Here is a 100594-nt window from a genome sequence, read left to right on the forward strand (position 1 = left end):
GCGTCGCTTTTTTGTGGCCAGCCCCCAGCCCTGCAGCCCAGTGGCGACGGAGGAAACGCGCCGCTCACGGAATCCGCACTCCTCCCCCCCCACCTTCGCGCTAAAAATGTGGCGTTTTTTGCACAAATTAAATGGTGCAAATCTATCGTCTAACCCGCATCGGGACTGGGTTCTTGGGGGGAATTCAGAATTTCACAAAACGTCATTTGATGATCGTTTTGGGGTAGTTTGATCACACCCATCAGACGGCGAGAAAAACGTAAGTTATTGAGAATAAACAGATAGTTGTTACTTTTCGTGAGGATCTGGGGCTGCATGGTGGATCTGGTGCGACCAGAGAGGAAAGGCGCTTGGGCCTTATGTGGCAAGGCTTGGCGGGCAATTTTGACAAGGATCCAGAATTTCACAAATGAAGAGGCTCAGGATCACGACTGACGACAAGCAAAGTATGACGAGCTACTACCGATTAGTACTTTCCCTGCATCCTGGACTAACATCTCACTCAATAAGCACCAAAGGGCACCCATTATCTTAACCCTACCTTAAGAATAGCTGAGTAGATTTTCGGAAAGAACGAACGGACACGTAACTAACACCAGTAGGTACTTTATGAATACCAATACAGTCAACTTGCTCAACAAGGTTCCAGAGGTCACATTAACATTCTGGTTGATCAAAATGATGTCGACAACTGTTGGGGAGACTGCTGCAGACTTCTTGATCTTTAATCTGCACCTGGGCTTAACAGTTACCTCCTTACTGATGGGGGTCCTCCTCATCGCGACACTCTTGATACAAGTTCGAGCGACCAGCTATGCACCCTGGAAATATTGGCTAGCTGTTGTACTTGTGAGTATTTTCGGCACCTTGGTGACGGATAATCTAACCGACCAGATTGGAGTACCGTTGGCGGTCTCTACCAGTGTGTTTACGGTTGTGCTATTGGGCACCTTCTGGGTTTGGTATGCACAAGAAAAAACCTTGTCCATCCGTTCTATCGATACCCGCAAACGCGAACTATTTTACTGGGCAGCCATTCTCGTTACTTTCGCATTGGGTACAGCTGCAGGCGACTGGGTATCAGAGGGGCTGAACATGGGGTATATGAATGCAACATTGCTTTTCGGATCGCTGATCGCAGCCATCGCAATCGCTCATTATTGGTTCAAAATGCATACCGTGTTGGCATTCTGGATCGTTTATGTGCTGACTCGTCCACTTGGTGCTTCAATTGGCGACTGGTTATCACAATCTGAAAAACATGGAGGTCTGGGATTTGGTGTCACTAGTACCAGTTTAGTTTTTTTTGCCTGTATCATCATTCTGGTCGTTTATCAGTCACTGCCACATCGGATGCCTAAGCATGGTTGAAAAATGCCATGTGAATCGATACATATCAGGTAATACCAGAAATAAGACATATTAGGATCCAACCAGCATATTTACTACCAGGGGCCTCCGGCCCCTTCATCTTGATAGGAGGATTGAATGGGTTATGGAGACGTGGCAATTAATGCGGTGTTGATGTGTAAATCAGATGTCAATAATAACCCCTGTGACGCCTGGGCATTTGCGGCGCAAGAGCATTATCCCTCAAGCCCGTCAGCACAATCGAAAGGTGGCCCAAAAGGCGCATTCTTGGGACTGTGCAGTGAAGGCTTGGTACGACATGTCTCTAAACAACGTTATGCTCGTGCTATCCAGAGTGGGAACTATGCAATAAAAGCTGTGCGTGTCCTTCAACATTATGAAGATCAAGATACTGAGTTGCCAAACGCAGTGCAGCTCTGGGACGCAGTGATGAGAAAGGTCGGTAAAGAGATCGTACACAATGGCCAGATGGATGTTGTCCTAGCTCTTTGGAAGGCTGGTTTGATTATTCCAGAGAAATGATCGGTCATATCGTTTAGTGCAGACATGAGGTATGTCTGCAGGACATTTCACCTAGCGAATGTCGCCATCATAACCTTGAAGAGACTGAGTGCTTCACACCCAACCTGAATAAAAATAAACCACATCACCCAATAAATATACACATGTCAACAAATCATATTTAGATCATTAGCACTAACTTTGCGTCAATTCATAATTATCAAAATTATCATTTTGATGTTGCTGTTATCGCTGGTAGGGTTCCCATCGAGGACAACAATAAAAATGGAATTACTATGAAGAAAGGCGTTTTTTGTGCAGCAATTATCTGTGGCTTAAGTAGCTATTCACATGCTTCCAGTACCTTTGAAACATATGGTGATATTGGGCAATTTGCCATTCCTGCCATTGCTGCAGGTATCTCTTGGTATCAGGATGATAACGAAGGGCTAAAGCAATTTGGATACTCGATCCTTTCCACAACCGCAACAGTTGCGGTGCTCAAAAATACCGTTGATGCAACCCGTCCAAATGGTGGTAACAAAAGCTTTCCCTCTGGCCACACTGCATGGGCATTTAGTGGCGCCAGCTATCTGCAAGTTCGTTATGGTTGGAGTTATGGCTTGCCAGCATATGCTGCTGCTGGTGCGGTTGGCTGGTCTCGGGTTCACTCAGACAACCATTATTGGCGCGATGTCATTGCCGGAGCAGCGATCGCCACAGGATTCAGCTACCTATTTACCTCCCCTAAAGGTCCACAATTGGCTTTTTACCCCACAATCATGGAAGGAGATGCCAGAGGTATCGGGGTTAACATAACCTATTGATTTAATATCATTAACCCTCGACATCCACATTCATATTTAACTTACCAAGCTAAGATAAAAACTCCCGGCCATAAGCCGGGAATTTTACTGTTGGCATGACCGAAACAAGGCCAGGGAATGGCGCCGCATGAACTGGGCATCACCGAACAGCGCGGCATCATACCTGCGCAGTCTCATCCCCAGCAACCGACATCCTTGAGTTTTGTTCTCATCCGAACCTGTGGCAGACTGCCCGCTCATAAAAAGCAGAGCAACATCGGGGGAGCCATGGCGGCCAAAAACATCAGCGAGCTGAATCTCGACGACTTCGTTAGGATACAAAGTCCAGGCAAGGGTAGCGCCAGAGACGGCAGCCGAGTCATGGTGGGCCGAGTGGGGGATCGCGATAGCTGCGTGAAAATTGTGGACGGCAAACTACAGGTCACCGGCTCTGACGAGTTCCGTCGCACAGTCGAGGAAGCCTATGAGGCCAAGCAAACCCCATCCAGCGGATTTGGTCACTCTCCTACACCTTCACTCAAGCCAGAACCTGCACCAACCCTGAGTCGGCTGATGCCTAAGACAGACACAACCAGCGCAACTAACATCAGGGTTCCTATTCTGGTTTACCAATCTCCACGCAAGCCGGGACTCAAAGCCGACGGAACTCCTGCCGATGACATGATATTTGGGGATATGACAGCGGAAGAAATCCGACAGATACCAACATTCATGAACACAAAAATGTTCGATTTGAATGACCCTAAGCAGGCTGATCCAAAAAACCATTTTACTGACATGAGGACAATGAGCAGCCTCCTGTTTGCCAGTGGTGATATGAAAATGGTCGTGCTTGCTATGATCGCCAAGTTTGAAAAAAGTGAGGGAGGAGAGTTTAGCCACCCCACCTTAACAAAAACTGCTCGGGCTCATCCCAAAACACAAGCACTGATCAACTCTCTTACCAAACAAGTTCAAGTGCACATTCAGAGTTTGAAGGGCGAAATTAACAATGAAGATGTCCAAGCGTGGATGGCTTCATACAACGAACCAATTCGGCTACCGGCATTTAATAGCAGAACAAATGTGCTCTCCTCTCCAACCTTTCCTTTCCCTGATGCCTTTGGTGGGTTAGCGATGGCAGTTAATGATGTCTGGGCAGGTAAGGCAGAAATTGTCTCGTTTGAACGTTCAGGAAATCGCTATAGAGGGAAATTACGGATAACTCTTTATGATCATTTTGGTCTGGATGTACCAGACGTTGGGCCTGACCCAGTAACTGGACAAGCAAAGCCTTACGGCCTCTTGGCTGGCTTCCGCTCCTGGTTCGTCCTTCAACATTACGAGAGATTTGCATATAAACCATTCACAACTGTGATGATCTTCGATCAAGCTATCGGTGGGGATTTATGAAGAAATGTTTTTGGTTCTTAATAGTTAACTATCTGCTCGTACTATTTGACATATTCATTTATCACTCTGATGAATTTTCAGCCTTAAATCTTTACTACATCGTTTACCCTTTTGTTCTGATGTTCGGTCTCGTATGCGAAGTAGTATTCATCATCAAGAAGAAATGGGGTTATGCCGCAGTAAACGGTGTACTTGGCGTGGCTACTGTAGTTATTGCCGACTATCTGGGTAGATAAGCTAGACTCACGGAATATGCTGCCCAACATAGGTTTTGTTGGATCAAGCCCACTTTGTAGCCACATAAAAAAATGAATAGTCTGACACAACAAAAAGGAGGCCAAGGCCTCCTTTTCTCTTTCTCTATCGATGTGGTCATCATGTGGACACGACTTAAAATAAATCCTTTTATTTCAATTAAGTAAGTCTGTTTACCAAGGCGCCCAAAGCGCCTTTTTATTCATTTCGCAGTCAGTGCTTGCCGAGCAGCTCATTGAGTTCGTGCGCCTTGGTATGGCGCACGTCCTTGCCTTTGACGTAATAAACGATGTACTCGCAGATGTGCTGGCAGCGATCGCCAACCCGCTCGATGGCCCGCGCCGCCCACAGCACGTTCAGCACCTGGGGTATGGTGCGCGGATCTTCCATCATGTAGGTCATCAGCTCGCGAATGATGGACTCGTACTCCCGATCCACCTTGTCATCTTCCTTGTAGACGGCGATGGCCGCCTCCAGATCCATGCGGGCAAAGGCGTCAAGCACATCGTGCAGCATCTTGATGGTGCGTCGGCCCATGTTCTCGAGCGATACCAGCGGCGGCTGCGGCTTGTTGGCGTTGTCGGTCAGCATGCGGGCAATCTTGTCCGCCACGTCGCCGATGCGTTCCAGATCCGTGATGGTCTTGATGATGGCCATCACCAGGCGCAGGTCGGACGCGGTGGGCTGACGCTTGGCGATGATGCGGGTGCACTTCTCGTCGATCGCCACTTCCATGGCGTTGACCTTGTGGTCGTTGGCCACTATCTTGCGCGCTGCATCCAGATCCTGATCATGGATGGCCGCGATGGCGTCGGTCAGTTGCTGCTCCACCAGGCCGCCCATCACCAGCACCTGATTGCGCACGCTCTCAAGTTCGGCATTGAACTGACCGGAGATGTGTTTGTTGAGGTTCATATTATCCATACAAATAATCCTTATGCTCCGATTATGCCTTAGCCGTTGAACTGACAGGTAATCTGTTTATTGATGCTCGTCTTGTTCATACCAATAACCTTAATGCACCAACCATGCCTAGTCGTTGAACTGACAGGTAATCTGTTTATTGATGCTCGTCTTGTTCATACCAATAACCTTAATGCACCAACCATGCCTGGTCGTTGAACTGACCGGTCATCTGCTTATTGATGCTCATCTTCCTCATACCTCTAACCCTTGATTGCACCAACCACGCCTTAGCCGTAGCGACCGGTGATGTAGTCCTCGGTCTTCTTCTTGGCCGGAGTGGTGAAGATGGTGTTGGTATTCGAGTACTCGATGAGCTCGCCCATGTACATGAAGGCGGTCTGATCCGAGACCCGCGCCGCCTGTTGCATGTTGTGGGTGACGATGACCACGGTGAACTGGCTCTTGAGCTCGTTGATCAGCTCCTCGATGGTAAGGGTCGAAATCGGGTCCAGCGCCGAGGTGGGTTCATCCAGCAACAGCACTTCCGGCTCGATGGCGATGGCCCGGGCGATCACCAGACGCTGCTGCTGGCCACCGGAGAGACCGAAGGCGTTGTCGTGCAGGCGATCCTTCACCTCGTCCCACAGGGCTGCACCGCGCAGGGAGCGCTCGGCCGCCTCATCCAAAGTGCGTCTGTCGTTGATGCCCTGCAGACGCAGGCCGTAGACCACGTTCTCGTAGATGGACTTGGGGAAGGGGTTGGGGCGCTGGAACACCATGCCCACCTGGCGACGCAGGGCGGAGACATCCACCCCCTTGTCGTAGATGTTGTGGCCGTGCAGCTGGATCTCCCCCTCGATGCGGCAGATCTCCACCAGATCGTTCATCCGGTTAATGCAGCGCAGCAGGGTCGATTTACCGCAACCGGACGGGCCGATAAAGGCCGTCACCTGCCCCTTGGGGATCTTCATGTTGACGTTGAACAACGCCTGCTTGTTGCCGTAGTACAGGTTGAGATCCTTGACCTCCAACGCAGTCTGCTCAGGGCTCAGGTTGAGCAGGTCCAGCGCAGTGTGCTGGGTGGAAGCTGTCATTACGTTGATCATCTGTTACCTCAAATCAGTCGATGGCGGCGGGCATCTTGATTTGCCAGCGGCCGGAACACTTGACTGGCAAGGGGGGCGGCCGCCCGTCCCTTGCCTCACATCAGTCTGGGGTGGCTGGATTAATGTTCCAGCGACCGGAATTTTTCACGCAAGTGGTTACGAATGGCGATGGCCGTCAGGTTGAGGCCGACGATCACCGTCACCAGCAGGAAGGAGGTGGCATACACCAGTGGCCGCGCCGCCTCGACGTTGGGACTCTGGAAGCCCACATCGTAAATGTGGAAGCCCAGGTGCATGAACTTGCGCTCCACGTGCAGGTACGGGAAGTTGCCATCCATCGGCAGGGTCGGCGCCAGCTTCACCACCCCCACCAGCATCAGCGGCGCCACTTCACCGGCCGCACGGGCAATCGCCAAGATCAGGCCAGTCATGATGGCCGGGCTCGCCATGGGCAGCACGATACGCCACAGGGTCTCGGCCTGGGTGGCACCCAGAGCCAGCGAACCCTGGCGAATGGTGCTCGGGATCCGGGCCAGCCCCTCTTCGGTGGAGACGATCACCACCGGCAGGGTCAAGATGGCCAGGGTCAGCGCCGACCAGATGACGCCGGGGGAGCCAAAGGTCGGGCTCGGCAGCGCTTCCGGGTAGAACAGCTGGTCTAACGAACCACCGAGCGTGTAGACAAAGAAGCCCAGACCGAACACGCCGTAGACGATAGAGGGCACACCCGCCAGATTGATCACAGCGATGCGGATGATCTTGGTCAGGCTGTTCTTGCCCGCATACTCGTGCAGATAGACAGCCGCCACCACGCCGAGCGGCGTGACTATGATCGCCATCAGGAACACCATGAAGACGGTGCCGAAGATGGCCGGGAACACGCCGCCCTCTGTGTTGGCCTCGCGGGGATCGTCGGAGACGAACTTGCCGATCTGGTGGAACCAGTAACCCACCTTGGCCAGCAGGCTCATGTCGTTGGGCCACACCACGTCCAGCACCTTGGACATGGGCATGACCACCAGCTCGCCACGCATGTCCTTGACCGTGATGGAGTCTCTGTCCGCCTGGGCACGCAGGGAGAAGAGCTGCTTCTCCAGCACCTGATAGTTGTCATTGAGGGTCTGACGCTGCTCGGCCAGCTGGGTTTTAAGCTGATCGGTCAGCTTGTCGTCCAGCTCGGCCTTGCGCTCTTTCAGGCGCAGCCGCTCCAGCTGATAGTTGATGCTGCCTATGTCCCCTTTTTGCAGATCGTCAGCCTGTTCGGAAAGATCATTGGCACGGGCCAGCACCCGTTGCAGCGCGGGATGCAGATCCTGGCTCAGCTCGCGGCCGTCCTCCTTGACCCCGACTATGTAGCCGTAGAAGTTGCCATTGGTGGCACGCTCCACCATGGCCAGCTCGGTCGGCAGGCTCTGGGACTTGATGTCGGTCTCCAGCACCCAGCGAAAATCGAGGTCGACGAACTCGCGGTTGCCGGTCTTGACCAGGTAGCGGGTCAGTAGCTCGCGCTCCTCTCCCTCCAGCGGCAAGCCTGCGGCGCGCAGCCGCTCCACCGGCACCAGTTCACGGTCGTTGATTTCGCCGATCAGCACGCTCTTGTTGCCGTTTGCGTCTTCGAGCTGCCACTCATAGATGGGGTGAGGCCAGAAGTAGACCAGACCGCGCCAGCCAATCAGCAGCAGCAGACCCAGTACCGCGACCAGGCTCAGGCTGACGGCACCGCCGGTCATCCAGATCCAGGGGGCCCCTGACTTAAACCACTTACCCATTGTCGATTCCTTGTCCATTACAGAGTCGCCCCTTACATCGAGCTATATTTTTCACGCAACCGCTGACGGACAAACTCGGCCAGGGTGTTGAACATAAAGGTGAACACAAACAGGACGAAGGCCGCGAGGAACAGCACCCGATAGTGGGAGCTGCCCACTTCCGATTCCGGCATCTCCACCGCAATGTTGGCGGCCAGGGTGCGCAGTCCCTGGAACATGGAGAAGTCCATGATGGGGGTATTGCCGGTGGCCATCAGCACTATCATGGTCTCGCCCACGGCGCGGCCAAGGCCCATCATCACTGCCGAGAAGATGCCCGGGCTGGCGGTAAGGATCACCACCCGGCTCAGGGTCTGCCAAGGGGTCGCCCCCAGTGCCAGCGAGCCCTGGGTGAGATGCTTGGGCACGGAGAAGACAGCGTCCTCGGCGATGGAGAAGATGGTGGGGATGACGGCAAAGCCCATGGCGATACCGACCACCAGCGAGTTGCGCTGGTCAAACTTGATGCCCATCTCGTGGGTCAGCCAGATGCGCGAATCGCCGTGCATGAAGGCGTTCTCGATGAGCGGGCTCACCGCGAAGGCGCCCCAGCCGATCAGCAGCAGCACGGGGATCAACAGGATGGCGTGCCACCCCTCCGGCAGCCAGGATTTGCTGCGCTCCGGCAGATAGTTCCACACCAGCGCGGTCAGCAGCATCCCCATCGGCAGCAGGATGAGCAGCAGCACAACGCCGGGCAGCGCCCCCTCTATGATGGGAGCGAGCCAGAGACCCGCCAGGAAGCCCAGGATAACGGTCGGCAGCGCCGCCATGATCTCGACCGTCGGCTTGACGTATTTGCGCAACCCGGCCGACATGAAGTAGGCGGTATAGATGGCGCCGGCAACGCCGAGCGGCACCGCAAACATCATGGCGTAAAAGGAGGCCTTAAGGGTGCCGAACACCAGCGGCACCAGACTCAGCTTGGCTTCGAAGTCATTGCTGGCGGAGGTGGATTGCCACACATACTGGGGCTCCGGGTACCCTTCGTACCACACCTCCTGCCACAGGGCAGACCAGGTCACCTCGGGGTGCTCATTCTCCACAGCGAACAGTTTGAAGCCATCCCCCTGCTGCATCAGCAACACATTGTGGCGTGGCGAGATAGCCAGGGCCGACAGGGAGCCGCCCTCGACCTTCTCGCTCAGCAGCTTGGTCTCGCCGGTGGCGTGGAAGAAGCTGACTGTGCCATCCTTGCCTGCGCTGATGAAGCCCTTGCGAAAGTGCTCCGGGGTCAGCAAGTCGACCGGGCCATCGCCCTTGAAGTCACGAATGGGGGTGAACTGGCGCTTGCCGTCCTTGGCCACTTCGAACCACTGGGAGATGACGCCGTTGTCATTGCCCACCAGCAGGGAGGAGGCACCGGAGAGCAGCTCGACCCGGGTCACGTTGGCGTTGGGGGCATTGATCTCCATGACGTTGCGCAGGGAGATGTCATTGAGGTTGTGAATGTCGTAGACGGAGAGGCGATTGCCCTCACGCACGAACAGGATGCGCAGATTGGGGGTCAGCAACAGCTGATCCACATGACGCGGCAGGGAGGGAATGCTGTAGTTCTGGGCGCTCCACTCCACCTCGCCGGAGAGGAAATTCTCCTCGCCGCTCATCACCGTCATCACGCCGCGGCCATCCTCGGTCACGGCGGCGGTGGCCATCTTCTCCTTGGTCGCCTCGAACACCATCAGCTGCAACGCTTTTCCTTGCGGATCGATCACCACGGGCGCTTCGCCGAAGGGATACTGCAGGCTGGGCTCGATGACGCGCACATCGTTGGGATAGGAGACCTTGAAGTAGGGCTGCATCACCAGCGCCTTGCCATCGGCAAAGCCGTAGGCGATGAGCTTCTGACCCGGTGCCGGCGGCGCGACCGTGGTGATGTCACCCGCGACCTGGGCCTGACCCAGGGCCTGACCCACCTTGACCTTGCCATCCCCCTGGACGGCGAAGAAGGTGACCAGCCCCTTGTCGCTGAAGCGGTAGCCAATCTCGTTCTGCTCCTCCATCCCGAGCCAGGCGGTCTTGCCCGCAACGGGCAGCGTGAACGACGCAGTCGGCTCCATGCTGGCGCCATTGAAGATGGGTTTCACCACATAGAGCAGGTAGAAAAAAATGAGCAACAGGGCCACCAGCACCAGGGCACCACCAGTGGTGACCCCGTACTTGGCCAACTTATCCTTGATACGGCGCTTTCTACTGCCCGCCATACCCAAGTTTATCGATTCCGATGACATGCAAGACCTCAATGTGAGCTAGGCTTGGCGGCATTATATGGCGGTTGCATGACAGTTTTGTTACATCGGGGCCCTCTGTGAATAGGTTATTTTGGGGGGCCATTCAGGCAGGACGTCGTCGGCAAACAGTAGTGCCAACCCTCTGTTTTATATGACGATATATGAATGAATAAAGCATGGGGGCAAGACGGCTCCCCCCCCCGTTGATATCAGACTGCGGGGCCGCCGCTTTGCTGCAGCGCTTGTCTGGCCGCTTTTTTCTCGGCGCGGCGACGCTTGAAGAAGGCCGACAGCTGGGCCGAACATGCATCGGCCATCACACCGCCGGTCAATTCGACCCTGTGGTTATGGCGCGGGTCCTGCAATATCTCGAACACGGATCCGGCTGCCCCGGTCTTAAGATCCTTCGCTCCGTACACCACCCGCTTGACCCGGCTGTGGATCAGGGCGCCAGCGCACATGCAGCATGGCTCCAGCGTCACATAAAGAGTGGTGTCGAGCAGACGGTAGTTCTCCAACCGGACACCTGCGGCGCGGATCGCCATGATTTCCGCATGGGCGCAGGCGTCATGGGCGCTGATGGAGCGATTCCACCCCTCACCGACCACCTCGTCCCCCAGCACCAGCGCGGCACCAACCGGGATCTCGCCTATCCCCTCGGCCCTGGCGGCCAGCGCCATGGCGTGGCGCATCCAGCGCTCGTCTTGCTGCGCTTGCTCAAAGGAGTCAGCATTCTCTGATAGCGTCACGCCCTTACCTCTTCGTCGTTATATTGCCTGTGCGCCTTGAACATTGGCGCCGTGCCGACCGGGATCTCACCTGTTTCCCCCTCGGCCCTGCCGGCCAGCGCCATGGCATGACGCATCCAGCGCTCGTCTTGCTGCGTTTGCTCAAAGGAGCCAGCATTCTCTGATGGCGTCACGCCCTTACCTCTTCGTCGTTATACTGCCTGTGCGCCTTGAACATTGGCGCCGTGCCGACCGGGATCTCACCCGTTTCCCCCTCGGCCCTGGCGGCCAGCGCCATGGCGTGGCGCATCCAGCGCTCGTCTTGCTGCGCTTGCTCAAAGGAGTCAGCATTCTCTGATGGCGTCACGCCCTTACCTCTTTATATTTCCTGCATGCCTTGAACATTGGCGCCGTGCCGACCGGGATCTCACCCGTTTCCCCCTCGGCCCTGGCGGCCAGCACCATGGCATGGCGCATCCAGCGCTCGTCTTGTTCGCTATGCCCCAGGCATTGTGCGATTTCTGATGGTTCCACGCCCCTGCCCTCTCTAGACGACTTGCTCATAACGGTTTGCCCTGCCTCCCGGCCAGACAGATCGCGCATCCGTCTCTTCAGTTTTATCCGGATGCGGTTATCCAGGACCAGCCCCTGCCCGACGGGTGATGACGATGTGCATGATCACCTGGCAAGGCTGCTCGCCTGGCAGTGGATCCGCGTACCGCAACACGGGGCGGCGATTATGCCAAATCTCACCTGCAGGCCCAAGCTGCATCTTGGTTGCGCAATAAAGAAGCAGTCGGCATCTCCCTGATAAAAAAGGAGTTGCACCAACCGATCCATATCATTAGACTCCTTTTCGTCAGCTCAGACTGACCTCGTCGGTGTGTAGCGCAGCCAGGTAGCGCATCTGCATGGGGTGTAGAGGGTCGGAGGTTCGAATCCTCTCACACCGACCATTTTCCCCGAAAATAGCCCAGTCTCGCGACTGGGCTATTTTTTTGCCTCGTTGCCCGCCCCCCATCGTTATTGTCCTGCCAAACGCCTTGCCCACAGAGCCATCGCTTATCGACGGCATGTTTTTTATACAGAACCACTTGAAACCGCTGGCGAGTATCGCTAGGATACGCCACTTTTCCGCCGGCAATGGATACAGGGAGGTGGAAATCCGGGTGATGGAGTCACCAACCGGCTTGCAAACCAACGAGGCAAGCACCCATGACGCAAGCAGTTGACGCACAACCCGATCTGGCCCCCCTGCCACTACCGAACGCCGAGCTCGACGATAACGAATACGGCACTGAATACGGCACCATAGTGCGCCTTGACGTGGTCGATCTGGCGGCGCCGGACGACGATTACTGATCCTGCCCCTCAAGGGATCCCCCGCACGCAATGGGAGAGTGTGGCCGCTGAGCCGTGAATTTCGCCACCCGTTCATCCTCCCAAGGGGCTAGGAAGGCCCGCTGATACAAATAACAATAAAATGCTGGAAAACTGAACATAACCAGTTGTATTCACTACTCATCACCCTCCCCTCCCCCTAAGGGCTGTCAGGCCAAGGTGATACAAACCTACGTTATTGCTCGTCACTTTCCCCTCGCTGGTGGGGTAAATTCCATTCGGCCCCCATTCGCCATCCAAGTTTTAAACAAACGTTCACTAGCCAATGTTGGCATGAGCTGGATATTCACTGGGATCGCCGATCTCATTTCATACAGCTGTTTTTTGAAAGCTTGGAGTTAGGTCGGGATTTGTTTTTGCATTTGTAATTTTATTACGTAATAAGTTACATCCCAGACTGCATTACCTCCACTGGATCACACCACCATCAGGGGGCGGAAAACAAGCGCATAACCATCTGCATAGAGCTTTTGCGCTAACCACATAAATCCATTAAAAACATCACCTTAACTACCACTCAAAAACAGGTGTTTTAAAAAAGTGGTTGACGAACAGGGCAATATTTCGCACCTTATGAATCGTGTTACCCCGTTGTTACGGGAAGTTTGAAATAACAGGGATCGACTTTAGTCGTAGTTAGTAAGTTCAAAATGTAATTCTCAAAGGAGTGAACCTTATGTCGGCACCGGCTCAGACCCACTGCAGCGCCCGCCTTCGCATCCAGGGCGAGATGCTGCCCGAATACGCGCAAATTCTGACGCCGGACGCGGTGGCTCTGATCTCCGAACTGGTGGAACGCTTTGCTCCCCAAAGAGGGGAATTGCTGAAACAACGTGTGGCACGCCAGGCCCGTATCGATGGTGGCGAGCTGCCGGACTTCCTGCCGGAAACCGCCCACATCCGCGAAGGCAACTGGACCATTCGCGGCATTCCCGCCGATCTGCAAGACAGACGGGTGGAAATAACGGGCCCGGTCGAGCGCAAGATGGTGATCAACGCCCTCAATGCCAACGTCAAGGTGTTCATGGCGGACTTCGAGGATTCGCTGGCCCCCGCCTGGAGCAAGGTGATCGAGGGTCAACTCAACCTGCGCGATGCGGTCAATGGCACCGTCTCCTACACCAGTCCCGAGGGCAAGGCATATACCCTCAATCCCGATCCGGCCGTGCTCATCTGCCGGGTGCGTGGCCTGCACCTGCCGGAAAAACATGTGACCTTCGATGGCGACCCCATCCCAGGTGGCCTGTTCGACTTCGCCCTCTACTTCCTGCACAACCATCAGGCGCTGCTGGCCAAGGGCTCGGGCCCCTACTTTTATGTGCCCAAGCTGCAGAGCCATCTGGAAGGGCGCTGGTGGAGCGAAGTGTTCGCCTGGACCGAAGACAAGTTCGGCCTGCCCCGCGGCACCATCAAGGCCACCGTGCTGATCGAAACCCTGCCTGCGGTGTTCGAGATGGATGAGCTGCTCTATCAGATGCAGGATCACATAGTCGCGCTCAACTGCGGCCGCTGGGACTACATCTTCAGCTACATCAAGACGCTGAAAAACCACCCGGATCGTGTACTGCCGGACAGACAGGTGGTGACCATGGACAAACCCTTCCTCAGCGCCTACTCACGCCTGCTGATCAAGACCTGCCACAAGCGCGGCGCGCTGGCGATGGGGGGCATGGCCGCCTTCATCCCGGCCAAAGATGCGGCCGTCAACGAGCAGGTGTTTGCCAAGGTCAAGGCGGATAAAGAACGCGAAGCCCACAACGGCCACGACGGCACCTGGGTAGCCCACCCCGGCCTCGCCGATACCGCCATGGCGGTATTCAACGCCACCATTCCTGCTGGCGCCAAGAACCAGATCGGCGTACTGCGCGAGCAGGATGCCCCCATCACAGCCGCCGACCTGCTGGCCCCCTGCGAGGGTGAGCGCACCGAGGCGGGCATGCGCACCAACATCCGGGTCGCCCTGCAATACCTGGAAGCCTGGATCAACGGCAACGGCTGCGTGCCCATCTACGGTCTGATGGAAGACGCCGCCACCGCCGAGATCTCCCGCACCTCCATCTGGCAGTGGATCCGCCACGGCAAGAGCCTGTCGAACGGCCAGGTGGTGACCAAGGCGCTGTTCCGCCAGATGCTGGCCGAGGAGCAGCAGGTGGTCAAAGCCGAGCTGGGCGATGCCCGCTGGCAGGCGGGGCGCTTTGCCGAGGCGAGCGAGCTGATGGAGCAGATCACCTGCGCCGACACCCTGATCGATTTTCTGACGCTGCCCGGTTACGAGCGGCTCTGAATCACGGGCCCCGGGCGGGGCTCGCCAATAACAAGTCAATGGAAACGTGAAATCAATGAAAGAGGGAACTGATATGGCACTGACCCGTGAGCAACAGATCCAGGCTATCGAGAAAGACTGGGCAGAAAACCCCCGCTGGAAAGGGATCAAGCGCGGCTACAGCGCCGAAGACGTGGTGAACCTGCGCGGCAGCTTGCAGCCGGTGCACACTCTGGCTCAGCGCGGCGCCGACAAACTGTGGGAGCTGATCCACGGCAGCGCCAAGAAAGGCTACGTCAACTGCCTCGGCGCCCTGACCGGTGGCCAGGCGGTGCAGCAGGCCAAGGCGGGCATAGAGGCCATCTACCTCTCCGGCTGGCAAGTGGCGGCGGACAACAACTTGTCCTCCACCATGTACCCGGATCAGTCCCTCTACCCGGCCAACTCGGTCCCGTCCGTGGTGGAGCGCATCAATAACTCGTTTGCCCGTGCCGACCAGATCCAGTGGGCCAACAAGGTGGGCCCGCAGGATGCCGGCTTCATCGACTACTTCCTGCCAATAGTGGCGGATGCCGAAGCCGGTTTCGGCGGCGTACTGAACGCCTTCGAGCTGATGAAGGGGATGATTGAAGCGGGCGCCGCCGGCGTGCACTTCGAAGATCAGCTGGCCTCGGTGAAGAAATGCGGCCATATGGGCGGCAAGGTACTGGTCCCCACCCAGGAAGCGGTACAAAAGCTGGTCGCTGCCCGTCTGGCAGCCGACGTCTGCGGCACCACGACGCTGGTGATTGCCCGTACCGACGCCAACGCGGCCGACTTGCTGACCACGGATGCAGATCCTTACGATGCCGGTTTCCTGACCGGTGAGCGCACCGCAGAAGGCTTCTACAAGGTGCAGGCGGGTATTGAGCAGGCCATCTCCCGTGGCCTGGCCTATGCCCCCTACGCAGACATGGTGTGGTGTGAAACCGCCAAGCCGGATCTGGACGAGGCGCGCAAGTTTGCCGAAGCCATCAAGGCGCAGTACCCGGACACCATACTGGCCTACAACTGCTCCCCCAGCTTCAACTGGAAGAAAAATCTGGACGATGCCACCATCGCCCGCTTCCAGCAGGAGCTGTCCGACATGGGTTACAAGTACCAGTTCATCACCCTCGCGGGTATCCACAACATGTGGTTCCACATGTACGAACTGGCCTACCAGTACGCCCGTGGCGAGGGGATGAAGCACTACGTCGAGATGGTGCAGGAGCCGGAATTTGCCGCCGCCAGCCGTGGTTACACCTTCGTGGCACACCAGCAGGAAGTAGGCACGGGTTACTTCGACAAGGTAACCACCGTCATTCAGGGTGGCCAATCTTCAGTGACCGCACTGACAGGTTCCACCGAAGAAGATCAGTTCCACTGATAACTGCATGCGAGCCACCTCGCTCGAACAAAAACCCCGGCCTGGTGCCGGGGTTTCTTTTTGCTCGCCGCTCAAGGATGCAGCGCAGACAGGCGGTCACCGTCGGATCAGAGTTCGAGGATCTCTTTGACAAAGGGAATGGTCAGCTTGCGCTTGGCGCGAAATGAGGCGTTATCGAGCTGATTGAGGGTGGTAAGCAGGGTGCGCATGTCGCGGGAGAGTCGGTTGAGCAGGAAGCGGCCCACATCGATGGGCAATTTGAAGCCCCGCAGCTCGGCACGCAGCTGCAGGGCACTGAGCTTGCCTTCATCATCCAGCTCATCGAGATGGAAACTCACCCCCCAGTCGAGGCGGGAGGCAAGATCCGGCAACTGCAGCCCCAGCTTGCGCGGTGCGCTGCAACCCGTGACTACCAGAGTACCCTCGCCCTTCTCCTGCCAGCGATTGTAGAAATCGAACAGGGCCCGCTCCCACAGCGCATTGCCGGCGATGGCTTCCAGACTGTCCAGACAGACCAGCGGCAAGCTTTCGAGGGCGTCGAGCATGCTGGGATCCAGCTGTTCGAACTGATCGAGGGAGAGATAGGCCGCCGCCGCATCGCGGGCATTGACCTCGGCGCAGGTGGCGTGCAGCAGGTGGGAGCGTCCCGATCCCTTGGCGCCCCAGAAATAGAGGAAAGGTGATCCCTGACCGATGGCCGCATTCTTGAGGGCGGTGATCAGATGAGCATTGTTGCCGGGATAAAAACTGACGAAGGTTTCATCATCCGGTAATTGTACGGCTAAAGACAGTTGGGCCGGTTGCTTCACTCGTTGGGCTTTGACTGTGACATTTGTGGCTGAGTGTATCATCGCAAAGGCAGATAGAGAACCGCCCGGACTTGGCCGGGCGGTTGGTACAAGGCAGAAATGATCAGGGTTGCGACCATTGGTAGCGCAAACCGCTGTCATTATCATCAATCTGGCGCAACCGGCTCTCCAGTTGCAAGCCGCGGATGAGCTCGGCCTTGTCCCCCTGCAATGCGAGGTTGAAGGTGACCTTGTCCCCTTCCAGCTTGCCGATCTCCACCTTGGTGACGCTGGCCATGCCCTGCAGCATCTTCTGCACCGTGATCATGCCGTCTATGCCGGACAAGCCTTCCACCACCAGGGTCTGGCTGGAGGCGACACCCGAGATGCGCGCACCATAGTTCTGCACCAGCCAGGCCGCCAGCCCATCGGCAAATCCCTGCGCCACCTCGGCCTGGGTGCCGCTGCCGCTGCCGCGGGTAAGCTCGGCCAGCTCGCCACCAGCCTTGGGTCCATAGAGGCCCCAGTCTATGCTCCACTTCTCCCCTTCCGGGGTCAGCTTGCCCAGCACCACCATCTCGGCGCCATAACGCTGGCTCGCCTTGAGGATGGGGTCGGCGAAGCGGCCCCAGACATCGGTGGCATTGACCGCCATGTTGTCATCGAGATCCATCAAGGGAATGCTGACCGGCAGGCCCAGGGCCTGGCTCTGGGTACGCAGCACGGCGGCCCAGCCATCGCTGGACTGATCCGGCAGGACGCGGCGTTCTCCCTCATTGATCACCAGCCAGATGGCTACCTGAGGCCGGGCCGGTCCAAGCAGGGCAAATTTGCTTTGGGAGATCAGGGCGTTGACCTTGGCAACGTCAAAGTCAGCCTTGAGAAACTTGACCGGCCCCACGTCCTGATAGCCGTAATGCTGCACATAGTCGCCTGGGGCGGCCAGCGCCTTGACCACGGCCGGCTGGGTGAGGATATCCCGCTTGCCGGTCACCTTGACCAGCACATCCCCCAGCGCCTGGGACTGGGCCGCCACCATGTCGCCGCTGGTGGGGGCCTTGCCCTGATAGAGATCGGTCACCTGAGCGGCTGAGACCATGAATGACAAGCCGCAGCAGAGGGCGGTCACAACACGTTTGAACATGAGAAGAGTCTCGAAATGGGAGATGGTGCTTATGGTAGCGGCAAGGCGCGCATTGCAGCAAGCTGGAGGGGGATAAACAACAGAGCCGGCAAGGCGCCGGCTCCGATTACCCCTTCCGCGTGGGAAGCGGGTCAAGGCATCAACTTACTTGGTACCGAAGATCTTGTCGCCGGCATCGCCCAGACCCGGCACTATGTAGCCTTTCTCGTTCAGGCCCTGATCGACAGAGGCACAGTAGAGTTCTACATCGGGGTGAGCCGCTTCCAGCGCCTTGATCCCTTCCGGCGCGGCAACCAGCACCAGCACCTTGATGGACTGGCAGCCTTTCTTTTTCAGCAGGTCGATGGTGGCGATCATGGAGCCGCCGGTGGCCAGCATGGGGTCGATGACCAGGGCCAGACGCTCTTCGATGTTGCTGACGATCTTCTCGAAATAAGGAACCGGTTGCAGGGTCTCTTCATCGCGGTAGATACCGACCACGCTGACGCGGGCGCTCGGCATGTGCTCCAGCACGCCATCCATCATGCCCAGACCGGCACGCAGAATAGGCACGACTGTGACTTTCTTGCCCTTGATCTGGTCAACTTCCACTGGCCCGTTCCAGCCATCGATGGTAACCTTCTCGGTTTCAAAGTCAGAGGTCGCTTCGTAGGTCAACAAACTGCCCACTTCTTTGGCCAGTTCACGGAAACGCTTGGTGCTGATATCGCCTTCACGCATCAGCCCGATCTTGTGTTTGACCAGGGGGTGTTTGACTTCAACGACTTTCATTATTATCTCCTCTAACTGCCGCAAAAAAATCGCGGAATCATACAACAAAAGCCAGCGCTTGTAGAGCTTTTCCACGCGAAAACGCGCAAACGATTTCCTTTCTGCTTTTACCCGGCCACTGTTAGAATACGCCCCGAATTTTACCCTCCACTTCTTTATATGACGGGGAATACGCGTGACTGACAAAACCTCACTGAGCTACAAGGATGCTGGCGTAGATATCGATGCCGGCAATGCACTGGTTGAACGTATCAAGGGCGTGTCAAAGCGCACTCGTCGTCCTGAAGTCCTTGGTGGTCTTGGCGGCTTTGGGGCCCTGTGTCAAATCCCTGCGGGCTACAAGGAGCCGGTCCTGGTCTCCGGCACCGACGGTGTGGGCACCAAGCTGCGTCTCGCCATCGATCTGAAAAAGCACGATACCGTCGGCATCGACCTGGTGGCCATGTGCGTCAATGACCTGATAGTGCAAGGCGCCGAGCCGCTGTTCTTCCTCGACTACTATGCCACCGGCAAGCTGGACGTAGACACGGCCGCCGCCGTGGTCACCGGCATAGGTGCGGGCTGCGAGCAATCCGGCTGCGCCCTGGTGGGCGGCGAAACCGCCGAGATGCCGGGCATGTATGAAGGGGAAGACTACGACATCGCCGGTTTCTGCGTCGGCGTGGTGGAGAAGAGCGAGATCATCGACGGCAGCAAGGTCGGTGACGGCGATGCCCTGATCGCCCTGGCCGCCAGCGGCCCCCACTCCAACGGCTTCTCGCTGGTGCGCAAGATCCTGGAAGTCTCCAAAGCCGACGTGCATCAGCCGCTGGGGGATACCACCCTGGCCAACGCCCTGCTGGAGCCGACCCGCATCTATGTCAAGCCCGTGCTCAAGCTAATCAAGGAGTGCGAGATCCACGCCCTGTCCCACATCACGGGCGGCGGTTTCTGGGAGAACATCCCACGCGTGCTGCCCGCCAACACCCAGGCAGTGATCGACGAGCAGAGCTGGCAGTGGCCGGCGGTGTTCAGCTGGCTGCAACAAGCAGGCAACGTCACCCGCCACGAGATGTATCGCACCTTCAACTGCGGCGTCGGCATGATCATCGCCCTGCCTGCGGATCAGCTCGAAAAGGCGCTGACCCTGCTCAAGGCGGAAGGCGAGAACGCATGGCACATCGGTCATATCGCCAAGGCAGCCGATGGTGAGGAGCAGGTCATCATTCAATGAATGACCGGATCAACAGCCAAATGACCTCCCCTATGAAACGCATCCTGGTGCTTGTCTCCGGCAGCGGCAGCAACCTGCAGGCCATTCTCGACAGTTGCTCCAGCGGCAAGATTGCCGGTGACGTGGTCGGTGTCATCAGCAACAAGGCCGATGCCTATGGTCTGGTTCGTGCCAAAGAGGCCGGAGTGGCGACCTCCATTCTGGCCCAGCAGCAGTTTGCCAGCCGGGCCGAGTATGACGTCGCCCTGCAGGCGCTGATGGCGGACTACCAGCCGGATCTGGTGGTGCTGGCCGGCTTTATGCGGATCCTGAGCGCCGATCTGGTGCGTCACTTCGCGGGGAGGATGCTCAACATCCACCCCTCGTTGCTGCCTAAATACCAGGGCCTGCACACCCACCAGCGCGCCATCGAGGCCGGTGACAGTGAACACGGCGCCAGCGTCCACTTCGTTACTGAAGAGCTGGACGGTGGCCCCGTGATCCTGCAGGCCCGCGTCCCCATCTTCGAAGGGGATGACGCGGACGAGGTGGCTGCCCGGGTGCAAGTGCAGGAACACAGCATCTACCCGTTGGTGGTGCAGTGGTTCTGCGAGGGAAGGCTGAGAATGCAAGGCGATGCCGTCCTGCTGGACGGTATCGCGCTTGGCCCGGCAGGCCATGCCTGCGAGTAACCGGCAAGCTATTGCAATGAAAAAGGGAGGCTTCGGCCTCCCTTTTGTTTTGTGGTTTTCCTGATTGTTCAGTCTCTCAGTTGTTGACGACCGGAGAGACTCGACCTTCCACCGCTAATCAGACCGGATTGTCGATATCGATAAAGGTCACCTCCAGCCCGTGCACGGTCGCCAGCCACTCCCCAAGCGCCTTGACGCCATAGCGTTCGGTGGCGTGGTGGCCAGCGGCGTAGAAGTGCATGCCCATCTCGCGGGCGGTGTGGATGGTCTGCTCGGAGGCTTCGCCCGAGATGAAGGCATCGATCCCCTGCTCTGCCGCCAGATTGATATAGCTCTGGCCACCACCGGTGCACCAGGCCACGGAGCGGATAAGCTCGGGGCCTGTGTCACCGCAATGCAGCGGTTCACGGCCGAGCCGCTCGGCGATGAGCTTCGCAAAGTCGCTGCCGCTCATCGGCTGTTCCAGCTTGCCCACCATGGCAACGCTCTTGCTGTTCCAGGGCTCCAGGCCCCGGCGCACCTTGATGTCCAGCAGCTTGGCGAGCTGGGCATTGTTGCCCACCTCGGGATGCACATCCAGTGGCAGATGATAGGCAAACAGGTTGATATCATGGGTCAGCAGGGTCTTGAGGCGGCGCTGCTTCATGCCGGTGATCTGGGCCGGTTCACCGCTCCAGAAGTAGCCGTGGTGCACCAGGATGGCATCGGCATCGGCGGCCACGGCCGCGTCGATCAGGGCCTGGCTGGCGGTGACGCCGGTCACCACCTTGCGAATGCGCTCGCGTCCCTCCACCTGCAGTCCATTGGGGCAATAATCCTTGATGGCGTGGGGTTCGAGCAGATGGTTCAGTACGGTTTCGAGTTTCCGATGAGAGATCATAAGGGTCCCTTGTTGAGGCTAGGTCCCCTGCTCTACCAATAAAAACAGGGTCCAGGCACAAAGCGCCAAGGACCCCATGATAATCGAGCCAGGCCGCCAAGACCATGACAGTTCCCTGGCAGGACACACCAGCCGCGCAGATATACGCGCCGGGTCGCCAGGCCCCAGGCGATGCCCGCCCCGCACTCAGGCGGGCAGATCGATCCCCGCCTCCCGCATCTGGGCAAGCTTGTAGCGCAGGGTGCGCGGGCTGATGCCGAGCCGGTCGGCCACCGCCTTGCGGCTGCCGTTACAATCTTGCAGGGTATCGAGGATGATCTGGTGCTCCTGCTGCTTGAGCTCGCTGCCCAGATGCTCGCTGCCACTGCTGCGCTCACCGACGGTGAAGCGGATCTCCTCCTCGTCCACCTCTTCCAGGATCAGGTGCTCGCAGCCGATGAGCCCGTCCGGGCTCAGGATCAGGGCACGCTGCACCACGTTGTCCAGCTCCCGCACATTGCCGGGCCAGGGGTGGGCCAGCAGGCGTTCGCGCGCTGCGTCTGTCAGCTGCGGCGTCGGCAACCCCTGCTGGCTGGCATGCAGTGCCAGCAGGTGTTCCGCCAGCGGCAATATGTCGCCGGGTCGCTCCCAGAGCGAAGTCCAGCGCAGGGGGAAGACGTTGAGACGGTAGTAGAGATCCTCGCGGAACAGGCCGTCCTGCACCGCCTTCTTGAGATCCCGGTTGCTGGTGGCGATGACCCGCACATCCAGCGGGATCAGCTTGCGGCTGCCGAGCCGCTCCACCTCTTTCTCCTGCAAGACCCGCAGCAGCTTGGCCTGCAGCCCCAGATCCATCTCGGTGATCTCGTCGAGCAGCAAGGTGCCGCCCTGAGCCTGTTCGAACTTGCCTGGGCACCCTTGCACGGCGCCGGTGAAGGCCCCCTTCTCGTAGCCAAACAGGGTCGCCTCCAGCATGTTTTCCGGGATGGCGGCGCAGTTGATAGCGACAAAGGTCTGCTCGGCGCGGCTGGAGTTGTCGTGAATGTAGCGGGCCAGCACCTCTTTCCCCGTCCCGCTCGGGCCTGTCACCATGACGGTGGCCTCGCTTCGGGCCACCCGGGTCGCCAGCTGGAACAGCTCGGCGGTCTTGGGATCCCCGTACACCACGGCGCGCTTCTCCACCTTCTGGGCCGGCACATAACGGCTGACCTGGTTGAGCAGCACCTCGGGCGAAAACGGCTTGGCGAGGTAGTCGATGGCTCCTTCGCGCATGGCGCGCACGGCCCCGTCTATGTTGGCGTAGGCGGTCATCAAGAGCACAGGCACCTGGGGATATTGCTGGCGAATGTTGGCCAGCAGGGTCAGGCCATCCATGCCCCCCATCTGGATATCCGAGATCACCATGTCAAAGCTCTGGCGCGACAACGCCAGCAGGGCGCGCTCGCCGCTGTCCGCTTCACGGCACTCGTAGCCGCCGAGCAACAGGGTATCCACCAGCGCCTCGCGCAGGCCATTGTCATCTTCCACGACCAGAATACGAGCCTGAGTCATGCGACACCTCCAAGCTGCACCGCTTGCTGATGCAGGGGGAACGACAGGGTAAAGCAGGTGCCTTCAGCGGGCACTGAGGCCACGCTGACCTCCCCCTGATGGGCACGTACCACGGATTGCACCACAGCCAGACCCAGGCCTGTGCCCTGGGAGCGGGTGGTGAAGAAGGGTTCGAAAATCTGGTTGAGCAGGTGGGCTGGCATCCCCTTGCCATTGTCGAGGATGCGCATCTCCACCCTGGCGCCGCTGCGCACCGCACTCACCAGCAGCGAGGTGGCCCCCGCCTGCTGGGCGTTGGCAATCAGGTTGTTGATGGCCCCCGCCAGCGCATTGCTGTTGGCGAGCAGGCAGAGATCCGGCTCGGGCGCCTCCATGTGCAGCTCACAGCCCTGCTGGTTGCAAAATGCCTCGGCACCAGCCTGCACCTCCGCCAGCAATCCCTGGACCGAAATGGGCGTCACCACCTGATTGTCACCGTTGCGGGCGAACAGCAGTATGTCGTTGATCTGTTTCTCCAGATCCTTGAGCCGATCCATCAACTTTTGCTGGAACTGGCTGCGAGACTCGGGCTTGAGGGTGCGGTTGGCCAGGTTGGCCGCATAGAGCATGGCGGCGGAAAGCGGTGTGCGGATCTGGTGTGCCAGCGAGGCAGCCATGTTGCCCAGGGCAGACAGCCGCTTCATGTGGTTGACTCTGTCCTGCAGTTTGCGGGTTTCGGTGAGATCCGTGATGAATACCAGCTGGCCGAGTTGATCCGGCAGCGGCTGGGTCGAAAGCTGCACCCGACGCCCATCGCGCAGGGAGATCTCGTGACCATCATCTTCACGGGGCTGGAAGCAGCGAGCGATGATCTGGCGCCAGGCCTGGCCTTCCAGCGGCTCCCCCAGCAGCGCCAGGGCGGCGGGGTTGGCACGGGTGATGCGACCCTCGCCATCGAGCAGCAATACACCGGTCGGCAGCGCCGTGAAGATAGCGTAGAGCTGGCTCACCTCATGAGACTGGAGTGGGTTGTCTTGCTGCTGGGCTGTCATAAAGCTGACCTCAAACTGGCTATTGGGTCAGGTTATTCAATTTCCATGCCACTAAAATTATCACTAAAAATCAAAGCCTTGAATAAAGGCGTCAAGGCTTTGACCCTTATACTTCCTTGCTCATCCCGTATTTTTTCATCTTCTCTACCAGGGTGGTACGACGCATGCCGAGCAAGTCGGCGGCGCGGGCCACCACCCCATCCTGGGATTCCAGGGCCTGGCGGATCAGCTCCACCTCGAGGTCGGCCAGCATCTCCTTGAGATTGACCCCCTCCTCCGGCAGCTGCATGGCACGGGAGTAACTGGCACTGTGCTCCAGTTCGGGGGGATCCTGGAACACGGCTGCCAGTGCATCGCGCTCGTCCATCTCGGTCAGCCGCTCATCCCTCGGCTCGCACGGCAGCAGGCGATAACGGCTTGGCAGGTCGGCCACATCGACTATTTGTTGCGGGTAGAGGATGAGCAATCGCTCCAGCAGGTTGGAGAGCTCGCGCACATTGCCGGGCCAGGGGTACTGCATCAGGGACTCCAGAGCCCGCTGGGTCAGGCGAATCATGCCCTGATGCTGCTCGGTATGGCGGTTGAGCAGCTCCTGCAGCAGCAAGGGAATGTCGTCGACCCGCTCCCGCAGCGGCGGCGTCTCAATCGGGAAGACATTGAGGCGATAGTAGAGATCTTCCCGAAAGCCCTGGGTGCGGATCATGGCCTCCAGATCCCGGTGGGTGGCCGCTATGATGCGCACGTCCGCCTGGATGGGCTTGCCCCCCCCCACCCGATCGAACAGCCGCTCCTGCAACACCCGCAGCAACTTGACCTGCATCGGCAAAGGCATGTCGCCGATCTCGTCGAGGAACAGGGTGCCACCCTGGGCCAGCTCGAAGCGGCCCCGGCGGGCGGCGATGGCACCGGTGAAGGCGCCCTTCTCGTGGCCAAACAGCTCGCTCTCCAGCAATTCGGCCGGGATGGCGCCACAGTTGATGGGCACGAAGGGACCCCCGCTGCGGGGAGAGAGCTCGTGAATGGCGCGGGCCACTACCTCCTTGCCGGTCCCGGACTCCCCCAGGATAAGCACATTGGCCTCGGTCTCCGCCACCTGGCTGATGAGACGGCGCACCTCCTGGATGCCCCGTCCCTTGCCCACCAGCAGACGCAGCAACGCCTGGCCCTTATCGTGGGTCTGCTGACGGGGATGCAGGGAGACAAACGCCTGACAGAAGTGCAAATGGCGGGTGAGGGATTCGTAGGTGAAGGGAGCTTCGGCGACGCCGATGAAGTTGCTGTTGGGGAAGTCCGCCTCGACCAGAGACAGGAAGGGCACCCGGGGGAAACTGGCCAGCAGCTCATCCAGCGAACGGCCGGTCAAGGTTCCCGCCAGCACCCCTTGCAGCGGGCCGGACGACTCGATGGCAACATCCAGCTCGTTCTCGACTATCTCCTGCCACGGGATCCCCATGAACGAGAGCACTGTGCCCAACTGTTGGCGCCGCTGCGCATCGGCATCAACAATCAATACTCCCATCGCCATCATACACATCCCTCTTATAATCGACGTAACTTCTTGTTTTATTGTGCATCTGTGGTCTAGCCACGCACTTTATGCAGGAGGCACAAAGTGCCAAAATTCCGACGCATTGTCAAAAATTGTCGCATTTAACCTAAGTTTATCGACGCAACTGCGGAATAAGATAAATTTTGTCGCCTCTTTTTGATGGGAAGCACAAACAAGATAACGAGACGGGACTATCGGCCACCCGTTCCCGGCCCCATGACGAGGCCAGGAATGGCGACAGGGGGTCAGTGACGGGCGTTAGTGTGAGGCGCGGCGTAGCGGCACTCGGGGAAGCGGCTGCAGGCCATGAACAGGCGGCCGGCATGAGGCCCTTTCTTGGCCTCCCGCTCGACCAGCGGGGCATCGCAACGAGGACAATGAGGCGCCTGGTGCGGGTGATCGTCCTCTTCGTCATCCACCTCGGCAAACAGGTTGTCCACCAGCTCGCTGTCTGTGGCAGAAACCAGCGCGCTCCTGACCGGGGTCGTGACGGTCGACATGGTCGAGGAACTGGACGACGAACGGCCGCCATGACGGGTCTCTTCCGTGTCGACACCATCGAGCAACAGGGGGCTGAAGGTCGGCTCGCGACGCTCACCCGGCATCAGATCGTCGGCCAGCGGCTCGGTCTTCTTGATCAGCAGCGGCAAGATCAGATCCCGCAACTCTTCCACCTGATAGTGGCTGCTTGCCGGGATCTGCAGCAGCGGCAAACCGGCGCTGTCGAAGGCAGCCTTGAGGAAGCTGTCCCTGGCTCTGCGCTTCTGCTGGCGGTGGGAGCTGTCATCGAGTTCGATGGCGCAGATGAAGGAGAGATCGGCCGGGTGGCAGAGCAGGTAATCCAGGTGCTTGGCGCTGATCTTGTTGAACGCCTGCTGCCACTTGCTTTTGCCCATGCCCGCCTCCGGGGTCAGCACATCGGCCACCCGCACCTTGGCAAACACCCGGGCCTTGTCACCGACCGCGAGATCCAGCACGCCGAGGAAGGAGCGCTCGGCCGGACTGAACAGGGTCTCCTGCACATCATAGGGCAACGGCTTGCCTTTCTTGCCTCGAGTCCAGAAGACCGCCAGCAGGAGCAGCACCAACAACACCAATCCCGATACGACAAGGGTATTCATGAGCGCACTATCCAGTTCACAAAACAAAAGAGGGGCATCACTCTACCACAGGGGCCCAGTGGCAGGCAGCGCTGAAACATGGCCCGCCCCCTCCCTTCTGCGCTTTTTCACCCTATTTACGCCGGGCGGGGCTTCATATGGCCTGTCACAGCAGGCACAATGGCTATAGAAACCCAATTCCAAGGAGAGCAGGATGCAAAAGCAATTGGTCGTGACAGTGATAGGCACAGACAAACCCGGCATAGTCGAGAGTCTGGCGGATGTCATCACTCAGCAGCAGGGCAACTGGCTGGGCAGCTCCATGAGCGAGCTGGCGGGACAATTTGCCGGCATCCTGCACGTGACAGTACCCGATGAGCACTACCGCAACCTGTGCGAAGCGCTGGTGATGCTGCCTGGCCTCACCATCAGCTTTGCCGAAGGCCAGCCCGGCCAGGAGCCGGAGCGTCAGGTGATGCTCAGCGTCACCGGCAACGACAGGGCCGGTATCGTCCACGAAGTGGCCAGCATATTGCGCCAGCTCAACATCAACGTGTCCGACCTCACCACGGGTTGCGAGCCAGCCCCCCACTCCGGTGCACCGCTCTTCTATGCCCATGCCCTGGTTGCCCTGCCACCCCAGCTCGAACTCGACGATCTGATCACCGCGCTGGAGTCTCTCTCCGACGATCTGGTGGTCGACATAGACCAGGCTTTCGCAGACTGAGCGGATGGTCATCACCCTGTCATATTTTTACGCCATTACTGCCGCGCAGACGCGACCCGACCACAGAGGCATCACATGAGCACCGACAAGCAGTATGAAGAGAAAGAGCTGAGCTGGCTCTCATTCAATGAACGGGTGTTGCAAGAGGCAATGGACAAGACGGTGCCCCTCATAGAGCGGGTCCGTTTTTTGGGTATCTTCTCCTCCAACCAGGATGAGTTCTTCAAGGTGCGGGTGTCGGACGTCAAGCGCCGCATCCTGATCAATGAAGTTCACGGCGGCGGCGACGAGGCCAAGGTGTTGCTGCGCGCCATCCAGCAGAAGGTGATGGCGCTCGGCGAAGCATTCGACAACACCTACAAGGAGCTGTTGATAGCGCTCGCCCGCCACAACATCTTCCTGGTCAACGAGAGCCAGATCTCCGAGTCGATCCAGCAGTGGCTGCGGGTCTTTTTCAGGGAGAAGGTGCTGCGCCACATCATCCCGATCCTGCTCAACAAGGAGGTCAACCCGGTCAAGTTCCTCAAGGACGAGTACACCTATCTGGCCATCGAGATGAAGAAGAATGGCCAGGTGATCCAGTATGCCCTGGTGGAAGTACCGACCGACGATCTGCCCCGCTTCTTCCAGCTGCCGCCGGAAGGGACTCGCCGCAAGAAGCAGATCATCATTCTGGACAACGTCATCCGCTTCTGTCTCGACGAGATCTTCAAGGGCTTCTTCGACTACGACGAGATAGCCGCCTACGCAGTCAAACTGACCCGGGATGCCGAGTATGATCTCTCCGACCAGCTGGATCTCAGTCTGGTGGACAAGATGAGTGACGGCTTGAAGCAACGCCTCACCGCCATGCCGGTGCGCTTCGTCTACGAGCGGGAGATGCCCGCCGCCATGATAAGCTTCTTGAAACTCAAGCTGCAGATCAGCTCCTACGACGCCATCATGCCAGGCGGGCGCTATCACAACTTCAAGGATTTCATCGGCTTCCCCAACGTGGGCCGGGATTATCTGGAAAACCCCAAGCTGCCGGCCCTCGATTGCCGCGACTTTGACGGCTTCGTCAACGCCTTCGATGCCATCGCCAAGCAGGACATTCTGCTCTACTACCCGTACCACAAGTTCCACCACTTCACCGAGCTGGTGCGCCAGGCGGCGTTCGATCCGGCGGTCAGCGCCATTCGCATCAACATCTACCGGGTCGCCAAGAAGTCGCGCATCATCCACTCCCTCATCGATGCCGCCAACAACGGCAAGAAGGTGACAGTCGTCGTCGAATTGCGCGCCCGTTTCGACGAGGCGGCCAACATCGACTGGGCCAACATTCTCACCGACGCAGGGGTCAAGGTGGTGTTCGGGGTGCCGAGCCTCAAGATCCACTCCAAGCTCTGCCTCATCACTCGCCATGAACATGGCGAGGCGGTGCGCTACGCCCATATCGGCACCGGCAACTTCAACGAGAAAACGGCGAAGATCTACACCGACTTCTCTCTGCTGACCCGCCACCCGGATATCACAGCCGAGGTGGAGGGGGTGTTCGAATACATCGAGTACCCCTATAAACGCTACAAGTTCAACCACCTGCTGGTCTCCCCCATCAACAGCCGCCGTCAGCTCTATCGACTCATCGACAACGAGCTCTCCAACGCCAAGGCGGGCCAGCCCAGCGGCATCACCCTCAAGATCAACAACCTGGTGGACAGGGATCTCATCAACCGGCTCTATGCCGCCGGCCAGGCCGGGGTGCCGATCCAGATGATCATCCGTGGCATGTGTGCCCTGCGCCCCGGCGTGCCGGGTCTCAGTGACAACATCCAGGTGATCAGCATCATAGACCGCTTCCTCGAGCACCCGCGGGTCATGGTGTTCCACAACAAGGGCAACCCCCAGCTCTATATCTCCAGCGCCGACTGGATGAGCCGCAACATAGATGGCCGGATCGAGGTGGGGACCCCCATCTATGACGAGCGCCTCAAGCAGCGCATCCTGGATATTTTGCAACTGCAGCTGAGCGACACCTGCAAGGCAAGGGTCATAGATGCAGACCAGCAAAACGCGTATGTGAAACGGGGCAACCGCCGCAAGATCCGTTCCCAGGTCGCGATTTACGACTACCTCAAACGCATAGAGTCAAACAATGGACAATAGCCTGTACGCCGCCGTGGATCTTGGCTCGAACAGTTTTCACATGGTGATCGCCCGCCTCAACGAGGGACGTCTGCAGATCGTCGATCGCATCAAGGAGCGGGTCCGGCTGGCGGAAGGAATGGATGCACAGCGCCGCATGTCGATGGAAGCCATGGGCCGGGGGCTCGACTGCCTCGCCCTGTTTGCCGAACGACTGACCAACATCAAGCCGGATCAGATCCGCATTGCTGGCACCTATACCCTGCGCCGCGCCAGCAACGCCCGCGAATTCGTGAGCGAGGCGACTAAGGTGCTGAACCATCCCATCGAGATCATCAGTGGTCAGGAAGAGGCGCGCCTCATCTATCAGGGGGTTGCCCATACCCAGCATATCGAAGGCCAGGTGCTGGTGGTGGATATTGGCGGTGGCAGCACCGAGCTCATCATAGGGGAAGGCTTCGATCACAAGGCACTCACCAGCCGCAAGATGGGCTGTGTCAGCTTCACCCAGCATTTCTTTGCCAACGGCAAGCTGAGCGAGAAGGCCTTCAACGGCGCCGTGCTGGAGACCCAGCATCAGCTCGCCCCTATCATCAACCAGTATCGCAAGTTGGGCTGGCAGAGCTGCCTCGGCAGCTCCGGCTCGATTCGAACCGTGCGCGACGTGCTGCAAGGGGAAGGCTGGACCGATGGCGCCATCACGCTGGCGGGGCTGGAGCGGCTCAAGCGGGAGATGCTCGACCACAAGCGGGTCGATCAGTTGAAACTCGCCGGCCTGACCGAGGAGCGCCAGGAGGTGTTTGCCGCCGCCGTGGCCATACTGCTTGGACTCTTTACCTCTCTGCCCATAGAGAGAATGGAGTATTCGGACGGTGCCCTGCGCGAAGGGTTGCTGTATGAATTCGAGGAGCGCTTGCAGCACCACGACATTCGCGAGCGTACCGCGCTTGCCCTCTCCACCCACTATCGCATCGACAAGCGCCAGGCCAACCGGGTCGAGCAGAGCGTGCTGGCCCTGTTCGATGCCCTGAGCGGTCCCTGGGAGATGCCGGAGGAGCCCTATCGCGCCATCCTCGGCTGGGCGGCGCGACTGCACGAGATTGGTCTGGCCATCAACTACAGCGGCATCCATCGCCACTCCGCCTATATCTTGCAGCACACGGATCTGCCCGGCTTCAACCAGGACGATCAGGCACTGCTGGCGGCGCTGGTGCGGTTTCAGCGCAAGGGGCTCAAGCTCTCCGAGCTCCCTCCCCTGCCCAACCACGACGAGCAGACCGTGCTGCGTTGCATTCGCATCCTGCGCCTCGCCGTGGCGGCGCACCACAGGCGCCAGGACAACCTGTTGCCGGAATGGAAGGTGCAGGCAGCCGAAGATCAGCTGGTGGTCACCCTGCCGATCGATTGGTGCGACGAGAACCGCCTGCTGATGCAGAACCTGGAGAAAGAGCACCGTTATTGTCAGGAGCAGGGCTGGCCGCTGCTGTTTCAGCTGGGCTGAGCCCCACTGTTCGGCAGGCAGACAAGCAAAAAGGCAGCCCAGGCTGCCTTTTTGCTGTTTGACTCATCCGCGCCAGGTGCGGGTTACTGCAACTCGGGCAGCAACAACTTGGCCATCTCGAAGTAGATGATGAGGCCGGTACCGTCCACCAGGGTGGCGATGAAGGGGGCTGACACCACCGCCGGGTCAATCCGGAAGCGACGCAGCACCATGGGGATAATGGATGCCACAGTGGCGCTCCACAGCACGATGGCGATGATGGTAAAGGTCACAACCATGCCGATCTCGGGACCGACGCCCAGGCTCCAGGCCCGGATCCAGGCCGCCACTGCAATCGCCGCCGAGATGAGCAGACCGGTGGAGAGCTCCTTTTTCAAGACAGTCCCCAGGTTGCGCATGCTCACTTCGCCAACCGCCATGGCGCGCACTATGGTGGTGGTGATCTGGGTACCACTGTTACCGCCGGTACCAATGAGCAGCGGGATGAAGAAGGCCAGCGCGATGGCGGCTTCCAGCTGTTCCTCGAACGCCCGCAGCACAGTACCCGTATAGGCTTCGGCCACGAACAGGATCAACAGCCAGCCGATCCGCTTGCGCCACAATTGCCAGGGGGTCGCCTGCAAATAGGGAGTATCGAGCGGCGAGGAGCCGCCCTGCATCTCGGCATCCTCGGTGGATTCGAGCTCCAGGATGTCGGCGGCATCATCCACATGGAAGATACCCACCAGCTTGCCCTGCTCCTCCACCGGCAAGGTCGAGATGTCGCGGTCGATCAGCAGGCGCGCCGCCAGCTCCTGATCCGCCCGGGCGTTGATACGCACCGTATCCCTGTCCATCAGCTCGCTGACCGGCAGCAGAGGATCCGCTATCAGCAAGGATTTGAGCGCTATGCTGCCGAGCAAACGATTCTCGGTGTTGACCACATAGAGGTTCTGGAACAACTGGGCGTTGTCCCAGGCATCGTGGATCAGCTGCTTGGCACTGCCCACCGTCTCCTGATCGCCGATGGCCAAAAATTCATGGCGCATGTTGGCACCGACCGATTCGGTCGGCCAGTCGAGCAGGGAGTAGAAGGTGGACTGCACCGGCTCTGGAAAACGGGAGAGCAGCATGGTGCGATCGCTGCTACCGAGCCGGCGCAGTATGGCCAGCATGTCGCGACGGGGCATGGCCCCTTGCAACAGACCGACTATGCTGGCGTGCAGCCGCATCAGCAGGCGTCCGGCACAATCGGCCGACAACGAGCTGAGCAGCGCCGCACCCTCGGCAATGGGCAGGGTATCGAAGATGCAGTTGAGCTCTTCCGGACGCAGGGTCAGCAGTTGATCGGCACGCTGAACCGGATCCAGATTATTCTCCAGCCAGCCCTGCAGGGCGGCCAGATCGAGCAGTTGATGACGATTGAGTAGAGTCTGTGTTTTCTTCATCACAAATGACCTCATGTGATTTCAGGCTGAGCCTGAGCGCGATCGGATATCCGGTCGCTGTCTGAAAGAAAACAGCAATTTGATTGACGAGTAATAGGCAGGAAATGACGCCGTCCGGCGTGTCATCATCCCCACGTACCAGCTTTAGCACTGTATAACGTATCCGGCATGCCGGAAGCCACTTGGGTTTACACCTTAATCCGATGAAAACTGTCCTGAGCTTGGGCGTCTCTCGACGTCGTGAGATCAGTGGCCTTTGTTTATACAGGAGCCTCGCCTAACGAGATGCTGCAAAAAAATCAGCACAACCCTCTGTTGTGCGGGCTGAATGATTATCGAATGCGCTGTGTGAGTCAACCCGACAGGGAGGGCTAAATGGCCCATTGCAACAGCTTGTTACAATTGGAGAAAAAGAGGATTTAAACGAGGATATATCAGGAAGTAGCAAACAAGATACGAATGCCCCCCTGTTCATCGCATCCCGCAATGCGCTGAACAGGGGCGGAAAATATCAGCGAATATAGTCAAACAGGGTCAGTTTGCTTATTTTGCTGAAGGAGAGCTGGGAGGCGCTCAAGGCCGCATCCTCTTTGGACAAGGCGGCAATGACTTCATACAAGTCAGCCTCGGAAACCTTGGCCCTGGCCTGCTGATTGAGAGTACTCAGCCCCTCGTTTGAACCCAGTACCTGCTCCAGGCTGTTCATCCTGCCGCCAATCTCACCCAGCCCCTGATCGACATTCAGCCGGGCATTTTTCATGTGGGAAGTGGCATCCGCTACCTTCACCTGAAAATCGTCTGCCGAAATATTGGGGTCACGCAAAGCTGTAATGAAGTCGGACATGCCATCCAGAATGTTGTTGTTCTGGGGAGAGTCCAGCACAAAATTTTGCGCGGCGCCCCCTGCGGGCAGATCCAGAGTTAGCTCCAGACCATTGAAAGGGATCTTGTTGCCTGCCACATAATCACCGCTTTGCAGCAGAGCGCCACCACCATCCCGTATTTCATAGGTATCCGGTGCACCCGCCGCCGTGGTCACCGTATATTGGTTGCTGGCCAGCGCGGGGTCATAGTTGTTGCGATAAAAGCTGTCGAAATTGCCCTGATCGGCCACTCCGACCTGAATATTGGCGCTGCCCGCACTGCTGGTTCTGCGGGTCGGCACGATTTCAAACAGATTGAAGCCGGAGTCATTGGCCGCAATTTGCACCGTCGGAGAGACCTGGATATTGCGCTGGCCTGTATCCCCCTGGAAGAGGTAATTGCCGCTGGCATCCTGGACGAAGGGCTGGGTTTTGCTTTGGTTCCCACCAAAAATGAATTCGCCCTGGGAGTTCTTGCTGTTCATCAGATCGAACATCTGCTTTTGCAAGCCTTCCAGCTCGCTGGCGATCGCCTTGCGATCATCGGAGCCTACCGCCGAGTCGTTCGCCTTCTGGATCAAGGTCTGGGCACTGGTCATGGCGGTGTTGAGCGCGGTCAGCACAGTCTCTTCATGGCCCAGGCTGTTCTCAAGCAGACTGCCATTGACGCCATACTGCTTGAACAGATCTATCTCCTTGGTCAGCGCCATCTTCTGGCTCATGCCGGAGGGGTCTTCTCCCGATGTCTTGAATTTATCTCCACTCTGCAGCTGTTCATAAGCCGTGCTCAATCTTTCATTGGCGTTGTTCAGGGAGGAAATATTCCGGTTATAGACCATGTTGGTGGTAATACGCATGAACTTACCTCACTGATGACAACAGGGTATCGAAGATGGTCTTGGCCGTGCTGACCACCTGGGCCGATGCCGCATAAGACTGCTGGTAGCGGATCAGGTTGGCCGCCTCTTCTTCGAGACTCACACCGGAGACGCTCTCGAAAATATTGGTACTCTGGGTCAGCTTTGCCTCGTTGGCCTTGAGCAGCGTCTTGGCCTGGCTGGTGTTGTTGCCCACCCCGGTCACCAGGCCGGAATAGGCCTCGTTGAAGGTCATCTTGTCGTTGCTGGTGCCCGTATTGGTGCTTTTGCGCACCAGATCCTTGTTCTGCAGCTCAGCCAGTGCCAAACCATTGGCGTTGTCGGCAAAACCATCCTGATTGTAGCTCAAGGTGAAGCTGTCTTTGGGCTGTACCGTGCCGGTGATACTGAACTCGTAGCCGGGCGACTGGGTCGGGTTCGCATACACCTTGGGCCCCCCCAGCGGGCTCTCGATGGCAGCCATCAGGTTCTGGCCCTTGCTGGCAGCCGGCGCCACCCCGATCAGGGTTGTGCCGTCCGCCGCATAGACTTCGTAGTTGCCGCTGTTGTCGACCTTCACCACTTGGGGAGCCGTCGGATCCAGGGTGTTGGTACCAAAACCCGATCCCGTGCTGGTGTTGAAGACACCGTTGAGCTTGATCTCGGCAGAGCCGAAGTTGTTCTTGCTCTTGTCCGCCTTGAGGGGGGACGCCAGCGCCAGATCCTCGGGGCGGGTGGCAAGCTGCCCCAAGCCGGCGGCCGCCCGCTTGGTCGGCTGCAGCAGGATGCGATCCCCTGCTGCCGGCGTGCCGGACAGATCAATCTCTATGCCATGGCCCGGTAGCTGGAACTTGGCAGGGGGCGTGGTGCCGGTCGCCAGCGAGGTACGATTGCCGTCCTTGTCCAGCGAGAACACCTCATAACCCGTGGCGCTGCTGAACTGCACCTCGTAATCGAAGGTGGTTACTTCACTGCCCTTGCCGGGCACGAAATTAACCTTGGCGGCACCCGTGCCTGTGTTCTGGTCATAAGGCAGGCCGTCGCTGACACCAAGGGAGAAGAGATCCCCCCCCAGCTCGTTATCCAGATCCATGCCCAACCGGTTCTGCTGGTTCATGGCATCGGCCATGGCCGCGGCCAACTGACCCAGTTCGCGCTTGGCCGGCTCCAGATCATTGCGCGCGGAGAACAAGCCCCCCATGCCGCCACCAATGGTGCTTTCGTTGATACTGGTCTTGTTGGTTCCCGCGGTCAGCTGCAGCTCGGATTCGCGGGAATCAGGATTACCCGGCACGACGCTGAACTGGGCCACCCCGCCATTGAGCACCAGAGAATGCCCCGTGCTCATGTTGATTAGCATGCTGCCATTGGCCTGGGGCACTGTGCGGATCTCCATCTTCTCGGAGAGCTGGCGGATAGCTTCATCCCGCTGGTCGAACAGCATCAGGTTCTCTTCCGGCGAGCCCTGGGTACGGATGATGGCCTGGTTCAGATCGTTGATGCTGTTGATGAGGCCGTTCACCCGCTTGGTCTCGTCACCTATGGTGGTATTAATGGTGTCGGTCTGCTTGTCCAGCTGGGCCGACAGGGTATGAAAGCGGTTGACCATGCCGCTGAGCTCGCTCAGGGTGGTCTTGCGGCCGGCAATATCGGCCGGCGCTTCGTTGGCGGTGTGAAACGCCTTGAAATAGGAGGTGATGGCGGCCCCGACGCTGTTGCTGGTATCCCCCAGCAGGGTATCGGTATTGGAGAGCTGCTCGTAGCGGGTGGCCGAGGCAAAATAGGCGGAGGTGTCGCGCCGTACTTCGCCCTGGGCATAGGCATTGATGACCCGCTCAGTCAGCATGTCGCCCGTGCCCAGACCGACGGAATTGGTATAGATCAGGGTACGTTCGCGCACATAGCCCTGGCTATTGACGTTCACTATGTTGTTACTGGTGGTCTGCAGCAGTCGCTGCTGGGCCATCACACCCGAGGTACCAATTCCAAGCAGATCGCTTGCCATGACTTACAGCTCCATTTCGGTGTACTGGGCAATGGCATCACTGCGCAATACTTGTTTCAGTTTCCTGGCGTACTGGGGATCCGTCGCATATCCGGCCTGTTGCAGGGCTTCGAAATAACGGTCCGGGTTGTCCACCTTGGCCAAGGCGCCCTTGTAACGAGAGCCTGAGGTCAGGAAATCGACATAGTCGTTGAAGCTCTCTTCGAACGACTCATAAGAGCGAAACGATGCCTTCTGGCGCGAGGCCACCCCTTGCTCATATTCCAGGGTGCTGACCACCGCCTTGGGGCCTTCCCAACGCGGATCGGCCTTGATGCCGAACAGGTTGTGAGTCACCTGCCCTTCCCCGTCCTTGATCACCCGCTTGCCCCAGCCGCTTTCCAGCGCCGCCTGGGCCACCAGCACCGCCGGACTCAACCCCAGCTTGTCGGCTGCCTTCTTGGCAAGCGGCATCAGGCGATTGACGAACTCTTCCGGGGTTTCAAACACTTGCGCCGTCTTGTCCAGCGCCTTGGTTCCCTGTGCAGCCTGCACACCCTGCGCGGACCCCATGGGAGGAACCGTGCGACGGGGGCGATGCGGCACAGCCAGTGGCTGGGCATCGGCACTCATCTCTTTATCAGCAAAATCTTTGCCAACTTTTGAGGCAGAGATGAGATCGTTCGGGGCAGAGGTAGGCGGCTGGTAGGGTTTGTAGACCCGTTCGGTGCGTTGCGGCATCTTGAGCACACGCCCATCGTGACGGGTAAAGGTCTCGGGTGAGAGCTGCTTGGCCACCATCTCGGCCAGCCCCATGCCTCCCTTGCTGGTCATGTCGGCGACCCGCTGTTCATCCAGCATGCCCTCGTAGAACTGGGTGTAGCTGCTGTTCATGGGGTTGTCCTGGGTCAAAGCCTGGTTGGCCTGACGCATGCCCTGAAACAGGGTCTGGGTGAAGATAGACTCGAACTGGCGAGAGGCAGCCATGAGCGCATCGGCCTTGCCCTCTTTGCTCTGACTCAGCTGGCGCAGACGATCCAGATTCTGGATATCCTGCACCATGCCCATATTCACGCCGCTGTTGGTGTCGAACTCTGCCATTTTGCTTACCTCATTGCCGCCCGTGGCAACCCCTTGCCGCTTGTTACAATATGACCAGCTGACCTTCGATGGCGCCCGCCTGTTGCAACGCCTCCAGGATCGCCATCAGATCGCCGGGCGCCACCCCGACCTGATTCACTGCCCGCACCAGATCATCCAGAGTCGCGCCGGTATCGAGCTTGAACATGCGTCCCTTCTCTTGTTGCACGTTGATGGTGGAGTTGTTGGTGACCGCCGTCTGACCGCCCGAGAGCGGGTTGGGCTGGGACACCTGCTGATTCTCGGCTATGGTCACCGTCAGCCCACCGTGGCTGATGGCCGCCGGTTTGAGCCGCACCTGACTGCCAATGACTATGGTGCCGGTACGGGAGTTGACTATGATCTTGGCGGCCTCGCTGGCCGGGTCGACTTCCAGATTTTCGATGGTGGCGAGGTAGGAGACCCGCTGCCCCGGATCCCGCGGCGCATAGACTTTGACCGAGGTCGCATCGAGCGCCTGCGCCGTGTTGGGGCCCACCAGATCGTTGACCACGTCCGCCAGCCGGCGAGCCGTGGTGAAATCGGGTCGATTGAGGTTGAAGGTGATGGTATCGCCCTGGCTGAAGGAGTTCGGTACTTCCCGCTCTACGGTCGCGCCGTTGGCGATGCGGCCCACGGTCGGCGTATTGACTACCACCTTGGAGCCATCGGCCCCTTCGGCGCCCAGACCGCCTACCACCAGACTACCCTGCGCCACCGCATAGACACGCCCGTCCAACCCCTTCAGGAAACTTTGCAGCAGGGTGCCGCCGCGCAGGCTCTTGGCCTCGCCGATGGCCGATACCGTCACGTCTATGGTCTGGCCCGGCTTGGAGAACGGTGGTAACTCTGCATGGATGGCCACAGGTGCCACGTCCTTGATCTTGGGTTTGATGTTGTCCGGCACCTTGATACCGAAGTTGTTGAGCATGGTACGAAAGGTCTGCTCGCTGAAGGCGTTGTTCTTCTCGCCGGTACCGGGCAAGCCAACGACCAGACCGTAGCCGATCAGCTGGTTGTTACGTACCCCTTCCACCGAGCTGATGTCCTTGATACGGGAGGCGTGGGCCATTCCCAGGGGCATCAGGCAGCAGAGCAGGGTCACAAGACGGAGTGACTTCATAACATCTCCTAGAGCGGCCACCAGGGGCCATTGAAAAAGCTGGTAAGCCACCCCTGCTCCTGACTGTTGGCCAGATCGCCGGTACCGCCGTAATGGATGCGGGCATTAGCCACCTTCTGAGATGAAACGCTGTTGTCCGATGTCACATCCTCAGGGCGCAGCATGCCGGTGATCCTGATATATTCGTTGCCATTGTTGAGCATGATCCACTTCTCGCCGCGCACTATCAGGTTGCCGTTGGGCAGCACCTTGGCCACGCTGACCGAGATATTGCCCTGCAGGCTATTGCTCTGATCCGCCTTGGCCTGCCCCTTGAAGGCGCTGTTCTGGCCCAGCGACGCCGACAGATCATAAGCCCCTGCGGTAACAGGAACACCACCAAGTGTTGCCGTATTCATCGTGAGCTTATTGTCCTTGCCGCTCTGGGTATTGGCCTTCTTGGAGGCAGAGGTCGACTCGGCCAGCTCGATGGTGATGATGTCACCCACCCGGTGCGCCTTGATGTCCGAATAGATGCCGTTGACCTGATCCGGTTGAAAAATGGCCCCGGTCGGTCTGACGGAGACCGGCTCCGATTCCCCGTAAACGGGAGCAAACTCGGGGTCATCTGGCTTGGCCGTGTTGAGGGTACTGCTGCAGCCCCCCAGCGCCAGCAGCCCCAGCATCCATATGGCTTTCATCATGCGCCTCCTACCGATGTGCGCGAGACCAAAAATGAGATCATGGTGTCCAGCACCCGCTTACGTACGCTGGATCAGGAAGGACATCATGCCGTCCACCGCCGAGAGAACTTTGGAGTTCATCTCGTAGACCCGCTGGGCCTGGATCAGATTGACCAGCTCTTCGGTCACGTTGACGTTGGATGTTTCCAGCATGCCCTGCTTGATGACGCCGAGCCCGTCCGCACCGGCAGTCCCCTGAATGGGGGCACCACTGGACTGGGTCTCGACAAACATGTTTTCACCCATGGGTTGCAGGCCGGAGGCGTTGACGAAGTCCGTGGTGTTGATCTGACCCACCACCTGGGATGCTCCGTCACCCTTGAGCTGCACGGATACCTGACCATCCTCTCCCACTGTCACACTCTGGGCGTTCTCGGGGATCTGGATTTCGGGTTGCAGCGGATAGCCGTTGCCCGGGGTGACGATAGTCCCCTCGCTATTGAGGGTAAACTGACCGTTGCGGGTATAGGCGGCGCTGCCATCGGGCAACTGGATTTCGAAGTAGCCGCGGCCGCTGATCATCAGGTCCAGCGAGTTGTCCGTGGTCTGCACGTTGCCCTGGCTGTGGTTTTTCTGGGTGGCAACGACCTTGGCACCGGCCCCCAGCATCAGTCCGGATGGCCGTTCAGTGTCCGCTGAGGAGCGGCCACCGGGCTGGTTGATATTTTGGTAAAGCAGATCCTCGAAGATGGCCCGTGATTTTTTGAAACCCACGGTGCTGGCGTTCGCCAGGTTGTTCGAGGTGACCGCGATGTTGGTCTGCTGTGCATCCAAGCCGGTCTTGCTGATCCAGAGTGCAGGGTTCATTTAAAACTCCTTGATTAGCTGATACGCAGCAGCTGGGTTTGGGCTTCGTCGTTCTCTTCCGCGGTCTTCATTATTTTGACCTGGGTTTCGAACTGACGTTGCAACCGGATAAGGTTGGTCATCTCATCGACCACGTTGACGTTGCTGCCCTCGAGCGAGCCGGCGATGAGGCCGACATTGGCCGAGGCGGCTTCGGTCTGGCCATCCTTGCGACGAAACAAGCCGTCCTGCCCCTTCTCCACCGCATCGGCGGCAGGCTTTACCAGCTTGATACGCTGGAAATCCTCGGGCAAGTTGGCCGCGGCACCTTCGGGACGACCGCTGATGGTGCCGTCCCGATTGATCTCGATCTTTTCCATCGGCAACGGCAGCACTATGGGTTGTCCACCATCGTCCACGACGTTGAGGCCGGTAGAGGTCTGCAGGTTGCCGGTCGCGCTCAGCTGCAGGTTGCCCATGCGGGTATAGGCTTCGCCACCCTTGGGATCCTGCACCGCGATCCAGCCCTGACCGTCAACGGCCACGTCAAGATCCCGACCCGTGGTCATCAGCATGCCATGCTGCAGGTTTTGACCCGGCCGCTCCGTCATGGCGAACACCCGGGATGGCAGCCCTTCGCCGAACGCCTGCATGCTGCGCGCCTGCTCGAAGTCAGACTTGAAGCCGATGGTGTTGGCGTTGGCCAGGTTGTTGCCACGCACAGCCAGGCTGTTCATGTTCTCCTTGGCCCCGGACATGGCGATGTAAAGCAGGTGATCCATGGGATCCTCCGTCAAACTGATGACTCTGGAGAGAGAACTGCAATTTGAGTGCCAATACCGGATCAGGAATGAAAAGGGGGGGATAAAACAGGAAGGAAACGCTGAGAAAAAGGGCGCCGAGGCGCCCTTGTCATCGTGTTATGACTTAACGGATCTGCAGTATGGTCTGCTGCAGCGAGCTGTTCACTTCGAGCGAACGGGAGTTGGCCTGGAAGTTGCGCTGCGCCGTGATCAGGTTCACCAGCTGGGAGGTCAAGTCCACGTTGGATTGCTCCAGCGAGGAGGACTTGATGCTGCCAAAGGTGCCCGAATTGGGGGTACCCGGCAAAGCATCGCCGGAGAGCAGGGACTGGCGCCAGGAGGTATCACCCACCTGGGTCAACCCTTGCGAGTTGGCGAACTTGGCCATGGCGACCATGGCCACTTTCAAGGTGGTGGCGTTGCTGTAGGTAGCGGAGACGATGCCATCGGCGGTGATCTCGACCTTGGTCAGACGGCCAACGGTGGAACCGTCCTGGGTCAACTTGTTCACCTCAAACGGGGAGGAGAATTGGGTCACATTGGTGAGCTTGAGCTCCACCTGCTGGGTACCATCAGCGCCATTGGTGATGATGCCGGCCCCCGGTGTTCCCAGTGCTATGGTCTTGATGGTGGCCGGCGTAGTCGGCGTAATCATCTTGCCATCGGCATCAAAGGTGACGCGAGCCGCCAACGGAGGAGTGGTGGTCACGCTCGCAGCCATTGTCGTGGGTACACCACCGCTCACATCGATCGGCTTTTTGTCCTCGTACATGTACATGCGCCAGGCGGTCGGGCTCGCAGGCTGGGTAACGTTCAGCGGATCCGCCTCCTTGACGAAATATTGAGTAATGACATGGGGTGAGCCCAACGAGTCATAGATGGTGACCGAGGTCGACGCAGAATAGCTCTTGTCATTGGTCGGATCGAAGATGGAGGCGTCTGTAGCAGTATTCCCGGCCGCAAGCGGCTTGGCATCTGACGGGAAGTTGAAGCTTGCTTCAATTGTGCTGGTCTTGGTCGGCACACCTGCCTTGTCAGGGATCTGGATGGGCTTGGTAGCGTTGATGCTCACCGCCTTCGGCGTGCCATCCACGTTGACCTCATACCCCTGCAGGTAATGGCCCTGATTGTTGACCATGTAACTGTTTTCGTCGAGCTTGAAGGCCCCGGCCCGGGTATAGGTGCGATCCAGATTGGTCAGACCGTCCGAGGTCACGAAGAAACCATTGCCCTGAATGGCAAGGTCCAGCGAGTTGTTGGTGAATTGCAGTGCTCCCTGATGGAACTGCTGCGCAACAGCCCCCGTGGCCACACCATTACCGACTTGTGTCTTGGCATTGACGAAGATCGAGTTCGCATACACATCGGCAAATTCGGCTCGCGACTCCTTGAAGCCGATCGAGTTGACGTTGGCAATGTTGTTGGCGGTGACGTTCAGATCTTTTTGTGCCGCGTTGACACCGCTCAAGGCATTGTTAAATGACATATCCAGCTCCTTAGATCGATGCTGTAGGCTTGGTCGTTGGTGGTGTGGTCTGGTTGGAATTGGTTCCTGAAATTTGCAGGATATTGTTCAAAAATTCAGTTCCAAGCCCCCTCAAATTGAGGCGGGTAGGATTCGAGGCATTACCCAAGGCAACGCTATCCACTTTGCCATAAGCATATGTAGCAATAGTTTCTGACTTGCCATCCACGGTACCGCTGGCTTTGATGACATATTTGCCGGATGTGGACCGATTACCAGCCTTATCTGTCCCATCCCAGGCAACCTCAACATTGCCTAGCTGCTCTCCTTCAAGGGGAAACTCCTTGATAACCTGACCCTTTTCATTCTCAATGGTAATCTTTATATTTGAATATTTATTCGTCGTTCCGACTGCAACGACACCAGAGAGGGAACCCTCCTTGTCTAAATAGCCCATATTGCTTTGCAGCAGCACATTTTGTCCTACTAAAGAAGACGCTTGCAGGGCCTGGCTGGAGATCATCTGGTCATTAAGTTTCCCCATCTGGGTCGACAGACTCGCGATTCCTTCCGAGGTCGACATCGATGACATTTGGGACAGCATCTGGGCGTTGTCTACCGGCTTGAACGGATCTTGATAAGAGAGCTGCATGGTCAGCAGCTTCAGAAACGATGCCTGATCCAGCTCTTTCTTGGGTGTCGTTGTGCCAGTGGTCTGTGATGTGGTACGGCTGATACCGTTCACATTATTGGTTGTATCTACCATCTGTGCTTACCCCTATCAGGACTTGCCAAGCTGAAGCGTCTGCTGCAGCATCTTCTTGGCAGAATCGGCAACCTGCACATTGGTCTGATAACTGCGTGAGGCGTTGATCATGTCTGCCATCTCTTCCACCATGTTGACGTTGGGCTTGAAAATAAAGCCGTCCTTGTCAGCCATGGGGTGGCCCGGGTTGTACTCCTTGAGCAAGGGGGCCTCGCTCTCGACAATCCCCTTCACCTCGACCCCGACGGATGCCTGCTTGTCTGACATGGCCTGATCCAGCTGAGCGGCAAAGATTGGCCGCCTGGCATGGTAAGTATTTTCCACACTGGAGCTGACGCTGTCGGCGTTGGCCATGTTGCTGGCCACCGTATTGAGTCGAACAGACTGTGCACTCATTGCCGAGCCTGCAATGTCAAAGACCTTGAACAAACTCATTACTGTTCTCCTTTCAGCGCCTTCAGCAGGCCACTGATCTTGCTATTCATAAATTCGAGGGAGGTCTGGTACTCAAGGCTGTTACGCAAGAACTCGCTGCGCTCCTGCTGCACGTCTACCGTGTTGCCATCACCGGTATCAGGCTGCAGGGGATTGCGGTACTGCGTCAGGCCAGGGGCATCCGACTGCAAGGCAAAGTGCTTCTCACTGGTCGTCGCCAGACCGAACCCCTGCTGATGCTGGGCCTCTTCCAGTGCCTGTGAGAAGTTGATATCCCTGGCTTTGAAACCCGGGGTATCCGCGTTGGCAATGTTGCTGGACAACACCTCTGCACGCTTGGAGCGAACACTCAGCGCGTATTGATGAATACCAAATGCCTTGTCGAATGAAATTGCCATAGCACACCTCCTGCTTGATAAATTATTAGCAAGAGGTGTGCCAAAGGGGATTTAGGCGGGGATTATTTGACTTTGTAGACGATGCCGGGATTACAGCGGACCATTTCGAACCTATCGGTCAGACCGGCCAGTGACTCGGAAGCCCCCAGCATCAGATAACCGCCGGGATTGAGACTGGCTGCGAACTGGTTGAGGATCTTGGACTTCACTTCCGGCGCAAAATAGATGAGTACATTGCGGCAGAAGATGATGTCGAACTTGCCGAGCAGGCTGTAGCTTTCCAGCAGGTTCAGCGGCCGGAAGGTGGTCAATTTTCTGACACGCTCCACCACCCGCATCTTGTTGTCGCCATACGCTTCGAAGAACAGCTTCTTGCGCTCCGGCGACAGGCCGCGGGCCAGCGCCAGGCTGTCGTACACTCCCTCCTTGCACTGGTTGAGCATGGTACTGGAAATATCTGTGCCCACTATCTGCACGCCACCGGGCAAGGAGCCTGGCTTCTTGACCTGCTGCTCCAATGCCGTCATGGCGATGGAATAGGGCTCCTGGCCGGACGAGGACGCGGCCGACCAGATCTTGATCGGACGACCGCTCTTGCCGAGTTCAGGAAAGATTTTGTCTGTCAGCAACTGGAATGGATAGGTATCCCGAAACCACAGGGTTTCGTTGGTGGTCATGGCATCAACCACTGCCATTTTCAGGTCACGCTCACGCACACTCATCGCTCGCGTAACCAGATCAGACAGACTCTCAATACCAAACTGAGTCATCAAGGGCGAAAGCCGACTCTTGACCAGATACTGTTTGTTGTCACCCAGCACGATCCCGCTCTGTACCGCCAGAAAGTTGCTGAATTGTTTGTATAAGTCGTCCGAAAGTGTCTTCATGCAGTTTGTTCTTCTTGATTAGAGTGCGCCTTGTACGGCCTTGGCCAATTCATCTGGCTGGAATTTGGCAATGAAATTGTTCGCACCGACTTTCTGCACCATGGCCTGATTGAACACCCCACTGAGGGATGTGTGCAGAATAACATGTAAGTCCTTGAGATTGGGATTGTTGCGGATCTCGGCGGTAAAAGTATAACCGTCCATTTCCGGCATCTCGATGTCCGAGATCACCAGGGCAATCTGATCCTTGATTGGGCCATTCTTGGCCATCTCCAGCAACATGTTGAGCGCCTCACGCCCATCCTTGGCCAGCACGCACTGCACGCCGATAGCCTCGAGGGCCCGTTGTACCTGCTTGCGAGCAACGGAAGAATCGTCTGCCACCAGCACGGGGCGACCATGGGTATTGTGTTCGGCACTGGCATCCACCAGTTCGGCACTCACCTCGGTCGACACCGGAGAGATCTCGTTGAGGATACGTTCAACGTCCAGGATCTCCACCAGTTCGCCATCCACCTCGGTGACCGCCGTCATGTAGTTGATGCGACCAGCGCCTTTGGGGGGTGGCAGAATGGATTCCCAGTTCATGTTGATGATGCGCTCGACCGAGTGCACCAAGAAACCCTGCACTGAACGGTTGTACTCGGAAATGATGATGAAGCACTTGCTCAGGTCCTCGATAGGACGCTTGCCTACCGCCATGCTGAGATCGATCACCGAAATAGTCTGGCCACGGATATGGGCAACCCCGCGAATGCAGGAGTTCAACTTGGGCATGACGGTCAAAGAGGGACATTGCAACACTTCACGCACTTTGAATACGTTGATGCCAAATCTTTGACGTCCATTGAGACGAAACAACAACAACTCCAACCGGTTTTGTCCCACCAGCTGGGTACGTTGGTTGACCGAGTCCAGAATACTGGCCATAAACACTCCCTAAAAACGCTTGGCACTAATCATGCATGCGTGTTGGCTTGCGTCAGACTATCGATGTCACTACAAACGAATTCTGAAGCAAGCATAGTTAAATATGGTGATATGCGTGAACAACTTATCGGCCTGCGAGCGAAAATGATTAGTAGACTTTTCCTCACCTTACTGCTGTTTTGCGGTATTTCTCACGCCACGGCATCCGAGGTGACCAGCTATCTGCAAGAAATGGCTCAAGAGTTTGTGCTCGGCCAGCTCGATATTCCGCTCGACGCCCAGGCACAGGTGCAAGCCGCTTCCATCGATGAACGCCTGCCCCTGAGCCGCTGCGAACAGCATCTCACCATCAGTTTCCCCGCCAGGATGGAGGTGCGTCGCAACACTACCGTCTACCTCAAATGCGAGGAGGATAAACCCTGGGATCTCTATTTGCCGGTTCGGGTCAGCATACAGAAGCCCTATGTGACCGTCTCGGCGCCGGTGGCCAAGGGCGACATCCTCAGCGAAGGCATGCTGACGCTGGCCTATCAGGATCAGACGCTGATCCGCGGTGACTATCTCAGCGATCCTACCCCCCTCATAGGGGTGCGCAGCAAGCGGGAGCTCAAACCGGGTCAGCCCATACGGCTCACCCAAGTCTGCGTGGTGTGCAAAGGCGATCAGGTCACACTCAGTGCAGAAAATAGCAGCATGCAAATCAAAACCATGGCCCGAGCCTTGCAAGATGGCAGCTTCGGAGACATGATCAGACTCGTCAATATTCGTTCAGGAAAAACGGTGCAGGGAAAAGTCAGCGCAGTCGGCGCCGTGGTGGTCACCTTCTGAATGTTTTAGGTTACTTTTTTTCTAAAGTTCTGACGACCGTCACCGATAAACAGGTAAGCGAACAGCAAAGCAGACGAAGGTAAACAATATGGCTATCAACAATATCAACAACCTAGCGAACAATCGGTTGCAAAACACCGGTAGCAGCCAAGGTGCCAATACCAAACCAGCGACCTCGTCCCCCGACAACCGTGCGGCGACCGTCAAGACCGACTCCGTCTCCTTGACCAATGAGGCGCAGCAATTGCAACAGATGCAGAAAAACCTCAACTCAGCCTCTACCGGTAATGAAAGCCGGGTCGAGAGCTTGAAGAAAGCCGTGGCCAATGGTGAATATCAGGTCAACAGCGAGGCTGTTGCCAAGAAGATGTTCAGCTTTGAATCCAATCTGGACAAGCTGCTGGGATGATTGATTTACCTTCGCTGCTGCATACCCAAGACGAATACCTCTCCCAGATGCAAGGTTTGCTGGAGGAGGAATTCAACCTTCTCAGGCAGCACCAGGCACTGGCGCTGCCTGAACTGGCAGAGCGCAAGCAGAAACTGCTTGCCGATATTGAAGTGCTGGATCAAACCCTGGCCCAGATGCCCGAGCTGCAACAACAGCTGAATGCCTTTCCCGAACAGATGCATCTCCTGCGTGAGAAGCTTGATGCCTGCCAAGAACAAAATGATCTCAATGGTCGCCTGCTCGAACTCAGCATCGTCTCCAACCGCCGCCTGGCCAGCTTCCTGAGCAAGTTGCGCGATCGCAACTCCCTGACCTATGACGCCAAGGGCAATACCCGTTCCGGTACCCGCTCATTCGGCATCAAGGCCTGACCTCTCCCTTCTCGCTTCCAGTTTTCCCTCACAGCCATCCCTGATCAGCGCCTTCGTCACACACCTTACAAGATCAGACGCAGCAAGGCCTCGCTGTCCACACAGGCATGGATGCTCAATACCCCGTCTTCATAGCGGCCATAGCTTGCCGCCAGCTCTCCGCGTGGAAAACAGATGGATCCAGGATTCATCAGCACCAGCTCCCCTTCCCGCTGCAACACGGGCATATGGGTATGGCCGCTGATGAACAAGCTGCCGGCCGGCAGCTGCACCGCTTCCGGGCGATAGAGATGGCCATGGCTGACAAACCAGCGCCGGCCATCCACCAACAACTGGTTGTAGGGAGCCATCATGGGGAAATCCAGCAGCATCTGATCCACTTCCGAATCGCAATTGCCACGCACCGCCATGATCTGCGGCGCCAGCTGATTGAGCCGCTCGGCCACGGCGGCGGGGGCATAACCCGGCGGTACCGGGTTGCGCGGGCCGTGGTTGAGCACGTCGCCGAGCAACAGATAGTGATCCGGCTGCCAGGCGGCAAGCTGGTCAAGCACCAGCTCCAGAGCACTCAGGCTGCCGTGCAGGTCCGAAATAATGGCAATCTTCATCGCTCGCTCCTCACGGCTGACTGAAATAGAGATCCTTGGTGGCAATCGCCCCCTTGAGATTCTGAACCGGCAAGCCACGCAGGGTGGGATCCACCAACCGCATCTGGTTGTAGTGATAGACGGGAATGGCGGGCATCTCGTCCATCAGCAACTGTTCGGCCTGACGGTAGAGCCCGGTCCTGACGTTCCCATCCAGGGTATCCGAGGCCTGTTGCAACAGGCCGTCAAAGGCCGGATTGCAGTAGCCGCTCTCGTTCTGGGGATCCTGGCAACGGAAGCTGTTGAGCATGGACGAAGGCTCCACGTAATCCCCGAACAGGAAGGAGCGGGCCAGCATGAAATCCCCGCTGTCTTTGGCCACCTGATAGGCGTTCCACTCCATGTTGTTGAGCGCCACTTCCACCCCCAGCGGCTTCCACATGGCGGCTACCGCCAGTGCCAGCTTCTTGTGATTTTCCGAGGTGTTGTAGGTCAGTGTCAGCTTGAGGGGATGCGCGCTGTTGTAACCCGCCTGTGTCAGCAGCGTGGTCGCCCTGGCCAGCCGAGTCGGCTGATCCTGCAAGGCCAGCGGCGAGCTCAACGCCTCATAGCCAGGCATGGTGGGCAGCAGTGACCAGGCTGCTTGTTCACCCTGGCCGCTGACCTTCTCGGTCAGCAAATGGCGGTCTATGGTCATGGCCAGCGCCCGGCGCACCCGCACATCCTGCAGCTCGGGGCGACGCAGGTTGAAGGTATAGAGATAGGTGCCGAGCAGCGGCAGACCCCAGATCCGCTCGGGGGTCGCCTCTTTGGTCTTCTGGTAATACTCCAGTGCCACCTTGTTGGTGAGCTGGATCTCGCCCGCCTCGTAGCGCAGCCGCTCGGCGTGCAGGGAGGCAAGCGGCAGATAGGTGACCCGCTGGATCCGGGTATGGACATCGTCCCAATACTGGGCGTTGCGCTCCGCCTCGATGCGCTCGTTGGGCACCCAGTTCACCAGCTTGTAGGCGCCGTTGCTGACCAGCTTGCCCGGCTGGGTCCACTGCTTGCCAAACTGGTTGATGGCCTTCTCGTTGACCGGTACGAAGGGACGCTGGCTTATCAGCTGCAGAAAATAGGGCACCGGCCGCTCCAGGGTCACTTTCAGGATCTGCTCGCTCTCGGCCTCCACCCCCAGGGTATTGAGATCCAGCGCCCCTGCGTAGATGGACTGGGCATTGTTGATGCCGGTCGCCAGCAGCAGCCCGGCGGAGGGTGAGCCCTGCGCCGGATCCAGCAGTCGCCGCCAGGCATAGACAAAATCCTGCGCGCCGAGCGGCTCGCCGTTGGACCACTTGAGCTGCGGGCGCAGGAAAAAGCGCCACACCAGCCCATCTTCACTGGTCTCCCAGCGCTGGGCCTGAGCCGGCACTATCTTGCCCTGACCATCTTCGCTCACCAACCCCTCAAACAAGTCCACCAGCACGACCTCGCCCGGAAAACCGGAGCGGATCTGGGCCGGGTCGAGGGATTCCGGCTCGGCGCCGTTGCCCTTGACCAGGGTCTGGCGGTCCGACAACACGGGCTCCTGGGACACAGTGGTGGCCTGCACTGAAGGGGCCATCAACAGGCCCAGCAGCAAGGGAGAGAGCCAGCGACGGGCTGGCCGGAAAGCGGGGCACAAAACCATGACATAAACCTCGTTCAATTCACTTTATTTCAAGAAGGGGGAAGGCCGGCAGCGCGCCTGAATACGAATGCATGATGCTGCGCTTGTTATCCCCGAAGACGCCCCGTATTGTATCGGGCTTGCTCAAGAGATGGAGTCTTTCGGGCTATTTTTTTCTGTAGTTTTTTATGAAGTGCGAATGGCTGTCGCCGGTAACGGCCTGATGCGTCTTTCGATGTAGCTACATTTTCAGGAGTTGTTATGGGGTATGAGTGGCTGGCACTGGCTGCGGCCAGTTTGTGGGCAGTGGCGGCCCTGATCTCCGTCAAACCGGCCCGTCACCTGGGGGCTTTTGCCTACAGTCGCTGGCGCATGTTTCTGGTCAGCCTGATGCTGGGCTCCGTCAGCCTCGCCACCGGCGGCTGGCAATCTCTCACCGAAAGCACCCTGCCCCTGCTGGCATTGTCGGGCCTTATCGGCATCTTCGTCGGCGATACAGCCCTGTTTGCCTGCATGAACCGGCTGGGCCCCAGGCGCAGCGGCCTGCTGTTCTCCTGCCATGCCCTCTTCTCCGCCCTGCTCGGCCTCTGGTTGTTTGGCGAGCAGCTCGGTGGCTGGCGACTGGTGGGAGCCTTGCTGGTGTTTGCCGGCGTCATGCTCGCCATTTTGTTCGGCCGGCGTGGCGGCAATCAGCACAATGAGTGGGAACAGGTACGCGGGCATCTCGCCATCGGCATAGGTCTGGGCCTGACGGCCGCCTTCTGCCAGAGTCTGGGCGCCATCATCGCCAAGCCCGTGATGATGAGCGGCAGCGTGGATGCGGTCAGCGCCTCCGGCATCCGCATGGGCAGCGCCCTGTTGGCCCACTGCACCTTGCGGGCGCTGCGGGTACCGCTGTCACTGCCGCACAACCCCATCAACCGTCAGGTACTGGGGATGATTGGCATCAACGGCTTCCTGGCGATGGCCATGGGGATGACGCTGATCCTGGTCGCCTTGCGTCAGGGAGACGTCGGCATGGTGGCGATCCTCTCCTCCACCACCCCTGTCATTCTGCTGCCCCTGCTGTGGTGGCACTCGGGCCAGCGCCCTTCGCTGGCGGCCTGGGCGGGCGCCCTGCTGGCCACCCTGGGGACGACCATGGTGCTGGGAGCCGGGTAAGACGGCTCGACGTCAACGCCGGGGTTGAACACTCTCGTCCGAATAGGCTTAGCCAATCGAACCTGCGACCAAGTTCTGACCATGGGTTCGATTAACCCCATGGCGCAGTAATCGACTCTTGATGGCCGGGTCGGGTGACTAGAACTGGGCGATTTCCTCGGCCGTCAGCTCGCGGTATTCGCCCGGTGCCAGCGCGTCATCCAGCACCAGTGTACCGATCTGCTCCCGATGCAGCCCCACCACCTTGTTGCCAATGGAGGCAAACATCCGCTTCACCTGATGATACTTGCCTTCATGGATGGTGAGGCGGGCCTCGCACTCACCCAGAATTTCCAGCTGGGCGGGGCGGGTCTTCTCGGATTCGTTGCGCAGGAAGACGCCATCGGCAAACAAGGAGATGGCATCCTGGTGCACTGGGTCGGCCAGCCAGACGTGATAGGTCTTGGCACACTCATGGCGCGGCGAGGTGATGCGGTGGGACCATTTGCCATCGTCGGTGATCAGCACCAGACCCGTGGTGTCGAGATCGAGTCGGCCAACCACGTGCAGCTTGCCCATGGCGGGTTCGTCCATCAGGAAGAAGACGGTCGGGTGATCCGGGTCTTCGTTGGAGCAGACGTACCCTTCCGGTTTGTGCAGCATGAAGTAGCGATTGCGCTGATCCAGCGTCAGCGTGACGCCGTCGAATTCGACCTGGCTCTGCTCGTTGATGTGAAAAGCGGGTTGTTTGACCACTATGCCGTCCACCGTGACCTCTCCCTGCCGGATCAGCTTGCCCGCCAGGGACCGGGTCAAATCGGAACAATCGCAAAGAAATTTATCGAGCCGCATGCACAACCTCAGAGTCCATCAATAAAGGGGCGCCATTATATAGGCCGAGGCCAACAACTCCAGCACTAAGCGGTGGCGATGCAGACCATGTCGTCATGACGAAGCCCGGCGCGGGTGTTAGACTGCCTGCAGAGGGTCTAACGTTACGTATAATAATAAAGTCAGGAAGCCGTATGAAGTCGCACACTCCTCATCCCGTCATTCCAGTCAACCAGCTGCAAGCCGGCATGTATGTGATCGCCATCATCAGCCAGACAGGCGGCATGGAGATTGCCCAGATGGGGCTGGTGACCACCCGTCAGCAGATCGATGATCTGGTCCGGCGCGGTGTGCTCACGGTGCGCGTCGATCTCGCCCGCAGCAAGCTGGCTGGCATAGAACAGATCATCTCCCCCGACCCCGCCGCCTTGTCAGCATCATCCCAACGACCGGCAGGAAGTGCCAACGGCGAGGGCCGTGAACTCAAGATCCGCCGCCTCTATCAGGAAGCCCGCGAGCTGCAGGGCAAGTTCATCCGTCAGCTCAAGGCGGGTGAGCCCATCGATATCACGCCGCTGGCGGCGGTGGCCGAAGAGATGGTGGACACCATGTTCACCCACGGCGATGCCATGCTCTGCCTGGCCCGGATCCGCGCCAAGGATGCCTACCTGATGGAACACTCCATGAACGTGGCCATACTGCTGGCCAACTTCGGCCGCTATCTGGACCTGGATCGCAGCGTGCTCAAGGAGCTGACCCTGGGGGGCCTGCTGCACGATGTGGGCAAGATCATGACCCCGGACGAGGTGCTCAACAAACCGGGCAAGCTGACCGATGAAGAGTTCACCGTGATGCGCCAGCATGTGGTGCACAGTTACGACATCCTCAGCCATACCCCCGGCATCACGGCCACCATGCTGGAAGTCGCCGCCAATCACCACGAGCGGCTCGATGGCACGGGTTACCCCCGCCACCTCAAGGGAGATCAGCTCTCCCTCCATACCCGCATGAGCGGCATTGTCGACGTCTACGACGCCGTGACGGCGGATCGGGTCTACAAACAGGGAATGCAGCCGACCCAGGCATTCCGGATCCTGCTCAAGGGAGCCGACCACCATTTCGATCGGGGGCTGGTGACCAAGTTCATCAAGTGCATGGGGGTCTATCCGGTGGGTACTCTGGTACAACTCTCCAACCAGCGGCTGGCCATCGTCATGCAGCGCAATCCTCATGAGCCGCTCAAGCCGGTGGTGAAGGTGATCTATCACGCCACCCAGCGCCACTATCTCGAGGTGCAGTGGCTGGATCTGGCGAAGTCGGGGGTACAGGAGAGCATAGAAAGCACGGTCGATCCCAAGGAGTTCGGCATCAATCTCGCCAACTTTGTCTAGTTGGTCCTCCCCTCCCGCGACCGCTCGACACAATGCTGGATAAGAAACTCCTCATCCAGCGGTGACAGGTCAAAGCGGATACAGGCCTCTTCGATGGCCCGGATGTCGTGTTGATGGTGCTCGCTGAGCCAGCGCACGGCGCGGCGCAGATCTTCACCATGGGGCAGCAGGGTATGGTCGCTCATGAGGCACCTCCGGTAAGCCATCGACATCAGCCCGTCAAACCGGGTTGTCTCTTATAGCTTAGTCCGCCCACCGCCCCTCCTCTACGCTCCCTCAATCCGGCCGCGGATCTCAGCCAAAGGCTCGCTGCCAATCCTGATCAAACTTCGCCAATGCCGCATCCACCGCAGGCACGTTCAGCAGCTGCTCGGCCACATCAAGCGGCAATGTGATGGACTGGCAACCGGCCAGCAGGCAGTCAAGCGCCTGACGGGGAGTACGAAATGACGCCGCCAGCACCTTGCTGTTCGGTGCATGCAGCTCAAGCAGCTGTTGCAGCTCCTGCACGGTGGCGATGCCATCGCCGCCCTGAGCATCCAGCCGGTTCACGTAGGGTGCGACATATTCCGCCCCCGCCACCGCCGCCAGCCAGCCCTGCAACGGGGTATAGACAGCCGTGCCCAGGGTCGGCACGCCGTTGGCAGTCAGGCTCTTGATGGCCGCCAGCCCCTCTGCGCATACCGGGATCTTGATCACCAGATCCGGGTCCAGCTCACGCAGGGCGAACGCCTCGCGCACCATCTCGGTTTCAGTTTTGGCCATCACCTGGGCAAACAGGCGCGCCTTGGGCCCCAGTACATCGCGCAGGGCGGGCAGCAGCTCGGAGAGCGGCAATCCCCCGGCGGCAGTAATGGAAGGATTGGTGGTGACTCCGGCCAACGGCAGGATCCGTGACCAGCGACGCACTGCCGCCACATCGGCGGTATCGAGATACAGCTCCATCTCTAACTCCTTAACGGGATGTTCAATATGTCGCCATTCTAGCGATAAAACATCTGCGAAATACTTGATCGAAATCAAATCAACTTTCGAATGAAAGTAAATAGAATAAAAAAACAAAAGGAGGCGGTATGATTTTCGACCTGCAACGATATTCAACTCACGATGGCCCCGGCATTCGCACCCTAGTGTTTCTCAAGGGGTGCTCGCTGGCCTGTCTGTGGTGTCAAAACCCGGAAAGCCGCTCTCCCAAGCCGGACATACTACTCGACCGGCGCCAATGCATCGAGGGATGCCAGCTCTGCAGCCAGACCTGTCCGGCAATCTTGCGTGACAGCGAGGGCATCCAGCTCAGCCGTTCAGCTCTCAAGGCCGAAGATATTGAACGGCTGCGCGGCCTCTGCCCCAGCGAAGCGCTGCAGGTGTGCGGCCGGGATGAAACGCTGGACACCCTGATGGACACCATACTGCGGGATCGCCCCTTCTTCGAGCGCAGTGGCGGTGGCGTCACCCTCTCCGGTGGCGAGCCGTTTATGCAGCCCGACTTTGCCGCAGATCTGCTGGCCCGCTGCAAGGCAGAAGAGCTGCACACGGCGGTCGAGAGCTGCCTCCATGTACCCTGGCACCAGATTGAGCCAAGCCTCCCCTCACTGGATCTGGTGCTGGCGGATCTCAAACACGTGGATAAAGAACGTTTCTTCCACTGGACCCGCGGCAAGGTGGAGCTGCCCATCGCGAACCTCAAACGCCTGGCCGAGCACGGTGTGCCGATGCAGATCCGGGTGCCACTCATTCCCGGCTTCAATGCCGACCGCGAATCGATCGAAGCCATCACCGACACCGCCGCCAGTCTCGGCACGGTGCAGGAGATCCACTTCCTCCCCTACCACACGCTGGGGATGGGCAAATATGCCCTGCTGGATCTGCCCTATCAGGCGCCGGAGACACCACTCGACGACCCCGATTTACTCCGCTTTGCCCACGCATACGCCCAACGTCAGGGGCTGACCCCTGTGACCAGAGGATAAGATCATGACCCAGCTCGACCTCAATACCCTCAGCCCGCGGATCCGCGCCCACAAAGAGAGCCTGATCCACATAGTGCAGCCACCGGTCTGCACCGAGCGAGCCCGCCACTACACGCAGGCCTATCAGGCTCATCTCGCCCGCCCGCTGCCGGTGCGCCGCGCGCTGGCGCTGGCCCATCACCTCAAGGAGCGCTCCATCTGGATCAAGCACGACGAGCTTATCGTCGGCAATCAGGCCAGTCAGGTGCGGGCGGCGCCGCTGTTTCCCGAATACACGGTGAGCTGGATTGAGAAGGAGATCGACGAGCTGGCTGACAGACCCGGCGCCGGTTTTGCGGTCAGCGAAACCGACAAGGAGATCATCCACGTCCTCACCCCCTTCTGGCGTGGCCAGACGGTGCAGGATCGCTGCTTCGGCCTCTTTACCGATGAGCAGAAAGCGCTGCTGGAGAGCGGCATCATCAAGGCCGAGGGCAACATGACCTCGGGGGATGCCCACCTCGCGGTCAACTATGAGGAGCTGCTCACGCTGGGTCTCGATGGCTTCAAAGCCAAGGTGGCCGAGAGGCGCAGTCGGCTGGATCTGGCGGATTGGGCCGATCTGCAGCGCGAGCAGTTCCTGCACGCCGTCGCCATCACCCTGGAGGCGGTCAGCGATCACATCGGGCGCTACGCCGCCCTTGCCCACGACATGGCCGCGCAAGAGCCGCGCCCCGAGCGCCGCAGCGAGCTTGAAACCATAGCGCTCAACTGTGCCCACATCGCCCACCAGCCCCCCGAGACCTTCTGGCAAGCGCTGCAGCTCTGCTACTTTATCCAGCTCATCCTGCAGATCGAATCCAACGGCCACTCGGTGTCGTTTGGCCGGATGGATCAGTACCTCTACCCCTGGTATCGCCGCGAGGTGGAGCTTTCGGAATCCCTGTCACGCCCCCGCGCCATCGAACTGCTGCAAGGGTGCTGGCTGAAATTGCTGGAGGTGAACAAGATCCGCTCTGGTACCCACTCCAAGGCCTCTGCCGGCAGCCCGCTCTATCAAAACGTCACCATTGGCGGCCAGAACTGGCGGGATGGAGCTGCCCATGACGCGGTCAACGACCTCTCCTACGCGATTCTGGAGTCCTGTGGCCAGCTGCGTTCCACCCAGCCCAACCTGTCGGTGCGCTACCACGCCGGGATGAGCGAGGCTTTCCTCGACGCCTGCATTCAGGTGATCCGCTGCGGCTTTGGCATGCCCGCCTTCAACAACGACGAGGTGGTGATCCCCGAGTTCATCAAGCTCGGGGTGAGCGTGGAGGATGCCCATCACTACGCCGCCATCGGCTGCATCGAGACCGCCGTGCCCGGCAAGTGGGGCTACCGCTGCACCGGCATGAGCTTTATCAACTTCGCCCGCATCCTGCTGGCCTCCCTCGATGGCGGTCGCGATGCCACCACAGGCCAAGTATTCCTGCCCCAAACCCAGTCGCTGCGGGAAGGAACCTTTGGCAACTTTGACGAAGTGATGGCCCGCTGGGATGAGCAGGTGCGCTACTTCACCCGCAAATCCATCGAGATCGACTGCGTGGTCGACAGCGTGCTGGAAGCGCAGGCCCACGACATCCTCTGCAGCACATTGGTAGATGACTGCATCGAGCGCGGCAAGACCATCAAGGAGGGAGGCGCCGTCTATGACTGGGTATCCGGTCTGCAGGTGGGGATCGCCAACCTCGGCAACAGTCTGGCGGCCCTGAAGAAACTGGTGTTCGAGCAGGGTGTGGTGGATCAGGCTGAACTGGCTGCCGCGCTGGAGCAGGACTTTGCCGGGCTGGCGGGCGAGCAGTTGCGCCAGCGCCTCACCAATGCCGCCCCCAAATATGGCAACGATCTGGACGAGGTAGACCTGCTGCTGGTGCAGGCCTACCAGAGCTACATCGATGAGCTCAAGGGGCTGCACAACACCCGCTTCGGCCGCGGCCCCATCGGCGGCACCTACTATGCAGGCACCTCCTCCATCTCGGCCAACGTCCCCTTCGGTGCCGCCACCCTGGCCACCCCGGATGGTCGCCGCGCCCGCACACCGCTGGCGGAAGGGGCCAGCCCCTCCTCGGGCTCAGATCGTCTCGGCCCGACGGCGGTGTTCAACTCCATCGGCAAGCTGCCCACGGCGGCGATCCTCGGCGGGGTGCTGCTCAACCAGAAGCTGAGTCCGGCCAGCCTTGAGAACGAGCGGGACAAAACCAAGCTGATGAGCCTGCTGCGCACCTTCTTCGAGGTGCACAAGGGGTGGCACGTACAGTACAACATTGTCTCGCGGGAAACCCTGCTGGCGGCCAAGGCCAATCCGGATCAGTACCGGGATCTGGTGGTGCGGGTGGCGGGCTATTCGGCCTTCTTCACCGCCTTATCCCCGGATGCGCAAGATGATATCATCGCCCGCACCGAGCACAGTCTCTGACGGGGCGCTCCCCATGGCGCCTGTGACGTCATATGATTGGCAAGCCACCTTCGGGTGGCTTGCCGCTATCTACCACCTTGCATGCGAGCGCACCATGAATCCACGCCACCAACTGATCCTCACTCTGGTCCATCAGGCTCGCAAGATGAGCGTGGCCGAGCTATCCCGGCACACAGGGGTGTCAGAGGTGACGGTGCGCAACGATCTCACGGCGTTGGAGAAACAGGGGCTGCTCAGACGGGTACACGGCTCGGCCATGGCGCTGGAGACCGATGATCCGGATGCCCGGATGAACATCAACTACCTGCTCAAGGAGCGCCTCGCCGAGCGGGCCGCCCAACTGGTGGAAGACGGCGAGACTGTCTTTATCGAAGGGGGCAGCGCCAACGCCATGCTGGCGCGCCATCTGGCCCAGCACAAACGGGTCACCATCATCACCATCAGCAGCTATATCGCCCATCTGCTCAAGGACACCCCGGCCCAGGTGGTACTGCTCGGCGGCCTGTTCCAGCATCAGAGCGAAAGCGTGGTGGGGCCGCTGACGCGCCTGTGTATAGAGCAGGTGCACTTCTCCAAGGCCTTCATCGGGGTCGATGGTTTTCACCCCGAGGTGGGCTTTACCAGCCGCGACATGATGCGGGCCGACGTGGTCAACAGCGTGCTGGCCAAGGGGATGACCAATGTGGTGATCACCGACAGCAGCAAGTTTGGCGCCATCCACCCCAGCCAGCTTGGCACGCAGGGCCAGATCAAGGTGCTGGTCACCGACGATGCCCTGCCCGCCCCCATGCGGGCTGCCATCGCGGCCCGCAGCATAACCCTGCATTGCGTTACCGCCTGAACCTGTCATTGCGGCTCGCAGCCTAAAGCCATGCCCCGCCTGGCGGCTTGACGCCAGCCACCCTCTCAAGGGTATGCTCGTCCCCTTGCCGATCCGCCCGTGCAACGCGGATCGCCATTCCTCTGATGACAAGGAAGCTGAATGCAAACCAAGGATAAATGTCTGGCCGCCCTGGTTATCCTCTGCTGGGGACTCAACTTCGTGGCGATCAAGTGGGGGCTGGAGGGGATACCCCCGCTGCTGCTAGGGGCACTGCGCTTCGTCGGCGTGGTCTTCCCCGCCATCTTGCTGGTGCCCAGGCCCGCCATGCCCTGGCGCTGGCTGCTGGCCTATGGCGGTGCCATCAGCCTGGGCCAGTTTGCCTTCCTGTTTTGCGCCATGAAGTTCGGCATGCCCGCAGGCATGGCCTCACTGGTGCTGCAATCCCAGGTGGTTTCGCCATGCTCTGGCTGGGGGAGCGCTGGCAACCCCACCACTGGGTGGCGCTGCCGCTGGCGGGATTCGGCCTCTATCTCATCGCCACCCATGGCGAGGGCAACCTGACCCTGCTCGGGTTCGTCTTGACGCTGTGCGCAGCGGCCTGCTGGGGCCTTGGCAACGTCATCAATCGCCAGATTGGTCTGCGCTATCAAACCTCCCTGCCCAGCCTCATCGCCTGGGGCGGCCTGGTGCCCATACTGCCCTTCTTCGCGCTCTCCTGGCTGTTCGAAGGGCCGGAGCTGATTGCCACCAGCCTGCTCAATTTCAGCTGGCAGGGGCTGCTGTGCGTGCTCTACCTTTCGCTGGTCGCCACCTGGCTCGGTTACGGCCTGTGGGGGCGGCTGCTGATGCGCTATCCGGTGGCGCAGGTGGCACCGCTCTCCCTGCTGGTCCCCTGTGTCGGCATGGTGGCGGCCGCCCTGCTGCTCGACGAACACCCGACCCCCTTGCAGTGGCTGGGCTCCGGCCTGGTGCTGCTCGGCTTCGTGGTCCATCTGCTGGGTGGCCGGCTGCGCTGGTTCAAGCAAAAAACGGCGCCTTGATGGTCACCCGGTTATTTTCCACCCGCCATTGACCCGGCTGGGGAAAATTTCCATCATGAGCCAGTCCCCATCGGGACTGGCGTCACCAGAGCGTGACCTGCAGGAAGCAGACCATCAGGAGAGAGCATGGATATGCCATCGACAGCCTCAGCCGGGGTGAGCCCGGTCCCACCCCTTATTCGTACTGCCGCCATCACCCTGATCCTGTGCTGGAGCCCGCTTGGCTGGAGCGCCAGCCTGCCTGCGGATCTCAAGTGGGAGAGCAACAACGCGGATCCCGTCTACGCAGATCCGGCCGCCAAACGGGGCGGCACCTTCCACGGCTTTATCCAGAGCTTTCCGCTGACCCTGCGCAAATTCGGCCCCGACTCCAACGGCGGATTTGCCGGTTATGTCAGGGAGACCAACCTGCCGCTGCTGAGCACCCATCCGGTCACCGGCAACCCCATGCCCATGCTGGCAAACGAGTGGGCCTTCGGTGCCGACAACAAGACGCTCTACTTTCGCATCAACCCCAAGGCACGCTGGTCGGATGGCCAACCCGTCACCGCCGATGACTGGGTGTTTACCCTCAAGATGATGCGCAGCAAGGAGATAAGCGACCCCTGGTACAACAACTACTACAGCACCCAGATAACCGACGTGACCCGCTTCGATGACCGCACCCTGGCCATCACCAGCGGCAGCGAGAAGAGCCGCCAGGATCTGCTGGAGTCCTTACCGTTCAGCCCTGAGCCGAGCCACGCCATCAAGCTCACCGCCAACTGGGTCAAGGAGTACAACTGGAAGGTGTTGCCGGTCACTGGCCCCTATCAGCTCGGCGAGGTGAAAAAGGGCAAGTCGGTCACCTTCAAGCGGATTGAAAACTGGTGGGGGGATGACGAGCGCTACTTCCAGCACCGTTTCAACCCGGACAAGATCGAGATCAAGGTTCTCAGGGATCAGAACATCGCCTGGCAGCATTTCTTGCGCGGCGAGCTGGATACCTTCCCGCTGGTCATGCCCAACTGGTGGCACGACAAGAGCAAGACCGCGGAGTTCGAGAAGGGTTATATCGAGCAGCGCTGGTTCTACAACCAGACCCCCCAATCCCCCATGGGGCTCTATCTCAACACCGCCGACCCGCTGCTGAAGGATATCAATGTGCGGCTCGGCATCCAGCACGCACTCAACCTCGACAAGATGCTCGCCACTCTGCTGCGGGGGGATTACCAGCGCCTCAACAGCTATGGCGCCGGTCAGGGGGAGTTTACCAACAGCGAGCTCAAGGCCCGTCCGTTCGATCCCCAGCTTGCACGCAACTACTTCGCCAAGGCCGGTTTCACCAACGCAGGACCGGATGGCACCCTGCAAAATCAGAAGGGGCAGCCGCTGACCCTGAGCATCACCTACACCACGGCGGAGCATGCCCAGCGACTCACCCTGCTGCGGGAAGAGGCCAAGAAGGCGGGGCTCAATCTCGAACTCAACCTGATGGATGCCTCGGCCGGCTTCAAGTCCATGCTGGAGAAGAAGCACCAGAGTGCCTGGATGGGCTGGAGCTCCGGCCGCTACCCCGCCTATTGGGAGCATTTTCACAAGGTCAATGCCAACAAGCCCCAGACCAACAACATCATGAACATAGATGACGAGGCCATCACGGCGCTGGTGGAGCAGTACGACAAGGAGTTCGATTTTGCCAAAAAGGCTGCCCTGTCGCGCCAGATCCAGCAGCGGCTCTACGAGCTGGCCAGCTTCGTGCCCGCCTATCAGGTGCCCTATACCCGGGAAGGGGCCTGGCGCTGGATAAAACTGCCCAAGGTGCCGGCTACCCCCAAGAGCGAGCTGCTCTACTGGCCCCTCGATGGCGGAAATAGCGGCTACAGCTATGGCGGCCTGTTCTGGATTGACGAGCAGGCGAAGGCGGAAACCAGGGCGGCCATCGAGAGCGGCAAGAGCTTCCCCGCCGTCACCCTGACCGACACAAGCTACCAGCAGCACTGAGGCTGATCGCCCAGTCATGGGCCGAGTCCCCAGCCCATCGGAGCCGAAAACAAAAGACCCCGCACGTTGGCGGGGTCTTTTTATTGCAACCGAGGTTGCAAGGGAAGCTCAGGAGCAATCAGGCGCGCTTGGCCTGCTTCTCGGCAATGGCGTCGGCCACATCGGCCGGCTCCAGCACTATGCCTTCCTGATCCGGGGTCGGGAACACGGCAACACACAGCTCGTCCTGCTCCATGCCGTCGACCCAGCGCTCCAGCCACACCTTGAGGGTGATGGACTGCGGCTTGCACTCGGCCCACTCACCCTCGGCCCACGCCTGGGCGTACTCGGGGTGCGGCCATACCGGAATGCAATCTTCATCGTCGGTGGTCAGCATCATGACGCCGTGCTCGTCGGTCAGGACGAACAGCTCTTCGTGCTCGACCAGCTTGCTGATGAAGTGCTCGTAGCGGTAGTCGGCGTTCAGTTGCAGCGCAGCATTGCGCTCGGTTTCGCTCAATTCATAGCTCATTGGCCAAGTCTCTCTTTCAATAAAGGGCGCCATGTTCACATCTTGCTGGCGGCTTGTCCAGTATGAGAGATCGGTCACCTATTTTTCGGCGATATCAGCCCAGCTCAGGCGTCACCAGGGTGATCTCCACCGTCTCGCAGCAACGCTGGCGCAACCAGTAGGCAGATTCCACCTCGACGAAGCAGAGTTGATCCCGTCCCGCCTGCACGCCCTGCATGATCTGCTCGAACCGCAACTGCTGTTGCTGCTCCCAAGCGGCGGCCAGTTTGCTGCCATGGGCCTCGTCCACCACCTCGCGGCGCAGCTCGAACAGGTTATCGGTGATCGGACTGTTTATCTTGGCCGGGCTATGCCAGTACATCAGCAGGTTGTCCATCATCTCGGTGTCATAGTTGGCAAGGGCATCCAGCTCGGGGGTCGCCCCGACATCGCTGGCGGCAAAGTCACACCAGCCCGCCGTCAGCGACGCCAGAGTTTGCGCAGCCGCCCCCTTGCCATGCTGACGCAAGGCAGCCACATCCGATCCCTTGATCGCGGGCAGCCAGACATCACCCTGATGCTGGTCGAGTAGCGGCAGCAACAGAGAGGTGGGATAAACAGGGAAACGGGGGCCGAGAGAGTGAAGCACTGATACTAGCGTGATCTTTACCATGAGGGGCGCCTTGAACTGGAAGGCCGATATTCAATGCTCGGCCAGAAAGACAAAGGAGGGCCCTATCCTATCATGTTTGAACGCTAGCAAGCGGACTCACATTTTCATGGCTCAAATCGGGGGGCAATGCCCAAAAAAACAGCGTTCAGGCAGGGTGACGCCAGAGAAAGCCCAATAGTTTGAACCAGCGCCCACTAAAGTGGATCCGGGAATGCTAGTTTGCATACATCTTTAGCGTAAGGAGTGCATTCATGATTGGGATCGACCAGATTTCTAACGACTTTGTAAACGACTTGAAAATACTGGCATGCTTTGATCCGGCCAACATGAGCCTGGGGATCAAGTTGCGCAGTGACATGTCCGACGAGCTGTGCCAAGCGGCAGTACGCCTGCATCAGCAAGGTCTCATCAGTGCAGAAGATGGCGGCTACCTGACTCCTTTTGGCATGACCATGGTTGAGCATCTGCAGCATCTGATAGTCGCACTCAAACCGCTTTGATCGCCTGCGGGGCCCAGAGTGAAAAGTTGAGCAACTCCCAGCGCGAGCCCTGCCGCAACAGACAGGCAAACAGCAAAGGACCTTCGGGTCCTTTTACTTTGCCATCGACCATCCATTCACCTTCCCGTTTCGGCAAAGGCTGCGCCTTGATCTCATCGGGCTGACTACCATTCCCAAGACGTACCTGAACAAACTGCTGACACACGGCTTTCGCTTCGGTGGCAAAAGTATTCTGTGCCTGGGTGTCGACGGAAGTGAGCAGGCTGGCAGCCAGCAGGAGTGATGGGATCATGGTGAGATGCGGCGGCGAAAGTGAAGTCGATAAAAGTCTAAAAAGCACCCATAAACAAAAAGCCGTGGAACCAGAGGCACCACGGCTTTCTTAAATTCTGTAAGAATTACAGAGCAGTTACGTTCTCAGCCTGCGGGCCTTTCTGACCTTGGGTCACGGAGAACTGTACGCGCTGACCTTCAGCCAGGGTACGGAAACCGTTACCGCTGATAGCGCTGAAGTGAACGAAAACGTCCGGGCCGTTTTCTTGCTGGATGAAGCCAAAACCTTTGGTTTCGTTGAAAAACTTAACGGTACCGGTGATCATGTTAGACATATCTATAACCTGTATTCAAAATAATTACTTATGCTTTTCAGCGGATAAAGCTCAAAAACGGGATTAACTTATGAACAACAGGAAAAGATGTAAAACATCATATTCATTGACATAACTTTCGCCCTTTCAAGCTGGTTTAGATTATACGTGGCTTTGGGGATTACGCAAACAAATTTGTGCCCTGCCGATGGCGGGGCACAAGGGTTTATAGCGCGGGTGCTTCCAGTGCCTGAACCAGTACTTTGAGGAAGCGTGCAGCCTCGCCGCCGGTGCAGGCTCTGTGGTCAAACGTCATCGACAATGGCAGGGCCCTGACCGGGCGAGCCTCTCCGTGGATGAACACCACCTTCTCGAACAGCTTGCCGGCCCCTATGATGGCCACCTGAGGTGGCGTCACTATCGGACTGGCATAGCGGCCGGCGATGGCACCGAAGTTTGTGAGGGTAATGGTCGCCCCCTGCAGCATCTCCCGCGGCACGGCGCGCGCCTTCACATCGGCGATCATGCGATCCAGCCCCTGTCGGATGTCGGCCCCTTCTCGCTCTGCCACGTTCTCCATCACGGGTACATAGAGCCCATGCCGGGAGTCTACCGCAATGGCGACGTTGACCTCACTGAACAGCCGCCTTGAGAGGGTATCGCCGTCAAACCAGGCGTTCATGGAGGGCTCGGCACGACAGGCAACGCCAATGGCCTTGATGAGGCGTACCGTCACATCCTCATCCGGCCGCCAGTGACGCAGATCCACCTCGTCGGTAATGCTGACCGGCACCACTGTCTGATGGGAGAGCTCCATCGCCTTGGCCATGGCTCGGCGCGAGCCCTTGAGAAATTCGTTGCCGCTGCTCTGCAGCGCTTCGAAGGCGCTTTGCACGTCCGACTCTGTCACCATACCGGCACTACCAGTGCCCTTGATCCGGTCAATATCCAGCCCCAATTTTTGCGCCAGCAGACGCACGGCCGGCATGGCCTGCACCAGTGCCCCGCCGGGGGCGATGGCACCCACCACGAAGTGATCCTCGATATGCTGTTGATGGGCGCTGACCTTGCCCACCACTGTGCCGTCATCCTCACCCCCTTCGAACTCCACCAGCGGCGCGCCTATGTGGAGTATGTCGCCCTCCTGCCCGCACAGCCTGGCGATCACCCCCGCCACCGGCGAGGGCACATCCACCAGTGCCTTGGCGGTTTCTACCGACAACAGCACCTGATCGACACTCACTGTATCGCCGGCACTCACCTTCCATTCGACTATTTCGGCCTCGGCCAAGCCTTCGCCCAGATCAGGTAATTTGAAAAATTTCATAGCCACTTCTCCATCAGCTGATGAGCCGCGTCCGCGATATCCTGCTCGGTTATGAGGTAATACTCTTCGTTGCGATAATAGGGTACCGCGGCATCCACCCCGGTGAGGCGCTTTGGCGGCGCCTTGAGGGAGGTCAACGCCTCCTCTGTCACCCGCGCCACTATCTCGGCGCCCACCCCGAAGCTGCCGCACGCCTCGTGCACCACCAGCAGACGGCCCGTCTTGCGTACCGACGCCAGAATGCTCTCCATGTCCAGCGGCTTGATGGTCGCCAAATCCAGCACTTCGCACTGGATATCCTGCTCTGCCAAGAGGCTCGCTGCCCGCATCACCTCCTGAATACAGGCCCCCCAGGCAACCATGGTGATGTCCCGTCCCGGCCGCAGGGTAAAGCAGACGTCCAGCGGCAGGCCGACACCGTCATCCACCACGTCCGACTTCATGGAACGATAGATACGATCAGGCTCGAAGAACATCACGGGATCCGGGTCACGAATGGCCGAGAGCAGCAAGCCATAGGCCCGTCTCGGACTGGAGGGGATCACCACCCGCAGACCCGGAATATGGGCAAACAGCGCCTCGACGCTCTCGCTGTGGTGCTCCGGCGAGTGGATGCCGGCGCCATAGGGAGAGCGGTAAACGATGGGGCAGGAGAGACGGCCACGGGTACGGTTACGCATTCGTGCCGCCTGGCAGATGATCTGCTCCATGCCAGGGAAGATGAAGCCCTGAAACTGGAACTCGGCCACCGGCTTGAGCCCCTGGGTCGCCATGCCGACCGCCACCCCGGCGATCAGTCCCTCGGCCAGCGGCGTGTCGATCACCCGCTTGAAACCAAACTTGTCGCGCAGACCGACGGTGGCGCGAAACACTCCGCCGTTGACCCCCACGTCCTCACCGAGCACCACCACATCGGGGTCGTGCTCCATCTCGTGATGCAGCGCCAGATTGATCGCCTCGAGCAGTGTCATTTCACTCATGCAGCCTCCCCGAGCCAGCGTCATCAGCCACTCCATTCCCATTGCGTGCCATGTCGCCACACCACGCTGGCTTGCTGGCATCCTGCAGTCTCATCTCATCGATCATGAGTGTTCCTCCCCGGCGTGACGCTGCATGCCCTTGGCGATGATGCGCTGGCGCTGGCCGCGATAATCCTTTGGCAACTCGGCAAACTGATAGTCGAGCAGGGTTTCTGGCGCCTGCGGGGCCGTGCCTTCATAGGCAGCCACGGCGCGATCGACCTCCCGGCTCGCCTCGGCCAGCAGCGCCTGCTCCTGATGCTCGTCCCACCAGCCCTGCCCGGCCATGAACTGGCGCAGCCGCTTGACCGGCTCCCTGGCCCAGGCGGCTTCCACTTCGGCGGCATCGCGATAGCGGGTCGCATCGTCGGCCGTGGTGTGATCCCCCAGCCGATAGCTGATTGCCTCTATGAGGGTCGGGCCCTTGCCGGTGCGCGCGCGCTCCACGGCGATGCGGGTGGCATCATAGACGGCCACCACATCGTTGCCGTCGACCTGAATGCTGCGCACCCCGGCCCCTATCCCTTTCTGGGCCAGGGTGGGGGCACTCGACTGCAACTTGCGCGGCACCGAAATGGCCCACTGGTTGTTGTTGATGATCATCACCATGGGCAGATGCCAGACTCCGGCGCAGTTGAGCCCCTCCAGAAAGTCGCCCTTGGAAGTGCCACCGTCGCCTATGGTGACCACGGCGACGCGAGGCTGGTTGCGCAACTTGAAGGCTGCCGCTATGCCGGCGGCATGGGTGATCTGGGTGGCGATGGGCACGCAGATGGGCAGGTCCTCCGATAGCTCACCATCGGCCTTGTAAAAGACACAGCCCCGTTCATCCCCGCCCCAATATTGCAGGTTTTTCTCCATGGGCACGCCCCGCACGTAGAGAGTGGGCATGTCCCGGTAGTAGGGCACGTAAACATCCTGTTCCTGCATGGCGAGACCGACCCCTATCCCGACCGCCTCGGCTCCCAGATGGGAGGGAAAGGTACCGAGTTTGCCGGTTCGCTGCAGCGCGATTGCTTTCTTGTCATAGCTGCGCACCATCACCATGTTGCGGTAGAAAGTGTGCAGTATCGCCTTGTCCAGCCAGGTCGGCAGTGTCGCGACCGGGCGCCCTTCCTCATCGAGGTAACGAAGGAAAGGGATGTCGACATGGGTCATAACTGGCTCCTTGCCGTTGTCAACGTCACCACCATGAGGTGACCCTTAGAATGTAAATAAGATGTTAACCAAAGAGCAATGTGATTTAACCAGGTAAGACCAGTAGAAACTTCTTTAATTTCAGAAAGACACTGAGCTTTTCGGCTGAGCAGAGACGAAAAAGGGAGCCTCTTCGGGCTCCCTTTTGGGTGGATGCGGGATCACTCCCATATCAATGGATTCGCGTCACCAGCCGGACGACACGCAGGTCTATGGCACAGAAGACGGGGTCGGCTCACTCCCACAAACGGGTCGGCACCACCAGCAGCACGGTACGCTGACCTATGGCCACATTGGCGTTGGGGAAGACCACCGCTTCCCGCGTCTTTTCTACCGTGTAGCGCAGTTCACCATCCTCGGCCAGCACGAATCCCTGGGGAAACTCGGTGAAATTGTCCACATCACTGGCAAACAGGAAGCGAAACTGCTCCGAACGCTTGTTGATCACCCGGTCGATGGCAAAAATGGTGAAGTCATCCGCGCGCCAAGGCTCGAGCGCCACCTCATCCCGAGTTACCAGCTCCTGCAGCGCCTGACGGGTCTCGATGAAGCGGGTCATATCGTTCTCGCCAAACGGGCGCACCTTGCCCAGCTCTACCGTGAAGGCATGGGCACCATGCTGGTGCGAGCTGTAATAGCTGAAGGTGGTGGTGGGGCCGCTGGAGAGCAGTATGGTACGCACCCCGCAGGCACCTAGGAACTGTACCTGCTCCTTGCAATGCGGCCGCTCATGGGGGAAAGGGTAGACAGCAAACTTCTCGTGGCGCGAACCGCGAATGGCGGTGTGCAAGTCGTAGTGATAACGGGGTCGGGCCGGATCGGCAAAGAAGCTGCTCACATACTGCTCGAGGCGCATGGCGCGAATGCGCTCCTGATTGCACAGTCCCTCCCCCTTGCTGTGGGCTCCGGAGAAGAGCCGGTTCATGTTCTCCTCCACTTCCCGCAACCCCAGGTTCATGGCGGCCGGGTTGCCAAACAGAAACAGCACCCGATGACGGGCGCTGAGCTCACCGCTGAGCAGCCGGGTCAGCAGCTGGTTGCAGATCTCGATGGGGGCGGTTTCATTGCCGTGAATGCCGCAGGAGAGCACTATGTCCTTGCGCCCCCCCGGCCGATCATCGGCTCCTTTCGCGGGTTCCAGGCAGAGTACCCCCGTATCCCACACGCTCACCCGGGTGCCACCGGGCAGATCAAATGTGAAGGGCTCAAGCTGCCACTCATGGCGGCGGGTCAGGGCCAAAAAGTCATGCTGGGGAATCATCCATCTCACCCTTTTGTCAGGAACGCTATGGGCGGATTATACGCAAGGCACGAGGGCTTAAAATCAGTTTTTAAACAAATTCAAACAGTAAGGATACAAATGTGGCGACAGATAATGACAAGTCGGCAAGACATGGGGTAAACGAGGGAGCTGCGAGAAGGGGAAATGAAGCGACAGGGACGAGCAAATATCAGGCAATCATTCAAACGCCGGCGTCAGGCCGGTTGACACAGGAAGATCGGGATCAGCAGAAAAACGAGGCATCCATGCCCGGCTGATCAACCACGCCAGAACGGCTTGGTGGTCTCTTGATAGCGATCAGATTCGTTCAGGCCGATGTCCTTGAGCAGGTACTCGGGCAGCTCGGAGAGCTGGCGACGGCTGCGGCTACGTTCCAGCCAGGTCAGCACTGTCATTTTGACACGAGCAACCAGATTCGATTGGCTGGAATGATGGTAACCGGTCTCGGTATAAGTCATGTTGGCCATGATGTGGCTCCTCTTGATGATGTCTGCGCGGGGTGCGAATTTGTTGCGCAAAGCTTAGTCAGGAGGGACAGCCGACTCAATTGACGAATTTTGATACAACGCATTAGCAAAGCTAATGGTGAATATCGTCAGTCTAAAAAACATAACAGATTGATTTTAAACTATTAAATAATCATTTTATTCCGGCTGAAAGACCGGCAGCATATTCTCCTGCATGGCGCACCTCTAACTATGCAGTTTCTTGTCTTGGCTATGCAGTCACGGGATCTCAAGGCGAGGCGGGCAACCTAGGGTTTACATCCAGTTGTTAATCAAGAGATCTTTTATTGATCCTTATTTAACAGATAGATACAAAATAAACACACTCAAATGGCTATCTTTTTTGACCCTCGCCAAGCGCACCGAAAAGGAGATGCTTGGCGCGCTTTCGGCATACTGGTATGGTTATTTATACAGTAGTTTAGCCACGTCTCTGCCAGCCCCTGTGGAGGGTGTGACAGGGGCGACCACAGGATACGCCGATGGACACATTTACCCCGACTGCCGCCCTGCGTCAACAGATGGACGCGCTCGAAGAGGCGTTGGCCCGCCTGGCCAGACAACTGGAGCGGCTCCCCTTGCTGGAGGCCCACGTCTATCCCCTCCCCGCCGTGCCCCAGGGGCAGGAGCACGAGCCCATCGAACAGATCGAGGTGGGCTATCTGGGCGGTGAGGAGGCGCTGGTGGCCACCCTGGCGGCCTACCGGGATCACAGTGCGCGTCCCGGCTGCTCCAGCAAGGCCACTCACCGCCTGCCGGGCTGGCTGCGCTTTTCTGCCGCCAGCGCCAGCCAGCTGCGCCCGCTGCTCGAAGAGGTCAACACCCACAAGCTCGCCTTCAAGGAACTGGTGCAACAGGCCGGCGGGCGGGATGAGAAGTTCGAGCTGGTACACAGGGCCCTGCCCGGGGTGATCACCCTGCAGGTCTATCGCAAGCTGACCCTGCTGGAGGGAGAGCTGCATTCTCTCGGCTTTACCTGGGCCGACAAGCAGAGCATCAACCGCCTCAGCCGGGAGCAGGTGCTGGAGATGCTGGAGCGCAGCCGCCGCTATATTCCAGCGCTCTCCAACAATGAGGAGTGGAGCAAGATGGTGGATCAGGAGGTCTATGACCTTCGCCGCCTGCCTGCCGATGCCGAGCTCAGGATCCGGCGACCGGTCAAGACCCACCCCATGATCAACCTGCTCTGGCAGGACAGGGAACCCCGCAAGCAGCAGCTCAAGGCGAGCCTGCCCCTGCTGCTCTGCTCGGACACCCAGCCCGGCGTCACCCACCTTGGCCACTACCCGCCCAAGCTGCGGCAGGCGCGACGGGATCGCAAGATAGGCGGTGAACCCATCATAGAGCGGCTGCACCTCTACCTCTATCAGGGGTAGCCGCAAGCCGGTACCTGGCCCAGCCTCTGCGGATGCCGTGGCAAGATGCCAATTCGCCGTCTCCGCTGGCCTGGCTGAGTTGCCCGCCTGCCCCTTTGACGGGCTCTCCAGACATAAACGAAGGGGGGAGCGCCTGCTAGCGATCCCCCCTTGTGCACAACCTCCGCCTGATCAACCCATCAGCAGGGCACGCAGGCTCTCCACATCCAGCCCGCGCACTTCGGACTGGCCGCTCAGCAGGCCATCGGCCAGTGCCCGCTTCTCGTCGTGCAGGGCGACAATCTTCTCCTCCACCGTCTGCTCGCACACCAGCCGATAGACAGTCACCGGCTGGGTCTGCCCCATGCGGTGGGCCCGATCGCTTGCCTGATCTTCCACCGCCGGGTTCCACCAGGGATCCAGGTGCAGCACGGTATCGGCCTGGGTCAGGTTTAGACCGGTGCCCCCCGCCTTGAGGCTGATGAGGAACAGTGGCACCGGCTCGTGCCGAAAGCGCAATATGGAGTCCTGGCGAGACTTGGCGGAGCAGCCGCCATCCAGATAGCAGTAATCCCATTTCTTCTGTTCAATCCGCGCCCGCAGCAGGCTCAGCAGATCGACGAACTGGCTGAACACCAGCACTCGATGACCGTTGCCGATCGCCTCGTCCAGCAGGGCCATCGCCTCGTCCAGCTTGCTGCTGGTCTGGGACCATTCGGGCATCACCAGCTCAGGGGAGCAGCAGAGCCGACGCAGCCGGGTCAGGCCGCTCAACACGTGCATCAGGGCGCGGCCATCGGCACTTTGCACCTGCTGCACCACTTCGCGCCGGGTTGCCTCATACAGCTGGCGCTCCTCGGGGGAGAGACTGATGTGATGAATGATCTCTGTCTTGTCCGGCAGCTCGGTCAGCACCTGCTGCTTGAGACGACGCAGGATGAAGGGGCTGATCACCGCCCGCAGCAGCGCCATGTGCTGGGGATCCTTCACCGCCTTGCCGAAGCGGCGCTTGAACTCGCCCAGGCTGCCGAGCAGACCCGGGTTGATAAAGGTAAACAGGCTCCACAGTTCCCCCAGGTGGTTCTCGATAGGGGTGCCGGAGAGGGCGAGGCGAAAATCGCCGTCGAGCTGGAACAGCAGCTTGGCGCGCTGGGTGCCGGCATTCTTGATCTGCTGCGCCTCGTCCAGCACCATGCTGGACCAGCGGCGAGACTTGAGCGCCTCCGCCAGGCTGCCGAGCATGCCGTAGTTGATCAGGATCACCTGGCCGGCCTTGGCATCACGGATCACCCCTTCCCGCTCGGATGGGTTTTCGAACACCACCACCTCGAGTTCGGGGGCGAAGCGCGCCACCTCTTCCTGCCAGTTGGTGACCACTGACTTTGGCACCACCACCAGTGCCGGGCCCAGGTGCTGACGCATGCGCAGCACTATGAGCGCCTGCAAGGTCTTGCCCAAACCCATGTCATCGGCCAGACAGGCACCGAAGCCATGATGGGCCAGGGTCGCCAACCAGCGTACCCCGTCCTTCTGATAATCCCGCAGCGGGGTCAGCAGTTCGGCAGGACACTCCACCTCCTGCTGCCACTCCTGTTGCAGGGAGTGCCAGGCGTCATCCCCCTCAGTGGTGATGACGGAGAGCAGGCGGGTGAGCGGATAGGCCAGCTTGTTGTTGATGCGTTGCTCTTCATCCAGCATGGCGCCCAGCATGGTGAGCCGCTCCACCAGCTTGTCGCTCAGCATCAGGCTGGTTTTCTCGTCGAGCTGGACGGTGCGCTGACCCGGCGTCATCTGGCGCAGGATGAGACGCAGGTCGAGGATCTGGTGCTCATCGAGGGCCAGTGCCCCCTCCACCTGGAACCAGTCCTGGCGCCGCTCGATACGCAGGCTCAGGGCTGCTTCATCCAGACTCTTGAGGCGGGCGCTGTCCTGGTGCCAGTGAATGACCACGCCGGCATCCACCAACTCGGGCAGGGCGTTGACCAGTGCCAGCGCCTGCTCCCCCTGAAGTAGCCACTCACTGCCGGGCAGGCCGATGGGCAGCGAATTGCGCAGCTGCTGGGCCTGCACCTTCTCGGCGGCAAGGTCCCGCTGCCAGTAGTGATAATCCTTGATCCCCTGCCGTACTATGGCCTCCCCCTTGCCAAGGGGCAGCGGCGGCAACTCACCCTGCCGGGTCACCAGCCTGACTGCCAGCTGGCCATCCTGCCAATCCAGCTGTACCGAGGGAATACCGGGCCAGGGGGCCAGCTCGGCATTGCCTTGCAGACCTGCCACCTGACTGTGCCAGGGCAAGCCCGGGATGGCATCCAGGGTGCGCTGCAATTCGCTTAAGCCCTCAGCGGGCAACAGGGGGATAGATTCCAGTGCAGGCAGGCGATCGAGCAGCGCCTGGGGGGTGAGGATGAGCTGCCACAAGTCCTGTGCCAGCGGCAGTATATGGGCCCCGCGCGCGGCGGCGGCCGGGCTCAGTACTGCGCCCATGCCCTGTTCCAGGGTGACGATTTGCAACAGGGGCGCACTGATGGCCAGTTGCAGCTTTTGCCCCTTGGCATTGAACAGCCGCGGATGGTTGGCCAGCGGTGCCCAGGCCTCTCGTGGCAGCTGGCCCATGACCCGGGGCAGGGTGCGCACCAGCGCCCAGTCCTCTTCATCGAGCAGAGCGGCATACTGGGTGGAGAGCAGCGCGGGATCGACCCGGCGACCGGCGGTCCACTCCCCCTTGGTGCTCTGCTTCTGGATCTTGCACTCCAGCTCTGGCCCTTCGGCATGGAGCAGCCACACCAGCCGCTCCTGCGCCTTGCGCACGCCGCTGGAGCGGCCCAGCCCCTGCAGCCAGTTGAGCCAGCTGGCCGAGGCGGGCGTCTTGTCCTCCCCGTCCTGTTCGTCTGTCTCTTCCTCCCCGTTAGCGGCGCGCAGCTGTTGCAACGGTGCACGCTGCGCCCCCTGCCCCAGCAGGAGCCGCAGCAGATCCTGACAGAAGGCCATCAGCCTGTGATGGGGTTCGGCCTCCAGCACGTGGGAGAGATCCCACTTGTGCAGGATGGCAACCTGGGGGCTCTGCTCACCATGCCGGGCAAGGGCGCAGAGATCGAGCCAGAGGTAGCCCCAGTGCAACTCCTCCAGCGGCAGTTGCAGGGTATCGAACAGGCCGACCGCCTGGCCGTGGCGATCGCCGGCCCATTGGCCCAGCAGATCCGCCAGCAGCGGAAACTGGTTACCCAGGCTGCGCTGCCACTTCTTGCGCTGCTCGCTGGCGATCACGGGGTCGGCTTGTTGCAACCAGCCGAGCCAGAGCAGACCGCCGAACATCAGTGGCCACTGGCCCTGACCGCCTTGCGCCTGCCACTGCCCGAGAGCACCAAGCAACCGCTCGGCAAGGGGTTGTTCTGCCCCCTGCTCCGCCAACTGCTGCAAGGCGGGCCAGTGAGTGGTTACCTCGCCGGCAAGGTTGCCACAGAGCCATTGCCACTCGGATGCGAACCCCTCGCTCAGGCGGGTCAGCTCGGGGGCACAGACGCTGGCGACCGATGCCAGCGGCCACTGCTCACCCGGTTCGGCATCGAGCAGGGTTTGCAGGGCGAAGTGCATCAGCATCAGTTGCTGCCATTGCGGACTGGAACCCGGCAGCAGGCGATGGGCCTCGGGTACGTCGAGCAGACTCAGCAGATCGGCCGCAAGGTAGTAGGACGGCACCTGACCCGCTTCACCAAGGCAGAGCTCGCGCACCAATGCCTGGGCCATCTCCTGGCCGGTCACCGAGGGCACCCGTGCCCAATTCGGCATGGGGCAGGCTCCCGAGCGCACCGCCAGGATCAGCGCCAGGGTTCCCTCTGCCGTCAGACTCCACTGCTGCTCCCCGCGCAGCCGCACCAGCCCCTGCAACTGCAACTGGTTCAGCTTGTCGATCAAGGCCCGCCCGAGCGGCTGCTGTGCTTGCAGTTGTTCTTGCAAATAGCGGGTACTGGCGGTGCGCTGCAACTGCAGCTCACTGAGCAGGGCATAACAATCGGAAGAGAGGGTGAACGCAGACATCAAGACTCACGGGCAGGTGCAAAAGCGGAATTTTAACGGGAAAGCGGCGGCGGCTCGACCCTTAACCGTGAAATAACTCAAAAAAAGCCGACTGGCTCATAGAATGCTGCGAGCAGGGCTGAGCGCCGAGGGATGGCAAGAGGCGGCAACCTCGGCGAAATGACAATAAAAAAGGCGCCGCAGCGCCTCTTTGGGGGTAAACGTGCCAAAGCATCAGCCTTCCAGTTGCGCCAGACGGGCTTCCAGAGCCTGCAACTGGGACTTGAGGGTTTCGACCTCTTCCTCCAGCGCGCTCAACCTGTCCGCCGCCGGGGACGCATAGCTGCTGGCAGGAGATGCCTCGGCCAGCGCCTGCAGATCCACCTCGCCGCTGAACAGGTGGGCATAGCGGGATTCACGCTTGCCCGGTTCACGGGGCAACTTGACCACATAGGGCCCCTGCTCAATCAGGGCGGCCAGCGCCGCATCCACCTGAGTGACATCATCGAAGCTGCACAGGCGGTTGGTGCGAGAGCGCAGTTCACCCGGTGTCTGAGGGCCGCGCAACAGCAGCTCGCAGACGATGCCGAGCTCCTGCTCGCTGAACTTGAGGGTGCCGAACTCGGTATTGCAGAAGCGATGCTGGTAACGGGGTACCCGGGCATTGAAACCGGCGGTGTTGACCACCAGACGCTTGCGGATCAGCTCATCCACCACGGCGCGGATATCCAGCTCACAGAGATCCAGCACAGGTTCGCGGTTGCTCTTCTGGTTGCAGGCATTGACCAGGGCATTGAGGGAGAGGGGGTATTGATCCGGCGTGCAGATCTCTTTCTCAATCAGAGCGCCGATCACTCGGACCTCAAATGGGCCTAGCACTAACTCCATTTCATACTCCCTTTCTAAAACAAGACGTTGAGGCCACTATCTTAGCCATGGCGCCTCTGCCGTCCAGCAGAGGCAACCATTTTTGCGAAGCCGTGAGGCGGTTGATGAAACATCGCGCAACCTGGCCGCCCCGCGTGGCGCCGATAGCCAACATCAGGATGAGGGCTTGCGCTCCAGCGCCGTGGCCACAGAGGTGGCGGCCGAGCCGGTCAGCAAAGGATCACCCGGATAGAGCATCAGGGCCTGCGTTCGCAGCGCCCTTGCCTCCTCCTGCCGCCCCAGCGCGCCGAGCGCGAGCACCATGTTCGCGTAGATATTGGATCTGGGCGTGTGGCGCACAAAGGCCTGACCCCAGTCGAGATAGGCTTCAAGCTCCGCCTTGTTGTCGGCCTGCAAGCCCACCATGAGTCGCACCGAGTTCACGTCAAACTCCACCCGGGTCAACCAGGCCATGGGATTGACGATGTCGAGCAACAGGGTCGGCTCCTTGTAGCCACCACGCTCATACTTGGTCACCACCCAGGCGGTATGAATGGCGGTGAGCATAAAGGGCACAACCAGCAAAGGAATGGTGATGGCCACGAAGCGCAGCAACAGCCAGGGGCGATAGACATATTCACGCCAGCTGGCACGGCCCGAGGCTTGCAACCCCTCCTCCACCTCCGCATCCAGCACATGGATCAGCAGCAGCAGGGCCCACCACAGGGCAATGGCATGATAGAGCGGGTACTCGGTCTGGGTGTGCAGCAATATGGGGGTCACCAGCGCCAGCAACGCCGACCCCTTGACCCAACCGGCCTTGGTCACTCGCCACAACAGAGCGCCGCCCATCAGCACCATGCCAATCATGGGGGCCAGCCCCCCTTCCACCGCCCAGTAGAGAAACTCGTTGTGGGGGTGATCGAGGTTGTATTCAATCTGCACCATGGCCGGGTTCAGCGCCTTGTCGGCCATGTAATGATGCAGGAAGGTGGCTTCAAAGCTGCCGTAGCCCCAGCCGACCCAGGGAGATTGGGCAATCAGCTTGGCGGCATAAGGCCAATATATGGAGCGCATGCCACCGGATTGATAGGCCTCGAGCCCGCGCTTGACGCCACTGATCCCGTATTGGGACGCCAGCCCCAGGCCGACACCGAGCGTCACCAGGCCAATAATACGGGCCAGTTGATGCTGACGATGCAACTGCGGCGCGAGCAGGATCAGGGCCAGCAAGCCACCCAGTTGCCCCACCCGGGATTGCAACACCACCAGCAACAGGCTGGCCGCCAGGATCACCCCATAACGCAGCCCTCGTAGCCAGACATTGGCATTGCCGCGCAGCTCAAGCCAAATAGCGAGGGAAAGTCCGGTCGCCATAAAGGTCGCCATCACATTGGGCTGCTGAAAGATGCCATAAGGGCGATTGGCCCGAGTGTCATAACCGAGCCAGTTGCCGGGGGTCAGCAGGTAATACTGCACCAGCCCGAGCAAGGCCTCTATCGCTACCGCCCCCAACAACAGATAGAGCAGCTTGTCACGGGCCTGACGAGCCAGCTGCCATTGGTACAGACAAAACAGAAACAGCAGACCGGCAAACAGCCCCAGCAGCCGTGGAATGGCATAGTCCTTGAACTCAAAGCCGGGATAGGCCATGGGCAACAACAGCAAGCATCCGCCGAGCCATAGCCAGGCCTGCAATGGCGAGAACACCAGCCGCTGTTGCAGGGTGACCTGCCACAACCCAAGGCCGATGACGAGGCAGGCAAAGACCCAGCCCCAAGCATTGAATGGCAGATAGAGCCCGGCCCCACCGGGGTTGTGCATGAAGAAATGCATGGTTAGCAGCCAATACAAAGAACAGACGACGCTAAAAACTCTCATGTTCCTTGACCCCGTATTTTCTTGAGCGGTTTTCATGCGTCAGTATCTCAACAGATGCTCACCCAAAACAAAGGGGGCTATTGCCCCCTCATTCAACAACTTCATCCTGCCATCAAACCTGCTCAGGCCGACGAAAAGAATATCGGACCAGTACAATCCCAATCCCCAGCATGCCACCAAGCAAGGTAGTCAACACCACGATTAATGGGCGCTTGGGTTGATCCCGAGAAAGAGGCTCATTAGGCGAAGCTGAATAGGCAAAAGACTGAAATGATTGCTGCCCAAGTTTGACCGCCTTTAGACTGCTCAGTTGCTGACGGAGCCCACTTAGAACCGGGTTCAGGAGCTCAGGGTTGTTGATCTCTTTCAGTACTTTGAGTTTCTCAGCAAGAGCACGAGCTCCCCACTCAATGTTGAATCCATCGCGCACATTAAGATTCTCGACGGGAGAGTCAATGCCGGCAGCACGGCTGATCCGCAGGCTGTATTCAGTACGTGAAACATCGTCCTGCTGCTGTTGGAGCGTATCGGTCTTGATACTGTCATATTGGGCCAATAGTATCTTTATTCTGTTATGCCAGATCGTCTCAAGCTCCTTGCTCTTTGTCGCAATCTCCTGCTGCTGGATAAACGCAATGTACTGCTCCAGACGCTGTTGAGCCTCAACTGCCGTGCTCGCGCCAAAAGAAAGGGTCACATTTCCACTCGATGTATCTTGCGACATCGCATTGATACCCTCAACCATTTTTCGGAGCAATACACGCTTACCCTTATCTTCGGTTATGCCAGATGCCACCGCATCGATATCCAAGTAGCCTTTTTCCCTCAAAAACTGGCGCTTGTTATTGAAGCTATTGAAATTATTTACAAAATCACCATACAGAGCACCCTTGTCGAAAGAGCTGAAAACGGCTGCAGGTATCTGAGAGTTGATCAGCTGGTTGACACTAAGCTCCAGTGACTCAACTTCCTGAAGCGCTGGAGGCTTGATTTGCGCTTCGCTGACCCATACTTGCGGTGCCAATAAGGCATAGCCAGTACCAGCAATAGCAAACGCCGCTGTTATCAGCAGGATCTGTACTCTTTGACGCCACAGCACCAAGAGCAACTCACGTAAATCAATTTCATTATCAGATGTAGACTGCCAATCCTGCGGCAACATCTTATCCAAATTATCTAATTGCTGTTTGTTCATATTGAGCTCTGAATATGAAAGTCTGTCAGTAAAGACACATTACGATCTTTATCCTCAAGATCGCTAGTGTATTTTCTATCAGTTAAAAAGTTATAGCCAGTGTCGGATCAAACTTGTTGAGGACATTTTTTCAAGTAGATCATATGACAATCGCAACAGACATTCGACGCACGACGCTGTTCAATTTTTGGCCAAAAAAAATGGAAAGTTAAGAACGACAATTTACTCTGTACGAGTTTTTGCTGAAAATACATGTATTTATCGTACGCAGCCACAAGGGAAAACCATATAAAAGATGAGCCATTTCTAACCTGCAATACCCCACAGCCCTACCAAAGCGCGACGCAACTTGTCTTAAGTGAGGTAAACACAGCCATTATAATACCCCCAACAATAATATATAGATGCGTAACTGTAGCTCTTCGCATCTTATATAATGCAGATACTGATATAATCCTAATGTATTTTAGGGCCAAACTCACCTCAGAAATAAATCGTATTAAGAATATATCACATATCATTTATATCTGATTCTTTAAGTTTGGCCAACCAATTGGCCATTTGTTCATGCCAAAGAGGTAGGTCAATCCCGAACACTCTTGAAAATAAACTGCAATCCAACCTTGAGTTCAAGGGACGGCAAGCTTGTTGCGGCCACTCGCCTGAACCAATACAGCGAATAGCAACTTGTTTTTTTAACCAGCCCCGCCGATGCGCCCCATTAACCAAGGCCGAGGCAAAACCGTGCCAGCTTGTCTCTCCCCGACACGTCAGATGATATAGCCCGACCTTACTGGGTGACCTCACGACTTGCGATAGCGCCAACACGCTGGCCCTTGCCAGCCAGTCAACTTGCGTCGGTGCTCCCCACTGATCAGCAACGACACCAAGAGGCAATCCCTGGCTGGCCCGAGCAAGAATGGTACGAGCAAAATGCTTGCCCTCCCCGCCATATAACCAGCCGGTGCGAATAATAAGATGGTCAGGGCATAGACGCTGTATTGCCAACTCCCCAGCATACTTACTGGCACCATAAACATTGAGAGGGCTTGGCTGATCCGTTTCAAGCCAGGGTTGGGAACCCGTACCATCAAACACATAATCTGTCGAGAAATGCACCAACAAGGCGCCTAAATCCTCAGCCCCCCGAGCCATACTCAATAATGCCTTGTGATTGACCTCATCGGCCAATTCAGGTTCTGTTTCAGCTGTATCAACTGCCGTATAGGCAGCACAATTGATGATGACATCAGGGTGATGGGCGTACAGAGAATCAACCAATACATCTGAGTCCGAAATATCACATTCCTTTCTTCCCAAAGCGATTACTTGCCAATGGGGAAACTCCACGCTCAGCGCAGAAAAAAGGGCTCGTCCCAGCTGACCACGAGCCCCCAATAGCAAGATCCGCATCCTGGATCACCGAGCCCCGAAGCCGGTTAGTATGGTGCGAATAGTTTTGAACACGATGAGCACATCCAGCCACAGAGAAAAATTCTTTATGTAATAAAAATCGTGCTCAATCTTGATACGGGTATCATCAGCATCGGCCGCATAACCATGTACCACCTGCGCCCAACCACTGATCCCCGGGCGCACTATGTGACGATACATATAAAAAGGGATTTCCCAATCGAACTGATCGACAAAAGTGCGTTGTTCAGGCCTCGGACCTATCAGGCTCATGTCTCCCTTGAGCACATTGAAGAACTGGGGCAACTCATCGATACGCAGCTTGCGGATCACCTTGCCCACTCGGGTGACGCGCATGTCACCATCCTGAGCAAACTGTGCGCCATGCTGCTCGGAGTTCTGACACATACTTCGGAATTTGTAGATTCTGAAATCCCGATTACCTTTACCCACACGATTTTGCAAAAACATCACCGGGCCAGGACTCTCCAGCTTGATCAATACGGCAGTCACCAGCATTAGTGGTGAAAATAGCGGTATAGCAATCACTGCTGCCAGTATATCCATACCCCGTTTGATGAAGGCATAGATAGGGGAAGGCAACAAGGAGCCGAGCTGGTTTTCATGTAGGTGATCTATCTTCACCCTGCCAGTCAACGTTTCGCTAATTTGCTTGATGTGATAAACGGGGATATGTGCCAAAGCACAGCGGGCCAAGAAACGCTCCCATTCGCCAGCCAGATTGTCATCGCGCAAATCAGCAACGACGGCGTCATAACGCACGGCACCAAGGTCCGGCTTATCCAATAAACGCCACTCCACACAAGTGTGATGCATCAGTGGTTGATAGTCACCGAACGGGAGCAACGCATACTTGGGGGTACGATAGCGACGACCGATAAAATAGACAACCCAACAACACAGTAGCGCCACAACGTAAGATTCGAAAAGAACCTGTCTACTATAGGGAAGGCGCAGGAAGAAAAGCGCTCCTACAAGCGACCCATAGAGTGTCGTCACGGTTGGGATCATGTAGGCGACAGGGCTTGCACCTGGATAACGCAAGAAACGATACAGTACGATCCCCGTCAGCAGGAAGGCAACAAAAGCGCCACCTAGGGTATTGACTCTTACGGCATCAAAATACTCCCAAAATCCCCACCCCCAACGCTCAAGGGCAGGTAAACACACAGCAAGCATGGCCCCCAGGAAAAACAAGGAGGGAGGACTGAACAATACACGCTCATACCAGCGTGAGTGACGGCGTTGATAACTCAATGTATTACCCCATGAGCTTAAAGTTTGCGCAAATTTCTTTCAGAAAGCGATTTTAAATCTATTTTTGCAAATAACCAAGACTTTGATTAACAATGGACTTCGCCCCCTCGACACTATCAGACTCAGCATAACAACGGAGCTCTGGTGCATTACCTGAAGGTCGCAGATGCAAAACCTCTCCTCCTCCGAATATAACTCTTAAACCGTCTGTTCTATCCACAGACGTTATCTGTAACTCATTGAAATGAAGTTTTAGCATCAACTCGGTGATATTAGCAGTACCCAACTCTATTATTTCCTTGCTTTTCTCTTTAGGAAAGTCCTTGATTCTATCTGAATAGGTGAATCTTTGGGGAAGTTCATCTATCAGCACAGATATTTTCGATACCTGAGCACTAACAAATAATATCAATGCTGGCAAAACAGCATCTCTAGTAGGTAAAGGAGCCAACCTTTTACCATTGAACTCCACCATACTCCCCAGCAGGAATCCACCATTGGCTTCAAAACCGGCGACTGAACCATATTGGGCATTTAATTTTGGAAAGGCTTCAAGTACATAAGGTGAGCCAATTTTTGTATGAGTTACATTGGCAAACTTGCCACAGGAACTCACCGCAGAATTGCAACTAACAGGAATAGCAACCGCTTCGACGCCTAAATTAGCAGCACATAGCAACCCCAATATATCGCCTCTCAGCCAATTCCCGACCTCATCGGCAACCAAAGGCCGGTCGCCATCACCATCCGTAGAGAAAATAGCATCGAGCTTATGTAACTGGGACCATCCCCTGGCTTTGTCTTGATCTGCTTCAGAAACAGCTTCAGTGTCGATAGGAACAAAATCTTCCGTACGCTCAAGTGAAATGACTTCTGCTCCCAATACCTTAAAGAGTACGGCATAGAGATCACGGCCAGCACTGGAGTGCTCATAAATACCAAGCCTCATACCAGCAAGCGGTGGTTTTTCGAAAAGCGAGCTATAACGTGCAATATATGCAGCAGCAGCATCCCCTTTCGGCTCCAGACATAACAGCTTGCTTGCAACCGAAAATGTTTCTTCTACCGAGATGATGGCCAACTCATCACTTTTGGTGATCTCGCCATCGGGTCGATAAAACTTCAGCCCATTGCGATCAAATGGAATATGGCTTCCTGTAACCATAATGCAAGGAATGGCATCATTCATGGATTTATAGGCAAGTGCAGGGGTTGGAATCACACCGTAATACACAGGCTCCAATCCCATCGCTTTCAATGCTGTCGCACAAGCCATCGCCATATCATAACTGCTAGGTCTATTATCAATGGCCAACGCTACCTGATTGAAGCGATAGGAAGACCTCATAACAGCAACAAAAGCGTACGTAAACGCAAAACACACATCAGGAGTAAAATCTACAACAAGGCCTCTAGCACCACTGGTGCCGAATTCAATGCCACTTTGCTTGATAATATCCTTGCTAACAAGACGGTCTTGCTTAATCATACTGCCCCCCATCGACCCGGCCATATTTATCACTAAAACGGAAAATATCATCCTCATCGAGATATTTACCGGAGCGTATTTCAATCAATTCCAGATCAACTTTCCCTGGATTTTCAAGTGAGTGTATTGCACCAATAGGGATAAATGTGGACTCATTTTCAGTGATCAGAAACTCCTGACCAGCATTAGTCACTTTGGCCGTGCCTGAAACAACAATCCAATGTTCAGCCCTATGATGGTGCATTTGCGTTGATAAACGCTCACCTGGTCTGATCAATATCTTTTTGACTTGATAGCCATTGCCATCATCAATCGAGTCGTATTGGCCCCAAGGTCTGTATACCTCACGGTGAGTATTATATTCCTTGCGGCCACGACGCTTCAACTCTTCTACAATCGCTTTAACATCCTGTACCTTGTCTTTACTTGAAACAAGAATGGCGTCCTTTGTCTGAATGATAACAAGGTTTGCCACACCTATGGTTGAAACAAGAACAGACTCGGCAGAGATGTAATTATCATGACTCTCTGTCAAAATAATATCACCGCGACAAACATTGCCACAAGCGTCTTTATCTGATATTTCCCATAAGGATGACCATGAGCCCACATCATTCCAACCGGCATCCATTGGAATAACTACCGCATCGGACGTCTTTTCCATAATGGCATAGTCAATGGATTCACTGGGGCATTCATTGAAGGCATCACGATTGACTCGAATAAAATCAAGATCACTGCTGACATCATTCATTGATGCCATGCAAGCAGCATATATATCAGGGCGTGACTTTCTCAGTTCAGCCAGGTAACGGCGTGCACTAAACATGAACATACCGCTGTTCCAATAGTATTCACCGCTCGCTAGATAAACTTTGGCAACATCCAGATTGGGTTTCTCTACAAACTTATTAACAAAATATGCTTTTGAGTTTTCTTGGATGGCATGCAGCTCACTGCCACGATGGATGTAACCATAACCTGTCTCTGGGGTACTGGGAACAATACCAAATGTCACTAGTTTTCCTGATTCGGCAAATGGAATGGCACTGTTTATTGCAGAGGTAAATGCCTGTTGATCTTGAATCAAGTGATCTGCAGCCAATACCAACAAGATCGGATCATGAGCATCATTGCTGTTTTTAAGACACTGTATGGCAGCCAAGGCGATGGCAGGAGCAGTATTTCGTCCTATCGGCTCGAGTATAATATTATTAGCAAGAATGTCGAGCTGACGAAGTTGCTCTGCCACAATAAAACGATGCTTTTCATTACATAAAATCAGAGGGCTCGTACACTCGATATCTGCAAGTCTATTGACAGTCTCTTGCAACATCGAACTGTTACCATACAAGTTCAAAAACTGCTTTGGAAAATGCTCACGAGACATGGGCCACAGCCTGGAGCCAGAGCCTCCAGCCATAATTACGGGAATAACAGCCATATTATTTTTCACTTCTAGCCAACAAGTTATCAAGCCATGTAGATAAAGACAATGAATCTACACTCAGCGTGGAATCAAACATCTCATTAAAGTACACAGAACATTGTGATTCAGACCATCGCTTTCCGGTATTTCTATCAATGATAATGACATCACTCGTGGCTGCATGGCAAAGCACTGCAGCATTTGTCGTTACCAATTTGTGGCCATCTCCCAACGTCTCCCAAGTACGCATGGTTAGCCCGGTTTGATTAGCATTATGTATATCTATAACATATTCACTATGTTCAGCTACGTTGATTATTTCCGCCCTTGATAGCGGTTTAAACGTAATCCACTCCTTGGGGGAAGCCCTCAAGCAAGAGTCCAAGAGATAATAAAAAGCAAATTGCAACTTGCTTGGAAAAAACACTCTTACATAATTATCGGAATTCTCCTCATGAGAAAAAATATGCTGCAATACCGATATACGATCACCATGATAACTACCAACAAAGCTATATTTATATTTTTTATCTGTTGTCACAACATGGTTGTTTTTATTAGAATAGAATAGTGGCAGATAGTCATAACCATATCTCTTGCTGTCGGCAATATCAAATGTATATGTTAAATCAGCTTTTTCAGCCAATAGTGGGAATGTTTTGACATTCGATATTGAATCCCAGCTGTAGCAGATTACTCTTGTTTTTGGATTGAGTTTTTTAATATTTTCAATCAGACAGGGCGATATACAGGTTCCTTTGACAATTATTACTTCCTCAATCAAGGAGAGCTTGTCATAAATAATCTTGAAAATTTCTGAACTATATCGTTTGGAGGCAACGTGAGCATATCCCAGAATATTAAACTTGATCAGCGCCTTTGATACAGAAGAACATAGTGGTCTATCAGAAAATGATAGCACTGTCTTATAACGATGCTCAAGTTCTGTGGTAAGCAACTTTTTATAATCAAAAAAATCAGGGCATATCAAAACAGCACTAGCATTACTTTGCATCAACAGCCACCCATTGCTCGCGTTGAAAATCAAACTGCTTAATTACTCTTGCTGGATTGCCTACGGCGATGGAGTTTGCGGGTATATCTCTGGAAACCACCGAGTTTGCTCCGATGATGGACGCCTCGCCAATTTTGACGCCAGGCAACACAACAACACCTTCACCTAGCCAAACATTTGACTCAATGATAACAGGCTTGGCATTCAGTGACCGCTCCCTGCAGATGGAGTCAGGATGAGAGTGCTCCATCCCGCTATAGCTGCCATGGTTGAGGTCCGTGATAAAAACCCGACTGGCAATCAATACATCATCACCAATCACAATACTTTCAGCCGCCGCAATATGAACAGCATCATTGAGCTGACAGTTCAGACCAATATCCAGATTGATGCCATGGGCACCATGAGCTTCCAACCGGCAATACCTTCCGGTGGTGAATCCTTTTGCTAATCTGATTCTTGATGCACCTCGAATTTCAAAAGGCCGTCTAATCAAACGAGCATCTTGAAAAAAAATTCTGGTGATAGTGTATTCCACAACTAAGCGAATGCACCCCAAAACACCATAATGCTGGATATACTTTTTCATAATCTAGACAATCCCGTCTCTAATTATATTTTCTACACAATGCTTGTTGATGCCTGCCTGATTATAATGCTCAATGATATCCTCCCGAGATATTTTCAACCCACCAGATAATCTCTCACTCAGCAGTTCATAAAAAGAATGTTCATTGAGAATATATCCATTAATACCATGTCTTATTTTCTTGTTAAAAAACGGGAGCTCGGTCGCCAATACAGGAACCCCAAAAGCATTGGCGATATCTATTTGTGATGTAGCCGTGACAGAACTATACATTGAATACATGAAGTCTGATATATGCAACTGTGCAACGACTTCCTTGGCGTCCACAAATTTATTAATCCAGGTGACGTTTCTGCCTTGTTCAGCCCGTTTATGAAGATGTTCAGAATATTTATCCAGCGGCCCTCTTCCCATAATGGTTAGATGAATATCATCATCGCTGAATTTTTCAAGGATCCTCCCCAATATATCCAGCCCCTTGTATGAGGTAATAGCCCCAAAGAAAAGTATTTCGATTTTGCCATTGCTGTGCTTGCCAACCGAATCACCTTTGCTTACAAGGCAGGAAAAATCCCCTGACATCGGTAGACAGGTCTTGGTGATTCTCTTATTGGGATAATATGCTGTTGCAATAGATTCCAGATCATCCGAAGCGACAATCATCCTGGAGGTTCTCAATGCCATAAGACGATCTGACAGGTAATAATTCATGCCTCGGAAAAAACCAGCTCTATCGACGTGATTTATGAGTTCATGCCCCCAAGCTATAACTTCGATTCTTCTGTCTAGCAGCATGGTCAGATAGGCAGAGAAAATACCTTGTGAGAAGATGACTACACGATCATATTCTTCATTGATCACTCTCGCCAGCGCCAATACTGAACGGGCCGTCTTGATGGGACTCTGCAAGTTGTAATAAAACAGATGCTCGGTATATTCAGTTTCTGCCGCTGGATTAGACGATGGAAATGCAAAAGAAACATCGTATTCTTCAAACGCATGGGCCAGCCCGGTGAATGAAAACCACATGGCAGAATCACGATTAGACATGGAAACAAATATGACTTTTTTATTTGGTGTAACCATGCTGATACATGCCCTCCTGAATAGCATTTTGATCGGCTTGCAACAATAAATATGTTTTGCCTATAGTCATAAAGAAAGAAAGAGAAACAAATAAAAAGAGAGTTGTCATATTCTTATTGCCTTTTGCAATGGCAATTGATGGCAGCAGGATCAATAGTGCAATCGGATATAGTCTAATTAATACAGGAATAAACGTCATGCAGCAAAGAGTCAAATATAGCAAGGTCGGCACAATGTTACCCTGAGTTTTGAAGAATAAGAATGGCAATATCATAAGCACAACCAGTTGCAAGGTAGCCACATCCATACGAATATTCAATGCACCCAATGCCTGATAATCATTAATTTTACTGATAATCGCCGGAAGCGCGAGCATCAGTATCATAATGCCAACCATACCTAACAGAACCAGCACCTTCACCCTTATCTTGTTTAAGTAGATCAAGGCCATTACGATTGCAGAAAGGTGAGACATGACAGCCAGTGTCATGAACACATATGATGTTTTGTTTCTATTCTTTAGATAAGCGCAAACGGCAACCAATCCAAAGTGCAAAGACAAGGATTGGCGCAACAAATTCAACTCGAAGGTGATAAACGAGATAGGAATATACAACCCCATCAAGAATATGAATTTGGTTTTATCCAGTTTTAGACAGGCATATGCAAACAAGATAAAACTAATCAACCTTAGAGCGATCAAAAACTCTATGTAATCGAGTCCAAAAACCTTTGAGGTGGCTAGCAGCAAACCGAAAACTGGTTCAAAGGGAATTGAAAATGGTGGTTCATAATAGGCCCACTCATACACATGATGATCCGGCCCAGCATCGATATGATAAAATATGAAGAATAAGAAGATATATAGGAAAGCCCCCTTCAGTATTTTTTCATCTTTTTCAGAGCATATTGAAAGAAGCAGCAAGGGAATATAGAGCAGCAGAACCAGATATAATGTCATACATGTATACTACATTTTGAAGCCATCAACCAGCCCCTTGATGAAACCCTGTCTTACGGCACCAGTAGATAACATGATTCGCCCCAATCGGGTGATCATGGTATAAGCAATACTTATTTCTCTTTTTGGAAAAGGCAGGTTCTTTTTAGCAAAATAGATTCTGTTTCTGGTCAGGTGATAAGCTCCAAAGAAGCTCATATCCCCTCCCGTAGATACACTGACCTTATGTGAAATGACAACGTTCTGCTCAAGTTTCACTTTATATCCAGCAACATGGGCCCGATATAGAAAGTCGGTATCATCATAATATGCAAAATAGCGTTCATCCATCATACCGACTTGCTTGAACACATCACTGTTCACGATCAGAAAGCAGGTAGGTGCATAGGCATGATATTCATCAAATTTTACCACCGCAGCCTTATCCATGCCTGCGTAATCATGAGGTGCCAACGCCCGATACTCATCGAAATATCCGCCGGCATACCAAAGCTTGCCTTCCGGATAATTCAAAATCAGCGGGCTGACGAGGCTCTCCCCATTGATGGCCACCCGCATCAATTTGTCAAAGACATCTGGCGTATCAAAAAGAAGATCATTGTTGATGATCAAGACATACTCGCAACCATCCACCAGAGCGGCTTTAACCCCCTGATTGTTACCGGCCGCCACGCCAACGTTGTTCCCTTGATTATCAATGAAAGAGGTTTCTATCCCATATTGAGTGGCCAGTTCTCGGGCCAAACTCAGTGATTCCGGATTCGAGCTATTGTCAATAACATACAGGATGAATTCTTTATAATTTTGACATGCTAGACTTTTAAAAAAATCGGGTAAAACCTCAGGTGTATTATAAAGGACAGTAACAAGACCTATTTTTGATGAACACACTATACTTTCTCCCATACATGCTTATCAAAATTATATTTTTTAATTACTTTTGCAGGATTTCCAGCAACAACACTATATTCATCAATATTTTTAGTTACAACAGATCTAGCACCAATAATGCAGTTTCGCCCGATTGTCACCCCTGGATTTATATGCGCTCCAAAACCAATAAAACTTCCATCACCAATCGACACCGGCATATCGATTTTTTCTATTCGAGAGCCGATTTTATCAATAGCAAAAATATCATCGTATGGATGAATAACATCTACAATAGAGCACCCTCCAGTGATAGAGACATTATCACCGATTGATACGTTACAACGAGCAACAATATGAACATATTGTTCAATATTTACATTGTTCCCTATTTTTATTACCACTTCATTTTGAGGATCTACAACTTCTAATCTTATCCCATTTCTGATAATGACATTATCACCTACGGAAATATATTTATGATTTGAAATTAGCATGGGTTTAATTATTCTACTTTTATAACCAAAACTATACATCAGTAGTTTGTATTTTATTTGACTATATATCAGAGTTATAAAATTTATAATCTTATTTATGAACACAATTAATTCACCCATGCTTTAGATTGTGGATCATATTTCTTTATGATTTTGGCTGGATTACCGGCGATCATGACATAACCAGAAAATGATTTTGTAACCACAGAACCAGCTCCAACGATACACCAATCACCTAAACTTACATTAGGCATAATTTTACTACCAAAGCCAACAAATACATTATTTCCTAATATGATAGGGCCTTTATCATATGACTCTTGTTGCATTATAGGCCCTCCCAAAGGATCAAAGCCGTGAGATAGCGTACTTAAATAAACATAATCACTTAATACCGCCCCTTCTCCAATCCTTATTTCTGAGCCAGTATGAATATTCGCAAAACGTCCAATATAGACATTACTATTAATCTTTATTTGTGCATCAATATTATTAGATACAATAAATGTGGCAGCATTATGAATGAAAACATTTTGAGGAGAAATTTTAACTCTCTTGTCTAAGAAAAATCGATACTTTATATTATATATTATGTTGATCAATCGTCCAATCATGAATCACACCTCAAGAAATTTTTTGATGTTTTTTGTTCTTATAAATACTGAGTATCCACCTAACAATACTATTAGAAGTGATATAACATCAAATACATAATTAATGCTTTCTATACTTCTTCCTCTCGCTTCCACTAAACCAATAACAAATAAAAATGTTGTTATTGGATAAACTATAAAAATAATTTTATATTTCAGGAAATAGCTATAATCATCTAGTATTTTTAACAACCTAAACGAATATATAAGTAATATCAAACAAACTGAAATAGCTAAACCAAAAGGAACCGAATACATTCCATAAGAGCCAATGAAATATATTGTCAACACTACACTAATTACACTTTCCATCAATGGATAATGCATTATTTCATTCTGTTTAGCTTGTGCGATATATAGAAGGCCAAGTGGGGCTCCAACTAATCTAACGAGATTAACTACCATCAGAAAGATAAATATCTTTTCTACATGCACAGATATTGATGGACCGACCCATAAACTCAATATATATGGTCCAATATAGATAGATGATATTATGGCGATAATAGATAGGCACATCACAGTAAATGTAAGATTATACAATAGCTTATTAAGCTTATATACTGAATCACCTTTACCAGAAAGCTTAACTAATGGTTGAATAATGGGTGACATTGCTGCATTTATGAAACCGACTCCAGCAGTCACTAAACTCATCCCCAATGAATAATAAGCAAACTCATTGAATGAATATTTTCCGACTAAAATACCATTTAATCCAACCAGTAGAAATGATGCTAAGTTGAAAACACTAATACCGATAAAATATGAAAAGAATTTACCGAACTGATTGCTAGTAATCTTTTCATGAAAACCAGTGATCATATTTTTTATTCTGAACAAGCGATATGAAAAATAAATTATTAAATATGATATTATGTTGACAATCAGATATACATATGACATGGCCTTAATGCCATACTTTGCAGTTATTATGATAGCAAAACCTAATATAACCCTTGAAGCCAAGTTGATTATTGCAGGAATATCATTTCTCTCAATTCCAGTAAAAAAACCACTAAAGACCGATGATATTAAACCTATAACAAATGATATAGCGACAATAAAAAATGTTAGCTGATCGTCCGATGTACCAATGCCTTCTGCCTTACTAAAAAATGTATAAAAATCATTATATATAACAATAAGTAGAACACTACTAAATAAAATACCTAAAGAGCTTAGAATAACACCATTTTTTATTATATGGTGTTCCATACTCACATCTTTTTTCTCTCTTGCTATAGTAATGTTTCTAGCAACTGTTAACTGGCATCCAAAACCTATAAGCGCAAAGAATGCTCCTACCTGGATGCTTAAATTCCACATAGAAAAACTATCTATCGGTAAACGCTGTAACAAGAATGGGGATATTACTATCCCCAATATAACATTGGAAAAACCATTGATGATATTTGCAACTGAGTTTTTCAACAGCCGATTGAAGCCGTTCATTAATGCTCTACCAATTGAGTTCTAAAGTCCCCTATCATCAACTCTAGGTCTTCAAGCACATTCTTTGGATGATACCCGGGAATAAAAGATTGAATCTTATCTATTTTCGTGACCGGGAAGATTTCATTTGGAAATGGAATCTTATGCCAGATCACTTCACATTCTGTGTGCTTTTGCAGAACATCCGCTATTTGCTGAGCAGTAATATTATACCCGGCAGCAATATTGATGACTTCCCCCAGGCTATCCGGATGCTCTGCCAGTGCGATAGATGCACTGGCCACATCTGTTACCGACACATAATCTTTGGCATAATTATGGTCAATATACATGTCAACCTTGCCATGATTAATCGCATTACGGGTGATCGCCGGCAAGAAAAGCGGGCTATGCAGAGCGACGCCGTAGACATTGCTTGGCCTGACAATGGTAACGTTACGGCCACTTTTCAGACACAGCTCTTCGGATACCAACTTGGTCAGATTGAACAGCCTGCGCTGATCATCGGTACATACCTTCAAATCAGCCTCTTCTGAAGAGGAGCCATGATTCATGTACACGCGGGTGGAAGAAACATAGACGAGGCGTTCGAATTTTCCTCGTTCAAGCAAGTCTGCCAACAAACGACAGTTTGCATCAAACACGCCAAATGGCGAATTCTTGCAATCACCTTGTCCCGCACTGTATATCACTGTGCCCAGATCGGTTTCGAATACACTGTCATCATCACGTAACGGTACCCAAACATCCTGTCCAGAAGCTTCCAGCATGCCGACTATCTCGCTGCCGATAAAGCCCCGCCCACCAAAAACGGTGTAACGTTTCATACTCACCACCCATTCACCAAGTTGTGACGGATCTGAGCCAGCGTAGGCTGTACGCTGTCTTTTGGTGACAGCACAGGCGCAGCCAACGGCCACTCAATGCCCAGCTCAGGATCATTCCACAGCAACCCGCTCTCATCCGCCGGATCGTAGTAATCTGTACATTTATATTGAAAATCAGCAGTTTCACTCAGTACACAGAAACCATGGGCAAATCCAGGCGGGATATAAAACTGAACCTTGTTTTCCCCTGTCAACAATACAGATTCATGCTGGCCAAATGTAGGGGAGTCAGGCCTTAAATCAACAGCGACATCAAATACACGGCCCTGGGTTACCGTGACCAGCTTTCCCTGCGGCTTGGTTTTCTGAAAATGCAGTCCACGCAACACATTTTGTGTAGAGCGTGAGCGGTTGTCCTGAACAAAATCTAGGGTTATCCCGGCCGCCTTGTAACGCGCATCCTGATAGGTCTCATAAAAAAAACCACGCTCATCACCAAATACTTTCGGCTCAATAATGAGCAGGTCTGAAATCTTTGTTTTGATTACATTCATGTTGACATCTCTTTACTTGATCAAGCTCAACAAATATTGTCCATAACCGGTTTTTACCATGCTGTTACCAATGGTTTTTATTTGTTCACGGTTCAACCAGCCATTGTTAAATGCAATCTCTTCAAGACATGCGATTTTGAATCCCTGACGCTTTTCAACTGTCTGAACAAATTGAGATGCTTCAATCAGAGAGTCATGGGTGCCGGTATCAAGCCATGCAAAACCTCGCCCCAGTTGTTCTACTTTCAGCTGACCGCGCTCGAGATATGCCTGATTGACACTGGTGATTTCCAACTCGCCACGATCGGATGGTTTAATACTTTTTGCAATTTCTATGACGGAGTTATCATAGAAATACAAACCGGTTACTGCCCAATTCGATTTTGGTTTTTCCGGTTTTTCTTCTATAGACTTGGCACGAAACTCTTCATCAAACTCGACGACGCCAAAACGCTCGGGATCCATCACCTTGTAGCCGAATACAGTAGCACCTTCCTGATTGTCAATCGCTTTTTGCAATTGCTTGCCAAATGCCTGGCCAAAAAAGATATTATCGCCAAGCACCAGGCAGACATTGTCTTCACCAATGAACTCTTCACCCAGAATAAAGGCTTGAGCCAATCCATCCGGTGATGGCTGCACCGTATATTGCAGATTGATGCCGAACTGCTCACCATTGCCAAGCAGGCGCTGAAAACTCTCCGAGTCCTCCTGAGTGGTAATGATCAAGATATCCTTGATCCCTGCCAACATGAGCACCGAAAGAGGGTAATAGATCATCGGCTTATCATATATTGGCAACAACTGCTTGGAGATGCCGCGCGTGATGGGATGGAGGCGAGAGCCTGAACCACCGGCCAGAATAATACCTTTCATTATTTCTTCTCCCCATACTGCTGATCAATCCAGGATTGATAGGCGCCACTCTTGACGTTGTTAACCCACTGCTGATTATCCAGATACCACTGCACCGTCTTGCGGATACCGGATTCGAAAGTCTCTTGCGGCTGCCAATCAAGTTCGGCGCTCATCTTGCTAGCGTCGATGGCATAGCGGCGATCGTGGCCGGGACGATCCGCCACATAGGTGATTTGATCGCGGTAAGAACCGGCTTTGGGCACCATATCGTCGAGCAGGTCACACACTGTGTGTACCACGTCCAGGTTTTGCTTCTCGTTGTGACCGCCAATGTTGTAGGTCTCACCGATAACGCCACTGGTCACCACCTTGTAGAGCGCGCGAGCATGATCTTCCACGTAGAGCCAGTCGCGGATCTGGTCGCCCTTGCCATACACAGGCAGCGGCTTGCCATCCAGTGCATTGAGGATCACCAGCGGGATCAGCTTCTCGGGGAAGTGGTAGGGGCCGTAGTTGTTGGAGCAGTTGGTGACTATGGTCGGCAAACCGTAAGTACGGCGCCAGGCGCGTACCAGATGGTCGCTGGATGCCTTGGAGGCAGAATAGGGGCTGCTGGGGGCATAGGGGGTCGTTTCAGTAAAGAGCGGCAGCGCCTCACCGGCGCTCACCTCATCCGGGTGGGGCAGATCGCCATACACCTCGTCGGTGGAGATATGGTGGAAGCGGAAGGCTGCCTTGCGCGTCTCGTCCAGATCGTTCCAGTAAGCGCGGGCGGCTTCCAGCAACACATAGGTGCCGACGATATTGGTCTCGATGAAATCAGCAGGCCCGGTGATGGAGCGATCAACGTGGCTTTCGGCCGCCAGGTGCATCACGGCATCCGGTTGATGCAGGGCAAACACCCGATCCAGTTCACCACGGTTGCAGATATCCACCTGCTCGAACGCATAACGATCGCTGGCCGATACCTCCGCCAGAGACTCCAGGTTGCCCGCATAGGTAAGTTTATCGAGATTGATAACTGAGTCGTTGGTATCCCAGATGATATGACGAACAACCGCCGAGCCGATAAAGCCAGCGCCACCAGTGACAAGGATTTTCATAGGTATGCTCTTGAAAATTAATAGAAATTTGGTTGATTTTTAATCTTTTACAAAAATCAAGACAGGGATAACTGTACATTTGAGCAGCGAATTTCTGATACTAACCAAAAAAAACAATAGCTACCGCCCCTGAGTTACAGCCCCCAGTTTGCTGCTTTAGCCGGATTGTTTGTGTTGCTGGCCATGATGCCCTCCAGCTTGAGATAGTTCTGCCACTATTCCTGATGACAAACTCGCGGTCTTTTTGACGTATTAAATCTGACCGCCTGACAAGGAACAAGCATAAAAGTTCATTGTGCCTTAAAGGCAAAGTGTGAATTCTAGCGCCTTTCCTAGTAGCTTGAACAGCCAAAACAACCGCATTCACGGTGGTAGATGTGCAGCCTGTTCATTAATCCTCCAAGACTCGTTCCACTACCAAACATGTCGCTTTAACGCCACAAGAGTTGTCACTTTACGCTCAGTTAAACGCCACTCACCGACTGATCACAGAAAACGTAGTTACCAACAGGGGTTGAGTGCTAAGCCACGCATGATACCGCACCTTCCTTGCGCCCCCATAATGGGAGACCCAGTTGCAAAGGCGTTCCCCCAACCAGCCCCCTAAATTGTTGATGCAACCACCACAACCTGAACGACGTATTATGTCATCAAGGTTTCATATGTGTATGTTTTTGCTGAAAACAAACAGGGCGAACCGGATGGTTCGCCCTGTGGCTATACGATAACGCAAGCTGGGAGATGATGGCTACTGCTGCTGAGCACTCGCCGTTGCGCTCGCGTCGGGGGCTTGCCAGCCGCCACCGACAGCCTTGTAAAGCGCCACCTGGTTGGTCAGCTGGGCCAGACGGGTGCTGATCAGTCCCTGCTTGGCACTGAACAACGAACGCTGGGCATCGAGCCGGGTCAGATAGCTGTCCACTCCTTGCTCATAGCGGAACTCCGCCAGCTTGAAGTAGGTCTGGTTGGCCTCCACCAGTGCCTGCTGCGCCTGCAACTGCTGCTGGTAATCAGCCTGGGTGCCGAGCGTATCCGCAACCTCCTTGAAGGCGGTCTGGATGCTCTTCTCATAGCTGGCTACCGCCTGTTTGGTGCTCACTTCGGCCACGTCGAGATCGGCAATGCGCTTGCCGCCATCGAAGATGGGCAGGTTGATCTGGGGGATAAACGACCAGGTTCCGGTCCCGCCATCAAACAGGCCGCTCAGCTGATTGCTGGCGGTGCCCGCCGTCGCGGTGAGCGAGATGGAGGGGAAGAAGGCAGCGCGCGCCGCACCGATATTGGCATTGGCCGCCTTCAGACTGTGCTCGGCGGCCAGAATGTCCGGGCGCTGTTGCAGCAGGCTGGAAGGTGCACCGACCGGGATGGCCGCCAGTTGCACCTCGGCCAGGGTCGCCGGCCGACCGTCCAGTGCCGGTACCTGGCTGCCAAGCAGCAGGGCCAGACCATTGCGATCCTGCTTCACCTGGCGCTGGTACTGGGCCAGGCTGACCCGGGCACTCTCCAGCGCGGTACGCCCTTGCGCCAGCTCCATCTCTGAGGCCGCGCCCAGGCGATACTTGTGCTCGGTCAGGCCATAGCTCTCCTGCTCGGTAGACAGGGTTGCTTCGCTCAGCGCCAGCAACTCCTGATCCGCCAGCAGGGTGAGATAGGCGTTGGCCACCGAGGCGACCAGCGCAATCTGGGTGCTGCGCTGAGTCTCGATCTGACCAAGATAGGTCTCCAGTGCCTGATCTTTCAGGCTCTGGATCCGGCCGAACAGGTCCAGCTCATAGGCGGTGATGCCAATGTTGGCATTGTACTGACTGCTGATGGCGCCCTGCCCCGTGCTGCTGAGATCATCGGATCCCTGCTGACGGGTGCCTGAGCCGTTCGCCGCCAGTGTCGGCAGCTGGGCCGCTCGCTGGATGCGGTATCTGGCCTCATAGGCCTCGACGTTGAGGGCCGCGATGCGCAGATCCCGGTTGTTCTCCAGCGCCGTGGCAATGAGTTTCTGCAGGGCAGGATCGAGGAACTGCTGCTGCCAGGGGGAGGCTGCCGCCTCCCCTTCCAGCTGATTGCTCTGCCAGGAGGCGCCTTGCGGTAGCTCGGGTCTTTGATAGTCGGGGGCCATGGAACAGGCCCCCAGCAGCAGTGTCACGCTCAAGGCGACGATCGTCTTAGTCATGATGAGTCTCCTTGGCAAGGGCAGCACGCTCTTCCCGTGTACTGTGTTTGGTGAAGTAGCGCGTCACCAGCACGAAGAACAGCGGCACGAAGAAGATGGCCAGCACGGTCGCGCTGATCATGCCCCCCATCACGCCGGTACCTATGGCGTTGCGGCTGCTGGCACCCGCTCCCGAGCTGATGGCCAGCGGCAGCACGCCGAGGATGAAGGCGAGCGACGTCATCAGGATAGGACGCAACCGCAACCGGGCAGCTTCTACCACGGCTTCGCTGACGCCCATCCCCTTGTCATACAGCTCCTTGGCAAATTCGACGATCAGGATCGCGTTTTTGGCCGACAGTCCTATGGTGGTGAGCAAGCCCACCTGGAAGTAGACGTCGTTCTCCAACCCGCGCATGGTCGCCGCCAGAATGGCACCCAAGACCCCGAGCGGCACTACCAGCATCACCGAGAACGGAATGCTCCAGCTCTCGTACAGGGCCGCCAGACAGAGGAACACCACCAGCAGGGAGATGGCGTACAAGGCCGGTGCCTGGGAGCCCGCTTGGCGCTCCTGCAGGGAGAGACCGGTCCACTCGATGCCTATGCCTTCCGGCAGCTGTTTCACCATCTGCTCTATGGCCGCCATGGCGTCACCGGTACTCTTGCCGGGCGCCGCTTCACCCACTATCTCCATGGCGGAGACACCGTTATAGCGTTCCAGACGGGGCGAGCCAAAGCTCCACTCCGTGCTGGCAAAGGCGGAGAAGGGCACCATCTGGCCCGCGCTGTTGCGCACATACCAAAGCTTGAGATCTTCCGGGTTCATCCGGAACGGTGCATCCGCCTGCAGGTAGACCTTCTTGACCCGACCACGATCGACGAAGTCGTTCACGTAGGAAGAGCCCCAGGCCGCCGCCAGTGTGTTGTTGATGTCGCTGATGGAGAGCCCCTGCGCCAGCGCCTTCTCGTAGTCGATCTTGACGTCGAGCTGCGGGGTATCTTCCATCCCGTTCGGGCGAACCCGCACCAGGTTGGGATCCTGCGCCGCCATGCCGAGCAACTGGTTGCGCGCCGCCATCAGCTTCTCGTGCCCCAGCCCGCCGCGATCCTGCAGGTAGAAGTCAAAGCCGGTGGCCGTCCCGAGCTCCGGAATGGGGGGCAGGTTGAAGGCAAACACCTGGGCTTCCTTGATGCTGAACAGGTAACCCATGGCGCGGCCTATGATGGCGTTGGCACTGCGCTCCGGCGTATCGCGCTCTTTCCAGTCTTTCAGCTTGATAAACGCCATGCCGCTGTTCTGACCGCTACCGGCGAAGCTGAAGCCCGCCACCGTCAGCACGGCCTCGACGTTATCTTTCTCGTTCTTCAGGAAGTAGTCGCGCATGTCCGCCAGCACCACCTCGGTACGCTGCTTGGTAGCACCGACCGGCAGTTGCACCATGGACATGATGACCCCCTGATCCTCTTCCGGCAGGAAGGAGGTGGGCATGCGCATGAACAGGATCGCCAGCACCGCCAGCATGGCGGCATAGATGATGCCGTAGCGCACCCCCTGCTTGACCACCTTGCGCACACCGTTCTGGTAACGGTTGGCGCCGGCATCGAAGGCCCGGTTGAACCAGCCGAAGAAGCCGCGTTGGGCGCCGAACTCGCCGTGCTTGATCGGCTTGAGCAGGGTTGCACAAAGCGCCGGGGTCAGGATCAGGGCCACCAGCACCGACAGCACCATGGCCGAGACGATGGTGAGGGAGAACTGGCGATAGATGGCACCGGTCGAACCGCCAAAGAAGGCCATGGGCACGAACACGGCGGACAGCACCAGGGCGATCCCCACCAGGGCACCCGTGATCTGGGTCATGGACTTGCGGGTCGCTTCCAGCGGGGAGAGATCCTCCTCGCTCATCAGCCGCTCCACGTTCTCCACCACCACGATGGCGTCATCCACCAGCAGGCCTATAGCCAGCACCAGACCGAACATGGTCAAGGTGTTGATGGAGAAGCCGAACGCCGACATGACGCCGAAGGTCCCCAGCAGCACCACGGGCACGGCTATGGTCGGGATCAGGGTGGCGCGGAAGTTCTGCAGGAACAGATACATGACGCAGAACACCAGGAAGATCGCCTCGATCAGGGTCTGCGCCACCTCCTCGATGGAGATCTTCACGAACGGCGTGGTGTCGTACGGATAGACGATTTCCATGTTGGCCGGGAAGTAGGCGGAGAGCTCATCCAGCTTGCCGCGGATCTTCTCGGCGGTGTCGAGGGCGTTGGCACCTGTGGCCAGCTTGATGGCGACAGCCGCAGTGGACTGGCCATTATAGAGCGCATCGGCGTCATAGTTTTCGCCCGCCAGTTCAACCCGGGCCACATCCTGCAGCCGTACCTTGGAGCCGTCCTGATTCACCCGCAGCAAGATATTGTTGAACTCGGCCACGCTGGAGAGACGGGTCTGCCCCATGATGGTGGCGGTGAACTGCTGATCGGTCACGGAAGGCGTACCGCCCAGCTTGCCGAACGCCACCTGGGCATTCTGCGCCTTGATGGCGGTCTGCACATCAATCGGGGTCATCTGTACCCGGTTGAGCTTGTTCGGATCGAGCCAGACCCGCATGGAGTACTGGCTGCCGAACAAGGTGATGTCCCCGACCCCGTCCAGACGGCTCAGCGGCTCCTTGATGTTGGCCACCACGTAGTCGGCCAGGTCATCGTTGTTCATGCTGCCATCGCTGGAAATGAAGGCCGCCACCATCAGGAAGCTGCTGGAGGTCTTTTGAACCCGGATCCCCTGCTGCTGGACCTCTTGCGGCAACAGCGACATCGCCTGCTGCAGCTTGTTCTGCACCTGTACCTGGGCGATATCGGGATCGGTACCGGCCTGGAAGGTGAGGGTCACCGACACATTGCCGGACGAATCGGACTGGGAAGACATGTAGAGCAGGTGATCCAGCCCCGTCATGTTCTGCTCGATGATCTGGGTCACCGAGTCTTCCACCGTCTTGGCGGAGGCGCCCGGATAGCTGGCGGAGATGCCGACGGCGGGTGGCGCTATGCTGGGATACTGGGCGATCGGCAGGCCTATGATGGCCAGGCTCCCCGCCAGCATGATCACCAGGGCGATCACCCAGGCGAAAATGGGTCTGTCTATGAAAAATCGTGCCATGAGGCGACTACTCCATCCTACTTGTTGGCCGGGGTCTGGGCAGACGGCGCGGTGGCAGTCTGTTCAGTGGGCGCCACGACAACCCCGGGTTTTACCTTTTGCAGACCGGCGACGATCACTCGCTCACCCGTCTTGAGACCGGATTCCACCACCCAGTCACTGCCGACGATGCGGCTCAGCTGTACTTCCCGCAGCTCGACCTTGTTGTCCGCCGTCACCACCATGACGGTGGCACCGCCTTTCGGCGTGCGGGTCACGGCAGTTTGCGGCACCAGCAGCCCCTCGGCCCGCTCACCCTCTTGCAGGGTGGCGCGCATGAACATGCCGGGCAACAACAGCTGGTGAGGGTTGGGGACTATCACCCGCAGGGTCACCATGCCGGTGGTCTCATCCACGGTCACGTCGGAGAACTGCAATGAGCCCTCTTCGCTATAGCTACTGCCATCTTCCAGCTGGAAGCGCACCTTGGCGCCATCCTGCTGGCCCTGAGTCAGCTTGCCGGCGGCGACCTGACGCTTGAGGCGCAGCAGATCGGCGGTGGACTGACGCACATCCACATACATGGGGTCGAGCTGCTGGATGGAGGTGAGACTGTCGGCCTGCTGGGCCGTCACCAGGGCACCCTCGGTCACCGCAGACTTGCCGATGCGACCGCTGATGGGGGCCGTGATGCGGGTATAGGCCAGATTGATGTTGGCGCTCTGCAAGGCGGCCTTGGCGGCACCAATCTCGGCAAGCTGCTGCTTCCAGGCGGCGTCGGCATCGTCATACTCCTGGCTGCTGATGGCCTTCACCTTCACCAGCTCGGCATAACGCTTAGCCTTGAGGCGGGCGCTCTGTTCGTTGGCCTGCGCCTTGGCCAGATTGGCCTTGGCACTGGCAACATTGGCCTGATAAACGGCGGGGTCTATCTGGTACAGCAGTTGGCCGGCCTTGACGTCGCTGCCTTCGGTAAAGAGGCGCTTGAGAATGATGCCGCTCACCTGGGGGCGCACCTCGGCGACCCGCAGCGGGGCGCTGCGGC

Annotated in this window: 88 protein-coding genes, 1 tRNA gene, 3 pseudogenes and 1 riboswitch; of the genes and pseudogenes, 25 read left to right on the forward strand and 67 right to left on the reverse strand. The window is 56.5% G+C overall.

The window, feature by feature from the left end:
- The first annotated feature begins 609 nt into the window (after positions 1–609).
- The 4 genes from BN1128_RS15850 to BN1128_RS15860 all read left to right on the forward strand — a co-directional run bounded on the left by BN1128_RS15850 (position 610) and on the right by BN1128_RS15860 (position 4091).
- Positions 610–1371 (forward strand): COG4705 family protein, encoded by a 762-nt coding sequence (locus tag BN1128_RS15850; protein WP_042870502.1) that lies wholly within the window; start codon positions 610–612, stop codon positions 1369–1371.
- A 117-nt stretch (positions 1372–1488) separates the two neighbouring features.
- Positions 1489–1893, forward strand: coding sequence for a DUF6979 family protein (locus tag BN1128_RS15855; RefSeq protein ID WP_042870504.1), 405 nt, complete (start codon positions 1489–1491; stop codon positions 1891–1893).
- 275 nt (positions 1894–2168) lie between these two features.
- Positions 2169–2699, forward strand: a complete 531-nt coding sequence (locus tag BN1128_RS24770; protein WP_082030435.1) for a phosphatase PAP2 family protein — start codon at positions 2169–2171, stop codon at positions 2697–2699.
- 117 nt (positions 2700–2816) lie between these two features.
- Positions 2817–4091, forward strand: coding sequence for a DUF3289 family protein (locus tag BN1128_RS15860; RefSeq protein WP_052445527.1), 1275 nt, complete (start codon positions 2817–2819; stop codon positions 4089–4091).
- Positions 4092–4559: 468 nt separating this feature from the next.
- Here BN1128_RS15860 and phoU read toward each other — a convergent pair whose 3' ends face one another.
- The 8 genes and pseudogenes from phoU to BN1128_RS26065 all read right to left on the reverse strand — a co-directional run.
- Positions 4560–5270, reverse strand: coding sequence for a phosphate signaling complex protein PhoU (gene phoU / locus BN1128_RS15870; RefSeq protein ID WP_042870508.1), 711 nt, complete (start codon positions 5268–5270; stop codon positions 4560–4562).
- 269 nt (positions 5271–5539) lie between these two features.
- Entirely contained in the window at positions 5540–6358 is an 819-nt protein-coding gene (gene pstB, locus BN1128_RS15875) for a phosphate ABC transporter ATP-binding protein PstB (protein WP_042870510.1), read from the reverse strand.
- A 119-nt stretch (positions 6359–6477) separates the two neighbouring features.
- Positions 6478–8127, reverse strand: a complete 1650-nt coding sequence (gene pstA / locus BN1128_RS15880; protein ID WP_042870512.1) for a phosphate ABC transporter permease PstA — start codon at positions 8125–8127, stop codon at positions 6478–6480.
- A gap of 32 nt (positions 8128–8159) precedes the next feature.
- Positions 8160–10397, reverse strand: a complete 2238-nt coding sequence (locus BN1128_RS15885; protein ID WP_042870514.1) for an ABC transporter permease subunit — start codon at positions 10395–10397, stop codon at positions 8160–8162.
- Positions 10398–10606: 209 nt separating this feature from the next.
- A complete protein-coding gene (gene tadA / locus BN1128_RS15890) occupies positions 10607–11146 on the reverse strand; it encodes a tRNA adenosine(34) deaminase TadA (protein WP_082030436.1) in 540 nt (179 codons plus the stop codon).
- Positions 11143–11319 carry a hypothetical protein gene (locus BN1128_RS26570; RefSeq protein ID WP_370464934.1) on the reverse strand — a complete coding sequence of 59 codons (177 nt, stop codon included), beginning with the start codon at positions 11317–11319 and terminating at the stop codon, positions 11143–11145. Before BN1128_RS26570 ends, tadA begins: the two co-directional genes overlap by 4 nt.
- Before the next feature lie 53 nt (positions 11320–11372).
- Positions 11373–11435: pseudogene (locus BN1128_RS26575) on the reverse strand (tRNA adenosine(34) deaminase TadA); the annotation flags it as partial.
- 104 nt (positions 11436–11539) lie between these two features.
- Positions 11540–11689: pseudogene (locus tag BN1128_RS26065) on the reverse strand (tRNA adenosine(34) deaminase TadA); the annotation flags it as partial.
- Positions 11690–12004: 315 nt separating this feature from the next.
- On the opposite strand from BN1128_RS26065, the gene BN1128_RS15900 reads away from it, so the two are divergent.
- The 4 genes from BN1128_RS15900 (at position 12005) to aceA (ending at position 16197) form a co-directional block, all read left to right on the forward strand.
- Positions 12005–12081 (forward strand) — tRNA-Pro (locus tag BN1128_RS15900).
- Positions 12082–12340: 259 nt separating this feature from the next.
- On the forward strand, positions 12341–12487 hold the full coding sequence (locus tag BN1128_RS25920) for a hypothetical protein (RefSeq protein ID WP_167335814.1): 147 nt from the start codon (positions 12341–12343) through the stop codon (positions 12485–12487).
- Between the two features lie 715 nt (positions 12488–13202).
- Entirely contained in the window at positions 13203–14810 is a 1608-nt protein-coding gene (gene aceB, locus BN1128_RS15905; RefSeq protein WP_042870517.1) for a malate synthase A, read from the forward strand.
- A 73-nt stretch (positions 14811–14883) separates the two neighbouring features.
- Entirely contained in the window at positions 14884–16197 is a 1314-nt protein-coding gene (gene aceA, locus BN1128_RS15910) for an isocitrate lyase (RefSeq protein WP_042870519.1), read from the forward strand.
- Between the two features lie 107 nt (positions 16198–16304).
- On the opposite strand, the gene hda is transcribed toward aceA, so the two are convergent.
- The 3 genes from hda to upp all read right to left on the reverse strand — a co-directional run bounded on the left by hda (position 16305) and on the right by upp (position 18900).
- Positions 16305–17006: a DnaA inactivator Hda gene (hda, locus tag BN1128_RS15915; protein ID WP_016351307.1), complete on the reverse strand. Its 702-nt coding sequence runs from the start codon at positions 17004–17006 to the stop codon at positions 16305–16307.
- Positions 17007–17109: 103 nt separating this feature from the next.
- Positions 17110–18129 (reverse strand): DUF2066 domain-containing protein, encoded by a 1020-nt coding sequence (locus BN1128_RS15920; protein ID WP_042870522.1) that lies wholly within the window; start codon positions 18127–18129, stop codon positions 17110–17112.
- A 144-nt stretch (positions 18130–18273) separates the two neighbouring features.
- Entirely contained in the window at positions 18274–18900 is a 627-nt protein-coding gene (gene upp, locus BN1128_RS15925) for a uracil phosphoribosyltransferase (RefSeq protein ID WP_005320172.1), read from the reverse strand.
- A gap of 175 nt (positions 18901–19075) precedes the next feature.
- On the opposite strand from upp, the gene purM reads away from it, so the two are divergent.
- Positions 19076–20113, forward strand: coding sequence for a phosphoribosylformylglycinamidine cyclo-ligase (purM, locus tag BN1128_RS15930; RefSeq protein WP_042870525.1), 1038 nt, complete (start codon positions 19076–19078; stop codon positions 20111–20113).
- 32 nt (positions 20114–20145) lie between these two features.
- Positions 20146–20784 (forward strand): phosphoribosylglycinamide formyltransferase, encoded by a 639-nt coding sequence (gene purN / locus BN1128_RS15935; protein WP_042870644.1) that lies wholly within the window; start codon positions 20146–20148, stop codon positions 20782–20784.
- 118 nt (positions 20785–20902) lie between these two features.
- Here the strand turns inward: purN and BN1128_RS15940 are convergent, their stop codons facing one another.
- From BN1128_RS15940 to BN1128_RS15960, 5 genes are all read right to left on the reverse strand, one after another.
- The gene (locus BN1128_RS15940) at positions 20903–21664 is read right to left on the reverse strand and encodes a Nif3-like dinuclear metal center hexameric protein (RefSeq protein WP_042870526.1); all 762 of its coding nucleotides are present in this window, start codon (positions 21662–21664) and stop codon (positions 20903–20905) included.
- Positions 21665–21850: 186 nt separating this feature from the next.
- Positions 21851–23194 (reverse strand): sigma-54-dependent transcriptional regulator, encoded by a 1344-nt coding sequence (locus BN1128_RS15945; RefSeq protein WP_042870527.1) that lies wholly within the window; start codon positions 23192–23194, stop codon positions 21851–21853.
- The gene (locus BN1128_RS15950) at positions 23191–24225 is read right to left on the reverse strand and encodes a sensor histidine kinase (RefSeq protein WP_042870529.1); all 1035 of its coding nucleotides are present in this window, start codon (positions 24223–24225) and stop codon (positions 23191–23193) included. Before BN1128_RS15950 ends, BN1128_RS15945 begins: the two co-directional genes overlap by 4 nt.
- Positions 24226–24331: 106 nt before the next feature.
- Positions 24332–25753, reverse strand: a complete 1422-nt coding sequence (locus BN1128_RS15955; RefSeq protein ID WP_042870530.1) for a sigma-54 dependent transcriptional regulator — start codon at positions 25751–25753, stop codon at positions 24332–24334.
- A gap of 266 nt (positions 25754–26019) precedes the next feature.
- Entirely contained in the window at positions 26020–26895 is an 876-nt protein-coding gene (locus BN1128_RS15960; RefSeq protein ID WP_042870532.1) for a DUF2726 domain-containing protein, read from the reverse strand.
- Between the two features lie 193 nt (positions 26896–27088).
- On the opposite strand from BN1128_RS15960, the gene BN1128_RS15965 reads away from it, so the two are divergent.
- The 3 genes from BN1128_RS15965 to ppx all read left to right on the forward strand — a co-directional run bounded on the left by BN1128_RS15965 (position 27089) and on the right by ppx (position 31226).
- Positions 27089–27601, forward strand: a complete 513-nt coding sequence (locus tag BN1128_RS15965) for a glycine cleavage system transcriptional repressor (protein WP_042870534.1) — start codon at positions 27089–27091, stop codon at positions 27599–27601.
- Positions 27602–27676: 75 nt separating this feature from the next.
- Positions 27677–29746 carry a polyphosphate kinase 1 gene (ppk1, locus tag BN1128_RS15970; protein WP_042870536.1) on the forward strand — a complete coding sequence of 690 codons (2070 nt, stop codon included), beginning with the start codon at positions 27677–27679 and terminating at the stop codon, positions 29744–29746.
- Positions 29736–31226, forward strand: coding sequence for an exopolyphosphatase (gene ppx / locus BN1128_RS15975; RefSeq protein ID WP_042870538.1), 1491 nt, complete (start codon positions 29736–29738; stop codon positions 31224–31226). Before ppk1 ends, ppx begins: the two co-directional genes overlap by 11 nt.
- Positions 31227–31309: 83 nt before the next feature.
- On the opposite strand, the gene mgtE is transcribed toward ppx, so the two are convergent.
- From mgtE to BN1128_RS16045, 14 genes are all read right to left on the reverse strand, one after another.
- Positions 31310–32653 carry a magnesium transporter gene (gene mgtE / locus BN1128_RS15980; protein WP_042870540.1) on the reverse strand — a complete coding sequence of 448 codons (1344 nt, stop codon included), beginning with the start codon at positions 32651–32653 and terminating at the stop codon, positions 31310–31312.
- 122 nt (positions 32654–32775) lie between these two features.
- Positions 32776–32945, reverse strand: a riboswitch (M-box (ykoK) riboswitch).
- A 219-nt stretch (positions 32946–33164) separates the two neighbouring features.
- Positions 33165–34373: a flagellar hook-associated protein FlgL gene (flgL, locus tag BN1128_RS15985; protein ID WP_042870541.1), complete on the reverse strand. Its 1209-nt coding sequence runs from the start codon at positions 34371–34373 to the stop codon at positions 33165–33167.
- Positions 34374–34377: 4 nt separating this feature from the next.
- Positions 34378–36378, reverse strand: a complete 2001-nt coding sequence (locus tag BN1128_RS15990) for a FlgK family flagellar hook-associated protein (RefSeq protein ID WP_042870543.1) — start codon at positions 36376–36378, stop codon at positions 34378–34380.
- Positions 36379–36381: 3 nt separating this feature from the next.
- On the reverse strand, positions 36382–37458 hold the full coding sequence (flgJ, locus tag BN1128_RS15995) for a flagellar assembly peptidoglycan hydrolase FlgJ (protein ID WP_042870545.1): 1077 nt from the start codon (positions 37456–37458) through the stop codon (positions 36382–36384).
- A gap of 43 nt (positions 37459–37501) precedes the next feature.
- Positions 37502–38599, reverse strand: a complete 1098-nt coding sequence (locus tag BN1128_RS16000) for a flagellar basal body P-ring protein FlgI (RefSeq protein WP_042870547.1) — start codon at positions 38597–38599, stop codon at positions 37502–37504.
- An 8-nt stretch (positions 38600–38607) separates the two neighbouring features.
- Positions 38608–39279 (reverse strand): flagellar basal body L-ring protein FlgH, encoded by a 672-nt coding sequence (gene flgH, locus BN1128_RS16005; protein WP_042870548.1) that lies wholly within the window; start codon positions 39277–39279, stop codon positions 38608–38610.
- A gap of 60 nt (positions 39280–39339) precedes the next feature.
- Positions 39340–40128 carry a flagellar basal-body rod protein FlgG gene (gene flgG, locus BN1128_RS16010; RefSeq protein WP_042870550.1) on the reverse strand — a complete coding sequence of 263 codons (789 nt, stop codon included), beginning with the start codon at positions 40126–40128 and terminating at the stop codon, positions 39340–39342.
- A gap of 14 nt (positions 40129–40142) precedes the next feature.
- A complete protein-coding gene (gene flgF / locus BN1128_RS16015; protein ID WP_042870552.1) occupies positions 40143–40889 on the reverse strand; it encodes a flagellar basal-body rod protein FlgF in 747 nt (248 codons plus the stop codon).
- Between the two features lie 145 nt (positions 40890–41034).
- A complete protein-coding gene (gene flgE / locus BN1128_RS16020) occupies positions 41035–42396 on the reverse strand; it encodes a flagellar hook protein FlgE (RefSeq protein WP_042870555.1) in 1362 nt (453 codons plus the stop codon).
- Between the two features lie 10 nt (positions 42397–42406).
- Entirely contained in the window at positions 42407–43141 is a 735-nt protein-coding gene (locus BN1128_RS16025) for a flagellar hook assembly protein FlgD (protein WP_042870557.1), read from the reverse strand.
- Positions 43142–43156: 15 nt separating this feature from the next.
- Positions 43157–43576: a flagellar basal body rod protein FlgC gene (flgC, locus tag BN1128_RS16030; RefSeq protein ID WP_042870559.1), complete on the reverse strand. Its 420-nt coding sequence runs from the start codon at positions 43574–43576 to the stop codon at positions 43157–43159.
- Positions 43576–43974 (reverse strand): flagellar basal body rod protein FlgB, encoded by a 399-nt coding sequence (flgB, locus tag BN1128_RS16035; RefSeq protein WP_042870562.1) that lies wholly within the window; start codon positions 43972–43974, stop codon positions 43576–43578. Before flgB ends, flgC begins: the two co-directional genes overlap by 1 nt.
- Positions 43975–44036: 62 nt before the next feature.
- On the reverse strand, positions 44037–44861 hold the full coding sequence (locus BN1128_RS16040) for a CheR family methyltransferase (protein WP_042870564.1): 825 nt from the start codon (positions 44859–44861) through the stop codon (positions 44037–44039).
- 18 nt (positions 44862–44879) lie between these two features.
- Positions 44880–45791, reverse strand: a complete 912-nt coding sequence (locus BN1128_RS16045; RefSeq protein ID WP_042870567.1) for a chemotaxis protein CheV — start codon at positions 45789–45791, stop codon at positions 44880–44882.
- A gap of 222 nt (positions 45792–46013) precedes the next feature.
- On the opposite strand from BN1128_RS16045, the gene flgA reads away from it, so the two are divergent.
- The 3 genes from flgA to BN1128_RS16060 all read left to right on the forward strand — a co-directional run bounded on the left by flgA (position 46014) and on the right by BN1128_RS16060 (position 47441).
- On the forward strand, positions 46014–46619 hold the full coding sequence (gene flgA / locus BN1128_RS16050) for a flagellar basal body P-ring formation chaperone FlgA (RefSeq protein ID WP_042870646.1): 606 nt from the start codon (positions 46014–46016) through the stop codon (positions 46617–46619).
- A gap of 88 nt (positions 46620–46707) precedes the next feature.
- On the forward strand, positions 46708–47028 hold the full coding sequence (flgM, locus tag BN1128_RS16055; RefSeq protein ID WP_042870570.1) for a flagellar biosynthesis anti-sigma factor FlgM: 321 nt from the start codon (positions 46708–46710) through the stop codon (positions 47026–47028).
- The gene (locus BN1128_RS16060; protein ID WP_042870572.1) at positions 47025–47441 is read left to right on the forward strand and encodes a flagella synthesis protein FlgN; all 417 of its coding nucleotides are present in this window, start codon (positions 47025–47027) and stop codon (positions 47439–47441) included. Before flgM ends, BN1128_RS16060 begins: the two co-directional genes overlap by 4 nt.
- Before the next feature lie 65 nt (positions 47442–47506).
- Here the strand turns inward: BN1128_RS16060 and yfcE are convergent, their stop codons facing one another.
- On the reverse strand, positions 47507–48049 hold the full coding sequence (yfcE, locus tag BN1128_RS16065) for a phosphodiesterase (protein ID WP_042870574.1): 543 nt from the start codon (positions 48047–48049) through the stop codon (positions 47507–47509).
- Positions 48050–48059: 10 nt separating this feature from the next.
- Positions 48060–49697, reverse strand: coding sequence for a peptide ABC transporter substrate-binding protein (locus BN1128_RS16070; RefSeq protein ID WP_042870576.1), 1638 nt, complete (start codon positions 49695–49697; stop codon positions 48060–48062).
- Between the two features lie 240 nt (positions 49698–49937).
- On the opposite strand from BN1128_RS16070, the gene BN1128_RS16075 reads away from it, so the two are divergent.
- The gene (locus tag BN1128_RS16075) at positions 49938–50837 is read left to right on the forward strand and encodes a DMT family transporter (RefSeq protein WP_042870577.1); all 900 of its coding nucleotides are present in this window, start codon (positions 49938–49940) and stop codon (positions 50835–50837) included.
- A 138-nt stretch (positions 50838–50975) separates the two neighbouring features.
- On the opposite strand, the gene rsuA is transcribed toward BN1128_RS16075, so the two are convergent.
- A complete protein-coding gene (gene rsuA, locus BN1128_RS16080) occupies positions 50976–51668 on the reverse strand; it encodes a 16S rRNA pseudouridine(516) synthase RsuA (RefSeq protein ID WP_042870579.1) in 693 nt (230 codons plus the stop codon).
- A gap of 173 nt (positions 51669–51841) precedes the next feature.
- On the opposite strand from rsuA, the gene BN1128_RS16085 reads away from it, so the two are divergent.
- Entirely contained in the window at positions 51842–53038 is a 1197-nt protein-coding gene (locus tag BN1128_RS16085) for an HD-GYP domain-containing protein (RefSeq protein WP_042870581.1), read from the forward strand.
- Here BN1128_RS16085 and BN1128_RS16090 read toward each other — a convergent pair.
- Positions 53035–53223, reverse strand: coding sequence for a hypothetical protein (locus BN1128_RS16090; RefSeq protein ID WP_042870583.1), 189 nt, complete (start codon positions 53221–53223; stop codon positions 53035–53037). The genes BN1128_RS16085 and BN1128_RS16090 overlap by 4 nt on opposite strands.
- 109 nt (positions 53224–53332) lie before the next feature.
- Positions 53333–53983 carry a fructose-6-phosphate aldolase gene (gene fsa, locus BN1128_RS16095; protein WP_042870584.1) on the reverse strand — a complete coding sequence of 217 codons (651 nt, stop codon included), beginning with the start codon at positions 53981–53983 and terminating at the stop codon, positions 53333–53335.
- Positions 53984–54111: 128 nt separating this feature from the next.
- On the opposite strand from fsa, the gene BN1128_RS16100 reads away from it, so the two are divergent.
- The 5 genes and pseudogenes from BN1128_RS16100 to BN1128_RS16120 all read left to right on the forward strand — a co-directional run bounded on the left by BN1128_RS16100 (position 54112) and on the right by BN1128_RS16120 (position 61291).
- The gene (locus BN1128_RS16100) at positions 54112–55008 is read left to right on the forward strand and encodes a glycyl-radical enzyme activating protein (protein WP_042870586.1); all 897 of its coding nucleotides are present in this window, start codon (positions 54112–54114) and stop codon (positions 55006–55008) included.
- Between the two features lie 4 nt (positions 55009–55012).
- On the forward strand, positions 55013–57445 hold the full coding sequence (locus BN1128_RS16105) for a formate C-acetyltransferase/glycerol dehydratase family glycyl radical enzyme (protein WP_042870588.1): 2433 nt from the start codon (positions 55013–55015) through the stop codon (positions 57443–57445).
- 94 nt (positions 57446–57539) lie between these two features.
- Positions 57540–58286 (forward strand): DeoR/GlpR family DNA-binding transcription regulator, encoded by a 747-nt coding sequence (locus BN1128_RS16110; RefSeq protein WP_042870591.1) that lies wholly within the window; start codon positions 57540–57542, stop codon positions 58284–58286.
- Between the two features lie 141 nt (positions 58287–58427).
- A pseudogene (locus BN1128_RS16115) lies at positions 58428–59308 on the forward strand (EamA family transporter).
- Between the two features lie 132 nt (positions 59309–59440).
- Positions 59441–61291 carry an extracellular solute-binding protein gene (locus BN1128_RS16120; RefSeq protein WP_042870648.1) on the forward strand — a complete coding sequence of 617 codons (1851 nt, stop codon included), beginning with the start codon at positions 59441–59443 and terminating at the stop codon, positions 61289–61291.
- Positions 61292–61409: 118 nt separating this feature from the next.
- On the opposite strand, the gene BN1128_RS16125 is transcribed toward BN1128_RS16120, so the two are convergent.
- Both BN1128_RS16125 and BN1128_RS16130 read right to left on the reverse strand, forming a co-directional pair.
- Positions 61410–61802: a DUF2750 domain-containing protein gene (locus BN1128_RS16125; RefSeq protein ID WP_042036410.1), complete on the reverse strand. Its 393-nt coding sequence runs from the start codon at positions 61800–61802 to the stop codon at positions 61410–61412.
- A gap of 94 nt (positions 61803–61896) precedes the next feature.
- The gene (locus BN1128_RS16130; protein ID WP_042870593.1) at positions 61897–62454 is read right to left on the reverse strand and encodes a hypothetical protein; all 558 of its coding nucleotides are present in this window, start codon (positions 62452–62454) and stop codon (positions 61897–61899) included.
- Positions 62455–62705: 251 nt separating this feature from the next.
- Here BN1128_RS16130 and BN1128_RS16135 point away from each other — a divergent pair, with 251 nt between their 5' ends.
- Positions 62706–62954, forward strand: a complete 249-nt coding sequence (locus tag BN1128_RS16135; protein ID WP_005320240.1) for a TIGR02647 family protein — start codon at positions 62706–62708, stop codon at positions 62952–62954.
- Here the strand turns inward: BN1128_RS16135 and BN1128_RS16140 are convergent.
- The 7 genes from BN1128_RS16140 to BN1128_RS16170 form a co-directional block, all read right to left on the reverse strand.
- Positions 62941–63246, reverse strand: coding sequence for a hypothetical protein (locus BN1128_RS16140; protein ID WP_042870595.1), 306 nt, complete (start codon positions 63244–63246; stop codon positions 62941–62943). The genes BN1128_RS16135 and BN1128_RS16140 overlap by 14 nt on opposite strands.
- Positions 63247–63352: 106 nt before the next feature.
- Positions 63353–63562 (reverse strand): cold-shock protein, encoded by a 210-nt coding sequence (locus BN1128_RS16145; protein WP_005331438.1) that lies wholly within the window; start codon positions 63560–63562, stop codon positions 63353–63355.
- A 205-nt stretch (positions 63563–63767) separates the two neighbouring features.
- The gene (locus BN1128_RS16150) at positions 63768–64868 is read right to left on the reverse strand and encodes a dihydrolipoamide acetyltransferase family protein (protein ID WP_042870597.1); all 1101 of its coding nucleotides are present in this window, start codon (positions 64866–64868) and stop codon (positions 63768–63770) included.
- Entirely contained in the window at positions 64865–65848 is a 984-nt protein-coding gene (locus BN1128_RS16155) for an alpha-ketoacid dehydrogenase subunit beta (protein ID WP_042870599.1), read from the reverse strand. The genes BN1128_RS16150 and BN1128_RS16155 overlap by 4 nt, the downstream gene beginning before the upstream one ends.
- Positions 65849–65950: 102 nt before the next feature.
- Positions 65951–67045, reverse strand: coding sequence for a pyruvate dehydrogenase (acetyl-transferring) E1 component subunit alpha (gene pdhA, locus BN1128_RS16160; RefSeq protein ID WP_042870601.1), 1095 nt, complete (start codon positions 67043–67045; stop codon positions 65951–65953).
- Between the two features lie 274 nt (positions 67046–67319).
- Positions 67320–68345 (reverse strand): succinylglutamate desuccinylase, encoded by a 1026-nt coding sequence (astE, locus tag BN1128_RS16165; RefSeq protein WP_042870604.1) that lies wholly within the window; start codon positions 68343–68345, stop codon positions 67320–67322.
- A 278-nt stretch (positions 68346–68623) separates the two neighbouring features.
- A complete protein-coding gene (locus tag BN1128_RS16170; protein ID WP_042870650.1) occupies positions 68624–68833 on the reverse strand; it encodes a DUF1127 domain-containing protein in 210 nt (69 codons plus the stop codon).
- Between the two features lie 521 nt (positions 68834–69354).
- Here BN1128_RS16170 and BN1128_RS16175 point away from each other — a divergent pair.
- Complete coding sequence (locus tag BN1128_RS16175) at positions 69355–70248, forward strand: DNA replication terminus site-binding protein (RefSeq protein ID WP_042870607.1); 894 nt, start codon at positions 69355–69357, stop codon at positions 70246–70248.
- A gap of 171 nt (positions 70249–70419) precedes the next feature.
- Here the strand turns inward: BN1128_RS16175 and BN1128_RS16180 are convergent, their stop codons facing one another.
- The 23 genes from BN1128_RS16180 to BN1128_RS16265 form a co-directional block, all read right to left on the reverse strand.
- Positions 70420–74262, reverse strand: a complete 3843-nt coding sequence (locus BN1128_RS16180) for a DEAD/DEAH box helicase (RefSeq protein WP_042870609.1) — start codon at positions 74260–74262, stop codon at positions 70420–70422.
- 213 nt (positions 74263–74475) lie between these two features.
- Positions 74476–75129 (reverse strand): YceH family protein, encoded by a 654-nt coding sequence (locus tag BN1128_RS16185; RefSeq protein WP_042870611.1) that lies wholly within the window; start codon positions 75127–75129, stop codon positions 74476–74478.
- A 153-nt stretch (positions 75130–75282) separates the two neighbouring features.
- Positions 75283–76989, reverse strand: coding sequence for a PglL family O-oligosaccharyltransferase (locus BN1128_RS16190; RefSeq protein WP_042870613.1), 1707 nt, complete (start codon positions 76987–76989; stop codon positions 75283–75285).
- 112 nt (positions 76990–77101) lie between these two features.
- On the reverse strand, positions 77102–78184 hold the full coding sequence (locus BN1128_RS16195) for an LPS O-antigen chain length determinant protein WzzB (RefSeq protein WP_082030438.1): 1083 nt from the start codon (positions 78182–78184) through the stop codon (positions 77102–77104).
- A gap of 510 nt (positions 78185–78694) precedes the next feature.
- On the reverse strand, positions 78695–79597 hold the full coding sequence (rfbD, locus tag BN1128_RS24775; RefSeq protein ID WP_082030439.1) for a dTDP-4-dehydrorhamnose reductase: 903 nt from the start codon (positions 79595–79597) through the stop codon (positions 78695–78697).
- A gap of 6 nt (positions 79598–79603) precedes the next feature.
- A complete protein-coding gene (locus tag BN1128_RS16200) occupies positions 79604–80875 on the reverse strand; it encodes a sugar transferase (RefSeq protein WP_042870616.1) in 1272 nt (423 codons plus the stop codon).
- A 58-nt stretch (positions 80876–80933) separates the two neighbouring features.
- Complete coding sequence (locus tag BN1128_RS16205; protein WP_042870654.1) at positions 80934–82361, reverse strand: phosphohexomutase domain-containing protein; 1428 nt, start codon at positions 82359–82361, stop codon at positions 80934–80936.
- Complete coding sequence (locus BN1128_RS16210) at positions 82357–83808, reverse strand: mannose-1-phosphate guanylyltransferase/mannose-6-phosphate isomerase (protein ID WP_042870618.1); 1452 nt, start codon at positions 83806–83808, stop codon at positions 82357–82359. The genes BN1128_RS16205 and BN1128_RS16210 overlap by 5 nt, the downstream gene beginning before the upstream one ends.
- Position 83809: 1 nt before the next feature.
- Positions 83810–84808: a WaaS/CpsH family glycosyltransferase gene (locus tag BN1128_RS25515; RefSeq protein ID WP_156140406.1), complete on the reverse strand. Its 999-nt coding sequence runs from the start codon at positions 84806–84808 to the stop codon at positions 83810–83812.
- Positions 84798–85397: a DapH/DapD/GlmU-related protein gene (locus BN1128_RS24780; protein ID WP_082030441.1), complete on the reverse strand. Its 600-nt coding sequence runs from the start codon at positions 85395–85397 to the stop codon at positions 84798–84800. Before BN1128_RS24780 ends, BN1128_RS25515 begins: the two co-directional genes overlap by 11 nt.
- 3 nt (positions 85398–85400) lie before the next feature.
- Complete coding sequence (locus BN1128_RS16220) at positions 85401–86483, reverse strand: glycosyltransferase (RefSeq protein ID WP_244464602.1); 1083 nt, start codon at positions 86481–86483, stop codon at positions 85401–85403.
- Entirely contained in the window at positions 86467–87444 is a 978-nt protein-coding gene (locus BN1128_RS16225) for an EpsG family protein (protein ID WP_244464603.1), read from the reverse strand. Before BN1128_RS16225 ends, BN1128_RS16220 begins: the two co-directional genes overlap by 17 nt.
- Before the next feature lie 9 nt (positions 87445–87453).
- Positions 87454–88350: a glycosyltransferase family 2 protein gene (locus BN1128_RS16230; protein ID WP_042870621.1), complete on the reverse strand. Its 897-nt coding sequence runs from the start codon at positions 88348–88350 to the stop codon at positions 87454–87456.
- On the reverse strand, positions 88335–88811 hold the full coding sequence (locus BN1128_RS24785) for an acyltransferase (RefSeq protein WP_082030443.1): 477 nt from the start codon (positions 88809–88811) through the stop codon (positions 88335–88337). Before BN1128_RS24785 ends, BN1128_RS16230 begins: the two co-directional genes overlap by 16 nt.
- 107 nt (positions 88812–88918) lie before the next feature.
- On the reverse strand, positions 88919–89425 hold the full coding sequence (locus BN1128_RS24790) for an acyltransferase (protein WP_082030442.1): 507 nt from the start codon (positions 89423–89425) through the stop codon (positions 88919–88921).
- Positions 89426–89428: 3 nt separating this feature from the next.
- Complete coding sequence (locus BN1128_RS25520) at positions 89429–90919, reverse strand: lipopolysaccharide biosynthesis protein (protein ID WP_156140408.1); 1491 nt, start codon at positions 90917–90919, stop codon at positions 89429–89431.
- Positions 90919–91746, reverse strand: coding sequence for an NAD-dependent epimerase/dehydratase family protein (locus tag BN1128_RS16235; RefSeq protein WP_042870623.1), 828 nt, complete (start codon positions 91744–91746; stop codon positions 90919–90921). The genes BN1128_RS25520 and BN1128_RS16235 overlap by 1 nt, the downstream gene beginning before the upstream one ends.
- Positions 91747–91748: 2 nt before the next feature.
- On the reverse strand, positions 91749–92300 hold the full coding sequence (rfbC, locus tag BN1128_RS16240; protein ID WP_042870625.1) for a dTDP-4-dehydrorhamnose 3,5-epimerase: 552 nt from the start codon (positions 92298–92300) through the stop codon (positions 91749–91751).
- Between the two features lie 12 nt (positions 92301–92312).
- A complete protein-coding gene (rfbA, locus tag BN1128_RS16245) occupies positions 92313–93176 on the reverse strand; it encodes a glucose-1-phosphate thymidylyltransferase RfbA (RefSeq protein ID WP_042870627.1) in 864 nt (287 codons plus the stop codon).
- Positions 93176–94261 carry a dTDP-glucose 4,6-dehydratase gene (gene rfbB / locus BN1128_RS16250; protein ID WP_042870629.1) on the reverse strand — a complete coding sequence of 362 codons (1086 nt, stop codon included), beginning with the start codon at positions 94259–94261 and terminating at the stop codon, positions 93176–93178. The genes rfbA and rfbB overlap by 1 nt, the downstream gene beginning before the upstream one ends.
- Before the next feature lie 748 nt (positions 94262–95009).
- A complete protein-coding gene (locus tag BN1128_RS16255) occupies positions 95010–96428 on the reverse strand; it encodes an efflux transporter outer membrane subunit (RefSeq protein ID WP_042870631.1) in 1419 nt (472 codons plus the stop codon).
- The gene (locus BN1128_RS16260) at positions 96421–99570 is read right to left on the reverse strand and encodes an efflux RND transporter permease subunit (protein WP_042870633.1); all 3150 of its coding nucleotides are present in this window, start codon (positions 99568–99570) and stop codon (positions 96421–96423) included. The genes BN1128_RS16255 and BN1128_RS16260 overlap by 8 nt, the downstream gene beginning before the upstream one ends.
- 17 nt (positions 99571–99587) lie before the next feature.
- A partial coding sequence (locus BN1128_RS16265) for an efflux RND transporter periplasmic adaptor subunit (RefSeq protein WP_042870635.1) occupies positions 99588–100594 on the reverse strand: 1007 nt, incomplete at its 5' end.

Source organism: Aeromonas piscicola, assembly GCF_000820005.1.
GTDB lineage: Bacteria > Pseudomonadota > Gammaproteobacteria > Enterobacterales > Aeromonadaceae > Aeromonas > Aeromonas piscicola.

Bases quoted from the DNA above. Each gene is read 5' to 3' on its own strand.
- rfbA (WP_042870627.1), bottom strand. From the start codon at position 93,176: ATGAAAGGTATTATTCTGGCCGGTGGTTCAGGCTCTCGCCTCCATCCC.
- BN1128_RS16185 (WP_042870611.1), bottom strand. From the start codon at position 75,129: ATGGAGTTAGTGCTAGGCCCATTTGAGGTCCGAGTGATCGGCGCTCTG.
- BN1128_RS15850 (WP_042870502.1), top strand. From the start codon at position 610: ATGAATACCAATACAGTCAACTTGCTCAACAAGGTTCCAGAGGTCACA.
- BN1128_RS16130 (WP_042870593.1), bottom strand. From the start codon at position 62,454: ATGGTAAAGATCACGCTAGTATCAGTGCTTCACTCTCTCGGCCCCCGT.
- BN1128_RS25920 (WP_167335814.1), top strand. From the start codon at position 12,341: ATGACGCAAGCAGTTGACGCACAACCCGATCTGGCCCCCCTGCCACTA.
- astE (WP_042870604.1), bottom strand. From the start codon at position 68,345: ATGATTCCCCAGCATGACTTTTTGGCCCTGACCCGCCGCCATGAGTGG.
- BN1128_RS16180 (WP_042870609.1), bottom strand. From the start codon at position 74,262: ATGTCTGCGTTCACCCTCTCTTCCGATTGTTATGCCCTGCTCAGTGAG.
- flgM (WP_042870570.1), top strand. From the start codon at position 46,708: ATGGCTATCAACAATATCAACAACCTAGCGAACAATCGGTTGCAAAAC.
- rfbB (WP_042870629.1), bottom strand. From the start codon at position 94,261: ATGAAAATCCTTGTCACTGGTGGCGCTGGCTTTATCGGCTCGGCGGTT.
- purN (WP_042870644.1), top strand. From the start codon at position 20,146: ATGAAACGCATCCTGGTGCTTGTCTCCGGCAGCGGCAGCAACCTGCAG.
- ppx (WP_042870538.1), top strand. From the start codon at position 29,736: ATGGACAATAGCCTGTACGCCGCCGTGGATCTTGGCTCGAACAGTTTT.
- BN1128_RS16150 (WP_042870597.1), bottom strand. From the start codon at position 64,868: ATGAAATTTTTCAAATTACCTGATCTGGGCGAAGGCTTGGCCGAGGCC.
- BN1128_RS15920 (WP_042870522.1), bottom strand. From the start codon at position 18,129: ATGTTCAAACGTGTTGTGACCGCCCTCTGCTGCGGCTTGTCATTCATG.
- BN1128_RS16090 (WP_042870583.1), bottom strand. From the start codon at position 53,223: ATGAGCGACCATACCCTGCTGCCCCATGGTGAAGATCTGCGCCGCGCC.
- flgG (WP_042870550.1), bottom strand. From the start codon at position 40,128: ATGAACCCTGCACTCTGGATCAGCAAGACCGGCTTGGATGCACAGCAG.
- BN1128_RS16085 (WP_042870581.1), top strand. From the start codon at position 51,842: ATGAAGTCGCACACTCCTCATCCCGTCATTCCAGTCAACCAGCTGCAA.
- BN1128_RS15945 (WP_042870527.1), bottom strand. From the start codon at position 23,194: ATGACTCAGGCTCGTATTCTGGTCGTGGAAGATGACAATGGCCTGCGC.
- BN1128_RS16230 (WP_042870621.1), bottom strand. From the start codon at position 88,350: ATGGGAGAAAGTATAGTGTGTTCATCAAAAATAGGTCTTGTTACTGTC.
- BN1128_RS16045 (WP_042870567.1), bottom strand. From the start codon at position 45,791: ATGGCCAGTATTCTGGACTCGGTCAACCAACGTACCCAGCTGGTGGGA.
- yfcE (WP_042870574.1), bottom strand. From the start codon at position 48,049: ATGAAGATTGCCATTATTTCGGACCTGCACGGCAGCCTGAGTGCTCTG.
- BN1128_RS16255 (WP_042870631.1), bottom strand. From the start codon at position 96,428: ATGACTAAGACGATCGTCGCCTTGAGCGTGACACTGCTGCTGGGGGCC.
- flgH (WP_042870548.1), bottom strand. From the start codon at position 39,279: ATGAAAGCCATATGGATGCTGGGGCTGCTGGCGCTGGGGGGCTGCAGC.
- BN1128_RS15860 (WP_052445527.1), top strand. From the start codon at position 2,817: ATGGCGCCGCATGAACTGGGCATCACCGAACAGCGCGGCATCATACCT.
- flgF (WP_042870552.1), bottom strand. From the start codon at position 40,889: ATGGATCACCTGCTTTACATCGCCATGTCCGGGGCCAAGGAGAACATG.
- BN1128_RS16075 (WP_042870577.1), top strand. From the start codon at position 49,938: ATGGGGTATGAGTGGCTGGCACTGGCTGCGGCCAGTTTGTGGGCAGTG.
- flgL (WP_042870541.1), bottom strand. From the start codon at position 34,373: ATGCGTATTACCACCAACATGGTCTATAACCGGAATATTTCCTCCCTG.
- upp (WP_005320172.1), bottom strand. From the start codon at position 18,900: ATGAAAGTCGTTGAAGTCAAACACCCCCTGGTCAAACACAAGATCGGG.
- BN1128_RS16025 (WP_042870557.1), bottom strand. From the start codon at position 43,141: ATGGTAGATACAACCAATAATGTGAACGGTATCAGCCGTACCACATCA.
- BN1128_RS16145 (WP_005331438.1), bottom strand. From the start codon at position 63,562: ATGTCTAACATGATCACCGGTACCGTTAAGTTTTTCAACGAAACCAAA.
- BN1128_RS16105 (WP_042870588.1), top strand. From the start codon at position 55,013: ATGACCCAGCTCGACCTCAATACCCTCAGCCCGCGGATCCGCGCCCAC.
- BN1128_RS15885 (WP_042870514.1), bottom strand. From the start codon at position 10,397: ATGTCATCGGAATCGATAAACTTGGGTATGGCGGGCAGTAGAAAGCGC.
- BN1128_RS16195 (WP_082030438.1), bottom strand. From the start codon at position 78,184: ATGAACAAACAGCAATTAGATAATTTGGATAAGATGTTGCCGCAGGAT.
- flgB (WP_042870562.1), bottom strand. From the start codon at position 43,974: ATGGCAATTTCATTCGACAAGGCATTTGGTATTCATCAATACGCGCTG.
- BN1128_RS24780 (WP_082030441.1), bottom strand. From the start codon at position 85,397: ATGAAAAAGTATATCCAGCATTATGGTGTTTTGGGGTGCATTCGCTTA.
- phoU (WP_042870508.1), bottom strand. From the start codon at position 5,270: ATGGATAATATGAACCTCAACAAACACATCTCCGGTCAGTTCAATGCC.
- pdhA (WP_042870601.1), bottom strand. From the start codon at position 67,045: ATGACCCATGTCGACATCCCTTTCCTTCGTTACCTCGATGAGGAAGGG.
- BN1128_RS16125 (WP_042036410.1), bottom strand. From the start codon at position 61,802: ATGAGCTATGAATTGAGCGAAACCGAGCGCAATGCTGCGCTGCAACTG.
- BN1128_RS16225 (WP_244464603.1), bottom strand. From the start codon at position 87,444: ATGACATTATATCTGGTTCTGCTGCTCTATATTCCCTTGCTGCTTCTT.
- BN1128_RS25520 (WP_156140408.1), bottom strand. From the start codon at position 90,919: ATGAACGGCTTCAATCGGCTGTTGAAAAACTCAGTTGCAAATATCATC.
- rfbD (WP_082030439.1), bottom strand. From the start codon at position 79,597: ATGCGGATCTTGCTATTGGGGGCTCGTGGTCAGCTGGGACGAGCCCTT.
- BN1128_RS16135 (WP_005320240.1), top strand. From the start codon at position 62,706: ATGATTGGGATCGACCAGATTTCTAACGACTTTGTAAACGACTTGAAA.
- BN1128_RS16120 (WP_042870648.1), top strand. From the start codon at position 59,441: ATGCCATCGACAGCCTCAGCCGGGGTGAGCCCGGTCCCACCCCTTATT.
- aceB (WP_042870517.1), top strand. From the start codon at position 13,203: ATGTCGGCACCGGCTCAGACCCACTGCAGCGCCCGCCTTCGCATCCAG.
- BN1128_RS24785 (WP_082030443.1), bottom strand. From the start codon at position 88,811: ATGCTAATTTCAAATCATAAATATATTTCCGTAGGTGATAATGTCATT.
- BN1128_RS16170 (WP_042870650.1), bottom strand. From the start codon at position 68,833: ATGGCCAACATGACTTATACCGAGACCGGTTACCATCATTCCAGCCAA.
- flgJ (WP_042870545.1), bottom strand. From the start codon at position 37,458: ATGGCAGAGTTCGACACCAACAGCGGCGTGAATATGGGCATGGTGCAG.
- pstB (WP_042870510.1), bottom strand. From the start codon at position 6,358: ATGATCAACGTAATGACAGCTTCCACCCAGCACACTGCGCTGGACCTG.
- BN1128_RS15950 (WP_042870529.1), bottom strand. From the start codon at position 24,225: ATGACAGCCCAGCAGCAAGACAACCCACTCCAGTCTCATGAGGTGAGC.
- flgC (WP_042870559.1), bottom strand. From the start codon at position 43,576: ATGAGTTTGTTCAAGGTCTTTGACATTGCAGGCTCGGCAATGAGTGCA.
- BN1128_RS24790 (WP_082030442.1), bottom strand. From the start codon at position 89,425: ATGATTGGACGATTGATCAACATAATATATAATATAAAGTATCGATTT.
- pstA (WP_042870512.1), bottom strand. From the start codon at position 8,127: ATGGGTAAGTGGTTTAAGTCAGGGGCCCCCTGGATCTGGATGACCGGC.
- BN1128_RS25515 (WP_156140406.1), bottom strand. From the start codon at position 84,808: ATGCAAAGTAATGCTAGTGCTGTTTTGATATGCCCTGATTTTTTTGAT.
- BN1128_RS15855 (WP_042870504.1), top strand. From the start codon at position 1,489: ATGGGTTATGGAGACGTGGCAATTAATGCGGTGTTGATGTGTAAATCA.
- BN1128_RS16140 (WP_042870595.1), bottom strand. From the start codon at position 63,246: ATGATCCCATCACTCCTGCTGGCTGCCAGCCTGCTCACTTCCGTCGAC.
- ppk1 (WP_042870536.1), top strand. From the start codon at position 27,677: ATGAGCACCGACAAGCAGTATGAAGAGAAAGAGCTGAGCTGGCTCTCA.
- BN1128_RS16175 (WP_042870607.1), top strand. From the start codon at position 69,355: ATGGACACATTTACCCCGACTGCCGCCCTGCGTCAACAGATGGACGCG.
- BN1128_RS24770 (WP_082030435.1), top strand. From the start codon at position 2,169: ATGAAGAAAGGCGTTTTTTGTGCAGCAATTATCTGTGGCTTAAGTAGC.
- rfbC (WP_042870625.1), bottom strand. From the start codon at position 92,300: ATGAATGTAATCAAAACAAAGATTTCAGACCTGCTCATTATTGAGCCG.
- BN1128_RS16110 (WP_042870591.1), top strand. From the start codon at position 57,540: ATGAATCCACGCCACCAACTGATCCTCACTCTGGTCCATCAGGCTCGC.
- BN1128_RS16100 (WP_042870586.1), top strand. From the start codon at position 54,112: ATGATTTTCGACCTGCAACGATATTCAACTCACGATGGCCCCGGCATT.
- BN1128_RS16210 (WP_042870618.1), bottom strand. From the start codon at position 83,808: ATGGCTGTTATTCCCGTAATTATGGCTGGAGGCTCTGGCTCCAGGCTG.
- BN1128_RS16000 (WP_042870547.1), bottom strand. From the start codon at position 38,599: ATGAAGTCACTCCGTCTTGTGACCCTGCTCTGCTGCCTGATGCCCCTG.
- BN1128_RS15960 (WP_042870532.1), bottom strand. From the start codon at position 26,895: ATGAATACCCTTGTCGTATCGGGATTGGTGTTGTTGGTGCTGCTCCTG.
- BN1128_RS15990 (WP_042870543.1), bottom strand. From the start codon at position 36,378: ATGGCAAGCGATCTGCTTGGAATTGGTACCTCGGGTGTGATGGCCCAG.
- BN1128_RS15965 (WP_042870534.1), top strand. From the start codon at position 27,089: ATGCAAAAGCAATTGGTCGTGACAGTGATAGGCACAGACAAACCCGGC.
- mgtE (WP_042870540.1), bottom strand. From the start codon at position 32,653: ATGAAGAAAACACAGACTCTACTCAATCGTCATCAACTGCTCGATCTG.
- BN1128_RS15955 (WP_042870530.1), bottom strand. From the start codon at position 25,753: ATGATGGCGATGGGAGTATTGATTGTTGATGCCGATGCGCAGCGGCGC.
- BN1128_RS16155 (WP_042870599.1), bottom strand. From the start codon at position 65,848: ATGAGTGAAATGACACTGCTCGAGGCGATCAATCTGGCGCTGCATCAC.
- BN1128_RS16220 (WP_244464602.1), bottom strand. From the start codon at position 86,483: ATGGTTACACCAAATAAAAAAGTCATATTTGTTTCCATGTCTAATCGT.
- BN1128_RS16070 (WP_042870576.1), bottom strand. From the start codon at position 49,697: ATGGTTTTGTGCCCCGCTTTCCGGCCAGCCCGTCGCTGGCTCTCTCCC.
- BN1128_RS16040 (WP_042870564.1), bottom strand. From the start codon at position 44,861: ATGAAGACACTTTCGGACGACTTATACAAACAATTCAGCAACTTTCTG.
- BN1128_RS16060 (WP_042870572.1), top strand. From the start codon at position 47,025: ATGATTGATTTACCTTCGCTGCTGCATACCCAAGACGAATACCTCTCC.
- aceA (WP_042870519.1), top strand. From the start codon at position 14,884: ATGGCACTGACCCGTGAGCAACAGATCCAGGCTATCGAGAAAGACTGG.
- BN1128_RS15940 (WP_042870526.1), bottom strand. From the start codon at position 21,664: ATGATCTCTCATCGGAAACTCGAAACCGTACTGAACCATCTGCTCGAA.
- flgE (WP_042870555.1), bottom strand. From the start codon at position 42,396: ATGTCATTTAACAATGCCTTGAGCGGTGTCAACGCGGCACAAAAAGAT.
- BN1128_RS16260 (WP_042870633.1), bottom strand. From the start codon at position 99,570: ATGGCACGATTTTTCATAGACAGACCCATTTTCGCCTGGGTGATCGCC.
- BN1128_RS16235 (WP_042870623.1), bottom strand. From the start codon at position 91,746: ATGAAACGTTACACCGTTTTTGGTGGGCGGGGCTTTATCGGCAGCGAG.
- BN1128_RS16190 (WP_042870613.1), bottom strand. From the start codon at position 76,989: ATGAGAGTTTTTAGCGTCGTCTGTTCTTTGTATTGGCTGCTAACCATG.
- rsuA (WP_042870579.1), bottom strand. From the start codon at position 51,668: ATGCGGCTCGATAAATTTCTTTGCGATTGTTCCGATTTGACCCGGTCC.
- fsa (WP_042870584.1), bottom strand. From the start codon at position 53,983: ATGGAGCTGTATCTCGATACCGCCGATGTGGCGGCAGTGCGTCGCTGG.